Below are 102,971 nucleotides of genomic sequence, written 5' to 3'. Positions count from 1 at the left end.
CCGGGGGCCGGCACACCATGCCGGCCCCCGGGCCCTCCGCCAACGTGGCGTTTAGCGCTGCACGCGAGCGCTACCGCCCGCCACCAGGCGCTCCACCTCTTCGAGCGACGCCATCGTGGTGTCACCCGGGGTGGTCATGGCAAGCGCACCGTGGGCCGCACCATATTCGACGGCCTCGCGCACGTTGCCTTTCTCCATGATCCCGTAGATGAGGCCGGAGGCGAAGGAGTCGCCGCCACCCACGCGGTCGAGGATCTCGAGGTTGTCACGCTGGGTGGCCTTGACGAACCCGTCCTCACGGCTCCATGCCACGGCGGACCAGTTGTTAATCGTGGCTGTCTTGACTTCGCGCATCGTGGTGCCGATCGCCTGGAAGTTCGGGTAGGCGGCCGACGCCTTCTCGATCATCTTGCGGAAGGACTCCACCTCAAGGTTGTCGAGGTTCTCGTTCGCGCCTTCGATCTCGAAGCCGAGGGAGGCGGTGAAGTCCTCCTCGTTGCCGATCATCACGTCCACGTACTTGGCCAGCTCGCGGTTGACCTCGCGCGCCTTGTCGAGCCCACCGAAGGCATTCCACAGGGAGGGGCGGTAGTTGAGGTCGTAGGAGACGATGGTGCCGTACTTCTTCGCGGCCTTCATCGCGGCCTTGGCCACCTCGGCTGTGGACTCGGACAGCGCGGCGAAGATGCCACCGGTGTGGAGCCAGCGCACGCCGAGCTCGCCGAACAGGTGATCCCAGTCCACGTCGCCCGGCTGCATCTGCGACACGGCCGTATTCCCACGATCCGAGGTGCCGACCGCGCCGCGCACGCCATACCCGCGCTCGGTGAAGTTCAGCCCGTTACGCACGGTCCGGCCGATGCCGTCGGAGGGAACCCACTTGATGAACTGGCTGTCAAGCCCGCCGGTGAGGATGCAGTCCTCGAGCAGGCGGCCCACCTCATCGCGCACGAGCGCGGTGACGATGGCCCCACGCTTGCCGAAGCAGCGGCGCAGGCCGCGGGCCACGTTGTACTCGCCGCCGCCTTCTGAGGCCGCGAACGAGCGGGTGGTACGAATGCGGCCCTCGCCCGGGTCCAGGCGGAGCATCACCTCGCCGAGCGAGACGATGTCGTAGGCACACTCTTCTACGGGACGCAGCTTAATCATGATCGCAACTCCTTGACTCGCGAGGAGGCCTCCTGCGAGAGCTTAGTAATTGTGTCGAGTTCCTTGTTTGTGATGAGGTCTCGCTTGATCATCCATGATCCAGAGACGGAGGCGATGGCGGGGTCGGCCAGCCACTCGCTGAGGTTTGCAAGGTTCACGCCGCCCGACGGCACGAACGCCGTGTTCGGAAACGGTCCGCGCAGCGCCTTGACCATCTTCAGCCCGCCGGCCTCCCCGCCGGGGAAGAACTTAACGGCGGTGGCGCCCACCTCGAGCGCCATCATCACCTCGGTGGCGGTCTGCACGCCGGGCAGGTAGGGGATGTCGCGCTCGGCGGCCACCTCGGCCACGCCCCTGCTGAACCCGGGCGAGACGAAGAACTTCGCGCCCATGTCCGCGGCGCGCTCGGCCTGCTCGCGGTTGAGCACGGTGCCCGCGCCCACGGTCATGCCCTCAACGGCGCTCATTGCCTTGATCGCGTCCGGCCCGGCCTGTGTCCGGAACGTCACCTCGGCGCAGTGGATGCCACCCGCCACGAGGGCGCGGCCGGCGTCGACGGCGTCGGCGGCGTCGTCGATCACGACGACGGGCACGATCGGGTTGGCCTTAAGGAAGGGCAGTGCGTCAGGGATCTGTACCATTAGGCATCCTTTCCGGCGGCGGCCTTGCGCTGGGCGTCGATGGCGTCCCACAGGCCGAGGAGGTACTGGGCGCCGAGGGCGCGGTCGTAGAGCGGGTAGCCCGGGCGGCCCGTCTCGCCCCAGATCATGCGACCGTGATCGGGGCGCACGTGAATGTCGGGCGCGTAGTCGTAGAGGGCCTCGACAATGGCGTGCATGTCGAGGTCGCCGTCGGCGGCCCAGTGCGCGGCCTCCTGAAACTTCTTCTCGCCCAGGTACTTGACGTTGCGGACGTGGGCAGCGGCGATCCGGCCGCGCTTGCCGAACTCGCGGAAGATCGCGGGGACGTCGTTGGCCGGGTTGGAGCCGAGCGAGCCCGAGCACAGGCACAGGGCGTTCGCGTCCGAGTCATTCAGCCCGCAGATCGCGTCGATGTCGTCGCGGTTCTTGTATGCGCGCGGGATGCCGAACAGGTCCCATGCCGGGTCGTCGGGGTGGCAGGCCATGCGGATGCCGACCTTCTCACACGTGGGGATGATGCCGTCGAGGAAGTACTTCCAGTTCTCGCGCAGTTTGTCCACCGTCATATCCTGGTAGAGGGCCATGACCTCGTCCAGGCGGGACAGGCGCTCGGGCTCCCAGCCGGGCAGGGTGAGCCCACCGGACTCCTCGGCCGTGCGCTGGACGATATCCTGCGGGGTCATGCCCTCGATGTCGGCGTGGTCGTAGTACAGGCAGGTCGAGCCGTCCTCGTTGACGTGGGCGAGCTCGGTGCGCAGCCAGTCGAACACGGGCATGAAGTTGTAGATGACCACCTTCACGCCGAACTCGGCCAGGTTCTCCAGGGTGGTGCAGTAGTTGGCGATGTACTCATCGCGCGTGTCAAGGCCGAGCTTGATGTCCTCGTGGACGTTGACCGACTCGATCACCTCGCACTCGAGGCCGGCGGCGCGGACCTGGTCCATCATCTTCGCGATCTCCTCACGGGTCCACACCTCCCCCGCAGCGTACTGCGACAGGACACCCATGGTGCCGGTCATTCCGGGGATCTGCTTGATGTACTGGAGCGGGATCGGGTCGAATCCTTCGCCGTACCAACGGAACGTCATCTTCATGCGAGGGTCTCCTTCAGGGTGGTGCGGACGGCGCCCGGGCCGGCCACGAGTTTGGTGAACAGTTCTTCCACGCGCAAGGCGAGCGGCGTGTCATAAAGGTTGGTGCCGAAAATGGCGGGGTTGGACAGGATGGGCTGAAGGGCCGCGTGGGCGTCCACGTCCCCTCCGAGCTCGACACCGTCCAGGTGGGCCTGCAGCTCAGCCAGCAGCGGGTCCGGGGACGGGTCGAACGGTGCGCCATCGTCGTCGACAGCGAGCAGGTAGCGCATCCAGTTAGCGATCACCAGCGGGATCGCCACGAGTTCGCCCAGGTCACGGCCCTGCGCGAGGTATTTCTTGATGGTCTCCCCGAAGCGGATGCCCACCTTCTGCGAGGTGTCCATCGCAATGCGGGCCGGGTCGTCGGGCAGGAAGCGGTTGGGGAAACGCACCTCGAGCACTTCGCGCAGGAAGTCCTCTGGGTTCACGATTCCGGGGTCGACGACGACGGGCAGGCCCTCCTTCCAGCCGAGCCGCTCGACCAGAGCCCGCAGGTCGGCGTCGCGCATCTCGGAGTCGATCGTGGGGAAGCCGAGCAGCACGCCGGCGGTGGCGAGCGCGGTGTGGAGGGGGTTGAGGCAGGTGGTGACCTTCATGTTTTCGAAGTCGTCGCACACCTGGCGGGAGGTGAGGTGAACGCCATGAGCGGCGAAATCCGGCACCTCGCCCACGAGCACGTCCTCAATAATGAGATATTCGGTAGGCTCGGCGTTGACGAAGCCGGCCAGCGGGGTGCGCCCGAGCATCTCGATGCCCATGTCCTCAAAGCCGAGGCCCGCAAGCTCCTCAGCCACGGAGGTGTTGGGGCGCGGGGTGATCTTGTCGATCACGGTGATGGGGAAGGCCACGCGGGCGGCGTCGTCGGCCCAGGCGAGCGCCTCGTTAGAGAGCTGGCCCGCCTCGTGCCAGCCGCGCATGATGGTCATGACCGAGTCGCGCAGCTTGTCGCCATTGTGGGAGAAGTTGTCGAAAGAGATGACGTTGATCGGGCCGGCGCCGGCCTCGAAGCGGCGCACGAGCAACCCGGCCAGGTTCGCCATCGTGTTTGCATGGAAGCCGTGCGGGCCGGCGGCGATCGCCGCGAGCGCCTGCTCGGAAAGGTTGCCGGCCGAGTCGTGGATGCCGTAGCCCTTTTCGGTGATGGTCATCGTGATGAGGGTGAGCTCGGGGTTGGTGACGATCTGGGTGAGGCGCTCGAAGTCCTCCGGGCGCTGCCAGGCCAGGCCCTCGGCGATGCCGGCGATCACGCGGTAGTCGCGCGAGCCGTCCGGGTTGAGGATGGTGGAGAGGGTCATGAGGTCGTGTTTGCCGAGTTGGATGTCGAGCTCCGCGGGGTCCATCGGCACGACGGCGGTGATGGGCCAGCGATCGCCGGCGGCCAGGAGGTCGTGGGCGATGCGCGCCGGGAAGACGCGGAAGATGTTGCCGGGACCCAGGTGGATCCAGCGCGGGTTGGCCCGCCCGTCCGCCTGCATGGCGGCGACGTCGAAGGGCGGTAGCTGCACGCCGGCCACTTCGAAGGGGGCGCGGTCGCTTAGTCCTGCGAGATTCAGTTTCATGCTTGGCTCTCCGTTGACCCTAGTCATTTATTTATGCGAAACGCTCGTTTCATACACTTAAACAGTACCCTGTCCCTGTGACACAGTCACTAGTTTCATCATAGTGTGTCGAGCACAACATTCTCCGCGCAACCGAACGCAAGATTCCCCGCGTATTTCATATGGTGGAACGGGCCGCGCTAGAATTAGCCGCATGAGCACACCCAAACCACTGGCAAGCGTCAGCCGCGCCCTCTCGCTCGTGGAATACCTCGGCACCCGCGACCCCGACGGCACCGCACTTGGCACCATCGCCTCCGACCTCGGCCTCAACAAAGCCACCGTCTACAACACGCTTGCCACGCTACGCGACCGCGACTGGGTGGAACAAGACCCCGAAACCGGCTTCTACCGGCTCGGCGACGGCATCGCCCCCATCGCCGCCTACCGCACCTCCACCCGCCGCGCCGTGGACGAACTACGACCCTACCTTGAGAACATCGGGCGGCGCTTCAACGAACTCGTCCACCTCGGCCAACTTGTGGAAACCGACATCGTTTACCTCGACAAGGTCGAACCCGACCGCCCCATCCGAGTCGTCTCCGCGGTCGGCCGCCACGCCACCGCCGTCACCACCTCGCTCGGCCGAGCCCTCATCGGCTCCTTCCCCGACCGCGACAATCGCCTCCCCTGGTACTTCGAAACCCCCGACATCACCTCGCGCACCAAGGCCGACCAGCGCACCCTCCACGACGCCGTCCTCGCCAACTTCACCCGCCTCGACCACGACGGGTGGACCGAAGAAATCGAAGAAAACGAAGTCGGCATCGCCTGCGTGGGGGTCCCGCTCCTCGGCCCGCGCAAAAACTTCGCCATCTCCATCTCCGCCCCCGCCGAACGCATGACCCCCGACTATCGCGCCGAACTCGCCGCCGGCATCCGCGAAGAACTCGACCACCTCCCCTCGAACCTCCACCTCCACACGCGCCCCATCGAGCGCCGATAGGTTCACGACGCCGGTCGCGCGGCCTGCCGGGTAGCGCGGCTGGGGCTCGTGCGGCTCGGACTGTGCCGGTGCTGCTGGAACTAGTGCAACCGGCCGGGCCGGCATCGTCGGCACCCCACACGCGACGTAACTTACAGCAGCGAGCTACGCCACGGCGGCGTCAGAAAACCCGCTACAACAAGCGAAAACTCACGACACACGTAGGGCCCGCGGTGGACATCGGCGAGCGGGCGCGCACCTAATATGGGGAGCATGCCAGGGAACACCGCGAACTCGTTTTCGAGGCCGTATCGTATCCGGGGCCTGGACGGCCTGCGCGCCATCGGAGCACTGTTTGTGCTCGTCTACCACCTGCTGCCGTCCGTGGGCGGGGCCGGGTTCATCGGGGTGGACGTCTTCTTCGTCATCTCCGGGTTCCTCATCACCGCGCTCCTGCTCAAAGAACACGACGCCACCGGCGTCATCGACCTGCCCAGCTTCCTCCACCGGCGCTACCGGCGACTCCTGCCCGCGGTGGTAGTCATGGTGGTGGTCACGCTCGCGCTCGGCCGACTCATCTCCGCCGACGCCGTCACCCAGGCTCGCTGGCAAGCCTTCGGCGCGCTCACCGGCACCTACAACTGGTTCCAGGTGGCCAACGGGTCCAACTACTTCGAGGCGCAGTCGCCGCTACTGCTGAACAACATGTGGTCGCTCGCGGTGGAGCAGCAGTTCTACCTCGTGTGGCCCGTGGTAGTCATGGCGCTCTTGCTTGGCGCGCGGCGGTGGGTCGCGGGGCACGGGGGCGCGGGCGCGGCCGAACGGGACGCCCGTCGTGCGCAGATCGGAGTGATTGCGGGCATCGGCGTCATGTCACTGACGCTGCACGCGTGGCTCGCCGGCGGCGACGTCACCCGCGCCTACGTCGGCACCGACTCCCACATCTTCGGCCTCATGATCGGCGCCGGCATCGCATTCGCCCTGCCCGGCATCATGACCGGCCGGCCGCGCACCGCCTCCCCCCTGTGGGGCGTGGGCAGCTGGGTGGCGCTCGCGGGCCTGACCGTGCTCACGTTCAACGTCCCCGACGCCTCCTGGTTCTACCCCTGGGGCATGCTGCTCGCGTCCGCACTGGCCGGGGTGGCCGTGCGGGGGATCCTGCCCGACGTCGTCGGCACACCCTCCGAGGCCCTCGCCGGGTTGCTCGAGTCGCGGGTCATGGTGTGGATCGGGCAGCGCTCATACGGCATCTACCTGTGGCACTGGCCCCTGTGGGTGCTCGCCGTCTACCACCTCCACATGCCGCGGCCGCTCGCGGCAGCCCTGGTGCTCGCCGTGTCGGTGGCCGCCGCGTACCTGTCCTATACCTACGTGGAGACGCCGATCCGCACCATGGGGCTAGTGGCCTGGGTGCGCTCCATGGGCAAGCTCCCCACCGTCACAACCGCGTGGCTCACCACCGGCGCGCTCGCGCTCGCGGCCACGTTCACGGTCGCGCTCGTCACCTCCCCCGACATGACCGAGGCCCAGGCCGCAGTCGCCGCCGGGAAGCACGCCCTCGCCTCGCACTCCGCCAAACCGGGTGACGGCGCTGGTGAAGCCGGAGGCGCTGGCGGGGCTGGAGCGGCTGAGCCGGGCGGGGCCGCTGGCACCGCTGCGCCCGAGCCCAGCGCCAAAGCGACACCCGAACCGGAACCGACCGCCGCCCCCACGCCCAACACCGGCGCCGACATCACCATCATCGGCGACTCCGTCACCCTCGCCGCCGCACCCGCTCTGCTCGAGACGTTCCCGGACGCCGTTGTGGACGGGGAGGTCTCCCGGTCGATCCGGGTGTTCAAGGGCATCGCCGAGGGATACGCCGCGCAGGGCAAGCTGCGTGGGACCGTGGTCATCTCACTGGGTACCAACGGCGCGATCTCGGTGGAGACCGCGCGTGACATCATGGACTACCTCGGGCCCGACCGCCACGTCGTGTGGGTGACCGCCGCCGCCCCGCACGCCGAATGGGTGCCGCAATCGAACGCCACGATCTCGCAGATCGCCGCCGAATACCCGGACCGCGTGCGGGTTGCCGACTGGGCCGCGATCGCCGCCGCCCACCCCGAACACCTCGCCTCCGACGGGATCCACCCCGGCGGTGAAGGCGGGGCCGAGTACGCGACCGAGGTCAAGCGGGCGGTCGACTCGTTCTGATTTCTGGGCAGCACACGCGGTTCTCAGGGCCCGTCCGACAGAAGTCGTGAGAATACCGGCTACCGATTCCTATAGACACTCGGTGGGCACCAGATTCACGACTTATGGCGGCGCCACCGGGTATCAGGAGGGAATGACCCCGGCGCCTCCGGGTGCCGGACTGAAATTAGGCTGCCGGCACGGATTATCGGCGCCCGGGCAGGCGGCATTTGTGCCCGCGGCTCGGCGGCTAGTACTCGCCCCCGCGCCAGAGCACCGGCTCGGCGGCGTACTGCACACCCGAGCACTGCAGGTCGGCATGAACACGGGAGGCCCGCAGGTCGATGATGCGCTGGTTGGCGGAGCCGCGGAAGGCGAGGTCGTGGTGGTAGAGACGCTGGATGAACGGCCCGTCCACGAGCACGTCCACGAGGTCGAGCAGCTCGCGCTTGTCGGGGGTGTCGGCCAGGAGCTGTTCGTAGGTGTAGCCGGTCCACACCCACACGTCGCGCGTGGCGGCCTCACCCGCGCCGAAGCGTTCGCGGAAGCGGCGCAACAACGGCAACAGGATCGGGGTGGCCAGCATCGGCTCCCCGCCCAGCAGGGACAGCCCGGCCACGTACGGCTGGGCGACATTTGCGAGGATCCGCTCCTCAAGCTCAGTCGTGTAGGGTCGGCCATAGCGGAAGGACTGCGCCGCCTTGTTGTAACAATTCGGGCACCGGAACGGGCACCCCGACACGTACAACGAGCAGCGCACCCCCTCCCCGTCCACAAAATTGAACGGCTTGTAGTCCGCGACATTCCCGGCGAACAGCGCCCGCCCGTCCCACTCGCAGGGGGCGGGGACGCTGACGCCATCGGCGTTAATCACTCGCGGGCGTCCATGTGCTTGACGCGCGAGGAAATCTCCACGTGGCGGCCGTGGACCATCGGGCGCTTGACCGGGTTGCCGAGGTAGCCACAGGTGCGCTTGACGACGTCGCAGGTGTCCGGGTCGTCGTTACCGCACTCGGGGCAGGCGAAGCCCTCCGGCGTCGGGTCAAACTCGCCCTCGAAACCGCACTCGTAGCAGCGGTCGATCGGAGTGTTCGTGCCGAGGTAGGCCACGCGGTCGTAGGCGTAATCCCACACGGCCTCCAGCGCCTTCGTGTTGTGCGTCAGCTTCGGGTACTCGCAGTAGTGGATGAAGCCACCCTTGGTGAGCGGCGCATACTCGGCCTCGAAGTCGATTTTCTCGAACGGGGTGACCTTCTTGCGCACGTCGTAGTGGAAGGAGTTCGTGTAGTACTCCTTGTCCGTGACGTCCGCGATCACGCCGAACTTCTCCCGGTCCAGGCGGCAGAATCGGTCCGTGAGCGACTCCGACGGCGTCGAGTACACCGAGAACCAGTACGGGTAGCGCTCGCGCCACGCCTCCGCGTAACGGTTCATCGCCCGCAGGATCTCCAGCGTGAAGCCCTTTGCCTCCGGGTTGTCCTCCCAGTTCGGACCGTAGAAGAGGGTGGCCGCCTCGTACAGGCCGATGTACCCCATCGACACCGTTGCGCGGTGGCCGCGGAAAAACTTCTCCACGCCCGTCTCGCTTTCCTCCGCGCGCAGGCCGAACGCGCCGTAACGGTAGAGGATCGGGGCGTTCGCCGGAGTGGCGTCCTCGCAGCGCTTGATGCGGTAAAGCAGGGCGTCCTTGACGATCTGCATGCGCTCCTCGAAGATCTCCCAGAACGCGTCCTTGCTGCCGCGCGCCTCGATCGCGATGCGCGGGATGTTGAGGGTCACGACGCCGAGGTTGTTCCGGCCCGCGTTGATGGCCTCGCCGGTGGCGGGGTCCACCCACTTGGGCAGGAAGGAGCGGCAACCCATGGGGGCCTTGTAGTCGCCCTCGATCTGGACCAGGCGGTCATAGGAGAGCACATCCGGGTACATGCGCTTCGTGGAGCACTCGAGGGCTAGCTGCTTGATGTCGTAGTTCGCGTCCTGCGGGTCGAGGTTGACGCCGCGGCGCAAGCCCATGACCAGCTTGGGGAAGATCGCCGTGTGGCGGTCCTTGCCGATCCCGCCGATGCGGACCTGGAGGATCGCCTTCTGGATCTCGCGCTCAAACAGGCCCGTGCCCAGGCCGAAGCCGAGGGTGACGAATGGGGTCTGGCCGTTGGACGTGTAGAGGGTGTTGATTTCATACTCCAACGACTGCATCGCGTCGTAGATGTCCTTCTTTGTCTTCGCCAGGGCGTAGTCTTCGCGGCGCTCGGGCGCAACCCACTCCACGGCGTCGCGCATGTGCTTGTTGTAGTTGAGCTGGGCATAGGGGGCGAGGACCTCGTCGATGCGGTCCACCGACGTGCCGCCGTACTGGGAGGAGGCCACGTTCGCGATGATCTGGGCGATCTGGGCGGTTGCCGTGTTGATCGACTTCGGGGATTCCACGCGGGCGTTGCCGATCTGGAAGCCGTTCGTCAACATGCCCGGGATGTCGATGAGGCAGCAGTTGGTCATCGGTTGGAAGGGGTTGTAATCGAGGTCGTGGAAGTGGATGTCGCCCTTGATGTGAGCGTTGGCCACCGGCTTGGGGAGCATGTGCTTCAGCGCGTAGGCCTTCGCCACCGAGCCGGCCGTGAGGTCACGCTGGGTGTTGAAGACCGTGGCGTCCTTGTTCGCGTTCTCGTTCACCACCGACTTGTCCCGGCTTAGCAGCTTGCCCACCGAGTGCTGGATGTCCATCGTCTGGTTGCGCTCCACGTCCCGGTCGTGACGGTACTCGATGTAAGCGCGGGCCACCTCCGGGTAGCGCGAAGCCATGAGGTAGTCCTCCACCGCGGACTGGATTGTGGGGATGTCAAGGTTCTCGGCGGGCAGGGAGGCGACCACCGCGTTCGTGGCCTGCGAGCAGAAGGCGTGATCCTCGAGCCCACGGTCATTCATCGCCGCCTCAATGGCCCGGTAGATCTTCGACGCATCGAAGCGGACCGAGCGACCGTCCCGCTTAAGGACGCTGACGGTGGTGACGTCGATGAGTGACATGATCTCTTCCCCTCTTTGAGCGCGCCCAGCCAAGGCCAATGCGTGCGGTGTTCTTGCTGTTGGGCCGCATTTAGCCGGTCGGCTACGCTTTCTGGGCATATTCCAGAAAACACAAGATGTACCGTCTCGAAAAAACGCGAACACTACATATAGTAGTCGCTTTCGAATCACATGCATGTATTTTTCGCAGTGAGTTTCGCCCGCGACGTGTCTTCACGAACGCGATCCGCGCGCAACCGGGCCAAGCGCGGGCACGATGGGTGCCAACGATCTATGTCTTCTGAGGCGATCGGCGTGTCGCCGGGCCGGATGTTTGTGGCCCTACTAGTCAACTCCTCGCCACGCTGGCAGCATCAAGGATCCCCACGATCGCAGCCGCGCCATCGATCCACGGATTCCACACACCGTGTTGGTGGCACCCTCGAAGGCGATCTTGAGCGCACGGCCGCCTGCCGCTCCGTGCAGGATCACCGTGGCGCCGCGCGCGTATACGCGAGCGGCCTGACCCGTAAAGACGACTTCGCCCATCTGCGTCTTCTCCGTCTTGGCGCCGGCGTGGTCGACGTAGGACGCACCATCTAGACCCTCAATCCGCACGCCCCTGATGTCGTCGACAGCTAGGTAGGTGTGGAGCGCTTCTTCGAACGACGTCGTCTCGTCACCTTGGTTGATGACCGTCAGTTTGAGCTCAAGCTCTGGGCCGAAGGTGACCTCGTAGCGCAACGCGAGGCCAAAGGCTCGGCCGGGGAAGGTTTGGGCGGGTAGGGAGTAGACCGCGGTCACGGAATAGCCCTGCATAGTGGAGCCGTCGAAGTCCCAGGGTGTGATACGCGCCGCGCCGTGCTTCGGCTGGGCTTGGCCGGTCCTGCCGGCGCCGAACCACGGATCCATTATCCGCAATGAAAGTGCGCTCATTAAGCGGGCGCGGTCCAGCCACGAGTAATTCCATACAGTTCCTACCCCAAGCGCCCCACACATCTGGGCGCGCCGCTACTCAGATAGCGTAATCTCTTCGACGAGAACACGCCTAGCGTTCTCAAAGTGTTCGCCTCCGCAGTCGAAGCCCCCGTCGATATCCGACTGTTCGCCAGTCAAAAAGACGTCACCGGCCTTGATCCTTGTGCCGTTGACGTCAAGGTAGGCGCCATCCGCAGGGCCCGTAGCCGTTCCCGCGAAGACAAGCAGCGCGCCGCGCTCATTGATTGGGCACAGTTCATCGCCACCCACCCTGATCTCTTTCAAGGTATTGATGGCCGCAACACTTAAGACATACTCCGCTCGCTGCAGAGTCGGCGCCTTCAGATCCTCGGCTTGGCCGGCGCACCCCGCCAGCGCAAGCAGGAGGATTCCCGCCAGCGCACCACCATTTCGTAGCCTAGCCATATATCAATCTCGCTCCATAGTTATCCCGCACTGCACGCCAATCAGTAACATATGTCGTGGATTGCCCGACCAAGGGATCAAAGTGGCCGGTTATCATTCCCGTTACTCTGACCGAGCTACCGAAGTTGGCGAATACCGGCCCCCCAGAATCACCACCTTGGCTTGAGGTACCACCTCGTAGACTAATGAGGTTGCCATAACAACCGGTACCAAAGCATCGTGATATGCCATAGCTAATTACTTGGTTATTACAAACGTTTCCACTCGTTCTTCCCTGAAAGCACAGCCGATTTCCTTGTGACCCCATGGGGTGCCAAGTGCCCGCCACGGGCTTCCTCTCACCACCAGAAAGGATCTTTCCTTCGTATGTCTTGCCGCTCACAAACTCTGCATCAATGCTCGCATTATATTTGTGTGTAACCCGACCTGAATTAGAAACACCTGCACGCGAAGAAGATGTCCAGACATGCGAGAGCAAATCGAAACAATGACCCGCAGTAAAAAACCCACGTGCACCATTACTATTCTCAGCGGGAATACCACTCGTACACGAATACAAATTCCCCTGCCGATAGCCAAGAATTGACGCTCCCCCAACAAATGGGGCCCGCACATTTTCGTTGTACGCATCGTCTTGATAATATCCCGGCACGAATGAGTATCCAACGCCTGTATCTGGGAGCACCTCAAGGTCGCCTTCAGTCAGCTCACCGCTCAGCTCAATGGTGTCGCTTTGTGCATGGTAACCAAACGCGACCCGTGCGCCCGTCGCTTGGAAGTGTGCTGTTAACTGCTCCATTGCAGAAGATATCTGTGCGGCAGTGTACTTAGACATCACAACAACCACACTGTCGCGACCATCGCCGGAAAGTGCATCACTCCGTAGGTGAGAAGCATTGGATGACTCTAGTGCATACTCGGGAGAGAGGTTCAATTCCGCCTTCGCGCTTGTCGCATCCTCGCGCGAGATCGCAACATAGCCAACACCCAAGTCCGTATCAAAATACTGTCCCACGATCTCGAAACCGTCAGTAGTGTACGGTGCATCTTCAGGGGGTAGACCGATGTCCCCAGCAGATGCCACATAATACTCAACCGGCTCCGGCATCTCAACAAGTTGCGCAAGTGGAGTATCCGCGACACTCCTTGCGCGCGAATCATTCTCAACATCCGGTGTGGCTGAAACATCGTCAGTAGCCACGCCGAATCCGGTCGCCGCGATCAGAGCAGCGCCCGCGAAGGCTAAACTGAGCGTGTTCTTTTTCACGTGTGGATCTTATCACATTTTCCAGATGTGTGCAAGAATTATAGCATCGAAGCCCCCCAACGGTGTTGATTTTTTCAGCGGCTGGCCCGTGTTCTTGCGTTAAAGTCGGGTTTGGACTCAGCTTCATGCTGGGGTGGAGAATCCTCGCTGTAGAATCTGCGGAACACTAACACAAAACCGGGGTGCGACCAGTGCTGGTAAACCACGGTTCCGCTGCTCGGCTTGCCGTGCTAGCCACACGCGTAGGAATGATACGAAGGCGCGGGATATGGCCGTTGATGGCACCAGTTGACGAGGTCCATCACGTGGTGGTTGGGATGATATTTACTTGTCACACAAGCTAGTACTCATCGCTTTCACGAAGAATCACATGTTGGGCTTACGCCTGTCGACTCCTTCGCTGAAGCTGCGGAATAGGCGAGCCGACCGGCATTATGAAACACCGCGCATCAGTCCTCCCTTGCTAGAGAAGCGTGGGTGTCCAACCCTCGCTCGGAATTGCCTCATGACCGCCGCCTCGAAGCCAGTATCTCGCTCACAGGGCGAGCGTGCGATGTGTCTGTCCTCAACCTGACACAACTGTTGAGTCTGAGCGCGACCGAGCCCATATAGCGATCGGTAGACGCCATATTCAAGAGAAGTGTCGGGCGCTGTGTCAGATTCTCAAGAGAAGTGTCGCTCAGCTCGTATAGGCGCACGGGCACTAAGTTCTTCCTATCGGAAGCAGGGCCAACGACGCCGAGCCGGGGGCTGGACCCACAGCGGCGACTGGCGACGCCGAGGCCTCCGCCTGCCGGCGGACCGGCCGGCGGGACACACACCAGCGAGCAAGCACCCTCGCCTACACCGCGCCCGTGGCCGTCAGGTACGTCAGCACCGCCCGCACCCGCCGGTTCTCCTCCCCGGCCGGCAGCCCCAGCTTGGAAAACACGTTCGCCACGTGCTTGGACACCGCCGCGCCGGACAAGTACAGCTCCCCGGCGATCTCTGCGTTCGACTTCCCCTGCGCCATGAGCTCCAGCACCTCGGATTCGCGCGGGGTCAGCGCGTCCAACGCGCTCGCCTTCCCGCGTACCAGCCCCACGGCCACCTCCGGGTCCACCACAACGCCGCCGCCCGCCACGATCGACAGCGAGTGCACGAAGTCCGCCACCCGCGACACCCGCTCCTTGAGCAGGTACCCCAGGCCCCCGCGGTCAGCGCCGGGCCGAGCCATCGCCACCGGGTCGAACAGCGCGGACGCATAGGCGGGCGCCACGTACTGGCTCAGTACCATGACCGACAGGTCGGGGAAGTCGGACCGCAGCTCCACGGCCACCCGCAGCCCGTCGTCGCTCATCGTCGGCGGCATCCGCACGTCCGTGACCAGCACGTCCACCGCCCCCGGATCACCCGCGAGTAGCTCCCGCACAGCCGCGAGCGTGCTGGGCGCGTCGGAGGTCTGCCCCACCACGGTGTGCCCCACACGCTCGAGGATGCCGGCCAGCCCCTCGCGCACCAAGGTCACGTCATCGGCCAAGAAGATCTTCATTGCACTCCCCCAATCGCACTCTCGCCTCGGTATAGCAGCAGCGGAATCGTGCCCACCACCATCGTGGGCCCGCCCACCGGCGAGTTCACCTCCAGCTTCCCGCCGAACGCGGCCAGCCGCTCGCGCAGCCCGGCCAGCCCATGCCCGGCCACCACCGACGCCCCGCCCGGCCCGTCATCCACCACCGACACCCTCAGCGTCTCATCCGCCGCCAACAGCAAGGTGGTCCGCGCTCCCGGCGCGTACTTCGCCACGTTCGTCAGCGCCTCGGTGGCCAGGAAGTACGCGGCGGCCATCACCCCTTCGGGCATGTCGGGCAGCGCGTGCGGCACCACCACCCGCACCGGCACCGGGCTGCGCTCCGCCGCCCCGCGCACGGCCCTTTCCAGCCCCAGGTCCGACAGCACCTTGGGGTGGATCTCATTCACGGTTTCGCGCAGGGCCCGCAGCGACTCCTCGTTCGTCTGCAGCGCCCGCGCCACGATCCCCGGCAGGTCCGCGAGCGCCGGCGGGATCTCCCCCGCGGCCCCCGCCATGTCCAGCAAGAACTGTGCTTCCCCGATCGCCATCCCGGAGGCGACGAGGTGCTGTTGGGCACCGTCGTGAAGGTCGCGTTCGATGCGCCGCCGCTCGATCTCGAACGCGGACACGATTTGCCGGCGCGAGTCGGTCAGCTCCTCGACTTGCCGCGCCACGTCCTTCTTCCTCCACATACCTCTAGCCTATCGGCGCCCTCCGACACTCTCGACCCCCGCGCCGTCGCCCCCGCGAAAAGGTAGACCTAGCCCTACCCCCAATTGGGCAGGTAGCACCCTCGAAATCGGTGCCGGCCCGGGTTTGAATGGAACCATGAACGAACTCAATGCAACGCACTTGGTAAAAACGTACGGTAAGGTCCACGCCCTCGCCGGGGTCGACCTCCACATCGACGCGGGCGAACTCGTCGCCGTCATGGGCCCCTCGGGGTCCGGCAAATCCACGCTTTTGCACGTCCTGTCCGGCATCCTTGTTCCCGACGACGGCGACGTGCGCCTTGGCACCACCTCCGTCACGTCGCTGAACGACGCCGGCCGGTCGAAGTTGCGCCGCGAGCGCCTCGGTTTCGTGTTCCAAGACGGGCAGCTGGTTCCGGAGCTGACCGCGCGGGAGAACGTTGCGCTGCCCCTGTTCGCCGCTGGGGTCAAGCGCGGGGAGGGCCTGCGCCGGGCCGAGGAGTGGCTCTACCGCCTCGGGGTGGCGGAGCAGGCGAAGAAGCGCCCGGGCGAGATGTCGGGCGGGCAGGCCCAGCGCGTGGCGATTGCCCGCGCGATGGTCTCCAGCCCGGCGATCATCTTCGCTGACGAGCCGACCGGCGCGCTCGACCAGGCCACCGGCCACGAGGTCATGCAGCTGCTGTCCACCACCGCCCGCATGAACGGCACCACCCTGGTGGTCGTCACCCACGACCTCAAGGTCGCCTCCTGGTGCGACCGCCTGGTGGAGATTCGCGACGGCCTCATCCACACCGATCGCCCAATGTCGCAGGTGCAGGGCGCGGAGGTGGCCCGATGAACACGCTGCAGATGACGGGTCACCTCGCCACCTCCCGGATCCGCAACGCCCGCGGGCACGCGCTGTTGGACGCGCTCGCCGTCGTCGCCTTCTCCGTCTCTTCCTGGCTGCTGCTCACCACCGCCGGGGGCGTGTGGATGTTCTACGAGCGGCTGGACACCACGGGCCCGCGCCTACTCGAGCAGGGCGTCCCGCTCGACGTCACGGACGGGTTGAGCGGGGTCTACATGAGCCTGGCGGTGCTCGCGCTCGGCCTGCTCATTATCCCCCTCCTCTCCCTTGGCGCCTCGGCCGCCCGGCTCGGCGCGAACGGCCGCGCCCGCCGCCTCGCCTCCCTGCGCCTCATCGGACTCAGCGCCGGCCAGGTCAACCTCATGACCCTCGTGGAAACCCTCATCCAGGCCGCTGTCGGCTTCACGATCGGCGGGGCGATCTACCTCCTCACCTTGCCCGCGTGGTCGAACATGAGCTTCACCACTTTGCCCATCACCACCACCGAGATGCTCCTGCCCTGGTGGGGCTGGCTCGCCGCCGCCGCGCTGGTCGCCGTCATCACGATCGGCTCCACCCTGGCCGGCCTGTGGCGCGTGTCCATCTCCCCGCTCGGCGTCTCGCGCCGGGAGACCCCGAAGGCGATGAAATACTGGCGGGTGATCGGCGTCGTCGCCGCGATCCCGGTGCTGGGCGTCATGATGCAGAACCTCGACCCAGAGACCTCCACCATCGCAAACTTCCTCTTGTCCGCGCTCATGCTCATGGTCTTCTTCCTCACCGTGTCGCTGGCCGGCCCACTGTTCATCCAGATGGCCGCCCGCCCCGTGGCCGTCACGGCCCGCACCCCGCGCCTGCTCGGCACCCGCCGCGTCCTCGACGACCCCCGCGCCGCATGGCGCAACATCTCCGCGATCTCGCTCATGGCGCTCCTGGCCTCCGTGGTCGTGTTCATCATGACCATGGACGTCACCGGCTACGGCAGCATCAACGAGGACGTGGACAACCTCAGACGCACCCTCACCGGCGACATCACCAAGGGTGTCGCGATCGCGCTCGCCTTCTCCCTCATTCTGGGCGCCACGGGCACCCTCATCCACCAGGCCTCCGACGTGTTCGACCGCGCCGAGGAATCCGCCGCCCTCATGCGGATCGGCCTGCCCTACTCCACCCTCCTCAAGGCCCGCCTGTGGCAGGTTATCCCGCCGTTGCTGCTCATGCTCTCCGTGACCATCGGCCTCGGCGCCCTACTCGGCACCTTCGCCGAGCAAAAGGCCAACACCGACAACCTCGTCATCCTCGTGTGGGTGGTCGGCCTCGGCATTGCGCTCACGCTCGCGGCGGTGGTCGCCACCGCACCGATCCAGGCGATGGTGCTGTCCCAAAAGTCGCGCAAGAACGACTAGCAGGCGGTGGCTCCGTCAGAACTCGTGAATCTGCGGTCCACCAGGCTCCTATAGGAACCGGTAGCCGGTATATTCACGACTTCTGTCGGACCGGCGGCTCGCCCGTGCCGGGTGACACGGCAAACCCATGACAGTGGTCATGGAAAAGTCCGGTCACCCGGCACTTCTGCGCGCGCGGGTGGCTGGGCACAATGGAGTCATGAACGCAATCAGCGCCAAGGCGCTTACGAAGAAGTTTGGCAACGTCACCGCCGTGGATGGCATTGACCTGGTGATTGAGCCGGGTGAGGTGGTCGCGCTCCTTGGCCCAAATGGGGCCGGCAAGACCACCACGCTCGACATGATCCTCGGCCTCACCCATCCCACCTCCGGGCAGGTGTCGGTGCTCGGCGGCACCCCGGTGGCGGCGATCCGCGCCGGCCGCATCAGCGCCCTCCTCCAGACCGGCGGGCTACTGGCCGACATGACCGTGCGCGAGTCCGTGGCCTACATCGCCGCGTGCTACCCGGGCGCCCAACCGATCGACTCCGTCATCGAGCGCACCGGCCTCACCCCCATCGCGGGGCGCCGCGTGGGCAAGTGCTCCGGCGGCGAACAGCAGCGCCTCAAGTTCGCACTCGCCCTCCTGCCCGAGCCCGACGTCCTCATCCTCGACGAACCCACCACCGGCATGGACGTGGCCGCCCGCCGCGAATTCTGGGCCAACATCTACGAGGAATCCCACCACGGGCGCACCGTCATCTTCGCCACCCACTACCTCGCCGAAGCCGAGGAGTTCGCCAAGCGCACGATCCTCATGAACGCCGGCCGCATCGTCGCCGACGGGCCGACCTCCCAGGTGCGCTCGATCGCGGGCCTACGCCACGTGCGGGCCACGGCCTGCGCCCTGCCGGCCACGGAACGCGAGACGCTCGCCGCCGAGCTTGCGGCGCTTCCGGGCACCACGGCGTCGTGGGACGGGCAAACCCTCGAGGTGCGCACGGCACACTCCGACGACGCCGCCCGCATCCTCCTCGCCCACCCCATCACCGACCTCATCATCACCGAGGCCTCGCTCGAGGACGCCTTCCTCACCCTGACCTCGACCGAGAAGACTGGAGCCTAACATGATCGCCATCGACCTCAAGCGCATGCTGCGCGACCCCGGAGTCCTGTTCATCATCGGGGTGCCCGTGCTCATGTACCTCATCTTCGGCGCGGCCCAGAGCTACGGGCAGGAGAGCGCGGCGAACGGCAACCTCGCCATGGCGATCATGGTGGGCATGGCCGCTTACGGCGCCGTGGCCGCCACCGCCAGCCTCGCCTCCCAGGCCGGGGTGGAAAAGCTGCAGGGGTGGGGGCGCCAGATCTCCCTCACCCCGCTGACCGCCGGGCGCTACGCGCTCAACAAGTCCCTGACCGCCGCGGCCTTTGCCCTCATCACCGTGGCCATCATCTACGCGGTCGCGGCACCCACCGGCGCGAAGGGCACGGCGTGGGCGTGGGTGGGGTCCTTCCTCATTGTGGCGGTGGGCGCGCTACCGTTCGCGCTGGTCGGGCTGGCGCTCAGCTACGTGATGCGCTCGCAGTCGGCGACGTCGGTGGTCAACGCCCTGGTCCTCCTCTTCGCTTTCGCCGGCAACCTGTTCGTGCCCCTGTCCGGCAAGCTGCTCGAGGCCTCCCGCTTCACCCCGATGTGGGGCTACATCACGCTTGCCCGCTGGCCCGTCGCTGAAGGGATGTGGACCACCGGGCAGGGCGAGGCCTACACCGACGAACTGTGGCAGGCCCTCGTGTCCTTCGGGGTGTGGACGGCCGTGTTCATCGGCCTCGCCGCCCTCGCCCTACGACGCCGGGGTGAACGCCAGTGAGCAGGCGCGCTGAGGGTGCGGCCGGTGCCGAGGGGGCCGGCCGCACCGGCCGTGCTTGGCGCGGACGCGAAGCGGGCTGGTCGGGCAGCACAAGCCGGGCGGGCAGCGCGGGCCGGGGCGACGGCGTCGTGAAACGCTCACGCGAAGAGCTGCGCGAGCAGGTGGGCGGCATGGCAATGGCGTTCGTGTGGCTGGTGTTCCTCATCAATCCGGTGGTGGAGATCCTCGGGCAGACGGAGCCCGCGTGGCTGAAGGCTGTCCAGCTCGGGGGCCTGGCCCTCTTCGCCGCCGCGTACATCACCGGCACCGCCTACGCGCTCACCCGTCCCGACCCCTTCTCCGACACTTTCTACCCCGCCACGGCAGTAGCCGTCGCCGTGTCCGGCGCCATCTTCATCGCCAACACCGCGGTCTACCCCGGCGCCGCCGCACTTGGGATCTACGTGGTGGCCCAGCTCGTCATCACCCTGCCCCCGCGCATCGGGTATTGGGCGGGAGGGCTGCTGTGTGCGGTCGTCGTCGGGCTGATCTCGCGCCTGCCGGGGGACGGGATGTGGGCCCTGGGGTTCATCGCGGTGGCCGTGTACGTCTCCACCATCGGCAGCAGCTACTTCACGCGCCAATCCGAGCGCGACAAGCGCGCCGCCCGCCGCGAAGCCACCCTCGACGAACGCGAGCGCATCGCCCGCGACGTCCACGACGTCCTCGGCCACACCCTCACCGTCATCTCCCTCAAATCCGAGCTCGCCAACAAACTCCTCGACCGCGACGTCGAGCGCGCCCGCGCCGAAATCGCCGACATCCACCAGCTCAGCCGGCAAGCCATCGCCGAGGTCCGCTCCACCGTGTCCGGGCTCGCCGGGCGGCAGCTGGCCGCGGAGCTCACGCACATTGAGGAGGTCGCCGACGACGCCGGCATCGCCCTCACCATCACCGGCAGCGCCGACGACGCCGACCCCAGCCACCGCATCCTCTTCGGCTGGGTGGTGCGTGAGGCGATGACCAACATCGTGCGCCACTCGGGGGCGCGACACGCGTGGATCAAGATTGGTGCACAGAGGATCGTGGTGGCCGACGACGGTGTGGGGTTCTCGCCGATGTCCGAGGGCAACGGACTGCGCGGGCTACGCCAGCGCGTGGAGAACGCCGGCGGTAGGCTGAAGGTGACAAGCCCCGGGCCGGGCGGGCGCGGGGCGCAAATCGAGGTGGAACTGTGAGCCCAATACGCGTTGTTCTCGCTGATGACCAGGCGCTCGTGCGGGGCGCGCTCGCCGCGCTACTCTCGCTTGAGGACGGCATCGAGGTGGTGGGCGAGGCCGGGGACGGCGAGGAACTCGTGGCGCTGGTGGGCAAGGTGGCGCCGGATGTGGCGCTGGTGGACATCGAGATGCCCGGCATGGACGGGATCGAGGCCACGCGGCAGATCGCGGGCCGGTGGCCGGAGGTGAAGTGTCTGGTGGTGACCACGTTCGGGCGGCCGGGCTACCTGCAGCGGGCGCTGGAGACCGGGGCACGCGGGTTCGTGGTGAAAGAAACACCCGCCGAACAGCTGGCCGACATGGTCCGCGGCGTGCACGCCGGCAAGCGCGTGATCGACCCGGCGCTCGCCACCGAATCCCTGTTTTCCGGGGCGAACCCCCTCACTGCCCGCGAGCGCGAGATCCTGCGCATCGCCCTCGAAGGCGGGAAAGTGGCTGATATTGCGGGGCGCGTGCACCTGTCCAAGGGGACGGTGCGCAACCACCTGTCCTCGGCGATCGGGAAGATGGGCGTCACTACGCGGAGCGAGGCAGCGCGGGCCGCCCAGGACCAGGGGTGGCTCTAGGCGGCGTGGTAGGGCCGGGCTGCCAGCCCGTGCCGGCGGGCGCGGCGGGCTCTTCTGGTCGACCCGTGGCTAACTAGTGAATCTGAGCCCGAAAACGCCAGATTTCCGGACCAAAACCACCAAACTCACCTGTTAGCAACACGGGCCTCACGCCGGTAGAGCACAATCTCGCGCCCGAGGTAGACCGCAATGAGGAGCAACACCGCAATGGAGATGGGCAGCCACCAGGGGAACCGCGGGAGCTCGGAGGCCTGGCCGGCGCTGTCGACGTCGGCGGCAGGGGTGGGGATGATGCGCTCGCCGGTAACAAGGATGCGGTGGCTGTTGACGCCGAGCGGGGTGCAGGTGATGAGAGTCGCCAGGTCGCGGCCGGGCTCAACGAGCACCGCTTGACTGTCTTGGGGCTCGACCACTTGCGTAGAGAAGACGCGGTACGTCAGCACCTCACCAAAGACCTCGAGCGTAAAAGTGTCTCCCTCTTTGACCTGGTCGAGGTTGTTGAAGAGGGTAGCTTCGGGCAGACCACGGTGTGCGGTGATCACCGTCCGGGTGGAGTCCCCGCCCACGGGTAGCGACGTTCCCTCCAGATGACCTGCGCCCTTAAGTAGTGTCTCCTCGCTCGTGCCATGGTAGATCGGCAGATCCACGTCGATCGACGGAATGCGGATCCTGCCCATGATCCCCGCCTCGCCAGCCTTCAGCTGCTGGTCGTAGGGCAGGACGTCCGGGTTCGATTCGAGGTCAACGACGCCGGAGCCGTGCGGCACGTGCTCGTTCGATCCGACGACAGCCCCAGAGGCGAGCAGATCGTTGTATTGGCGTGCTTCTTGGACTTGTTCGCGGCGGTCCGGCTCGACGTGGTCGACCAGGTTGGCGTAGGAGTCGACCACCTTGGACTGGTCCCACTGACTTTTCCATGAGGCGATCGTGGGGTAAAGAATGAGCCCGCTCCCGGCTAGGACGAGGAGCGCGATGATAAAGGCACTGACGAGGCGACGCATGCGTAGATACACAGTTGTGGGGGTGCTGAGGCACCCCCACAACTCTAGGTGATGTTAGCTCCGCTTACGCGAACGAGAGTTCACCGCGTAGAGTGCCACGCCGGCGCCCACGAGGCCCAAGCCGAGCACGGTCAGCAGCGCCGTGCCCGCCGCACCGGTGAGGGGCAGATCCGGGCCGTCTTGCGGGGTGTTCGTCACGGTGGTGAGTTGCTCAGTCGGGGTCGTGACCTTACCGGCCTTGATCGTCACCTTCGTCACCGTGTCAGGAAGGACGTAGCCGGCCGGAGCCTTGGTCTCCTTGAGGCAGAACTCCTTCGTCGCCTGGTCGGCTGCGGTGCCCTTGTCGAACGTTCCGAGGTAAATGCCGGTGAAGGAGACGACGCCGTCTTCGCCAGAGACCGCTGTCACGATCGGGTCACCGGTGGTCTGGTCGCCATTGCACTGGTAGAGGCCGAACTCGGCACCCGACAGCTCCTTGCCCGGGTTATCTGCGTCCACCTTCTTGAACTTGTAGTCGCCGAAGTAGGGATCCTTGGTCGGGTCGATCGGCGGGGTGGGGACGTTCGGATCCTCGAAGGGGTTGTACTCGTTGTCGATCGGCCACGCGCTGTTCTCGACGATGCCGTTCTCGGGGATCGCGGTCACCGTGGTTTTGAGGACGAACTTGACGGTGTCACCCTTCTTGATCTGTGCACGCGCAGTCTCGCCGAGCGTGATCTTAACGCCGTTCTTCCCGCCGGTGAGCGGCTCGACAGTAACGTCCGTCAGCGGATCGATGGCGTCCTTCAGGTAGACCTTCGCAGACTGGTCAACATAGCTCAGGTAGTCCTTGAGCTCATCGACCACGCCGAATGCCGACGGGGTGTCGGTGGTCGCCGTCGTCGTGATGGTCCACTCAAGGACGTCACCCACCTTGTGCGTGTCCTTGTCGTCCGAGACTTCCTTAGTACCCGGTGTCTGGACGACGTTCTTGGGGTAGACGTGGACGTTGGTGATCCACTTGCCGTCAAACGGAAGCGGGATGGTCACGAAGAACGGGGCCGCCTTCTTCGTGATGGCGTGCTCGCCCGTCCCGGTCTCCTCGACGAGGTAGACGCCCATGTCGAGGCTGTTGACTGCTACCGATCCGTCCTCAGTGGTCGTCACCTTCTGGGAGGTACCCCTGGTGATACCGTTCTGACCAACCTGGTCGACAGTCAGGGTCGAGACCTTCTGCCAATCAGCATTCTTGTTCAGGTCAAGACCTTCGATCTTCGTGACGGTGAACTCCACGCCCTTAAGCGGATCGCTCGGCGCGGCCGAAGTTCCGTCCGGCTTGAGCTGGTTGGTGTTGCCGACTTCCTTGTGCTTGTGGATCGTAATCGACCCTTGCCCGGTCGGCATATCGCCCGGAGCGGCGTTTGCAACGCCCACACCGAGGGTGAGGACGGAAGCCAAGGCGACGACCGTCGTCGCCACAGCGCGCTGCTTCAATTTCTTGAGAAACTGCACTCGAGTACCTTTCGTCTTGTGGGCTGAACTTCGCCCTGTTTCAGTGACGCTTACGCGGTTGCGCGAGCCTTATGAGCAGGGCGAAACTGAGGACCCCCGCACCCAGAAAGGCGTAGAAGTCGCGTCCGATCCCGCCGGTGAGCGGAATCGTAGGTCCGGCCTGTAGTGTGTTGTAGATCGCCTTCGCTCCCGCGAACGTCACGTCCGGGTTGTCGGCGGCGATTGTGAAGGTCGTGGGCGTCGCGTCGAGGACGTAGCCCGCGGGAGCCTTCGTTTCCACCAGCTCGTATGTGCCGAGCGGGAGGCCCGTGACCTGGATAATTCCGGCCCGGGAGTCTGTGTCGTTGTGCGCCGAGCGCTCGCAATCGGCGGGAGAGTTGCCGACGCAGTCGGTGATCGTCCACGTGTCGGTCGTCGTCGTGTTCGTCAGCTTCCACTCCGACCCGCTTAGCAGCGGCTCGTCACCCGTGGCCGCCGCGCCTTGCTTCGCGCGCTTCTCGAAGGTCAGCGAGCCCCTGATTGGCGTGTTGACCACCGCGTTGTGCCACTTGTGCCCGGTCACGGGATCTTGACCGTCGTAGAGGTCTACCTTATGTGCCTCCTGCGACGGCGAGCTGATCGTGAACGTGTAGGTCTTGCCCGACTTCACGTAGCCCGCGGGGGCGACCGCTTCCGTCAGCGTGTAGGTGCCGCGACCAAGCCCGGTGAGGAGCAGCCGACCCTCCTCCGTGTCCTGGTCGATGCCGCCGGGAGCTGTTGCGTCGGGGACGGTAAAGCTGGGCGCTTCCTGCGTGGCGCCGTCGACGGTGAAGGTTGCGCCGTCCTCGCGTGCGAGCGTCCACGATGAGCCGGCGAGCAGCTCGCCGTCCTCGTTCACCTTCGCCCACTCCATCTTGCCGTTGGCCTTCGCCGAGTTCGTAAACGTGCACACCACGTCACCGACGGCATTTGGAATGGTGACGCTCGCCGTTGCCGTGGCGCCCGAAACCTTCGGCGTCGTGGGCTGGACGCCGCCATCACAGCGAAGCGTGACGGTATAGCCCTCCAGCGTGGCGCCGGGGCGGTTGATCGTCTCAGAGAGGGTGACCCGCGTTCCCGCGAGCACCGGGAGCCGCTCGGTGGTGACCTCGGTTTGCTCGCCTGAGGTGCTCGCCTCCCGGGAGATGTTGTTCGTCCCGACTTTCACCGTGAACTGGTCGGCGGCGTCCACGCGGCCATTGACGACCTTCCTCACGGCAACGGACGGGATGACAGCTTCGCCTGCAAGATCGGAGATCTGGCCCACCCACGGCGTTGGCCGATAGTAGGGGCGGCCCGCGCCAGTTCGTTCTTCGCGCCAAGCGGCAAGCGGATATGCCCACGGCGAGTTCGGGTCCATCTCCCAGTAGGTGCCCAGATCGCCGACGTGCGGCATCGAGCGAATCTCGCGTGCAATACCGTTGGCGTCGTGCTGGTAGAAATGCGAAATGGAGTCGGTCTTCTTGTAGTTCGACGTGATGAGCGAGCCGTCGGGCCCAATCGAGATGCCCGTCGTCTGCGCCGCGTCAGAGTTTTGCTCACCGATGGACTGGCCTTGACGAATTTTCGAAGTGCCAAGGTGATAGGAGGCGAGCTCGCCGCCCCGGGCCGAAGCGAGGGTCTCCCGTGTCACCACCTCAAAGCTCACCTCGTTGTAGCCCGCGTTCGAGCTGCCCGGAATATCGGCCTGCAGATGGGAAAACACCACCACAAGATCGCCGGATTCGGTGAACGTCAAGTCGCCGTTGTTGTCGCCATTCGAGCCCCCAGGCGCGGAATCGCGGACGTCGCCGACCTTGTCTAACCTGCCATCGGGCGTCATCTTGTACACGTGCGCGACAAGGCGCTTGTCATTGTCCGGGCCTTCGCGATCCGTGATCGCGAGGTAGTACGTTCCGTCGGGGGCCACCTGACCGCCGTTGAAGGTGAGATCCTTGAGCTCGTTGCCACCCGGCACCTTCTTGTATGGGAACTCGAACTCGTCTCCGAACTTCCTCCACTCCGTGTCGCCCGGCGTGTACTTATAGACTTGGAAAAGCGGCGCCTTTGAGGAGCCACTCCTTCCCTCGTAGGGGGTGCCAGTCTGCCCGACCTTCAGCGTCGCGTACCGAGTGCCGTCCTCCCCAACGCCGAGAGCGTTGTAGTTCAGGCCCTTGGAGAAGTAGCAGTACTTGCCATCCGTTCTTGTGGGGCGGGCGTCCTTACACTCGGTGCTGCTCAGCGGACGACGAACCTCCCGCCGGGTGTTGGGGCTCGTGTAGGAGGTGAGGTTCTGGATGCCGGGCAGGTACGGCGGCAACGGGGCGAGGTCCGCCGTCGCCGGATTGAAAAGGTAGAGCTCACCGTTCGTGGACAGGGCCTCGATACCCGGCGCCGAGCCTGCCGCACCCAGTGCGGCGAACATGAGCGGACCCGAGTCTTCGAACCCGTCAGAATTGGGCTCCGCGAAACTCCGATCGCCCTCTTGCGTATCTGCCTCCGGATCGCCCTCGGCCGTATCCGGAGCGGCTAGCTCAGAAAGCTGCTCTCCCCCCCCCGCTGAATTATCGGCACTTGGCGTTTCGGGCGTAGCTTCCTCGGAACTGTCAATCGAGGGGTTGGCGTTTTCGGCGGTTCCCGGCTCCGCCGATTCGGTGTCGGCGCTGCCGGAAGGTTCCGTCTGGCCGTCTGTCTGCGTGGCGGCGTCGGTCGCCTCTGCGACCGTGGAAGGCGTCGAGGAATCTTGCGCGACGGCGGCTGGCACGCCCCCGACCAGCGCCAGGCCTGCCACCACCGTCAGTGCAACGAGTGCACGCAGACGCGCCGTGACGCTCTCAGCACATTTGCTCATGGTCACCCCGCCTCCGAATTGGTCACTGCAGATGTTGATGCACTTATACTGCTATTTAGCGCCACCGAAAACAATATCGTTTTATCCTATGAACACGTCCGACATAGCTACGACTTGGGGCGGACGAAACCCACCCCCCCCCGAACTGGGGCAACGCTCCTCTGAACACCCGTGCCGGAGGGCCCTTGTCCCGCAATGTTACTTACGACACACCTATAGGCTTTAGTGGTTTATTCTCTCGACATCACCTCGAATGCCCACACCGTCACTGTCGCCGAATCCTGCCGCCCAGCAACGTGGCACAATGGTTTCGATGATTGACGGAAGCACACCTACCAGGCACGGCGAGACGGCTGTGGGCAAGCGCGCCAATAAGCGCGCCGGCAGGCCAAACGCCAAGCATGCCGGCCGCCGCTCCCGCGGCCCGCGCCCCTTCATCCCCGCGGAGCTCGAGGCCCGCCGCGCCGCCCTCCCGGCGATCACGTACCCGCCGCAGCTCCCGGTCTCTGCGCGCCGCGCCGACATCGCGGAGGCGATCGAGAACAATCAGGTGGTGATCCTCGCGGGCGAGACGGGCTCGGGCAAGACCACCCAGTTACCGAAGATCTGCCTGGAGCTTGGCCGCGGCATCACCGGCATGATCGGCCATACGCAGCCGCGCCGCATCGCGGCCCGTTCGGTGGCGGACCGAATCTGCGACGAGCTGGGCGTGGAGCTCGGCGGCGCGATCGGCTATCAGGTTCGCTTCACGGAGCAGGTCTCGCGCACCACCCTGGTCAAGCTCATGACCGACGGCATCCTCCTCGCCGAAACCCAGTCCGACCCCGACCTGCGCAAATACGACACGATTATCATCGACGAGGCCCACGAGCGCTCCCTCAACATTGACTTCCTCCTCGGCTACCTCGCCAACCTCCTGCCGCGCCGCCCGGACCTCAAGGTCATCATCACGTCCGCCACGATCGACTCCCAGCGCTTCGCCGAACATTTCGGCCGCCACATGTACGGTGGTTTCCCGGGCAACGAGGCGCCGATCATTGAGGTGTCGGGGCGCACGTTCCCGGTCGAGATCCGGTATCGCCCGCTTTACGACGACGCCGTCGGCCCGGCTTCCAGCCTGCCCTCGGGCGGTCGCGATGGCGACGCCGCGACCGCCCCCAGCCCCCACCACGCACCCGCTTTTGAAGGCCGCGAAAAGCTCACGCGCGAGGAGGCCCGCGACCAAGTGGCCGGCATCCTCGACGCGGCCGCCGAGCTCATGGCTGAGGGCCCGGGAGACATCCTCGTGTTCCTTTCCGGCGAGGGCGAGATCCGCGACACGGCCAAGGCGTTCGAGGAGGAGCTCGGGCGCCGTTACGTTGAGCCGGGCGGGCGGTCGTCGGTGCCGGACGCCGTCGAGGTCCTGCCCTTGTTCGCGCGCCTGTCGGGCGCCGAACAGCGCCGCATCTTCCAGCCCCACGCCCACCGCCGCATCATCCTGGCCACGAACATCGCCGAGACCTCGCTGACGGTGCCGGGCATCCGCTACGTCATCGATCCGGGCACCGCCCGCATCTCGCGCTATTCCAACAAAACCAAGGTGCAGCGCCTGCCGATCGAGCCGATCTCGCAGGCGTCGGCGAACCAGCGCTCGGGGCGCTCGGGCCGTGTGGAAGACGGCATCGCGATCCGGCTGTACTCGGAGGAGGAGTTCGCCGCGCGCCCGGAGTTCACGGAGCCGGAGATCCGCCGCACGTCGTTAGCGTCGGTGATCTTGCAGATGGCCGCGATGAACCTGGGCTCGGTTGAGGACTTCCCGTTCATCGACCCACCGGACATGCGCCAGGTGCGGGCCGGCCTGCAGCTGCTCGAGGAGATCGGGGCGCTTGTGCCGATGTCGGCGAACGCGCGCGGCACGGTGGTGGGCGCGGGCACGCACCTGCTCACCGAGACCGGGCGGATCCTCGCCCGCCTCCCCATCGACCCGCGCCTCGGCCGCATGCTCCTCGCCGCCTCCGACAACGGCTGCGCCGGCGAAGTCTTGGTACTGGTGGCGGCCATGTCGGTGCAGGACGTGCGCGAACGGCCCACCGAATTCCGCGCCCAAGCCGACCAACTCCACGCCCGCTTCACCGACCGCACCTCCGACTTTCTCGCCTACCTCAACCTGTGGCGCTACCTGCGCACCCAACAGCGCGAACTGTCCGGGTCGGCCTTCCGCCGCATGTGCCGGGCCGAATACCTCAACTGGCTGAGATTCCGGGAGTGGCAGGACGTCGTCGTGCAGCTGCGGGAAATATCGCGGCCACTGGGGATGGACGCCAAGCCGGTCGCGCTCCCCACGCGTGCGGCGCTCGCCCGCGCGGCAGCCGAGGACAAGGACAACTCGCACAACCAGGACGTGGCCCGCGCGGTCAAGGCGCTCGGGCAAAGCGCGGACACCCCCGCCGCCGACCAGATCCACCGGTCAATGCTGGTGGGCCTCCTGTCAAACCTCGGCTCGTGGGACGAGCGCAGCAAGGACTATCTAGGCGCCCGCGGCACGCGCTTCATCATCTGGCCCGGCTCCGGCCTGCACCGGCGCAACCCCAGCTGGGTGATGGCCGCGGAGCTCGTGGAAACCTCGCGGCTCTTCGCCCGCTCGGTGGCGCAGATCAAGCCCGAATGGGTGGAGGAAGTGGGCTCGCACCTGGTGCGCACCTCCCACTCCGAGCCCTTCTGGTCCACCCGCCACGGCGCCGCGATGGCGCACGAGAAAGTCACACTCTACAGCCTGACCCTCATCGCCGACCGCAACGTCCTCCTGTCGAAAGTCGGCACACCGGCCGCGCGCGAACTCGCCCGCGAACTGTTCATCCGCCACGCGCTCGTGCAAAACCAGTGGCGCGCCCACCACGCCTTCATCAAACACAACGAGCAGGCTCTCGCCGACGCCCACGAGGTCGAACAGCGCCTTCGCCAGGGCGGGCTCGTGGCCGACGACGCCGCCCGGTTCGTTTTCTTCGACGAGCGGATTCCCGCGGGCATCGTGTCCGCGCGGCACTTCGACTCCTGGTGGAAGCGCGAGCGCCACAAGAACCCCGAGCTTTTGAACTTCACCCACGACTTCCTCCTCGGCACCACCTCCGCCAGCGACGCCGACTTCCCCGAACAGTGGGTGCAAGGCGACATCACCCTCCCCATCGAGTACCACTACACGCCCGGCGCCCACGCCGACGGCCTCTCCATCGACGTGCCCGTCACCCTCCTGCCCCAACTCACCGACGACGGCTTCGACTGGCTCGTCCCCGGCATGCTCGACGAGCTCGTGGTGGCCACCATCCGCGCGCTCCCCAAGCCCGTACGGCGCCACCTCGTGCCCGCGCCCGACACCGCGCGCGAAATCCTGGGCAAGCTCCCGACGTGGGACGACGTCGCCCACGGCCAGACCGGCGCCCCCAGCTTCCGGTCCGCTTTTAACGACGCCGTCCGCGCGCTTCGCGGCGTGGAGATTTCGGCGGCGCAATGGGCGGAAGTGGCCCTGCCGCCGCATTTGGAGATCACCTTCCGGGTGCGATCCGAACGTGGGGCCGTGCTCGACGAGAGCACGTCGATCACCGACTTGCAGCGGCGGCTCGCGCCGCAAACCCGCACGGCGGTTGAGTCCGTGGTCAAGGGCGCGGTGGCCCAGGCGCTGGAGGAGGCGCGGGCGCAGATTCTGCAGGAGATGGGCGCGGGCGCGCCGTCTGGCGCGGGCGCTCGCGCTGGCCGAGGCGACTCGTCCGGTTCTCGCGGGGCCGGCGCGGCGGCGTCGTCGTCGGCCGGGCAGGCAGAAACCGGGGCCGTGGGAGCGGGCCTGCCGAACGGCGTCGACGGCATGGAAGCCTGGCCCGAGGTGGAGGAGCTGCCGGCGGTGGTCGAGACCGCGGGGCCGCACGGGATGGCCGTGCGCGGGTACCCGGCGCTGGTGGCGGAGGGGCGGCGGGCGAGCCTGCGGGTGCTGCCCGAGCCTGCGCTGCAAGTGCGCGACCACCGGCGCGGGGTCATCCGGCTGCTCGCCACGGAGCTGACGCTGCCGGAGGCGCGGGTGACGTCCAGGTGGAATGGGGAGGAGTCGCTGACGATGGCGGCGGCGCCTTACAAGAACACGGCGGCGGTGGTCGACGATCTGCATTTGGCCGCCGCGCGCAACATTGCCGACAGGTGGGCCGCCGCGAACGACATGCCACTCGGGCGTCTGCGGGCCCGGGCCGACTATGTGGCACTGCGGGACTACGCCCGCGACCACCTCGAGGACGAGATCTATACGCTGGTCAAGACCGTGGTGCGCGTGCTGCGCGCCTACGGGCAGGCCGACGCCAAGGTGCGGGCCAACAGCTCGCTCGCGCTCATCAACACGGTGAGCGACGTGCGCGAGCAGATCTCCGGGCTCGTGTACGAGGGCTTCATCGGGGCCACCGAGGAGGAGCGGCTGGCGCACCTGGTGCGGTACTTGCAGGCGGCGGCCATGCGCATCGACAAAGCCGCGCAAAACCCTGCCGCCGACGATGCCGCCGCCTGGCAAGTGCACGACATTGAGGATCTGGTCGCCGATGAGCGGGAGGCGGCTACGGATCGTGCCTACGATCCGGAGCGCGCGGCCACATTGCGGCAGGCCAGGTGGATGGTGGAGGAACTGCGGGTGTCGCTGTTCGCCCAGCAGCTGAGGACGGCGGGGAAGGTGTCGCCGCAGAGGATCCGCAACCTACTGGCGTAGCCGGTCGCCGAGCCCGGCTCCTAGTAAATAACCCAAATATAGGCCAGCACCACCGCGAGCCCCGCCCCGAGCGCACCCCACCACTCGGCGGCCGCGCTCGCCGGCACCCGCTCTAGACTCCCGCGCCGCATCGGCAGCGCCGGTGCCCGGTTCGACAGTTGCCTCGGGTGCCGCGCCAGCCGTTCGCGTAGGGCCTCCTGCTCGGGGGTCACCTGGTCAATGTTGGCCAGCTCGCCCATGCCGCGCTCGACCTGCCGAAGCGCCATCAACGTCCCGACCTCCGGCTCCTCCACCTGCACCCCGCCGGTCTCGCGCAGCAAAATCACCGACCGAAACGGCTCACCCTCCACTGGCTGCACCACCACTGGCACCAGCAGCCCCTTGTTCGCGCCCTTCTTGATGTACCGCGAGTAGGGGCTCTCCGCCGTGGCCAGCGTCCGCGCGATCACGGGGATGGGCGTACCGCGGGCGTCGTCGTCGAGAAAACGCCACACCACCACGAACGCGACCAGCATGATCACCGACGGCACCGCCGCCAGCACCATCCGCGCCGGGCTGAGGTAACCGAGCAGCCAGAAGAGCGCGAGAATCGTGCCGAGGAACGCCCCGAGCGTCCCGGCGGTGACGATGCGGCGCGCGCGGTCGATCGGCCGGTCCGCGGGCACGGCGCCCGCCTCGCCGATGCGCGCAACTAGGTCTGTGTGTGAAGCCATGATCCTCCTACCCGTCACACCCTACCGCAGACCTCCGACAGTTTTTCCGCTTCACGGCGCCGTCGCGCCGGTCGCGTCTACAGCTCGCGGACGATCTGGGCCACGGCGGCGCGGGCGTCGCGGCGGGCGCCGATCGTCGACGCCGAGGCGCCGTACCCGAGCAGGTAAACGCGCGGTTCCTTGACGGCGCGCGAGCTGTCAAGCATGATGCCGCCACCGCGTTCGCGCAGGTGGAGGGGTGCGAGGTGGCGCAGGTTGGCGCGGAAGCCCGTGGCCCAGATGATGGCGTCGAGGTCGAGGTAGTCCTCGCCCCACCAGACGCCGTGGCGGTCGACCCGGTCGAACATCTCACGGCGGTTGAGGATGCCGCGGCGTTCCATGTCGAGCACCCGTTCGTTGCGGGGCAAGCCCGTCTCGGCCACGACGGGCAGCGGTCGCAGCCCGGCGTCCATGCGCGCACGCACCCGCGCCTCGATCACGCGGCCGGCCTCGGCTGTGAGTCCGCCCGCGGCCTCGCCCACGGAAAAGTCGGAGGGGTCGCGCCAACGCGGGGGCGTCCGGGTGGTCCAAAAGACGTTTTTCGTCACGCGCGAGACATCATCCAGGTGGTCGAGCGCTGAGATTCCCCCGCCCACGACCAGCGTGCGTTTGCGCCAAAACACGTCCGGATCGCGGTAGTCATGAGTGTGGATCTGGATGCCGCGGAACAGCTCCCGGCCGGGGTACCAGGGGATGAACGGCGCGTCCCACGTGCCGGTGCAATTGATCACCACGCGCGCCGACAAATCGCCGACGTTCGTGTGGACGCGGAGGCGCGCGCCGTCGTCGTGAACGGAGCGGACCTTGACCGGACGGAAAACGGGCAGGTCGAAGGTGTCTTCGTAGTCGCCGAAATAGTCGGTCAAAAACGCGGAGGCGCGCTCGGGGCCGGCCGCGGGGCGCGCATGCAGGCCGGGGAGCTCGGCGATGTGGTTGACCGTTTTCATCGTTAGGCCGTCCCAACGGTGGCGCCAAGCGCCGCCCGGGCCAGTTTCGGCGTCGAGAACGACGAACGACGCCGCCGCCCGCGGCGCCGGCAACGACTGCGCAGCGTACCCGGCCACGCCACGCTGTTGGAGCTCATGCGCGGCGACGAGCCCGGCCTGGCCTGCTCCAATCACCACGACATCTACCTCGTGCATACCTCAACGGTAGCGTACGCGGAAGGGCACTTTGCAAGGGGCGCGAGGGAATTGTTGGGGTGGAGGGGTGGGGCTGGGGCCGTGGGGTAGGGGCGGGTGGCAGGGCCAGGCGCGGAAGGCTGTCGGAGGGAGTGGATAGAATCGGCGCATGGATGTTTCGCGAGCTCGCGAGGTTGCGCGGGGGCTCATGGACGCGCACGGCCTGCGCGGGTGGGACCTCGCAATCGACCGCGCCAAGCGGCGGGCCGGCTACACGAGTCATGCGCGGCGCACGATCTCGCTGTCGGGGCCGCTGATCACGCTGTATAGCGAGGAGCAGGTGCGCCTGCTCGTGTTGCACGAGGTGGCGCATGCGCTGGTCGGGGAAGGTCACGGGCACGACGCCGCATGGCGAGCCGCCTGCCTGAAGATCGGCGGGGATGGACTCACGCGCGTGGATCCCAAGTGGCCGACCGCGCCGGCGTTATGGGTTGGATTGTGCCCGAACGGTCACCGCTTTGAGCGGCAGCGGTTGGGGCGGGCCGGGTCGTGCCCGCGATGCTCGCGGGTATTTGATAGGCGCTACCTCATCACCTGGACAAACCAGCGCACGGGCGAGATCTTCCGGGGCTAGGCTGGCTGGCCTAGCTGGCTCGCACACCCCACCATTTAATGGCCTTTGCTGTCGCTTGGTGTCTTATGCCACCAGTTCACGCCGGGCACTTATTTATAGTCACAATCTCCCAACAATTCACGCCTTTCACACGCTGGCAGCGCGCACTCCCGCCACCCCGACAGAAGTCGTGAATATACCGGCTGACGATCGCTCTAGACGCCTGGCCGCCCTCAGATTCACGAGTTGTGACAGCCGCGCCCGGAGCACGCCACAGGAACGAACACTATCGGCGGGTTACGGCAATCCGACACCCACCAGACATCCTCTGACCAAGCCCGCCAAGCAGCCGCCTGGGCTCACGAGTTAGATCTCACGCCACGAGAACTCGGGTTCCTTGCGGTAGCGCCTGCGGTTCGCGATTCGTATGAGCGCCCGTCTCGTGCTCGCCCAGTCATCCCAGATCTGCCGGTAACTGAGGCGCGTGACTTCATAACCCATTTCGGCAAGAAGGAGATCGCGCTGTCGGTCGCGGGCGAAGTCGTCCGGGCTACCATGATGTGCCACGGAGTCACATTCGATAATCCACGAGCTACCAACCTTCATGTCCGTGTACCAGTTAGGCACGGGCGAGAACTGTTGAACAACCGTGAAGCCACGATTGCGCAGAAAGTGCGCCACCCGAGTTTCACTCCCCGACTGCGAGTTCGGCTGAAAGTTCCACAGATACCGCGCCCGACTCTTGGGGATCATCTCAAGAAGGTGCTCAACCTCAGGGACCGACAGTTTCCCCAGATTGAGCGCCGACTCGATCACAATCAGCGCCTGCTCCACACTATGAAACCTCGCAACATGTTCGACCGCCCGGCAGACATCCGCGACAAGCTCGTTCTTGCTCACAACACCCCGGTGGACGATTGGTCTGACCTGGCCTTTCGTTGCGTCGTGGAGTCTATTGGCGATTCTGCTGATCGAGTCCGAGTTGTTAACCACAAGGTGAATTCTCGGCTCTGGCTCGGACGGCACCCAGAGGCCATGCCGCTCACACGCAGACAGACATCCCAGCTGTGCATGCCCGGCTGCCGCGAGCGCAACCATCGGGTTCGCGTCTCTCTGGGCATACCAACCTCGGCTGACGTGCACGAGCTTGCCGCTGGCCTTCAGCTCAGCAATGCGATGCCCGTTCAGGCCAGCTTGTTGCAATTCCGCGCGGGAGATCACTCCGTTCCACATGCGTCTACATTGGCAAAGTCCGTGGCGGCCCGTTTTCGCCACGTGGCCAAATGTGGACAGCTGTAGCGCCGAGCAAGATGTGGATTAGATTTTTCGCGCGTTTCCACCATTTCACAGCCTCCGCTTCGCCCTCCTTCACTACGCCACGGCCGACACAACTCGTGAATCTGAGGGTGACCAGGTGCCTATAGAAATCGGCAGTCGATATATTCACGACTTCTGTCGGGGAACACTGGAGAGGAAGCTCGCGCCTGTGACAGGTGTGACTAGTGTGAATATTGTGACGCACATTAGGGGCCGATATCGAGTACCAGCGCCACGGCGTGATTACCGGGCGGCCGGGCCGGCTATCCAGTGCGGGGCCGTGGTGCCCGGCGCCAGCGCAGTTACATCCAACGCCCAGGCGGGGCCATCCGGCGCACAGGCCTGTTCTTTCGAGCGCCAGGCCAGTGCTATCCATCACTTATCCATCACCCCGGCCAGCACCGCACGGCGCTAAGGGTAGTACTGTCAGGGCTCCCACCCACCCCGCGGGCCGATAGGCGCGCGGGCCCTCGTTGCTCTAGCCTATGACCAGGAGGTGGTCACATGTCGCAACACGCCACCGATGCAGGAACCGCGGAATCGCGAGGCTCGCGCGGGGCACAGCCGGCGGCACCGAGCCAGGCGCACCCGGCCAACCCAAGCCAGCCAGCCACCCCAGCCAACCCCCGCGAGGCTAAGCACGAGCGCCCTCTTCGCGCCGCACGCAAGCGCCGGGAGGCGGCCACGGCGTTCACGATGCTTATTCCCTCGCTCATTGGTGTGGGCTTCTTCCTCATGGTGCCTATTGTGGCCGTTGTGGCAATTTCGCTGCTCAGGTGGAACTTGATCTCCCCGCCCACGTTCGTCGGGCTCGCGAACTACCACACGATGTTCACCTCGCCGGACTTTTGGAATTCGGTGCGCGTGACCGTTCTCTTCTCTGCGATCGCGATCCCGCTCGCCATCGCGCTGGGCCTGCTCATCGCGGTGGGCCTGAACCGCAAGCTCCCCGGCTCCGGGATCCTGCAGATCATGTACGTGATCCCATGGGTGGCCGCCCCGCTCGCGCTGGGCATTGTGTGGAACTGGCTGTTGGCGCCGTCGGGGCTGCTGAACCAGTTGCTGGGCACCCGCGTCGCGTGGCTGGCCAGCGAGACGACAGCGCTCCCCGTCGTGGCCTTCGTGTACGTGTGGCAGAACATTGGCTATATTTCGCTGTTTTTCCTGGCCGCACTGCAGTCCATTCCGCGCGATATTTACGAGGCCGCCTCGCTCGACGGCGCCGGCCCCGTCCGCACTCTGTGGTCGATCACGTTGCCGCTCGTGCGGCCGACCACGTTTTTCGTGATGGTGACGTCGTTCATCTCGTCGTTCCAGGTGTTTGACCTGGTCTACGGCTTGACCGACGGCAATCCCGGCTACCCCGGCGGCACCACCGACGTCATCGCGGCCCGCATTTACACCGCGGCTTTCGCGTCGCCGCGGATTGGGGAGGCGGCGGCGATGGCCGTGTTCCTCATGGTGCTGATTGTTGCGATCACGATTGTCCAGCAGCGCTACTTCGCCAAGCGCATGACGTACGAAATGAGCTGATCATGGCCACGAAGCGTCGTTACCGCAAGAAGAATTCGATCCTCGCCACAGCGCTCACGTATGCGGTGCTGATCGCGGGCGCGCTGATTACCGTGCTTCCGCTGGTGTTTTCGATCATGACCTCGATGCGCACCGAGCGCGACCTCGTCCAGCGAGGCGCGCTTTCCCTTCCGCACGAGCTCACGTTCGATAACTACGTCCGGCTTTTCACCGAGCACGACTTCATTGTGCCTCTGGCGGTCACCCTCCAGGTGGTGTTGGTGATGGTGGTCGGCCAATTCTTCTCCTCGATTTTGGCCGCCTACGCGTTCGCGCGCCTGGAGTTCCCTGGCCGGCAGATCCTGTTTTGGGCCTACATTTCGACGATGATGATCCCGGCGATTGTCACCATGATTCCCCTGTTCACGATGATGAGTCAGTGGGGGATGCGCAACACGTTTGCCGGCATCGTGGCGCCGTTCATGCTCGGCTCGCCGTACGCGATCTTTTTGCTGAGGCAGAATTTCATGGCGTTGCCGCAGGAGATTCTCGACGCCGCCGAGCTCGACGGTGCCGGCTTCTGGCGCCAGCTGTGGTCGATCGTGTTGCCGATGAACCGGCCGATCCTCGTGACGCTGCTGCTCATCACGGTGGTCTCGCAGTGGAATAACTTCCTGTGGCCGTCGATCGTGTCCCCACGCAAGGAGTGGAACGTGTTGACGGTCGCCACGGCCGGCCTGCAGACCCAATACGCCGCCAATTGGACGCTCGTCATGGCGGCCACCACGCTGTCGATCTTGCCGTTGCTCATCTTGTTCATCGCGTTCAACAAGCAGATCGTGCGTTCAATCGGCATTTCCTCGCTCAAGTAGGCGCGCCCCGACGACGCACCGGCTGGGCCCGTCACAAGTCGTGAACCTGAGACCCACCAGGTGCCTACAGCGATCGATAGCCGACACATTCATGACTTCTGCCGGGAATTGCGGCAATATCCAGCAGCGACCGGTGGGTGCGAGCCAAACTACACCCCTGATTGGGAAAAGCCACAGAAGTCCGCACTCGGGCGGGCCTTGTTTGCTCATAGTGACGTCCCTAACCCCACACCAACTTGTTGACATTTCAACTGGTAGAGTTGGCGTATCGGCGCGCCTGCGCCCATTTCACACAGAGGAGAGACCATGAAGCGTTCATTCCTGACCGCTACCGCGGCGATTGGCACCCTCGGCCTTGTGCTGAGCGCGTGCTCGCCGAGCACGGGTGGCGCCGAGAAGACCACGGATCCGTCGTCGGAGCAGTCGACGTCGTCGGAGAGCACCACCGTCACGTTCCGCCTGTGGGACGACGCCGCCGCCCCGGCTTACGAAGAGTCCTTCAAGCAGTTCACGGCGCAGCACCCTGACATCAAGGTTGAGGTTGAGGTTGTGCCGTGGGGTGACTACTGGACCCAGCTGCCGCTGGACATCTCCTCGGGCGAGATGGCCGACATTTTCTGGGTGAACTCGTCGAACTTCGCGCTCTACGCCGATAACGGCAACCTGATGAACATCACCGAGGAGCTGGGCAGCGATCACGAGGAGTGGCAGCAGTCGGTGGTTGACCTGTACACGCGCAACGATGCCCTGTGGGGCATCCCGCAGATCTGGGATTCGATCGCACTGTTCTACAACAAGGATCTGGTGGACGCGGCCGGCGTCGACGTCACGAAACTGACCTGGGGCGACAACGACACGCTGCTGCCGGCCCTGCAGAAGCTGACCATGGACGCGAACGGCAACACCGCCGATTCGGCCGACTTTGACGCGAACAACATCGCCACCTACGGCATGAACGCCCAGGCGGACATGCAGGCGATCTACCTGCCGTTCCTGGCGGAGGCCGGCGGCAAGTTCCAAAACGAGGACGGCTCGTTCGACTTCGCCTCGGCGGAAGGCGTGAAGGCCTTCACTTACATCACGGACCTCATTAACAAGTACCACGTGGCGCCGTCGGCGGCGGAGACGAACACGAACGGCGACCTCGCCCGTGAGATGTTCATCCGCGGCGAGATGGCCCTGTTCCAGTCCGGCCCGTACTCGCTGAAGACGATCGCGGACAACACGGACATCAACTGGGGTATCGCCCCGCTGATCGCCGGCCCGGAGGGCGCGATCTCCACGTCGCACGGCGTGGTGGCCGTGGGTAATGAGGCTACGCAGCACCGCGAGGCAACCCTCGAGGTCCTCAAGTGGCTCGGCACCACCGAGGGCCAGGCGCCGCTTGGTCAGATGGGCGTTTCGTTCCCGGGCGCCGTGGGCGCGCAGGATTACTTTGTGAACTACTGGGCTGAGCAGGGCGTGGACGTGTCGGTGTTCATCGACTCAGCCGCGGGTAAGACGGCCCTGTCGCCGTTTGGCCCGGACGTCAACGCCGGCACCGAGGCGTTCATCCCACGCCTGTTGGACGTCTTCCTTGGCTCGGTCCCCGTGGAGCAGGGCCTGAAGGAAGCACAGGATGCGGGCAACGCGGCGATGAACCTCTAAGGCTGCGGGCGTCAAGCTCGGCGTTTGCCGAATCATGAGTGTGGGCGGGTCTTTCCCGCCCACACTTTTTCACAGGGAATTCCCAGATCCGCCGCCACTTCCTCCAGGGATCATTAAGGGTTGCGTGGGTAGAGTGGGTCCAGGGAAAGGATGGACAATGACTGCTCGGTTTGTGGCGTGCATGGGCGCGTTGACGGCGATTCTCACGGCATGTGGGAGCGACGTCGCCAGCGACCCCTCCGCCCCCGACACCGCAGTCGATCACTGTACTGACCCCCTCAAGGGCTCCCCCACCACGGTCAACGCCCGCGAGCTGGCGTTTTGCCAGGCGGAGGCTCTGGGTAAGCTGGCCGGTTACGTGCAGGAGGACGCCGTGGACGGGCAGCTGGCCACCCGTTCGCGCACGAACATGGACCCACTCGCCGTGGAGATCGAGTCCTTTGGTGGTGACGGCGACGCGGCCGGCCGCGTCATCCTCGTCAGCGGCAACACGTTCGTCCAGCGCGACGGCTCGTGGGTACAGGCCACCTCCGATTCCACCGACGAAACCCTCGCCTTCCAATCCACTCTCCCCGGGCGCTACGAGGCGCTGCTCAACCCGCACGTGCGCGCGGCCGGCACGGACCCCGCGCTCGAATACAAGGTGTCGGGCACGGACGTAGTCGACGGCATGCCCGTCACCGTCCTGACCTTGACCGTGTCCGACGACGCCGACACGCTCGTCTCCACCATCTTCATCCGCGACGACTACGTGGTCATCCGCTCCGAATCCGAGTACACGGTGAACGGCCGAGAGAGCACGCGCACGGCCACCCTGACCGCGGTGGACGAGCCACAGGACATCATCAACCCGCGCTTTGAGGACGACGAACACCGCTCACAGCTGGCCGATCCAATCCTGGCCGGCAAGTAGCGCGGGACAGGCGAGGCTAACCGCGGCGGGCCTCAATGAACTCGACCAGCCCGCGGGCGCCCCTGTCCACCACCTCGTAGGTGTCCTGGAAGTCCTCGGGGCCGCCGTACCACGGGTCGGGCACGTCGTATTCGCCGGCGGAGTGGTAGAGGTTGGCCGAGTGCGACCGCTTGCTTGAGTCGCCCGCGAGCACGCCGCCCTCACCGAATGCGCCGTCGGCCGCCACGCCGATCGTGCCGTCGAATTCGCGCCACAGGTGGACTTTATCCAACGGCTCCCCGATCTGGCTGAGCATGCCGCGCAGGGAGCGGGCGTGGCCGGTGGTCATCGCGAGGATGAGGTCGGCGTCGCGCAGTTCGGCGTCGGTGGCACGATGGGCGTGGTGGGCACCGACGTCGTGCCCGTGTTCGCGCAGCACCTGCCGGGCGCGCGAGTCCACGGGGTTGCCGTGCTCCTCGGAGGAGACGCCGGCGGAGCGGACCTCCACGTCGTCAATCCCTGCCTCAGCAAGGCGGTCGCGCAGGACGATCTCACCCATCGGCGAGCGGCAAATGTTTCCGGTACACACAATCAGCACGCGATACATGCCCCCACCCTAGCCGACCGCCGCGCGCTTAGCTTGCCGGCCCCGCGTTCACGACGCCGTGGGCCCAGTTGCGCCGTTTGCTCCGGTAGTGCCGGCGGACTTGCGCCGGACGGCGTCGCCGCCGGGCCGACACGCTCACTTGGCGCCGGGCCAGCCGGGCGGCTAGAAGTCCCAGTCGTCGTCGGTAGTGGCCTCAGCCGTGCCAATCACGTAGGACGAGCCGGAGCCCGAGAAGAAGTCGTGGTTCTCATCCGCCCCCGGCGACAGCGCTGCCAGGATCGCCGGATTCACCGCAGTCTCCGACGCGGGGAACAGCGCCTCATAGCCGAGGTTCATCAGCGCCTTGTTGGCGTTGTAGCGCAGGAACATCTTCACGTCTTCCGTGAGGCCCATCTGGTCGTACAGCGAGGCGGTGTACTCCACCTCGTTGTCGTAGAGCTCATCGAGCAGCTCGTACGTCCACTCCTTGATCTCCTCGCGTCGCTCCGGGCTGGCCTTCGCCATCGCCACCTGGAACTTGTAACCGATGTAGTAGCCGTGCACCGCTTCGTCGCGAATAATGAGGCGAATCAGGTCCGCCGTGTTGGTCAGCTTCGCGTGTGCCGACCAGTACATCGGCGCGTAGAACCCCGAGTAGAACAGGAACGATTCCAGCATCACCGACGCAACTTTGCGCTTCTCCGGATCATCCCCGTCATAGTACTTCTCGATGATCTCGGCCTTCTTCTGCAGGTAGACGTTCTCCTCCGACCAGCGGAACGTCTCATCGATCTCCTTCATCGAAATGAGCGTGGAGAAAATCGACGAGTACGACTTCGCGTGCACCGACTCCATGAACGCGATGTTCGTGTACACCGCCTCCTCATGCGCCGTCACCGCATCCGGAATCAGCGACACCGCGCCCACCGTGCCCTGAATCGTATCCAGCAGCGTCAGCCCCGTGAACACGCGCGTGGTCATCTCCTGCTCATGCGGCTTGAGTGTGTTCCACGACTGAATGTCATTCGACAGCGGAATCTTCTCCGGCAACCAAAAATTCCCGGTGAGGCGATCCCAGACCTCCAGGTCCTTCTCATCCTCAATCTTGTTCCAATTAATAGCTTCAAACGGGCCCTTGTGCGCCATGCCAACCTCCATTTCGTAACCAAAACTATCTTCGCACGTTCCTCCGACAATTTCCCCCGATGTGATCGCGTCAGCGTACGGCGGGGCCACGATTGGCCGTAGGCTTGTGCAATGAGCACTTTCACGACCACGCCCGGGCCCCTCGCGCCCGAGTCCACCCCGTCCACGACGACGCCCGCTGCGCCCGACGTCGTCGTCGAACCTGCCCTACAGCGCTACCGGGGCCGCATCCGCGGGATCGACCTCGCCCGCGGCCTGGCGATCCTCGGCATGATTTGGGCCCACGTGCGGCCCGGCATCGACGTGACCGCCACGTTCACCAACTTCCTGGGCAACATCCCCGCGGGCCGATCATCGGCGCTGTTTGCCCTACTCGCCGGCATCTCGCTGGCGATCCTTTCCGGGCGCAACGTGCCCTACACCGACCTGCAACTGCGCCACGCCCAGCTACGCATCGCCGGGCGCGCCGTCGCCCTCCTCGCGTTCGCCGCCTTCCTTTCCCTCTTCCCCACCATCATCGCGGTCATCCTCGGCTACTACGCCGCCTGGTTCCTGCTCGCCCTGCCGCTGCTCAGCTGGTCTTCAAAGAAGCTCGCGATCGCGGCCGGCGTCGTCGCCCTGGTCGGCCCGCAGGTCATGCACCTCGCCAATCTCATCTCCTACACCTTCGACGTCTACCCCGCCTCCGGGCCCAACTCCTACCTTTATGACGTGCTCGTCACCGGCCACTACCCCGGGCTGGCCTACATGGCCTACGTCATCGCCGGTATCGCCATCGGGCGGACGGACCTGTCGGCGTCGTCCGCGCGGATCCGGCTCCTGGGCGGCGGCCTCATGCTCGCCGTGCTCGGCTACGGCACCGCCTACCTCGCCACCCACACCTTCGCCACCGAAACAGGGTTCGAGTCCGGCAACTCCATGGAGTTCGTGCCCTCCTTCATGCCCTTCACCCTGTGGGACGTGTTCACCGCCGAACCGCACATGAACACCACCACGGAAGTGATCGGCAACCTCGGCTTCGGGCTCATAGTGCTCGCGGTATGCCTGTGGCTCTCGCCGCTCGCCAAGCACCTGCTCTTCCCGATCGCGGCCGTGGGCTCGATGTCGCTCACCGCCTACGTGGGCCACGCCTTCGGGCTGCACTTCAACGAGGAGCTGTTCTTTTCCTCGACGGCCACGCCCTTCCTGCTGGTCGCCGGCATCGCGGTGCTGTTCTGCACCGTGTGGGCGCTGCTGCCGTTCCGGCGCGGGCCGCTCGAGTGGATGACCTACTGGTTCTCGCAGTGGTTCGCGCACCCGGCGCTACCCCGGCCCGCGGTCCAACCCGTAACATCCCAGGCGGGGACGCTACCTCCTACTCCGCAATCACCTGCAACATCCAAGCCCGAGGCACAGCCGGAGCTGGAGGCGCCTGCTGTGCCGGAACCCAACGAGCAGCCGTGATCTTCCACTACGACTCACCCATCGGGGTTCTCACCATTTCCTATGATGGTGCGCTGAACGGACTGTGGACGCTGGCCAACGTGCCCGCGGCGCTGGAGGCCGAGGCCCCCACCGCCGCGCTGAGCCCGGCGGGTTGCAATCCCGCCACTAGCAGTGTCACCGTAAGGAGCACCGCCGGCAGCACTCCGCCCACCACCAACTCGTCCGGCGCCGAGCCTGTCGTCACCTGGCTCGACGCCTACTTCGCCGGCCAGAATCCCGCCATCGACTTCCCCATCGAGCAGACCGGCACTCCCTTCCAGCTGGCCAGCTGGCAGGCCCTGCGCGAGATCCCCTACGGGGAGACGGTGAGCTACGGTGAACTCGCCGCGGCTGTCGGAAAGAAGCTAGGCCGGCCGACTTCGGCCCGAGCGGTCGGCGGGGCTGTTGGCAGGAATCAGGTGCTCATCGCCGTGCCCTGCCACCGGGTGATCGGCGCCGACGGCTCCATGGCCGGCTACGCCGGAGGCCTCGAGTGCAAGATCCAGCTCCTCGACCTCGAGCGCGCCTAACCCCACCCAAAACCGCCGGCCCCGGCGGCTGGCTTGCCGGTCGCTCCCTCACAAGTCGTGAACCTAAGACCCACCAGGCCCTATAGCAATCGCCAGCCGGCATATTCACGAGTTCTGCCGGGCGCCCCCAAGACCCGCCTGCACAAAACCAAGCGCCGATTCCGGGCTTCACGCCGGCCACACGCCAGGTCGTCCGCGAACGTCCGTGCGACCAGCACCCCGACCCTAGGCCAGCGGACTTCCCTGCCTGCGCGCCCACTCGGCCAGTTCCACGCGCTCGCCGGTGAAGAACGGCACGTCCTGGCGTACGTAAAGCCGAGCCTCGGTCTTGCGGAAGGCATACATGAGATCGACGATCCGGGTCAGGTCCTCACCCTCGAGCGCTACCACCCACTCGTAGTCCGACAGGGAGAAGGAGGCCAGCGTGGAGGTGACGAGGTCACCGAAGGGGCGGCCCGCCGCCGCGTGATTGCGCATGATCGCGGCCCGCTTCCAGTCCTCGAGCAGGTACCAGTCATACGAGCGCACGAACGGGTACACGGACGCGAACCTTTCCGGCTCGTGCTCAAACATGCCGGGCAGGTGGTCCGGGTTGTACTCGGCCGGCCGGTGTTGGCTGAGCACCGACCACACCGGCGTCAGCTCCAACCCGCGATGCAGCACCCGGTAGGCTGCCTGCGCAGCCTCGGCGCTTTTCGCCACGAACCAGGCCATGAGATCGGCGTCCGCGCGGAATCCGGACACGTCGTAGTACCCGCGAACCGAGACCCCCGTCTTCCCAACGGCGTCCTCCGCCGCCGCAATCCGCGCAGGGTCAAACGCGCCGGCTCCCGCCTCGCCCACCTGGTCGGCCTTGAACACCGACCACATGACGAACGGACGCTCCTCATTCAGCTGCTTGGCGATCGGGCGGACCTCCCCGCGCGGGTGGCCGTGCGGGGAGGGACGCGAGCCGGGGTGTGTGGGCGCCGGATGGTCGGGCGCGGGGTGAGCGACGGCGTCGTTGGCGGGAGTCGGGTGAGTCATCATTCCTCTTTCTGGGTTGGCCCGCAGGGCGGCGGGCGGGGTTGGGTGGCAGCAGTCTGCCGGGGAGTCGGCCGGCCCCTGTTGGAGCAGGTCGGCGAGTTGCGCGATGAAGGTGGGCGAGCGGTCGATCGTGGGGGCGCGCAGGTAACCCATGCCGAGGCGTTCGGCGGTGGCGCGCGCTTCAATGTCGAGGTCGTAGACAACCTCCATGTGGTCCGAGATGAACCCGATCGGGACCACGATCGCGGCCGACGCCCCCTCGCCGGCGATCGCCTCGAGGTGGTCGTTGATGTCCGGCTCGAGCCAGGGCACGTGCGGGCTACCCGAGCGGGAGCAGTAGGCCAGGTCCCACTCCTGCTCGCCGAGCTCCGCACACAGCCGCTCGATCAGCTGGCGGTGCTGAACGTCGTAGGCGGGCGGGCCCGCCGCCGCATTCATCGCCGTGGGGATGGAGTGCGTAACGAACACCAGCCGCGCGTCAGGCATCTTCGCACGCGCCTCCCGCACCACCTCGCGATACGCCACGTAGAACCCCGGGGCCTGCCAAAACGGATGGATCTTCTCCACGCGCAGGTCCGCATGGCCGAGCTGGGCGCGCCACCGCTCGAGGTCCTCGCTGTACTGCCGGCACCCCGAGTAGGAGCAAAACGCCGCCGTCGCCACCGCCCGCACCGACCGCGCGCCGGCGTCGTAAAGCTCCGCCAGGATCTCGTGACCGAAAGGGTGCCAGTTACGGTTACCGACGACGACGGGCGTGCGGTCCCCACGCGCCTCAAGTTCCGCGCGCAACCGGTCCGCGAGCGCCGCGTTGAGTTCATTGATCGGCGACTTCCCGCCGAAACGGTAGTAGTGCTTGCCCACCTCGGCCAGACGCTCGTCCGGCACGCCGCGCCCGGCCACCGCGTTGCGCAGGAACGGGACCACGTCCTCCGGCTTGTTCGGGCCTCCGTAGGAGAGGAGCATGTAGGCGTCGACCATGAGTGTCCCTAAGTTGACGATCAGATGGAAAGCGCGCCCGGTAGCGCACGCCACGATTATGCGCCATTTACAGCTGTTCTGCATCCTGACTGCCGACTTTTCCTGATAGCTCGATGAAATCGGAACAGTTCGGGCCGCACGTGTCGCTAACTTGTGCGCTACCGAACACCCCGGCCCCCAGACGTGAAGGATCCCCCGGCGCCGCCGGGGGATCCATCTTTCACAGCCGCACTATCCAGCCACCCGCTCGCGGCGGGCCGCCACCACTACAGCATGCAGGACACGCAGCCCTCCACCTCGGTACCCTCAAGGGCGGCCTGGCGGATGCGCATGTAGTACAAGGTTTTGATGCCCTTGCGCCACGCGTAGATGTAGTTGCGGTTCACGTCGCGGGTGGTGACCGTGTCCGGGTAGAACAGCGTGAGCGACAGGCCCTGGTCCACGTGCTGGGTGGCCACCGCGTACGTGTCGATGATCTTCTCCGGCCCGATCTCGTAGGCGTCCTGGAAGTATTCGAGGTTGTCGTTGTCCATGTAGGCAGCCGGGTAGTACACGCGCCCGAGCTTGCCTTCCTTGCGGATCTCGATCTTCGACACGATCGGGTGGATCGACGACGTGGAGTTGTTGATGTACGAAATCGAACCTGTGGGCGGCACCGCCTGCAGGTTCTGGTTGTACATGCCGTACTTCGCGACATCGGCCTTCAGCTGCTCCCAATCGGCCTGTGTAGGAATGTGGATGTCCGCGAACAGCTCCTTGACCCGGTCAAACTCGGGCGCCCACTCCTTCTCCGTGTACTTGTCGAAGTACACACCGCTGGCGTAGTCCGACTTCTCAAAGCCCTCGAAGACCTCCCCGCGCTCGCGCGCCAGCTCCATCGAGGCCCGGATCGCGTGGTAGGTCACGGTGTAGAAGTACATGTTCGTGAAGTCGAGCGCCTCGGGCGAACCGTAGAAGATCCGCTCGCGGCCGAGGTACCCATGCAGGTTCATCTGCCCCAGGCCGATGGCGTGCGACATGTCGTTGCCGCGCCTGATCGACGGCACCGAGTCGATGCTGGTCTGGTCCGACACGGACGTCAGTGCCCGGATCGCCGTGCGGATCGTGCGCGCGAAGTCGGGCGAATCCATTGTCTTGGCGATGTTGAGCGAACCGAGGTTACACGAGATGTCCTTGCCCACGTGCTCGTAGGACAGGTCCAGGTTGTAGGTGGAGGCCTCTGAGACCTGCAGGATCTCCGAGCACAGGTTCGACATGGTGATGCGCCCGTCGATCGGATTGGCCCGGTTCACCGTGTCCTCAAACACAATGTAGGGATAGCCGGACTCGAACTGGATCTCCGCCAACGTCTGGAAGAAAGTGCGGGCGTTGATCTTCGTCTTCTTGATCCGTTTGTCATCCACCATCTCGTGGTACTTCTCGCTCACGGAGATCTCGGTAAACGGCACGCCGTACACCCGTTCCACGTCATACGGCGAGAACAGGTACATGTCCTGGTTCTGCTTGGCCAGCTCAAAGGTGATGTCCGGGATCACAACGCCGAGCGAGAGGGTCTTGATGCGGATCTTCTCATCCGCGTTCTCTCGCTTCGTGTCAAGGAAGCGCATGATGTCGGGGTGATGGGCGTGGAGGTACACCGCGCCCGCTCCCTGGCGGGCGCCCAGCTGGTTGGCGTAGGAGAACGAATCCTCGAGCAGCTTCATCACCGGGTTGACGCCGGAGGACTGGTTCTGGATCTTCTTGATCGGCGCGCCCTGTTCGCGCAGGTTGGACAGGTTGAGAGCGACGCCGCCGCCGCGCTTGGACAGCTGTAGCGAAGAGTTGATGGCCCGCGCGATGGACTCCATGTTGTCCTCCACGCGCAGCAGGAAGCAGGACACGAGCTCGCCGCGCGCCACCTTGCCGGCGTTGAGGAACGTGGGGGTGGCCGGCTGGAAGCGGCCGGTGATGATCTCCTCCATGAGGTCCATCGCCATCTGCTCATCCCCGCGCGCGAGGTAGAGGGCCACGATGCACACGCGGTCCTCGAAGCGCTCCAGGTAGCGTGTGCCGTCGAAGGTCTTCAGCGTGTAGGAGGTGTAGTACTTGAACGCTCCCAGGAAGGTGGGGAAGCGGAACTTGTGGGCGTAGCAGGCCTTGAACAACGACTTGATGAACGCGAAATCGTACTGTTCGATCACTTCCGCCTCGTAGTAGCCCTCGTCCACGAGATACTTCAGCTTTTCCTCCAGGTCATGGAAGTAGACCGTGTTCTTGTTGACGTGCTGAAGGAAGTACTGGCGGGCGGCCTGACGGTCGGCGTCGAACTGAATCTTCCCGTCGGCGTCGTAAAGATTGAGCTGGGCGTTGAGCGCGTGGTAGTCCAGCGCCGGGTCGAGGCTCTCCTCGCCCGTGTCCGTCAAAGTTGCGTCCAAAATTCTTCCAATCCTTTGCGAACCACATCGACATCCCGCGGGGTGCCGAGCAGTTCAAACCTGTACATGTGTGGGACCTTCGTTTTCGCGGAGATGATGTCCCCCGCGAGGCAGTAGGCATCGCCGAAGTTCGTGTTGCCTGCGGAGATGACCCCGCGAATGAGGGAGCGGTTCGCTTCGTCGTTCAAGAACTTGATCACCTGTTTCGGCACCGCACCCTTGGTGTTGCCGCCCCCGTAGGTGGGGGTGATGAGGACGTATTCCTCGGTGACGTGTAGGAACGGATCCTTCGCATATAAGGGAATGCGCTCGGCTGGGAAGCCGAGCTTATCCACGAAGCGCTTCGTGTTGTTGGTGGCAGACGAGAAGTAGACGATGTGTACCATAGCACACCCGGCGCGTTCGGGGCGACCGTAGCCGCCCCGAACGGTTAGGCCGACACTTCCGCTGCGGCGGTAGCGAGCGCCTTGATCTTGTCCGGGCGGTAGCCCGACCAGTGGTCGCCACCCGCGAAAATGACGGGTGCCTGCTGGTAGCCCAATGCCTTCACGGTCGCCAGCGCGTCCGCGTCCTCGAGAAGATCGACCTCCTCGAATTCGAGGCCGTGCTTCTTCAGCGCCCGCTTGGTGGCGGTGCACTGCACGCACGAGGGCTTCGTGTAGACGGTAATGGCCATCGCATTTCTCCTACTGTGCTGATAGATCGATACGGGAATCAACACTACACCTAGTGGCCGACAAACGGTTGACCACTAGATCATGTGTTGGCGGCGTGTCGGGGCGCGCCCCGCGCCGGCATGCGGATTTCCCCTTGTGGGAAGCTTGGCCGACGTCACGCTACGCATAACATCACACTTCGCCTTACCCACGTGAGGCTCCACAGCCAACGACGACGACCCGCCTCCGCCAGCCACGCACCCATCGTCCCACCCGCCTCCGACAGTTTATTTTGTCCACGAATCCACCGGCCTGTGGATAAAGTTGTCCCCGTTATCCACGGTTGTGAGCAGTTCTATCCACGATTGTGGACAGGTGCCCGCTGTTGTGCGCTCCGATGTCCGAAAAGTCCGCTCTCCGGCGTCGGCGTGTCGTACATCCATCCCGGCGTGTCGGCGGCGTGTCTGCCCACGCCGTCCACCTGCACACTCGTCCACCTGCACACTCACCCCCCACCCCGCCTAGGGCTGATGTCCTTGAATAAGTCCATTTTTATGTGGAAAATGGGACGCATGGACACGACCTTCGAAGAGCAACTGCGCGACGCCGGGCTGCGCGTTACCCGCCCGCGCCTGTCTGTGCTCGAAGAACTCGAGGCCTGCCCGCATTCCACGGCCGATTCGGTCCGCCAGGGTGTCACCTCCCGGCTCGGCTCCGTGTCCACGCAGGCAATCTACGACGTCCTGCACGCCCTCACCGAGAAGGGCCTGCTACGGGAGATCGAGCCGCACGGTTCGGTCCCGCTCTACGAGCTGGCCCGCCACGATAACCATCACCACCTCGTGTGCCGTGCGTGCCGCACGGTGGTAGACATCCCGTGCGTCGTCGGTTCGGCGCCGTGTCTGGAGCCCTGCGACACGCACGGTTTCGCCATTGACGAGGCCGAGGTGACGTTCTGGGGCTACTGCCCCGATTGCGAACAGGCCCGTATCGCACAAGCGGAATCAAACGCTCAATAGGCTACAATGGGCTTCGTCGAAAGGAAGCCCATGAACAAAACGAACGTCGAGTCGTTCAACCTCGACCACACGGCTGTCGCCGCGCCGTTCGTGCGCATTGCGGACGTGAAGAGGTTGCCACACGGCGATGTTCTCACCAAGTATGACGTGCGGTTCTGCCAGCCCAACGTGGCACACCTGGACATGGCCGCCGTCCACTCCATCGAGCATTCCTTCGCCGAATACGCCCGCAACCACGCCGATCACGTGGTCGACTTTTCGCCCATGGGCTGCCAGACCGGCTTCTACCTCATCCTCGCCGCTGAGCCCGACGTCGACGCCGCCATGTCCCTCATCGAGCGCACTTTCCGCGACATCCTGGCCGCCACCTCCGTGCCGGCCGCCAACGAGGTCCAGTGCGGCTGGGGCGCCCACCATTCGCTTGAGGCGGCCCAAGCCGCCGTCGCCAACATGCTCGCCCAGCGAGACCTGTGGGGAGAAGTATTCGCATGACCAGCATTAACGCCATCATCGTCGCGGCGATGGTCGAGGAGATGAAGCCCTTTAACGAACTCCTTCCCGACTTCACCACCTCGCCGATCGCCACCCCGTTCGGCTCGGCATTCCTGGCCCGCAAGGGCCGCTCTGCCCTCCTTTTCCTCACCACGGGCATCGGCTCTGCCTGCTCCGCCGGCCTCCTGTCCTGGGCGCTCGCCAAGTACGAGCCGCGGGTGATCGTGTCGGTGGGCTCGGCCGGCGGGCTCGATTCCGATATCGCGATCGGGGACATCGTGGTCGGCACTCGCTACGTGCACGGCAACGCGGACGCCACCGCGTTCGGCTACGCGCCCGGCCAGATCCCGGGCCAGCCGCGCTACTTCCAAAGCACGGAGGCGCTCGTCCTTGCCGCGCACGCCGCCAGCCAGGCGGACCGCCGCACGCACGCGGGCCTGGTCGTCTCCTCGGACTCGTTCGTCACCGAGGCCAACGTCAAGGACACGCGCGACAAGTTCCCGGGCGTCCTCTCCGCTGACATGGAATCTCACTCGCTGGCCCTCATCGCCCACGCCTTCGGCATCCCGTTCGCGTCCGTGCGTTCAATTTCCGACGTCGTCGGCGCCACTACTGCCAAGAAGCAGGCCCAGACCTTCAACGCCCAGCTCGACGACGTCGCCCTCGCAGCCGCCAAGACCGTGCTCAACTTGCTCTCCCACACGTCCGTGTTGGACATCGAACGCTCCGGGCACGGGCCAGCCCAGCATTTTTCCAAGGCGTCACTCCAGTGCGCGCTCTACCTCATGCTCGCCAACGCGCACGGCCTGAGCCCGGCCACGGGCGAACTACCCGAGGTGCTCGAGGCCGCAGACAAGCACCTGGACGCGCTCGACCCGTCCAAGCGCAAGGAGGCGCTCGGCCTCATGCTAGCCGGCTACCAGTTCGCCGCCGAGAAGCCGACCGCCCCCCTCACCGCCAAGGACTACGACACGCACCGTACCGACTTCATCACCCACTACTCGAGCTCCGGCGCCGGTTTCCTCTGGCCGCCCACATCCCAAACCGTGATCAAGCGATTCAACGGCTACTGGAATGATGCCCTCACGTCGATCGGCCTCAAGCCCCGCCGCGGTCGGAACCGCGGCGGGCTGAAGTTCACTACCGACGACTACCTGTTCGCCATCCGCTCCTACCTCATCGACGCCCAGCGCACGCGCCGCCAGCCCTCCTTCAACGCCTACAGTACGTGGCTGAAGGTCTCCGGGCAGGCCGGCAAGCTACCCTCCGGCGCCGCGATCCGGCAGCGCTTCGGCTCCTGGAAGGAAGCGCTCAACGCCGCCGCGATCGACACGGACTGAGCGATCGGCGTCGTGAACCTAAGCGACGTCGAGCTGGCGCAGCACGAACGCGAGCTCGCGAGCGCGCCGCTCCCACCGGGCGTAACGCCCGGAACCGCCGGCGTGGCCCGCGACCTTCTCGGTGTGCTGGAGGATGATCCCGGAATCGTCGGCCACCACCTCGCGTAGCTCCTGGACCCACTTGGTGGGCTCGAGGTAGGACACACGGACGTCATTGAGCGAGGTGACGGCAAGGATCGCGGGGTAGCGCTCGGCGCGAATGTTTTCGTACGGCGAGTAGGAGGCCATGTATTCGTAGACCTCCTTCGACGTGATCGGGTTGCCCCACTCCTCCCATTCGCCGGCCGTCAGTGGCAGCTCGGGCTTGAGGATGGTGGTCAGGGCGTCGACGAACGGCACGCCCGCCAAGATCACTCGGTAGAGCTCGGGGGCCAAGTTGGTCACCGCGCCCATGAGCAGGCCGCCGGCGGAGCGGCCCTCCGCGGCAAGGCGCTCACCGTCCACGAGTCCCGTGTCGATGAGGTGGCGGGAGGCGGCCACGAAGTCGGAGAACGTGTTCTTCTTCTTGAGCATCCGCCCGTCTTCGTACCACTGGCGGCCCATCTCACCGCCACCGCGGATGTGGGCCACGACGTAGACCACCCCACGGTCCAGGAGCGGCAGGCGCATGGGGGTGAAGTACGGGTCGTCGCAGATCTCGTAGGAGCCGTAGCCATAGATGAAGCCAGGGTTGTCGCCGGCGCGGTCGAGGTCGGCGCGGTGGGCGATGGTCAGCGGGATCTTCACCCCGTCCTCCGCTTCCGCCCATTCCCGATACTCGACGTAGGCCGCCGGGTCGTAGCCGGGCACTTCGAGGGTCTTGAGCGTGGTCAGCTCCTTATCCTTCACGTCCCAGTTGAGCCAGGTTTGCGGCTGGATGAGCGATTCGGCGACGACGTCGATCCCGGTCGTCTCCCACTCGTAGTTCGCGCTGATCTCCACGGTCATCGTCTCAGGGATCGGGAGCATGTACGGCTTGTCCCAGCCCTTGGCCGTGCGCTCGATGATCCGGATCTCGGTTCCGCCCTTGGCGCGCGTGTGCAGCGCCGCGAACGACTTGAACGCGGCGACCTCAAGGAAGCGCTCGCCGGCGGCCGGCTTGACGAGGCTCGTCCACTCGGTGACATCGCTGGGTCGGACCGGGGCGGTGGCCAGCTCAAAGCCAGGCTCTTCGGCGTTGTGGATGATGAGCAGCTCGTCGCCTGCCACCTCCGCCGTGTAGAACACGCCCTGCTCTCGCTCGCGCACGACGAAGCGCTCATCCGGGTCCGTGGTTGAGACCAGGTGGACCTCGGTCGTCTCGGTCGACGTCGACGTGATGACCAGCCACTTCCCATCCCGCGAGGAGTCACACCACAGGCCAAAGGACTCGTCGTCCTCGCGCAGGATCAGCTGGTCCTCGTCCGGGTTCGTCCCCACCCGGTGGAGCCAGATCTCGTGGTGGCGCCATGCCTCGTCCACCCTCGTGTAGAACACACCGCTGGAATCTGCGAGCCACGCCAGCCCGTAGCCGGCGCCCTCTACGGCGTCGTCCACCACCACGTCCCCGTCAATCTGGTGAATGCGCAGGTTGAAATGCTCGGCCCCGGTGGTGTCGACCGCGAGCGCGAACAGCCGCCCGTCCGGCGACACATCCCCCGAGCCGGTGGCGAAGTACTCCTCGTGGGCGCCGAGCTGGTTGCCGTCATACACGCAGGTCTCCCCCGCGAGCCGCGCGCCAGGCTTCGGGCGGGTCAGCTCCGCCTTCTCCGTCTGCTTGTCCGCGCCGTTGAGCGGCACACGGAACAGGCCACTGTATGGGCGGCCCTCCCATGTGCGGGTCCAGTACCAGTAGTCGCCCTGGCGGACCGGCACCGAGACGTCGGTCTCCTTCGTTCGCGCCGCGATCTCCGCCACGATCTGCTCGCGGAGCTCGGCCTGGTCCGCCGTGTTCTGGTCAAACCAGGCGTTCTCGGCGTCGATCAGGGAATGGGCCTTCTCCTCGTCCTCGCGTAGCCACTCGTAGTGGTCCGTGAAAGTGTGGCCGTGGAAAGTCCGCTCAAAGGGGATGCGCTCGGCGCGGGGTGCGCCCTCGTTGATGTTCATAACGCCATTCTAGGGGTTCGCCGGGCCGGGCTGTGACGAAGGCTCCACGAACGGCACTTTTCGTGCCCGATGAGTAGGGTGGGGTCCATGGAACATGACATCGTGGTACACGTGTGGTCCGACATCGCCTGCCCGTGGTGTTGGATCGGCAAGCACCGTCTGGAAAAAGGCATTGAGGAATCAGGGCAAAAGGTAGCCGTTGAGTACCACGCCTACCAGCTTCAGCCCGATGCCGCGGCGGCAGTCCCCTTCGCCACCTCCCTGTCGATGAAGGACTTCTCCGCCGACGAGGTCACCGAGGTGCTCACCTCCACCACCGAGCTCGCCGCCGACGAGGGCCTGGCGATTAACTGGAAGAACGTCACCGAGGTCAACACGTTCCTCGCACACCAGCTCGTCTACGCCGCCAAGGCCCGCGGCGAAACCCTCGAAGAAGCCGCACTCCTCGGGGCGCGGGCAGTGGAGCGCCTCTACTTCGCCCACTTCACCGAGTGCCGCAACCTCGCCGACACCGACACCCTCATCGAGATCGCCGCCGAACTCGGCCTCGACCCCGACGACGTCTCCGACGAACTCGAATCCGGCGAGCATTCCGACTCCGTACGCGCCGACATCGCCAGCGCCCGCTCACTCGGCATTGAGGGCGTGCCCTTCTACGTAGTGGGCGGGAAGTTCGGGATCTCTGGCGCCCAGCCCGCCGACGTGTACGCTGATGCGATCAAGCGCGCCGTGGCCGAAATGCAGGTGTCCCACGCGCAGGAAGTCCCGCTCGAACAGGGGTAGTAGCACGCGCGGCCAGCGGCCGCGCGTGCCCCGCTCCTAGGCGTGCAAGTTCGTCTGCTCGACCGCCAGGCGGTCGGCCAATTCATTCGCCGCGTCCCCGGAATGGCCCCTCACCCATTCCACGTCGGTACGCCCCGTGCGCGACTCATACAAATTCACCATCTTCTCAATCAGCTCCCGGTTGAGCACAGGCTTACCGTCCGCCTTCTTCCACCCGCGCCGGCGCCACCCCGGCGCCCACTCCGTCATCGCCTTAATCACATATGACGAATCCGAGCGCAGCAGCAGGTCCGCCTCCGGCCCCGCAAACTCCAGCGCCGAAATCATCGCCGTGAGCTCCATGATGTTGTTCGTAGTCTGATGCGCACCACCCGCAGCCGTGCGCCCCGAATACTGCTCCACCCACGCCCAACCGCCCGGGCCCGGATTCCCCGAGCACGAGCCGTCAGTCGCAATCACCAGGTCATAGCCCGCCTTGGGCCGTCCAATCTCAGTCATGCCCCCATCATAACGAGCGCCTCCGACAACTCTTCCCGCGCCCACCCGCAGGCGGCCGTGCAACCCCGCGCGCCCGTTGTCGTGAAACGCCAGCCCGCGCGTCGTCGGCACGCCCCAACAGTTCCAGCGCGCCGCGAACTCGGGTAACCTGGGGGTATCAAACTGAGGAAGGTACGATGCTCCAACTCGACGACTATAAGGACGCAATCAAACTCTCGGAGCCATTCCCCGAGCCCAAAGACGACACCCGCTCCACCTACGACCTGTTGATGACCGCCCTCGGCGGCCTCAACCACAAGCACTACACTGGCACCGGCTCCATCGCCCACCTCTCCACCGACGACGGCCTGCTGCGCTGGCTCCAAGCCGAACTCGCCCTGCGCGAACCCGGCCCGCTCAACCCCATCGCCTCCCGCGCAATCAACACCCTGCTCTACAGGCAGGTCGGCGAACACGGCCGCGTCGAAGCCAAGAACCTCCGCCGCATCCACGACCTGCTCCCCGAAAACGACTTCGACTCCTCCACCGAAACCGTCCTCTTCCGCGGCGACATGCGCCAACTCGTCATCGACGCCATCGTCAACACCGCCCTGCCCACCCTCACCGGGTGCCGCATCCCGCTCCATGGCTGCCTCGACTCCGTCCTCCACGCCCAAGCCGGCCCTTGGATGCGCAACGACTGCGCCACCATCATGGAACTACAGGGCACCGACGTCGAAGAGCCCGGCCAAGCCAAGGTCACGCGCGGCTACCGCCTCCCCGCCAAATACGTCATCCACACGGTGGGGCCCTCCGTGCGCGACGGGATCATCGCCGACGACGACGTCGACATCCTGTACAACTGCTACTGGAACGCGCTCGAGCTCACGCGGCAAATGCCCGACGTGAGCTCCATCGCCTTCCCTGCCATCGCCACCGGCTACAACGCCTTCCCTATCCGCAAGGCGGCCACCATCGCCCTCGACGCGGTCAACACCTGGATGGACAAGTACGGCCAATGCCTCGACCTCATCGTGTTCTCCGTGCACTCCGAGTCCGACGCGCTCACCTACGCTGACGTCATCAACACCTGGATTGACGACTAGGGCCGGGCGGCGAACAGAGAAAAGTGCGGGCCGGGTGGCCCGCACTTTTCTCTGTCAGCCTCTTAGGCGGCGGCCTCCACGCGGTCCTTTTGGATAAAGCCGAACACGGTCAGCGCCGGCGGGTTTGGATCAGCCGATAATACCCCCGCCGAGTGGCTGCTACCCGGGGGCGCCGACACAACTCGTGAACCTGAGGCCCACCAGGCCCCTATAGCAATCGTCAGCCGATATATTCACGACTTCTGTCGGGCAGACCGGCGGGACCTTGGTGCGCGGCGCCGATAATCTGGTCAGCCAGGGCGGGCAAAGAAAAAGGCCGGTTTCCCGGCCTTGTTGGTGCTCGAGGGGGGAGTTGAACCCCCACGCCCTCACGGGCACACGGACCTGAACCGTGCGCGTCTGCCTATTCCGCCACTCGAGCAAGCGAAAGACAGCCTACACGCACATGCGCTCCCTCTCCAAGTCGCCGCCGCCGACTATGCCGCGTTTCTCACTTTCCATCTTCCGCCGCCGCACTCGGCCCCGGCCCCCGCCCCCGCCACACCCACGTGTCCGCCAGCGCCCCACCCCACACCCCATGTCCGCCCACCGCGCACACCGCACTCCCAGGCTGATCCACTTGGATCTCAGAACGAGTAGCCTAGGAAATGAACTATCGATTCAGCTGCGTCGGTGACGGCGAGAGTGCGAAAGGATGACGATGGGCGCATTCGACAGGATTGAGCGCGGGATGGAGAACGCGGTCGAGAACGTGTTTTCGCGCGCGTTTCGCTCGGATCTGAAGCCGGTGGAGTTGGCATCGGGCTTGAAGAAGTCGATGGATGATCGGGCGGCGGCGGTCAGCCAGGAGCGCGTGGTGGTGCCGAACGAGTTTGAGATCCTGCTGTCGGAATCGGATTTCCACAAGTTGGAGGAGTGGGGTGAGGACGCGATGCGCGACGAGCTAACGGATATCGCCACGGCCCACGCCCGCAACCAGGCGTACACGTTCCTGGGCCCGATCAAGATCACGTTCAATTCCACCCCGGAGTTGTCGCGCGGCAAGCTCCTGGTGCGCGGCCGGTCGAAGCGCGGCCCGGCGGCCCCCGCTACCATGCCGGAGGCCTCGCCGGAGAACCCGATCATTGAGGTGGCGGGCGAGCGCTATTTGCTCACGGGCGCGGTCACGGTGATTGGCCGTGGATCATCGGCGGATATCACTGTTGACGACGCCGGTGTCTCCCGCCGCCACCTCGAGCTCCGCGTGACCCCGGGCGGGGTCATCGCCACGGACCTCGACACCACGAACGGCACGTACGTGGAGGGCCATCGGATCACGGCGGCCACTCTCCTGGATGGCAACACGATCACGATTGGCCGCACGCGCATCATGTTTTGGACGAGCCCGGAGATGCTATGAGTGCCCTGGTCATTGCGCTTTTCCGCTACGGGTTCCTCATTCTCCTGTGGCTGTTCGTCTTCGCTGTGGTGCTCACGGTGAAGAAGGACGTGCACGGCACGCGCGTCACGTCCCGCACCCCGGGCCGCGCTTTCAACCGCCCCGCCTCCCGAACGACGCCGCAGCCCTGCCGTTCGTCCACCCCCGCGCCTAGCGCCTTAGCGCACCCGCACCTGGTGGTGAGCGGAGGATCCCTAGCCGGCAGCACGATCCCGCTGTCGGGTTCGATCACGGTGGGCCGCTCCCCGGATTCGGCGCTCGTCCTTGACGACGGCTACACCTCGGCCCGCCACGCCCATTTCTACACGGATGGCCACGATTGGTACGTGGAGGATCTGAATTCGACGAACGGCACGTGGGTGGGTGGCACCCGCATTTATGAGCCGACCCGCCTGGGCTTTGGCACGCCCGTGACCATCGGTAAGACAACCCTGGAGTTACGCCAGTGAGCATTTCTTTCCGCTGCGCAGCAGCTTCCGACGTCGGCCTGATTCGCAAGTCCAATCAGGATGCCGGTTATGCCTCCACGAATCTCATCGTGTTGGCTGACGGGATGGGCGGAGCGGCTGGTGGCGATGTCGCGTCGTCAGTGGTGGTGGCGCACTTGGCGGAGGTGGATGATAGCCATCAGGCCGAGGACCTCCTGCCTCTGCTGACGGCAACGCTCGAGGACGCGCACGCGGACCTCATTCAGCGCTCGGCGGAGACGACGTCGCTGGCGGGCCTTGGCACCACGTGCATCGCGATTTTACGCGCGGGCAACAAACTCGGCATGGTCCATATTGGCGATTCGCGTGCGTACCTCCTGCGGGAGGGCACGCTGACTCAGGTCACGCATGACCACACGTTGGTCCAGTACCTCGTGGATCAGGGGGAGATCACGCCGGAGGAGGCGGAGAATCACCCGAAGCGCAACGTGATCATGCGCAACATCGGCGACACCCCGGAGCCGCTGGAGATCGACCGTTCGATCCGCGAGGCCATCCCTGGCGACCGCTGGTTGCTGTGTTCGGATGGTCTGTTCGGCGTCGTGTCGAAGGAGCGCATCGCGAAGACCCTCACCGATTACCGCGACCTGGAGGCGTGCGCGAACCGCCTGGTGGACCTGGCGCTGGCCGCCGGCGCGCCCGATAACGTCACGGTGGTGTTGGCCGATGTTGTCGACGACGACGTCGCCCCGGCCCCGCCCCTCATCGTGGGTTCGGCGGCGGTCGATGCGCATAAGCCGACGCGTGGCACGGCGTCGGCGGCGGGGAAGCTGGCGCGGTGGACGCCGGGTGAGACGGATGAGGCGGGCGAGGTCGAACCGGAGCGACGTAGCCCGTGGGCGCGGATTGCGGCCACGATCGCGGTGCTCGGCATTTTTGCGGGCTCCCTGTTTGGCGCGTATGCGTGGACCCAGACCCAGTATTACGTGACGCAGGCGGGCGGGAAGGTGGCGATTTTCCAGGGCGTGCCGCAAAAGCTCGGCCCGCTCACCCTGTCCCATCTGCATGAGAAGACGGACGTTGAGGTGGTGAGCCTTAAGGCGGTGGCCCAGGCGCGTATTGCCGAGCCGATCACGCGCGGGTCGTTGGAGGAGGCGCGGACGGTCGTCGCGGATTTGTCGGCGCAGGTGCGCGAGCCGGACCCGATCGTCGGCGAGCGCCCAACCCCTGAGCCGTCCGCGTTCCCGCCGACGGGCACGGAGCCTTCGCGCGATCCGTCCGGAGATCCGTCCGGCCAGACACCGGCCCCGACGACGACGCCCGCCCCGACCAGCGGCACCACGGTCCCGGCCCCCACGGACCCACGGGAGGAGAGGCAATGAGCGTGGTGACTCAGAAGACCGCCCGGACGGGCCGTTTCCGCGAGCTCCTTCTCCTGATCCTGGCGCTGGCGGCGTGCCTGCAGGCGTGGGTGATCGTGCACCACAGCGTGAGCGTGGAGGAGGTCTCGGCGCTTCCAGAGAATTTCTGGATGGTGGCGGGCGCGGCCGCCAGCCTCATTTTCGTGGCTCACCTCGTGATCCGTTGGCGGGCGCCGTGGGCGGACCCGGTGTTTTTCCCAATCGCGGTGACCCTCACGGGCCTGGGCCTGGTGATGATTCACCGGATTGACTATTCGCTGGTTGCCAAGGGGAACGCTCCGCTTGTGGGCGGGCAGTTCATGTTGGCGGGCGTGGGCGTGGTGCTCATGGTGGCCACGGCCGTGGTGGTCCACCATCGGGCGCTGCGCCGCTTCACGTTCATTTCGCTCGCGCTCGGCACGATCCTGTTGCTTTTGCCGATGGTGCCGGGCCTTGGCGTGTCGATTTACGGCGCGCGCATTTGGATTCAGGTGGCCGGTTTTTCCTACCAGCCGGCCGAGCTGGCCAAGATCTTCTTCGCGGTGTTTTTCGCGGGCTACCTGGTCAGCCAGCGCGACAACCTGGCGCTTGCCGGCAAGAAAGTGCTGGGCATCCAATTGCCGCGTGCACGCCACTTCGGCCCCCTGCTCGTGGGTTGGATGGGCTGCATGGGCATCCTCGCGATGGAGAAGGATTTCGGCACGGCTCTCCTCTTCTTTGGCCTGTTCGTGGCGATGCTTTATGTGGCCACCGAGCGCGTGTCGTGGATCGTGATCGGCGGGATCCTCACCACGATCGGCGTGTATTTCCTCGTCCAGATCATGCCGCACATTCAGGCCCGCTTCGACATCTGGCTACACGCCCTCGACCCAGAGGTTTACAACGCCAAGTACGGCTCGTGGCAGATTGTCCAGGGTTGGTTCGGGATGGCGTCGGGCGGGTTGCTCGGCACGGGCCTCGGCCGCGGGTATCCTGGCAACACGTTCGCCGCGAACTCCGACCTCATCGTGGCGTCCTTCGGGGAGGAGCTGGGCCTCATGGGCCTGCTCGCGATCTTCTCGATCTACCTCCTCCTTGTTCAGCGCGCGTTCAAAACCGCGCTCGACCTCCGCGACGGCTTCGGCAAACTCCTCGCCTCCGGCCTCGGCTTCACCGTGGGCTTGCAGTGCTTTATCGTGGCCGGCGGCGTCACGGGCATTATCCCGCTGACGGGCCTCGCGATCCCGTTCCTTTCCCTCGGCGGCTCGGCGCTGCTGACGAACTGGATCATCATCGGCCTGCTCATCCGCATGTCCGATGCCGCCCGCCGCCCCGCGCTGCCCTCCTCCGCGCCGTTGCCGGAGCTGCCCGATTCTCCCGACGACGACTGGCCCAATTCCGACTGGCCCTCCGCCTCGCGTAACACCGAGGCTTCCGACGACGCCGGCGCGCCCGTTTCCGCCGACGCCCCAGCTGACGCCGACGCCGGCGCGCCCGGCGGTCCTGCCGATAGCGCTTCCGACGCCGACCGCTACCCCACAGAGGTGGTCCGATGAATCCGCCGCTACGCAAGCTATCGGTCGTCGTGACGATCATGTTTTTGACACTCATGGCGGCGGCGACGTCGTTGCAGTTCTTCCGAGCGCCCTCGCTGAATGCGGACGCACGCAACGCCCGCACGCTATATAAGGAGTATGGGGTCAAGCGCGGCCCGATCATCGTGGCGGGTGAGGCGATCACGGGGATCGAGAAGATCGACTCTCCTTATAATTACCTGCGCACCTACCTGCAGCCGGAGCTGTATGCGCCGGTCACGGGTTATTTTTCGGTGATTCATAACGCGATCACTGGGATCGAGCGGGCGGAGAACGGGATCCTGGGCGGATCCGATTCGCAGCTGGCCACCCAGCACTTGCAGGAGTTGCTGACGGACGCGGACCCGGAGGGCGGGGCCGTCTCGCTCACCATTAACCCGGCTGCGCAGCAGGCCGCGTGGGATGCACTTGGGGACAGGCAGGGCGCCGTCGTCGCGATCGAGCCGTCCACGGGGAAGATCCTCGCGCTTGTCTCGAAACCCACGTTCAACCCGAACCAGATCGCCTCGCACAACCGCGAGGAGGCGACCACCGCGTGGGAGACCCTCAACGCGGACCCGGCCAAACCCCTGCTCAACCGGGCGATCGGGGACGACCTCTACGCACCCGGCTCAGTGTTCAAGCTCATTACCGCTGCTGCCATGATCGAGAACGGGCTGACCGCTGACTCCGGCGTCGAGGCCCCCTACACCTACTCTCCGCCCGGCACGTCGCACGAGATCTACAACCCCGGCCAGCGCCAGTGCGGGGACGGCTCGGGCACGGTGCCGTTGCGCGTGGCGTTCACCCAGTCGTGCAACACGGCCTTCGCGATCGGCGGCCTGAACCTGGGCGCGGAGAAGATGCGCGCCATGGCCGAGGCGTTCGGCTTCGGGCAGGACCTCGACATCCCGCTGTCCGTCCGCCCCTCACAGTTTCCCGAGCCGGCCGACGACGCCGCTCTCGCCATGGACTCCTTCGGCCAGCGCGACATCCTCGCATCACCAATGCAGATGGCTATGGTCGCGGCGGCGGTGGCCAACGACGGGCGCCTCATGACCCCCTACCTCGTGGACCAGACGTTCACCGCGGACCTCGGGGTACTGTCCACCACCGCGCCCACCACGTTCTCCAACCCGATCTCCAAGAGCACCGCCGAGCAGATGCGGTCGATGATGATCGACGTCGTAAACAAGGGCACCGGGTCGTACGCCGCGCTGAACTACGTGCAAGTGGCGGGCAAGACAGGCTCGGCCGAGGTCGGCGCCGGGGTGGAGCCGCACGCGTGGTTCGCCGGGTTCGACGCGACGGACGATCCGAAGGTGGCGGTGGCCGCGCTCGTCGCGAACGGGGGCGACGGCGGGTCCAACGCCGGGCCGGTCGCACGGGCCGTCATCGACGCGGTGGTGGGCCAATGAACTGTAATCGTTTCGTGACCTCACTAGTTGGCAATCACGCGCCGATGTGGGGCAGTATGTTTGAAGGTGTGAGGGAAAGGAAAGTTCGGCATGGCTGACGTACCCCGTATCCTCGGCGACCGCTATGAGGTCGGCGACCTGATCGGCCGCGGAGGCATGGCTCAGGTGCACTTGGGCTACGACACGCGGCTTTCGCGCACGGTCGCCATCAAGGTGTTGCGCACCGACCACGCCCAGGATCCCACCTTCATCGCGCGCTTCCGGCGCGAGGCGCAGTCCGCCGCCGCCCTCAACCATCCCTCGATCGTGGCCGTGTATGACACGGGCGAAGAGACCGTCATTTCCGAATCCGGTCGCACCCTCTCGCTTCCCTACATCGTCATGGAGTACGTCAAGGGCCGCACCGTCTCCCAGCTGCTGAGCAACGGGGACGCCCTGCCTATTGACGAGGCGGTGCAGATTGTCGTCGGGATCCTGTCGGCGCTCGAGTACTCGCACCGGGAGGGCATCGTTCACCGCGACATCAAGCCGGGCAACATCATGTTGACCCCGGACGGCAAGGTCAAGGTGATGGACTTCGGCATCGCGCGGGCCGTGGCCGATTCGTCGGCCACGATGACGCAGACAAACTCGGTGGTGGGCACCGCCCAGTACCTGTCGCCGGAGCAGGCGCGTGGCGAGGTTGTCGACGCCCGATCTGACCTGTACTCCACCGGCTGCGTCCTGTTCGAGCTGCTCACCGGTCAACCGCCGTTCCGTGGGGACTCCGCGGTGGCGGTCGCCTACCAGCACGTGTCCCAGCAACCGCCGGCGCCCACGTCGATCGCGCCGGACATCCCCGAGTCGCTCGACAGGGTGGTGACGAAGTCGCTGGCCAAGCGCCGCGAGGACCGCTACCAGAGCGCGGCCGACATGCGGGCCGACCTCCTGTCCGCCATCCGTGGCGGGGAGGTTAGTGCTCCGGCCGTCGGCTCGTGGCAGACCCAGGTGATGTCCGCACCCACGCAGGTTTCGACGCCGCCCACGCAGGTCTCGACGCCGCCCACGCAGGTCGCGTCCGTGCCGCCGTCGCAGGTGACGAAGACGTCCACGCAGACCTCGATCCCGCCCGCCGAGGAGCGCTCGCGGAACACGCTTTTCATCGTGCTCGGCATTATTTTGACCATCCTCGCCATGTCCGGAATCGGGTACGCGATCTACAACGCCAACCGCGCCCCCGAGGAGCCGACCGCCACGGTCGCGCAGACCACCGTGCCGGATCTGACCGGCATGAACGAAAGCCAGGTGCGGGCCGCGCTCGAGGAGCGCAACCTCGTGCTCAACGTGGGCGACCCGGTCGAGGATGACAAGATCCCCGAGGGGATCTACGTCTCCTCCAACCCGCCGATCGCCGGCACGGTCAACGAGGGCGACACGGTCACCGTCCACTTCTCCTCCGGCGTCGGCTCGGTGAAGGTTCCCGACGTCGCCAACGGCGTCTACACCCAGGACCAGGCGAAGGAGATCCTAGAGAACGCAGGCCTGCGGGTGGGGCGGGTCGACATCGAGGACGTGCCCGGGCTGGCGAAGGACACAGTGTCCGCCACCTCGCCCGAGGCCGGCAACACCGTCAAGCGCGGTAGCCAGGTCAACCTGGTGGTCGCGTCCGGTGACGTGGTGCTGACGGATGTGCGCGGGATGAACATCGACGACGCCGAAGCCCTCCTCGCCAACGACCTGCGGATTCAGTCGATCTCGATCTCCGAGGTGGAAACCGACCAGGCCGAGCCCGGCACCGTGCTATCCATGAACCCGGCCGCCGGGAAGGTGCCATACAACCAGCGCGTCGAACTGGTGATCGCCAAGGAGATTGTGGCGCCCCCCACCACGGAGCCAAGCGAGCAACCGAGTCAGGATCCGAGTGAGCAACCCACTGATCCGGCACCGACGGACGAATCGAGCAAATAGGAATCAGCGCGGCCAAGCTTTGCTTGGCCGCGCTACTTTCTTGGCGTGAAACTGGGCGAGGCGGACCCCGCCGGGGTCACTCGCCGACCGTGTTATCCACCAAGTGAGTGTTTTCCATGACCCACGGGTAGGCATACTCAAACAGCAGGTAGACCACGCCAAAGATCAGGGCAAGGGCCTCCAGGACCTTCAGCCATGTCGGGCCCGGAAGCATGCGCCAAATCGCTCCGTACATTAGTTCGCTCCTTCCACCGCGGTGGTCGCCGGGTCAACAAGCTCCTTCGGCAGGCCATCCTCACGCTTCGTCCAGTAATCGAACTCGGCGTGGACAATCCAGCGTTCATTCGACACGAAAGGCGGGTGGCACGTGGTGATCGTCAGCAGGCGGCGCGTGGCCTCCGACACCGGCATGCCATTCTTCAGCGAATCAAGTGCCATGAACGGGTCCGGCGCGATCGTCCACACGTCCGTGGGCGACACGATCTCATCCGCGATGATCTTGTATACGTAGAAGGCGTCCGCGGTCTCCACCACCACGGCATCGCCCTCCTTCAAGTTCTGCACGTTCATCATCGGCGCGCCGTACGTCTGCCGGTGGGCCGCCGTCGAGAAATTACCCACCTCACCCGGGAACGCCGTATCCGTATACCTGCCGAACGAACCCTTATCGAGCACCGTGGTCAAGTCCGTGCCGTTCTGGATCGTGTAAGCATACTCGTAGCCAAATGCCGGGATACGCATGATGCCGATCGTCTCACCCACACCCATGGGCCCCGACCACTCCGGCGGCGGGCCCGGCTGCGGCTCCGCAATCCCGTCGTCAGCAACCTCGCCGTACTCCTGACGCAACGTGACAATCGCGGCCTGCTGCTCACGGTTCGCTTCAATATCCGTCCACCAGATCTGCCACACAATGAACAGCCCAATGACGAGCCCAGCAGTGATCATCAGTTCCCCAATGACACCAAGGATACGGCCGAACAGGGATGGTTTACGCCGTGCTTGGTCCGCCTTCATATCATCTCCTCGAATTGACTGGCTCAAGCATAGTGTATTTCATCCCTCCCACCTTCCCCAGATGCGAAAACTAACCCTGTGGATGATTCCCGTTTTTCCTTTTATCCGTATAGGATTTGGGGGTACGTTCCGCATAGAAGGATGAGCGATGCCCGAATCGAAGAAGCGCAAGAAGGTCGTTGAGCGCAGGATTGCCCAGCAGCACGCCCAGGAGAACCGCAAGGCCGCGGCCCCCGAACAGTCCCCGCGCTGGTGGGTTCCCGTCATGGTCGGCCTCGCCGTGCTCGGCCTGATCATCATCGTCATCGCCTACATCACCGGCGGTCGCTTCCCGATCCCCGGTCTGTCGAACGGTAACATCAACATCTTCGTGGGCATCGGCTTCATGCTGGTGGGCTTCCTCATGACGATGGGCTGGAAGTAGCGCGCTCACTGACCGCCCAGCCCGGCGCAGGCGTCGGGTGTTACTAACTGGTAAGTCTGGGCCCACAAAGCTCGGTTTTCAGCACGGAACCTTTCAGATTCACGAGTTAGCTTCACGCCCGCCTAAATAACATTCATGTAATTCTCCACAGGCCAAGCCACAGCTGAGGACAACTCGAATTACACTCATGTAATTCTCCACAGGGTAAACCACACCTGGGGATAGATGAGGCTAAAAATGCAGGGGAGGTAACGCGGCGTCGTTGCCGCTAAATCCACAGAACGAGGGCCGTCAGCACCGGCACCAGCAGGCCGGCGGCGACCTCAAGAACAGTGCGCTTACGCCTCGCCGGGAAGCTCTCGCGGATGGATATCCACGCCCAGGTCAGCAGCGCGCCCACGATCAGCCCGCCCACGTGCGACTCCCACGAGATCCCTGGAACCACAAAGCTGTAGACGAGGTTAACGCCCAGGATCGTGAAGATTCCCGACATGTTCGCATCCACCTTGCGCGAGAGAATGACGAGCGCGCCAAACAACCCGAAGATCGCGCCGGACGCACCCACCGCGCCCACGTTCCACCCTCCGGTCAAGTTCGCCACCCCATACACCGCGGCGTTACCCGCGATCGCGGACAAGAAGTAGAGCGCCAGGTACCTCACCCTGCCGAGCGCCGGCTCGAGCACCCGCCCGAGCAGCCACAGGGCATACATGTTGAGCACCAAATGCCAAAAGCCGCTGTGGAGGAAGGCGGACGTAATGAAACGGTACGGCTGCACCTGTGCGAGCGGAGGGTAGAACATGAGCTCCACCCCCACCTGGGGTTGCAGCCGCTCCACAAGAGCCATGATCCCACACGCCACGATGAGCACGGTCGTGGCAGGGGCAGGATTACGACGCCGAACGGCCATCCGCCTCCGGAAACCGGGAATTTCGCGATTGTGGTCCGACATCCCGGACCTTTCGGCGTCGTACATCTGCTAGTCGGCGACCGTCACCGAGTTAATGACCACGTCCTCCACCGGGCGGTCCATCGGGCCGGTCTCAACGGCGGCGATGGAGTCGACGACAGCCTGCGAGTCGGCGTCGTTGACCTTGCCGAAGATGGTGTGCTTGCCCTGCAGCCACGTGGTGGGGGCAACCGTGATGAAGAACTGCGAGCCGTTCGTGCCGCGGCCGCCCTGCTTGCCGGCATTGGCCATGGCGAGCACGTAGGGTTCGGTGAAGTTGAGCTCGGGGGCGATTTCGTCGTCGAAACGGTAGCCCGGGCCGCCGGTGCCGGTGCCGAGCGGGTCGCCGCCCTGGATCATGAAGCCGGCGATGACGCGGTGAAAAATGACGCCGTCGTACAGCGGGTCAGTGGTGGGTTCGCCCGTGCGGGGGTTGAGCCACTCGCGCTTGCCGGTGGCAAGCTCGGTGAAGTTCGCGACCGTCTCCGGAGCGTGCTCCGGGTAGAGGTCAATCTTGATGTCTCCGTAATTTGTATGCAGTGTTGCTTCCATAGGGCTAATCCTCCCACACCCGCGCAGGTCGGGCCGGTTTTCTCCACGCATTCATTTGGGTACACCGCTATCGGCGAAATTTACTCTGTCAACGAAAAGGGGCCCTGTTTGCCGAGGTAATTCGGCTAGCGTCCTGCGAAACGGAGCTCTACGTGGAAAGATAAGGGTTACGCGCGGCACAACGCCGTCCAGCAGTGGAGGTAAACATGTCTTTGTTCAAGAAGAAGAGCACGAAGGAGAAGGTGGCCGACCAGGTTGAGCCGCTGGCCGAGCGTGCGGCAGAGGTTGGTAGCCAGCTTGGCTCCCTCGTGAAGGATTCGGTGCGAGCCGCGGTCAATTGGGCGGAGCCGCTTGCCGCCGACGCGTACGAGAAGGCCGCGCCCTACGTCAAGGACGCTTACGACAAGGCTAACGACGCCGCCCACGACGCGTACGAGAAGGCCGCGCCCTACGTCAAGGACGCTTACGACAAGGCTAACGACGCCGCTCACGACGCCGCGGAGAAGGCCCGCCCGCTCGTCGCCGATGCGACCAGCCGGTATGAGGAGACGTCGGCGCTGGTGCGGGAGGACTACCTGCCGCGTGCCAAGCGTGCTGCTCACGCCGCCCTCGAAGAGGCAAAGTCCGGTTCTGGCGACCTGGCCACGCGCGCGAACGCTGTGGTCGCGGCGTCGAAGAAGGAGCTGGCCAAGCCGGAGAAGAAGCGTGGCCTGCGCAAGTGGGTTGGCTTCCTGGCCGTTGCTGGCGCGGGCGCCGTTGCAGCGTACGTGGCGTGGGCGCGCTCGAAGCCGGTGCAGGACCCGTGGGCCGAAGCCTACTGGGAGGACGTCTCGGTGCCCACGGATGAGTCGGCTGCCAAGCCGGAGGATTCCGAGACCCCTGCGAAGGATAAGGACGAGGAGCAGGCCGCCGCTCATGAGGTCATCCAGGAGGAGGTCTCGGAGGCGGAGCTCAAGGAAGAGGAGCTGAAGGAGAAGGTGGCCAAGACTCGCGAGGAGGAGGCCGCTGAGGCAGCGGGCCTCATCGACGAGGACAAGGAAGACTAGTCCGAGCCAGATTCCGGTCAGCTAGCCGCTGACGGGGATTGAGACACAGCCTATCTGTTGGGGGCGGGGTGCGATACGCACCCCGCCCCCAGATGTTTCGGCCGCGCTGAATGGCCCGGGATCCTGGGTTTGTCGTGCTTAGTGCGTGGACGCCTTCAATTACCGAGACGCCGTTTCCATGGGTATCCAACTCGATATCCGAAAAACGATGATGGTGGCTTTTCGTTGATATTTAGCGGAATTCATTTGTGGAGCCTACGGGACTCGAACCCGTAACCCCCTGCTTGCAAAGCAGGTGCGCTACCAATTGCGCCAAGGCCCCTTAAAGATCAACCGGGTCGGTCACTTGCTGCCACGTGGCTTGACGCTGCATGTTCTTCTGAACCTGGAGGAACACGATGTAGCCTCCCAGGCCGGCCAAACATACCAGAGCAAACCTCTTCATCGTGACCTTCCTCGATTAACGAGTGGGCGTACGTGGACTCGAACCACGGACCTCCACATTATCAGTGTGGCGCTCTAACCGACTGAGCTATACGCCCCGTTCCTAACGGATGCCGAATTAGGTTAACTCATTCTCCCGCACTTCTCCAAACCGGATATGACCTGAGCGCTCGACGTCACATTTCTGCCGCCGCGTCCGCCAACCGCTGGCCGGCCCACCGAGCCGCCCGCGAGCGAGCCACCCGGGCTACTCGTCAGTGACAGTGATTCCGAGCCCGCCGACCAGCATAGCCACCACGTTGTAGAGCAGTGCCATGACCGTGCCGAACAGGGTCATGAGCACGACCTCAATAACGCCCACCACCACGGCGAACGAGACGACGCGCCCGAACTGCATGAACTGACCCAGCTCGAGCAGCGGCGCCGAGTTCAGCGTCACGAGCAGCTCGTCGATACGCGCCCACACGTGCATGGCGTCAAGCGTGAACCACAGGAGGATCGCGGCGATGACGATCATGATGCCCACACCCACCGACACGAGGAAGGACAGCTTGAGCGCTGACAGCGGGTCGATGCGCGAGATAGTCATGCGGACGCGGCTGATGCCAACGTCCAGCCGCTCCTCCGCCGCGTCGACGCTATCGGGGGTATGCGTGGTCTCGGTCATGAGAGATCTCCGTCGTTGATGTTGCTACTGGTATGACGCTACCGCTTTTTGCGCGCCCGCTCACCCTTCTTGGGGCTGATTGTCGATCTGGTCCGACGACGCCGTTGCCCCGCCCGCGTCCACAGGCGCGGCCACGTCCTCATCGGCTGCGACCGAGTCGCCGGATCCGACCGTCTCGCCCAAGGCGACAGTGTCCGCGGAATCGGCGGAATCCGAGCTGTCAGCGCTGTCAGCGCTGTCCGACTCGAAGACGGGCGCCATCGCGAGCACGCGGTCGCCGCTATCGGGGCGGACGAAACGCACGCCCTGGGTGTTGCGTCCGGTGAGGTTGACTTCGTCCACGCGCGAGCGGACCACCTTGCCGCCCTCCATGATCACCACGACCTCGTCCCCGGGCTTGGTGATGAGCGCGCCCACCAGCTCGCCGCGATTTTCAGCCACCTTGGCCACACGGATGCCGAGGCCGCCGCGGTTCTGGGGCCTGTACTGGTCTTCGCTGGTGCGCTTGGCGAAGCCGCCGTCGGTGATGACGAAGACTTCCGAGTCCTCGCGCACCACTTCCATGGCGAGCAGCGAGTCGCCGTCGCGGAACTTCATGCCGCGCACGCCCGCAGTGGCGCGGCCCATGGGCCGGAGCGAGGAGTCGTCGGCTGTGAAGCGTAGCGACTGACCCTGGCGGGACACGAGGATGAGCTCGTCGCCTTCGCTGATGAGCTGGGCGGAGACCACCTGGTCGGTGGAGCCGTCCACGTGTTCGCGCAGGTTGATGGCGATGAGGCCGCCGGTGCGGGCCGAGTCGTAGTCGGCCAGCTTGGTCTTCTTCACCATGCCGTCCTCTGTGGCGAGCACCAGGTAGTCGGCTTGGTCGTAGGTGCGCAGCGTGAAGGCGGAGGCGATCTCTTCGCCCGGCTGCAACGCGAGCACGTTCGCCACGTGCTGGCCCTTCGATTCGCGCGAGCCCTCGGGGATCTCGTATCCCTTGACCCGGTAGACCCGGCCGAGGTTCGTGAAGAACAGGTGCCAATCATGTGTTGAGGCGATCCCCATGTGCTCCACGACGTCGTCACTGCGCAGCGTCGTCCCCTTGACGCCCTTGCCGCCGCGGCGCTGGGCGCGGTACTCGGAGACCTTGGTGCGCTTGATGAAGCCCGAGCGGGTCACGGTCACCACTATCTCTTCCTCGGGGATGAGGTCCTCCACGGTCATTTCGCCGTCGAAGGGGAGGATGATGGTGCGGCGGTCGTCGCCGTAGCGGTCCACCACCTCGTTCAGTTCCTCGGAGATGATCGCGCGCTGGCGGGCGGGCTTGGCCAGGATGTCGCGGTAGTCCTCGCACAGGTCGAGCTTCTCGTCCCGCTCCTCGACGATTTTCTGCCGCTCGAGGGCGGCCAGGCGTCGCAGCTGCATGGCGAGGATATGGTCGGCCTGGATCTCGTTGATCGCGAGCAGTTCGATGAGCCCGGTGCGGGCCTCCTCCACCGTGGGCGAACGCCGGATGAGGGCAATGACCTCGTCCAGCATGTCGAGCGCCTTGACCAGGCCCTCGAGGATCATGAGGCGCTCTTCGGCCTTGCGCAGGCGATAGGCGGTGCGTCGGCTGATGACCTCTACCTGGTGCTGCACCCAGTAGTGGATGAATCCGTCAAGCGAGAGGGTGCGCGGCACGCCGTCGACCAGCGCGAGCATGTTGGCCGAGAAGTTGTTCTGCAGCTGGGTGTGCTTGTAGAGGTTGTTGAGCACCACCTTCGGCACGGCGTCCCGCTTGAGCACGACCACGATGCGCTGGCCCGCGCGGCCCGAGGACTCGTCGCGGATGTCGGCGATGCCGGACAGCCGCCCGTCCTTGACGCCCTCCACCATGCGGTCAAGCAGGCGGTCGGGGTTGACCTGGTAGGGCAGGTCGGAGATGACGAGCGACGTGCGGCCGTTGACCTCGTCAATCTCCACCTTCGCGCGCTGGGTGATCGTGCCGCGGCCTGTGCGGTACATATCCTCGATGCCCTTGGTGCCCAGGATCGTGGCGCCGGTGGGGAAGTCGGGGCCGGAGATACGCATCATGAGGTTGGCGAGCAGCTCGTCGCGCGTGGCGTCCGGGTGCTCGAGGTACCACTGGGCTCCCGCGGCGATCTCGCGCAGGTTGTGCGGCGGGATCGAGGTTGCCATGCCCACCGCGATGCCCTCCGAACCATTGATCAACAGGTTCGGGATGCGGGAGGTCAGCACCACGGGCTCTTGGACGGAACCGTCGAAGTTGGGCTGGAAATCGACCGTATCCTCGTTGATATCGCGGACCATCTCGACAGCCAGGGGAGCCATCCGCGCCTCGGTGTACCTCGGCGCGGCCGCACCCAAGTCACCCGCGGTACCGAAGTTACCCTGGCCGGCCACCAGCGGGTAGCGCAGGTTCCACGGCTGGACCATGCGGACCATCGTGTCGTAGATGGCGGCGTCACCGTGCGGGTGGTAGTGACCCATGACGTCGCCGACGATCTTCACCGACTTCGAGAACGCCGAATCGGGCCGGTAGCCGCCATCCCACATCGCGTAGATGACGCGGCGGTGGACGGGTTTCATGCCGTCGCGCACATCGGGCAGGGCGCGCCCCACAATGACCGACATGGCGTAGTCAAGGTAGGAGGTCTCCATCTCGCGCTGGAGGTCGACATCCTTGATGCTGCCGTGTTCAAAGTTCACAGTATTCTCACTCACGATTAATCCTTAGATGTCGAGGAATCGCACGTCACGGGCGTTGCGCTGGATGAAGCTACGGCGCGAACCCACGTCCTCACCCATGAGGATAGAGAAGGCCTCGTCCGTGGCGGCGGCCTCCCCGATGTTGACCCGCTTGAGCGTGCGGGTTTCGGGATTCATCGTGGTGTCCCACAGCTCCGAATCATTCATCTCGCCCAGGCCCTTATAGCGCTGAATACCCTGGCCCTCGGCCTTGGGTAGCTTCTTGCCGGCGGCCATGCCTTCCTTCAGCACCGCGTCGCGTTCGGCGTCGGAAAACACATACTGGTGCGTGGCATTCGTCCACTTGATACGGTACAGCGGCGGCATCGCCAGGTAGATGTAGCCGGCCTCGATGAGCGGGCGCATGTAGCGGTAGACGAGGGTGAGCAGCAGGGTGGCGATGTGCTGGCCGTCCACGTCGGCGTCGGCCATAAAGACGATCTTGTGGTAACGCAGCTTGTCGATGTCGAACTCCTCGCCCACGCCCGTGCCGAACGCGGTGATGAGGTTCTGGATCGAGTCGGAGCTGAGCGCCCGGTCGAGCCGCGCCTTTTCCACGTTGAGGATCTTGCCGCGGATCGGCATGATCGCCTGGTGGCGAGGGTCGCGGCCGTTGACGGCCGAGCCGCCCGCCGAATCACCCTCCACAATGAAGATTTCGCACTCTTCGGGGTTACGCGACGTGCAGTCCTTGAGCTTGCCCGGCATCGACGCCGACTCCAGCACCGACTTGCGACGCGTCGCCTCGCGCGCCTTCCGCGCTGCGATGCGCGCCTGGTAGGCCTGCGTGGCCTTGCGGATGATTTCCTTCGCCTCCGACGGGTTCATGTCCAACCAGTCGGAGATGTGGGCGTACGTCTGCTGCTGGACGAAGGTGCGGGCTTCCGTGTTGCCCAACTTCGTCTTCGTCTGGCCCTCGAACTGCGGCTCGCCAAGCTTGACGGAGATGACGACGGCAAGGCCCTCGCGGATGTCATCGCCCGAGAGGTTCGGGTCCTTCTCCTTGAGCAGGCCCTTGTCACGCGCGTACTTGTTGATCACCGAGGTCAGCGCCGTGCGGAATCCCTCCTCGTGCGTGCCGCCTTCGGTGGTGTTGATCGTGTTAGCGAAGGTGTGGAGGGTCTCGGAATACGACGCGGTCCACTGCATGGCCACCTCCACCGAGATCTTCTTCTCCTCGTCCTCAGACTCGAAGTAGATCGGGTCGGTGTGAACGGGTTCGACCTTCTTGGTCTTGACGATGTGGCGCACGTAGTCGAGCAGGCCGCCGTCGTAATGGTAGGAGACCTCGAGGTGCGGGCGCTCCTCCGCCGCGAGCGAGTCCTCCGTGCCCACGACCTCCTCGCCCTCCGGAACGGCCTGCGGCCGCTCGTCGATCAGGGTGATGCGCAGGCCCTTGTTGAGGAACGCCATCTGCTGCAGGCGGTGGCGCAGGGTCTCGAAGTCGAACGTGGTGGTTTCGAAGATGTCGCCGTTGGGCCAGAAAGTCTGCGTGGTGCCGGTTTCGGTGGTGGGCTCACCCTTCTCCAAGGGCGCCACGGGCACGCCGTTTTCGTAGGAAATCCGCCAGACGTAGCCGTCGCGCCGGACCTCGGTATCCATGCGCGTCGACAGCGCGTTGACCACCGACACGCCCACACCGTGCAGACCGCCTGACACGGCGTAGCCGCCGTTGCCGAACTTGCCACCCGCGTGCAGCACGGTCATGACCACCTGGACGGCTGGCAGGCCCTCCGTGGGGTGAATATCCACCGGGATACCGCGGCCGTTATCGGCCACCCGGCACCCGCCGTTCTCCAGCAGGGTAATTTCGATGTGATCGCAGTAGCCGGCGAGCGCCTCGTCCACCGAGTTGTCAACCACTTCGTAGACCAGGTGGTGCAGGCCGCGTTCGCCGGTGGAGCCGATGTACATGCCCGGGCGCTTCCGGACGGCCTCGAGCCCCTCAAGGACGGTGATGTTCGACGCGTCGTACGACTGGTCCTCCGAGACCGCGCCGATCCGATTATTTTCAGCCACGCTTGGCAACTCCTCTACCTGTGGTCTACATCTCTAAATAAGCCCTAGGATCGCCTGGAAGGCATTGAGGCCCGTTTGGGTAGGTATCTACACCATGAGACCAAAAACCAATTATAGCGCGTTTTGGACGCAAAATCTCGCCACATGTCCTCCCACAGAGGTTCGAAACTCGTGAGCGTGGCCCGTGGATATCTTTCCGACGACGCCGTCCCCCGGCAACCGCCTCTTCACCCGTAGGTGTCCCGCGGTCCGCGCCCTGGCACCGAGTAGCGCCCGTGCTTCCACGAGCGCGCGAACGGCCCGCCCACCACGATCTCTTTCACGACGCCGGGGCCCAGCTCCTCCTCCAACCGCTTGTCGAGGAAGGCCGACAGCGCGCGCATCTGCGTCTGCCACGACGTCGACCCCGCCCGCAGCGTCAGCACCCCGTCCTCGAAGCTCTCCACCTGGCAGTTGTTCGCGATTGCCTCCCCGACGATATCCGGCCAGCGCGCCGCCATCGATCCAATCTCCAGCTGTGTGCCCCACCCCCGGGTTTTCACGAGGTGGTCAAACACGATGCCGAGCGGCTTCGGGTCCCGCTTCGAGGGCCGCGAGCCGGAACCAACGTCTTGCCCGGGGATGGGGACCACCACGTCCTCCCCGATTTGCTCGGCCTTCCGCTCAATCCGCGCCACCATCCGCACACGCACCCAGCCCTGGGCCTCGGCCATGAGCCGTGCCCGCTCGAGTGCCTCGAGAGGCAGCTCGTCACCGTACTTTTCCGCCGCCGCGCGCTTGGCCTGCGCGATCCTATCCATCGCTGCCCACGGTATCCGCGCCACCGTCCACGTCACGTCCCACGTCAGCGTCCGTCACGACGCCGCCCGGCGCGCCTTCGCCGCCAGTACGGCCGCCGTCGTCGAGCCGCGTCGCCTTCCCGCGGGTCACCGCAAACCGGATCCCGCCGAGTGGCGGCAGGTCGTCTCCCACGGCGGCGGTGACGAACACCTGCTCGGCGTTGGCGATGATCTGGGCCAGCCGCAGCCGGCGCCGGGAGTCAAGTTCGGCGAAGACGTCGTCGAGGATAAGGATCGGCTCCTCGTGCTCGGCCCAGTCCCCGGACTCGTGCCCGCGCAGCAGGGCCCACGAGCCGAGCCGCAGCGCCAGCGCATACGACCACGACTCCCCGTGCGACGCGAATCCCTTCGCCGGCAACGTGCCGAGTGAAAGCTCAAGTTCGTCACGGTGCGGCCCCACCAGGTTCACCCCACGTTCGATCTCCGCCCCGTGCCACTCGCGCAACGTCTCGCGCAGCTTCGCCTCGACGGCCGCCGCGTCCCGCAGCTCCGTTTCGTGTTTCACGACGCCGTCCGCCAGCTCGGTGCCGTCCTCTCCCGCGAGCTGTGCGGCGGTGGGAAGGGCCCAGTTCCGGCGTTCGTCGAGATTAGCGGCGTAGTCGATGCGGGCGACGTCATTGCCACCCGACACGTCGGCGTAGTAGCTCGCCACGTGCGGGCGCAGGCCAGCGATGATCTCGGCGCGGGCGGCGATGATCTGCGCACCGTAGCGGGCGAGCTGGTCGTCCCACACCTCGAGCGAGGATTCGTCGACCACCCCGCCACGCCGCCGCGTTTTTTGTAGGGCCTTGAGCAGCGCGCCGCGCTGGCGGAGCACCCGCTCGTACTCGGCCTTGACCGAGGCCAAACGTGGACGGAACTGGATCATGAGGTTGTCGAGGAATCGGCGCCGATCCGCGGGATCTCCCTTGACCAGGCTCAAGTCCTCCGGGGCGAACACCACGGTCCGCACGATCCCCAAAAGGTCCGCCGGGCGGGCGTTGCCCCGGTTGATCCGGGCGCGGTTGGCCTTGCCGGTGATAATCTCCACCTCGACCATCGTCTCCGACTCCCCGCGCCGCACCTTAGCGCGCACGACCCCGGCGCCCGCGCCCTGCCGCACGAGCGCGGCGTCGGCAGCCACCCGGTGCGACGAAAACGTGGCCAGGTACCCGATGGCCTCCACCAGGTTCGTCTTGCCCTGGCCGTTCTCACCCACGAAGGTCACCACTCCGGGCTCGAACTCGAGCACGACCTCGCGGTAGGACCGGAAGTCGTTGAGGGCCAGATCGGAGATGTACACCTAGTTTTGGCCGAAAGTCCGAATCGGCATGAGGAGCAGGCGGAAGTCGTCCTCCACGTTGCCATCCTTGTCCTGGGAGGTCACCACCGCCGGCTTGGTGGGGTGGGTGAACGACAGGCGCACGGTCGGCTCGTCAATCACCGCGAAACCTTCCTGCAGGAAGATCGGGTTGAAGGCCATCTTGATGTCCTCGCCCTCGAGCGTGGCGGGCAGGACTTCGGAGACCTGAGCGTTGTCGCCCTGGCCGGCCTCGAGCATGACCTCGCCCTCGGAGAATGACAGGCGCACGGCCGCATTCTTCTCCGTCACCAGACGCGAGCGCTTGATCGCGTCGAGGATCTCCAGGCGGTCGAGCTCGACGTGACCGTTGACCTCGGTGGGGAACAGCGAGCGGACCTGCGGGTATTCGCCATCGATGAGCTGGATCGTGTTCTGGCGGTTGCCGGCCGAGAAGCCGATGAGCGCGCCCATCCCCTCATCCTGGAGCGAGATCTCCACGTCCGACACGGTGCCGAGCGCCTTCGCGACGTCGAGCAGGCGCGAGGCGCGCACGAGGATGCGGGTGGAGTAGTCGGAGTGCACCGGGGCCCACGCCAAATCGCGGATCGCGAGCCGGTAGCGGTCGGTGGCCATGAGGGAAATCTGGTCGCCCTCGATCTCGATGCACACGGAAACGAGCATGGGTAGCGTGTCGTCATTCGAGGCAGCGATGGTCACCTGCGAGACGGCCTTCTCCCACTCCGCGCCATCCACCTTGCCGATCACCGGCGGCATCGCCGGCAGGTCGGCGTAGTCCTCTGCGGCCATGGTCTTGAGAGTAAAGTGCGAGCGGCCGCAGGAAATGTCAAACTTCCCGCCGTCCCTCTCGATTTCGATCGGCTGATTGGGCAGGGAGCGCGAGATCTCGGCGAGCAGCTTGCCGTTGACCAGCACCTCGCCCGGCACCATCACGTTCGCCGTGTTGATAGTAATTTGCGAGGAAATGTCCGAATCGCGTGCGCCCATCGTGACCGTGCCGTCCTCCTCGGCCACGATGTGAATGCCGGCAAGGACGGCGTTGGCCGGCCGGGAGGGGATCGTGCGCGATGCCCAGGTCACGGCGTCAGTAAATTCCTTATGATCGACGCTAAATTTCACCGTCAAACCTACTTTCTATTATCTGGCTCCTACTTTAGCGATCCGACCCCGCGTGCGCCCATTCGTTCGAGCAGTCGGTGGCCAAGGTCGTCATTTCGGAAGTTCATGGGTAGTAGATGTAGTAGCCTTTGTGGATTTCGTGGATAAGTCCATCTTCGCTCGATCCCTCGCGCTTTCATCCCTGTGGATATCTGTGGGATTACCCTGTGCCTATCTTGGCGCCGGTGTGGATGGGACACTTTTGAGTGTCATATGCTCGCAGTTTTCGGCCACTTCTCCACACGTTTCGAGCAGAAACTGGCTCGGTTAATCACACATGATGTGGACAGCGAGCGGCGAGCGCAGCTACCTGTTCTCGGATAGCTGGGCCTGTTCCTTGGCCGCCTGCTTGATGCGCGAGGTCAGCTCGGCGACCTGGTTGTAGATCTCCTGCTTTTCCGCCATGAGGCTCTCGACCTTGCGCAGTGCGTTGAGCACAGTGGTATGGTCGCGGCGGTTGAAGGACTCGGCGATCTTCGGCAACGACAGGTCGGTCATTTCCCGGCACATGTACATCGCGATGTGGCGTGGCTGGGTGAGTGAGCGGGTCCTCGTGGGCGACTTCAGGTCCTCGGCCGTGATCCCAAAATAGGAGGCCACCTGGTTCATGATGAGCGCCGCAGTCACGGTGAACGAGCTCGGGTCGCTCATCATGTCCTTCAGCGCGCTTTCGGCCACGTCGAGCGTGACCGGCATATTGAAAAGTCCGGCAAATGCGGTCACGCGCCGCAGTGAGCCCTCCATCTCGCGCACGTTCGTGGTGATGCGCGAGGCAATGAATTCGAGCACGTCGCGTGGGACCATGAGCTTTTCGGAAGCTGCCTTCTTCTCCAGGATCGCGATTCGGGTCTCGAGGTTCGGCAGGTCGATGTTCGCCACGATTCCTGACGCAAAGCGCGAGATCATGCGCTCCTCGAAGCCGTCGAGCAGCCGGGGCGCCACGTCGGAGGTGATGACGATCTGCTTGTTCGCAGTCGCCAGCGCGTTAAAGGTATTGAAGAACTCCTCGAGCGTGCCCTCCTTGTGGGAGAGGAACTGGATGTCGTCGATGAGCAGGATGTCCACCGATCGGAAGAGGTTCTTAAAATTGTGACCCTCTTTGCGCATCATGGCGTTGATGAACATGTTCGTGAATTCTTCTGAGCTCGTGTACAGCACGCGCGATCCGGGGAAGAGGCTGAGGAAGTAGTTGCCGATCGCGTGAAGGAGGTGGGTTTTGCCCATGCCCGAGTCGGAGTAGAGGAACAGGGGGTTGTAGGTGGAACCCGGCGCCTCCGCGACCGCGAGGGCAGTGGCGTGCGCGAAGCGGTTTGACTCGCCAATCACGAAGTTGTCAAACGTGTAGCGCGGGTTGAGGTTCGCGATCGACTGGTCCTGATTCTTCTCGATCCGCGGCAGCATTGTGCCCAGCCCGGACGGGATGTGATGCACCGGTTCGGCTTCGGCGGGCTTGTCAGCGACGTCGTGCGAGGAGGGTCCGAACAGGTCCGGCGACGACGGGCTGCCAGTTGCATCCTCAAAGTCCGTCACGGGCGGGAAACCGTGCGCCACCTGGAGGTTCGATGATTCTTGTTGGGTTCCCGACGCCGGCATCCCGGTTGCGCCCGGACCTGCGGGATCGGCTGGGGCGTCGTTGTCGACCACATGGAGCTGGCGCTCGGGGGCCTGCCACTGCGGGACGGGCTGGTTCGGTGTGGTTTGCTGTTCGGTGAGCGAGGGGTCTACGGAGATGACCAGGCGCACGGACCGCCCGAGGATGGCCGAGAGCTGGTTTTCCATGATGGTGGACACGTGCTCGGCGATCCAATTTTTCACAAACTCGGAGCCGACGCCGATCATGAAGATGTCGTCCACAGTGGCGAGAGGGTGTGCGAGGCGCACAAAGGCCGCCTGGGAGTCGGAGAGGTCGCCCTGGGCGCGGAGGAGCTCACTGGCCGCTGTCCATGCATCGCGTGCAGGTGAGCCGTCCATCATTTCTCCGATCACTATTTTTTCTGGGACTCTTCATAGTAGAGGATAAAATGTGGAAAGTCAGATTAGTTATCCACAGGCTTGTGCACACGTGTGGATATTACACTGTTGTAATTCACAGGCCCAAATGGCGTGTTCACGCGCGAAAGTTTTAACCTTTAGGGGAAGGAAAAATGTGGATGATATTAATAAATGGAATTACTCCAGTCTGGGCATTCTTGGGGTCTTGAGATATCCATCACCGCCCCGCGCGCGTTCCTTGACCTTTCGGCTAATTCTTCAGTAAATTCGATAAGTCATGTGTGCTTTGCACACGCGCTCCGCATGGAGTGTTTTCGTTATCCGATCTAGTTTAGGTGGTCACCCATGACTACGAAGCGCACTTTCCAGCCGAACAACCGTCGTCGCGCCAAGACCCACGGTTTCCGCAAGCGCATGTCCACTCGCGCCGGACGCGCCGTCCTCGCCGCACGTCGCCGTAAGGGTCGCGCCAAGCTCTCTGCGTAAATGCTCTCTGCAGCGAACCGACTGCGCAGGCCGGAGGACTTCCGCTTCGCCTTCCGCTCGGGGTTACGCAGCGCAAACAGATACGTCGTCGTTCACGTCGTGAAGGGCGAACCGCAAGCCGGCCCTCGGGTCGGCTTCACTGTTAGTAAGAAGGTGGGCAACGCCGTCGTACGAAACAAGGTACGCCGGCGTCTTCGCCATATTATGAGGGACCACCTCGACGTCGGTGCGGAGCTCGTCGTCGTGCGCGCGCTACCCGCCGCGGCGGAGGCGAGCTACGAGGAGCTGACCCGGGCCGTCGTCGTGCAACTCGAACGTGCGGGGGTGACGCGTGGCTAAGGGCGTCTCTCGCGCGCTGCAAGCCGGCATCCGCTGGTACCAGCGCAGCATTTCCGCAGGTCAGCCCAGGCGGTGTCGGTACCAGCCGACATGCTCGGCCTACACTTTCGAATCAATTGAAGTTCACGGCGCGATTAAAGGTACACTTTTAAGTATCTGGCGGTTGCTGCGGTGTAATCAATGGTCGAAGGGCGGGGTGGACTGGGTTCCCGAAAAGGGAAAGTGGCCCACCAAGCCGTTAGGCTACAAAGAACTCATCGCACTGCGCGAACAGCAAGAACACGACCATCAGGCAGATAGCCATGGCGATGGTCACGACGCTTAGGAGCGTATAGGTGGATACCATCCTCTTCCCCCTCATGTGGGTCATTTCCTACATCATGTACGGGATTCACACCGCACTGACCGCGATCGGGATGCAGGCGGGCGCCGGGCCCGCGTGGGTACTGTCGATCGTGGGCCTCACGATCATCATCCGCATCCTCATCATCCCGCTGTTTAATAAGCAGACCAGGGCCTCGCGCGCATCGCAGGAGCTCGCACCCGAGATCCGCAAGATCCAGAAGAAGTACAAGGGGCGTACCGACCAGGTCTCCCAGCAGCGCCAGCAGGAAGAAATGATGGCGCTCTACCGCGACCACGGCACGTCGCCGTTTTCGGCCTGCCTCCCGGCGCTCATCCAGATGCCGATCTTCTTCTCCCTTTTCCGCCTGCTCTACGCGGTTTTGCCGATTTCCACCGTCTCGTACCAGCGCCCGTCGATTGGCCCGATCAACCAGGCCGTGGCCCAGGAGATCGGCGAGTCTACGGTCTTCGGAGCCCCGCTCGTGTCCTCGATCTCGACGGCGAACAGCTTTTCCCTGCCCACGAACGTCATCGTGGTGGCCGTGGTGCTCATCGCCCTCATGATGGCCACCCTGTTCTTCTCGCAGAAGCAGATCATGACGAAGAACCTGCCCGAGGACTCGCAGGACCCGGACAACCCGGCATACAAGATGCAGAAGTACATGCTTTACGGCATGCCGTTGATCTACCTGTTCTCCGGCTCGGTTTTCCAGGTGGGCGTGCTCGTGTACTGGCTGACCGGAAACATTTGGAACATTGGCCAGCAGACTTGGCTTATCACCAAGAACCCCGCGCCCGGCTCGCCGGCCTATAAGGCCCGCCAGGAGCGGCTGCGCGCCAAGCGCATCGCCAAGGGCCTGCCGCCGGAGGAAGAAGAGTCGGCCACCGAAGTGTCGGTGGGTCAGCGCGAACAGCCCCTCGGCAAAAAGCGCTCCAAGAAGGCCGCAGCGAAGGGCGTTGAGCCCGCCGCCGACGTCGTGAACGGCGCCGCCGCCGACATCGCCGAAGAAGAGTATGAGATTCGGGGACTCGACGGACTCACCGACGCCGAGCGCGCCCAGAAGCGCTACGAGCGGCGGATGGCCGAGCGGCAGCGGTCGAAGACCAAGAAGAACAAGAAGCAGCAGGCCAAGCAGCGCCAGCAGAACCAAAAGAAGCGCAATTTTTAGGGGATAAAGATGAGCGAAGATACTTCCAAGCTTGATCAAGAAGGCGACATCGCTGCAGACTACCTCGAGGAGCTGCTCGACATCGCGGACCTCGACGGGGACATCGAGATCGGTGTCGAGGCCGACCGCGCCTCCGTGGCGATCGTGTCTGACGACGGCGGGGACCGCCGGCTCAAGCGCCTCATCGGCCGCAAGGGCGAGGCACTCGATTCGCTACAGGAGCTGACCCGCCTGGCGGTCCAGCAGGAGACCGGCGAGCGTTCGCGCCTCATGCTCGACATCCTTGGCTACCGCGACAGCCACCGCCGCCACATCGCGGAGATCGCACAGCGCGCGGTGGACCGCGTGGAGGAAACCGGAGAGCCCTACTCGATGAAGCCGATGAACCCGTTCGAGCGCAAGGTGGTCCACGACGTCGTGGCCGCCGCCGGGCTTGTGTCTGATTCGTCGGGCGTGGGCCAGGACCGCCACGTGGTCATCACCCTTCCCGATGATGATTACGACGACGACTACTCTGGCGACAGCGCTGAGAGTGCGGAAAGTGCCGACAGCGGGGAGAGCGCGGAGAGCGCCGAGTCCGCGGACGAGTAAGCAACGCTGATGCGGGGGCTGGCTGCGGCTGGCCCCCGTTTCTGTAGGTAGTGGTAGAAGAGGGAGCGTGTAGAGATGTCGGATGCGAGGAAGTCCGGGTGGGAGCCGGCGAGTGCGCGTGTTGACGTGGTGAGAGTGGAGCCCACGCCGGAGGGCGGCGCAGGTCACTTTGGTGTTCGCGAGTGGGAGCGGCTCGTTCGCTTCGGAGAACTGCTCGTGGAGCAGGGTGAGCTGCGCGGCCTCATTGGGCCGCGGGAGCTGGACCGCTTGTGGTCGCGCCACCTGCTGAACTCGACTGCCGTGTCGGAGTTCGTGCCCAACGGGATGAGGATCGCGGACGTAGGGGCGGGAGCCGGATTTCCTGGAATGGTTCTCGCTATCAGTCGCCCTGACCTTGACGTCGACCTCATCGAACCCATGGAACGACGCACCGACTGGCTCCAGTTCATCACCGATGAACTGGCGTTGGAGAACGTGAACGTCATCCGCGCCAGAGCCGAAGATCTACCGAAGACATATGCCGTGGACGTCGTGACCGCCCGCGCAGTCGCCGCCCTCAAGAAGCTACTCCCCTGGACGCTACCACTACTCAAGCCCGGCGGACGGCTTGTCGCACTCAAGGGGCAGCGGGCCGAGATTGAAGTAGCCGAGGCCGAGAAGCAACTCATGAAATACCGGGCACAGTCTGCGCGAACGATGGACGTGGATGTGTGGGGAACTGACGAGGGCACAAGGGTAGTTGAGGTCGTCAAGATGAAGTAGTGAGCGGTTCAGGCTTTGCAGTCGGAGTCTGGCCGTCAGCGCGATGTTTCACGTGAAACAGCAAATTTGTCTGTGACAGCCTTCCCTCCATTCGACTGCAATGCAGGTACTTGAACTTACAGCCATGCTTTTAACCTGAGGCACTACGGGCGGTTATAACGCCGTGCCTCCGCTGGCACTTCACGTCGTGCGCTGTTTCACCGTTTCATGTTTCACGTGAAACACCGCTCTGGAGCTTCTGTCTGCGGAAGTGTCGCCGGGACGTTCGGCAGGGAGTATCATTTTTCCGGTCCTTCGTAGTTACTTCGGGCGCTGCTCGGGACAGGTCCTTCGGTAGCTTCCTTTAGATTTCCGTTTCACGTGAAACGTCATAGTCTTTTGAGGCGGCTTAGTCTGCAATTCCTCGTAACGTGCCGTCGCTCTTCGGTTGTTGAACGCTTCATTTAAAAATTTTCGAATTGAGTAAACTATATCGTTCCCGCCAACGTATAGCACAAGACAGTTGGGAACCGAATAGTGTTTCACGTGAAACGGTTGATAGGCCCTGTGGACATCACAAGTGCTGTAGAGAGGCGCGACTGTTTCACGTGAAACGCGGTCAGTTTGATGGAGAAATTAAGCAGTCAACGTTCGTGCGCGGGGCCGATGTTTCACGTGAAACAACGCTCGAAAGAAGTTCAGAAGCGCGATTGTCGGGGCACTCCGATAGAATGAACTCCTAACAACCCGAGGAGCAGAAGTGGCAGATCCCAGACGTCAAGCCGAGCGTCGCCGCGGCACTGAGCCCGTCAAGCGTACTTTTGAAGAGCAATTCACGGAAGCGGCATCCCCAGTGGGTGCAGAACTCCTCCGTGACAGGAAGACACTGCGAGGACTTCGCGGAAAAAAGCTTCCCAAGCCCGAGCAGACCAGAATCATTGCGGTCGCAAATCAAAAGGGCGGCGTCGGAAAGACGACCACGGCGGTGAACATCGCTGCGGGACTCGCGCTCGGTGGTCTCAAGGTGCTGGTCATTGACGCGGATCCCCAGGGCAACGCCTCGACGGCTCTTGGAACTCCGCACACGCCCGGCACCGAGTCGCTGTATAAAGTCATGATGGGCCAGAAACCTCTCGATGAGGTCACCTACCAATGCCCGGACATCGTCAACCTGCAAGTGGTTCCATCGACGATCGATCTTTCGTCGGTCGAGGTCTCACTCATCATGGAATTCCGACGGGAATACCGCCTCAAGGAAGCGATAGAAGCCGCTAACCCGGACGTCGACTACATCATCATCGACTGCCCGCCCAGCCTCGGGCTCCTCACGCTGAACTCCCTCATCGCCGCTCGCGAGGTGCTGATCCCCATCCAGGCGGAGTACTACGCACTGGAGGGCCTGACCCAGCTGGTCAACACCATCAACATGATCAAGGAATCAGCGAACCCGGAGCTGCACATCTCCTCGATCCTGCTCACTATGTTCGACAAGCGCACCAACCTGTCACAGGACGTCGCTGCCGATGTGCGCGAGCACTTCCCGGAGCAAACCCTCACGGTCGAGATCCCTCGCAACGTGAAGATCTCCGAGGCGCCCAGCTTCGAGCAGACCGTGCTCACGTATGACCCGCGTTCGGCCGGAGGCGTCGCCTACCTCGCCGCCGCCCACGAGATCGCCAACCGGAGGTAAGAATGGCTGACAAGAGAAGAGCACTCGGACGCGGACTCGGCGCGCTGTTCCCCGAGGAACAAAAGGAAACGCGCAGTCGGGCCACGGACGTTTTCTTCAGCTCGCCCATCGCGAAGGAGACGACAAGCGCCGACACTTCGGACAATTCGGACACTGTGGTGTCTGAGGCAGATACGGTGAAGGAATCCGGCGAAACGAAGCCGGCAACTGCCCGGAAGACCACGGCAAAAAAGACAACCGCGAAGAAGGCCGCTTCGGAGGCCAGTTCTTCGGAGGATTCCATGCTGTCCGAAAATGCAGCCAAGGAAGGCGCCGGCCTGGAAATCTCGCTCGACTTGGCGGCAGGTTCGGGAACAGAAACCGCAAGCGAGCCGGGTGTGCCCGCCAAGGGCAAGGGCCGGGCTGGTGGAACCCCCACGGGCATGGGCATGCCTGACCTGGCCACCGCTGCTACTGCTGACACCGCTGATCCCAACGGGCTGCTCCCCGTCCCGGGCGCCACCTTCGGCGACATTCCCGTCGACGCCATCATTCCCAACACCCGCCAGCCGCGCGAAGTCTTCGACGAGGACGATCTCCAAGAGCTCGCAGACTCGATTGCGGAGGTCGGGGTGCTGCAGCCGATAGTCGTGCGCGGGCTCGCGGAGCACCACCCAGACAACCCGGACGCGCAATACGAGCTCATCATGGGCGAACGTCGTTGGCGAGCTTCGCAGCGGGCGGGCAAGGACACCGTCCCCGCGATCGTCCGTCACACCGACGACGCCGACCTCCTGCGCGACGCCCTCCTTGAAAACCTCCACCGGGCAAACCTCAACGCCCTGGAAGAAGCGGCTGCCTACCAGCAGCTCCTCGAGGACTTCCGGTGCACGCAGGAAGAACTCTCCCGGCGAATTGCTCGCTCGCGCCCGCAGATCTCCAACACGCTACGCCTGCTCAAGCTACCCCCGCTCGTCCAGCGTCGGGTGGCGGCCGGCGTTCTCTCGGCGGGACACGCCCGCGCCCTGCTCGGGCTCACGGATCCCGCGGCGATGGAGCGCCTCGCCCAGCGTATCGTAGCGGAGGGCCTCTCCGTTCGGCAGGTCGAGGAAACCGTGGCGATCGGGGAGGACTACGCCCCCGCACGTGCACGGGGTCCCCGCCGCGGCCGTTACGCGGAAGAGCTCAATGAGCTCGCGGGCCGCCTCTCGGACCGGTTCAACACCCGGGTCAAGGTCAACATGGGCTTGACCAAGGGGCGGATCGCCATCGAATTCGCGACGATCGAAGACCTGAACCGGATCCTCGACAACCTCTCTGAGGGTGCCGTGGCAGTCGAGGCAGAGAGCGGTGCGGCGCAACAAGCCTGAGATCTGCCAGCGCAACATGTGCGGCGAACCGGGTGAAACTCATGACTCCCGCGTCGTCGCTGACGGCACTCGCCAGCGTTGCTTGCGTGGCCAGCGCCCGCCCTACTCCTGGGCGGCGTCGGCGGAGTGCGCGGCCGTTGTGAGGATGTCGAGGTAGACGTCGTCGAGCGTGCGTCCCTGGCGGCGCGCCAGCGCGGCCGCGCCCTGCGGGAAGATCGAGGTCTCGCTCATGCCGGGGGTGATGTTGACGTCGAGGAACCAGGCCTGGCCCTCGGCGTCGACCATGACATCCGTGCGCGACAGGTGGCGCAGCCCGAGCGTACGGTGCACGGCCTCGGCCATCTCGCTGACCACGTGCGTCACCTTGTCCTCCTCGTCCGCAATGAGGTACTCCACCCGGCCGGGGTTGTATCGCGCGTCGTAGTCGTAGGGGCCGGACGCCCGGACTTCCACCGGCGGCAGCGCCCGTGGGCCCTCCCCAAGGTCGGCGACGCCGACGCCGAATTCACGCCCCGCGATGTGCTGCTGGATGAGGGCCACATCCCCGTAGGCGAAACAGTCCACCATCGCGCCCGGCAGCGCCGCGCGGTCAGACACGATCGACAGGCCCATCGAGGACCCAGCCTTGGTGGGCTTCACCACCAGGGGGAAATCGAAGCGGTGCTCCACCAGGTTCAAAATGTTGCCCACGCCCACCTCGCGGAACAGGCTCTGCGGAAGCGCGAGCGAATCGGGCACCCGCAGCCCGGCGCGCGCCAGCACCGACGCGGCCACTGACTTGTCCGAGGCCAGCCGGCATCCGAAGGCTTCTGAGCCGACGAACGGGTACCCGGCCAACACCAGCAGGTCCTGCAGCGAGCCGTCCTCGCCGATGGATCCGTGCACGAGCGGCCACACGACGTCGGGCTCGATCGCGTCCAGGCGCTGGAGAAGCTGGGCGTCGACGTCGAGAACCTTGACCTGGATCCCGGAGTTCCGCAGCGAATCGGCCACGCGGCGGCCGGAGTGGAGCGAGATCTCACGTTCGTGGGTGAGGCCACCGGCGAGCACAGCTACTGTCATCGGGCCCATCATTACCTACCTTAGGTTCGAGTTCGGCGTTTCCACGCCGGAGTTGGTGTGACGATTGGGGTTGCCGAACATCTGAACGGTGTCGAGTTCGGCCTCGAGCACGGTGGACAGGCGCCGCACGCCCTCCTTTATCCGCTCCGGGGTGGGGTAGCAGAAGGATAGGCGCATGTGGTCACGCCCCTGCCCGTCCGCGTAAAATGCTGTGCCGGACACGTAGGCCACGAGATTGGTGGTGGCGCGCGGAAGCATCGCCTTGGCGTCGATCCCGTCGGGTACCTTCACCCACGTGTAGAACCCGCCCTCGGGCACGTTCCACGAGCATTGCGGCAGGTACTTCGCCAGCGCGCCCGTCATCGCATCCCGCCGCTCGCGGTACATCGAGCGGTAGGACTTGATCTGCGCCATCCAGTCGTACGTGCGCAGGTATTCGGAGATCGACAGTTGGCCCATCTTCGTGGGCGACAGCACCGCGTTCTCATTCGCCAGCACCAGTCGCTGAATGACGGCGTGCGACGCCAGCGCCCAACCCACGCGATACCCGGGTGCGAAGGTCTTGGAAAACGAGCCGAGATAGATTACCCCGTCGGGGTTGAAGGTCTGCAGCGGGGTCATCGTCACGTCGTCGAAACCGAGCATCCCATACGGGTTGTCCTCGAGGATGAGCACGTGGTGGCGCTTACAGATCTCCACGATCTGCGGGCGGCGCTCCAGCGACATCGACACGCCCGCCGGGTTGTGGAAATTTGGCACGGTGTAGAGGAACTTGACCTCACGGCCCTCGTTCTCTAGCTTGGTCAGCGTCTCCTCGAGCGCCTCCGGGATCAGCCCGTCCTTATCGAGCGGCACGTGCACCACGTTGGCCTGGTAGGCGCGGAACACGCCGAGCGCGCCCACGTAACTGGGTGCCTCGGCCACGATCACGTCGCCCGGGTTGATGAAGATCTGCGTGATGAGGTCCAGCGCCTGCTGCGAGCCGGTGGTCACCACGATGTCGTCGGGGTGGGCGCGAATACCTTCTGGGCGCATGATCTCAACGATCATCTCCCGTAGCTCTTCCTCACCCTGGCCGCCACCGTATTGCAGCACCTGCGTGCCGCGTTCGCGGATGAGCTTGGCAGACATTTCCGCCAGGAAGTCGAGCGGGAGGCCCTCGATGTTCGGCATGCCGCCGGCGAGCGAGACGACCTCCGGGCGGTTCGCCACTGCGAACAGCGAGCGGGTCTCGGACTGGCGCATGCCAAGTGCCCGGTCCGCGTAACGGTCAAACCACGGATCCAGGCGCGTGCCCGATCCCGTGGCGGCTAGTTTGCTCGCGATGCGCTCGTTCATCTCATTCCTCTCCCACGCCGACGCTACCACTTTGCCTCCCACCCGCGCAGAATTGTCCACAGGCTACCCAACGACGCCGGCCCGCCGGCTTGCGCCCAACGGCCCGCTGGCGTCACAAGCGCTTGTTAACCGACGACGCCGGCCATCCGGTCAGCCGGCCAGTGCCTCCAGGTAGGCTTCGGCGTCGAGCGCGGCCTTGCAGCCCATGCCCGCGGCGGTGATCGCCTGCTGGTAGTGGGAGTCGACGACGTCGCCGCACGCGAACACGCCCGGCACGCTCGTTGCGGTGCTGGGCTCGGCCACGGTGATGTAGCCCTTGTCGTCGAGCGCGATCTGGCCCTTGATGAACTCGGTGCGCGGCTCGTGGCCGATCGCCACGAACAGGCCAGTCACGGGTAGCTCGCGGGTCTCGCCCGTCACGGTGTCACGCAGGGTGAGGGAATCAAGCTTGGCTGAGCCGTTAATCGATTCAACCACGGAGTTCCAATGCATCTTCACCTTGTCGTTGGCGAGCAGGCGGTCGGCCATAATCTGCGAGGCGCGCAGTTCGTCGCGGCGGTGAATGACGTGAACCGTGGTGCCGAAGCGCGAGAGGAATTGGGCCTCGGTCACGGCCGAATCGCCGCCGCCGACCACCGCGATCTCCTGGTTACGGAAGAAGAACCCGTCGCACGTGGCGCAGTAGGACACGCCCTTGCCCGACAGCTCCTCCTCGCCGGGCAGGCCCAACTTCTTGTACTCCGAACCGAGCGCGAGGATGACGGTCTTGGCCTGGTAGGTCTCCTCGTCGGTGACGACCTCCTTGACCTCGCCCTCGAGCGTCGTGGACTCCGCGTCCTCGTAGCGCACGTCCGCGCCGAAGCGCTCCGCCTGCTCCTGGAGCTTCTCCATGAGGTCCGGGCCGAGGATGCCCTCGGGCCAGCCGGGGAAGTTCTCCACCTCGGTGGTCTGCATGAGCGCGCCACCAGCGCTGACAGCGCCAGCGATGACGACGGGCTTGAGGCCGGCGCGGGCCGTGTAAATGGCGGCGGTCCATCCGGCGGGGCCGGAGCCGACGATGACGACGTCGTGAATAGTCACTCTTCCTCGTTTCTACTTCACATGAATTTCGGACACGATCATTTGCGGTTCACCCGCGCTGTTGAGGGGCAGCTCGGTCATCCAGATGACGAATGACGTGCCGGCGAGCGGCTCGCTTAGCGTGAACGTGGTGCTGCCATCCGCGGGCCCTTCGGCGAGGACCTTGCCTGCCGAGGGTGCATCCTTAACGGTGTCGCGGATCTGAATATTCCCGCCGGTGTTGCCCACGGTGTCGATCGTGACCTCGGCGACTGTGGCCTCCTGCTCGAGCTCCACATAGAGGCCAATACCGGACATAGTGTACATATCGGGCGAGCCGTACGTCCACGACTCCCACTCCGTCTCCGGGTTGCCATCCACGGCGAGCGGCACGATGCTCGGGTTGTCCAGCGTGGCCGGGTCTGTGCCGCGCAGCAGGCCGGCGTCGGGGCTGACCAGCTCGGCCGCGGCAATGGCGGGCGCCACGGTAGGGGTGGGGCTCGGCTCGGCGGTAGGTTCGGCCGTGGCCGAGGGCTCCTCCGTGGAGGGCACGTTCGTGTCCGGATCGACCAGCGTCACCGGGGCGACCGGCGCCGTCAGCGTCTTCAATCCCAACCAACCAAAGAAAACGATGCCGACCGCGAACAGCGGCAGCACCACCTTCGACACGTCGAACTTTTTCTCCCGCTCGCGCTCGTACTCGGTGAGTGCGGGCTTTGGCGTGGGCTTGGTAGCAGACTTTGCTAAGGGAGCGCCGGCGGGCTTCGGATCGGGTCTCGCGGCGGGCTCAGCCGCGCGCGCCGCCATGGCCGTGCGCGTGATGCGCTCCGGCTCGGTGACCTCACCCTCAAGCACGCTCACACGCTTCGGGCCAGACTTCGCCTCGGGCACGACGCTCTCGGGCTCGCGGTCAACCTGCGACTTGTCGCCCTCGTCAACGACGTCGGCCTCCAGCTCGGCTGCCGACTCTTCCGCTGGCATGACGGCAGTCTGGGCCTCCTCGGGGGAGAAGGCCTCGGTGGCCGGGCCCTCGGGTTCATGGGAAAGGTCGGGCCACGCGATTGGCGAGGAAAGCTTGGCATCCCCGTCCAGGCCGAGCGCGTCGTCGACCACCTGCGCCGCCTCGGCCTTCGTTTCGGCAGGCTGGTGCACGGGTTCGGGCTCTGCAGCCGCAGGCTCCTCGATGTCGGCCGCGGCGCCTTCTGCCCCAGCGTCTTCTGCCTCGTTCTCGATGTCGGCCGCGACTATCTCGATCGTGGCCGGCTCGCCCGCAAGTTCCTCCGCGGGCTCGTCCGCCGTCTCTACGGCGCCCACGCCCTCAGCGCCTACCTCTTCTTCGTGCGCATCAATCGCCTCGGGCTTGAGCGCCGGCCACTGCGGGCGCGTCTTCGGTGCCGTGACGGGCGGAATGCCGTCAGCCGCGGTGGCGGCGTCGTTGGCCTTCCCAAGCAAAGCCGCCACGTCGATCGCGTGCCAGGGCACGAGCGAGCGGGTGAGGTCGGCGGGCGAGGTGGCACCCTGGCCCTCGGACTCGCGCGTGAGCAGGGAGTCGAGCACGGGAGGCAGATCGAGCTGGCGGGCCTCATAGATGGCCGAGTCGTGCTCGGAGGGCTCGGGGAAGTCGTGGCCGAGCAGTAACGACGCGCACAGCACGCTCAGCCCTCGCGCCTCGTCGCGGTCGAGGTCGGCGCGGTCCTTCGACGTGTCAGCCCCGGCCAGCGCGCCGAAAACCCCCAACCCGTCCACGATCACGTCGCCCTCGGGCGTGAGGAAGATGGTCCTGCCCGTGCAATGCAGGTGGCGTACGCCGCGCCGGGCGGCGGTGGCGATCGCGCTCGCGGCCTCGCCAATAATGGAGGCCACCTGCTCGGGTGGCAGCGGCGTGCCGATCAGGTGCTGGGAGACGGGACTGCCCGGCGGGATCTCCGTGATGATCGCCAGGTCCTCCGAATCCACCTGCACGATCGACACGAGGTGCGGGTCCGCCACGAGGGAGGCGCGGTGGGCGGCGTCGATCGTGGGTTGGGCGCGCGGGGAGTCGGGGTCAACGACGATGGCGCGCACGTGCCGCGACAGCACCACGTCGAGCGCCACCCACACACTCGCCTGATCGCTCGGCTGATGCTCGTACGGGTACAGCAGATCGAACCGGTCGGCGATGCGCTGACCAGCCTGCGCGTATGTGTTCACGTCTCACTCCCTCGTCAATCTTTGCCAAAGTCTACCGCGACCGTGTCACGATCGCCTTGATGCCGCCACGAAATCGTCCGGCTGCACGGGCTTGGAACGGCGGCCATCGCGCACTGACTTCACCAGGCCGATAAGGAACACGAGGCCCACGGCCCCGGCGATCACCACGGTGCCCACGTTCTCCCAGTCCGCCCGCACCCGCACGCGCAGCACGTCCTTAGCGCCGACCACCGTGCCGTCCGCGTTCGTCACCGTCACCTCCACGTCCAGGTTGCCCGAGCCGTGAGCCTCCACCGGCACCGAGACCGTGGTGGTCGACGACCCCGGCAGTGTCACCTCCACCGGCGACGGTGCGCGCAGGCGGATGTCCGGCACATCGAGGTGAACGGTTACGGTCACCGGCTGATGGAAGCCGTTCGTCACCTGCACGGGTAGTGCCGAACTTTCCGAGATGAGGTTGATCGTGGAGGTAGTGGAGACGTGGATCGTCTCGAGCTGGGCGGGCGTGGGCGCGATCGTGCGGATGAGGGCTTCGCGCCCGGACGGGTTTCCGCGCCACGACACGGAGGTCAGCTCCTGCGCCGCGGTGGTGGCGGCGGCCACCTTGGCATCGGCGTCGGGGAAGATCGCGGCCACGGCGCTGAAGGCGGCCAGTGCGTGGTCGATCGCGGTGACCTCCCCGCGCGTGAGCGCGCCGGAAGGTTCGGTGTCGGGCTCGGTGAGGACGCGCTCGGTGTCGTCCGGCTCGAGGCCAATGAGAGCTTTGACCGACGACGCCGTCACCCAGCTTGCGTCCAGCACTGCGGCCACAGCCGCGCGGGCGGCGTCGCTCGCCCCCCGGGGCACGGCGAGGACGTAGGGGCGCGGATCGTTGGGGCGCTGGCGGTGGTGGACGGCGGAAAGGGCGACCGCGACCTGGCGGGTGTCGAGCGTGTCGAGGGCGACGTCGTCGCGGCCGATCACCTGCAACTCGCCGGAAAGCACGTCGGAAGCGAGGGAATTGGTGACCAGCAGCGGCTCACCCTGGAAGGTGGTGACGGCCGAGGGGGTGTAGGTGAGCGTGTCGGCGGGCGCGTAGTCGGCGTCGGGGACAAGGACGGTCATGCCCAGGTCGTGGGCGAAGGCGATGTCGTTGGCGGTGGGAGACGAGGCGGGCAGGAACACGGTGTTCGTGGCGAGCTCGCGCGCTTGCTGCTCGCGGTCGAGGGCGGACAGCGCGGAGATGTCCGCGTCATAGGCCGGCAGGGCGAGGAGGGTGGCGCGGTCCGTGCTTACCGGCAGCTCCCGGTCCACGGCCAGCGTGACGCCCGCGATGTCCCAGGCATCCACCTGCTTCGTGACGTCGGGGAGGAGGGCGTCGGTGTCGGAATCGGTGGCGGGGGCGTCAAGGAGCAGGTTGATCGGCTCGGAGCTGATCGCCGAGACGGGCACCACCGCTGTGGCCGGGAACGGGGTGAGCTCGGCGGAGGAGGCCACCACAATCATCGTGCGGTCAAAGCCGACCGGGCCGTCGTCAGTGGACAGCTCGATCTCAATGCCGCGCGGGCCCCACGTGAACTCGCCGGTGGGCCAGGGCAGCTCGGTGTCGGGAAAGCTGAGACGCAGCGTGATGGTCTGGCCGGGGGCGACGCTGCGGGAGATATCGGTGCGGGCGACGTCCCAAGAAGGGGTGACGTCGGCCATCCAGCGATGCACCGAGAACTCGGAGACCGCGGTGGTGGCCTGCGCGCGCAGGTCGGCAGAGGTCAGGGTGAGCGGGGCGGTGCCCGTGTTCGTCACGTCCACCGACACCACCAGGTCCTGGCCCGCCTCCAGGACGGCGGGGGCGTCGGAGATGGTGACGGCGGGCTGCGCGGAGTCGGCTTCGGCGCTCGCGGTCTCGGAGCTGGTGCCCTGGGCGCCGGGCCGGGCGTCCGTCGTCGCGAAGGCGGGCCCGGAGGCAGACAGCGCACCGGGTATACCCACCACGAGCGCGGCGACCAGCGCCGCCACTAGGCGTTTCATTCGCGGCCCCCGTACAGGATCGCGCGGGCCATGCCCACAATGCGGCGTTCGTTGGGGTAGACCAGGCGGGTGGCGACCTTGTCGATGCGCACCCACTCCACGTCCTCAGCCTCCTGGTCCGGGTCGTTATCCACGGTCAGCTCGCCGGAGAGCGCCTCGAGGAGGAAGTGGTGGACGACCTTGTGCACGCGCTTGTCAGTGGAGGAAAACCAGTAGTCGATGGAGGCCAGGTGCATGAGGGCGCGGCCGAAGATACCGGTTTCCTCGCTGACCTCGCGCACGGCCGCCTGCTCGGGCGTCTCGTCGCCCTCGAGGTGGCCCTTCGGCAGGCACCACTCGAGGCGCCCGCCGCGATTACGCCGGGCGATGACGGCAACGTAGGCCTGGCCGCCTTTGACCGAGACGATGACGCCGCCCGCGGACGTCTCGTTGACGACCGGCAGGTTGTGGATACGAACCACTGGTCGTCTGCGGCGCGACCCCCTGGGAGGAGGGGCCGGGAATCTTCTTGACATCTTATTTCTACTGTAGTGATCTAGGTCGAGGAAAGTGCTCACGCACCCGGTTTTCTGGCACTCTTAAGGAGTGACTGAACGCGATACCACTTCCTTGACGACGACGGACGCCGGCACGAACCAGCGCGCCCGGCTTCTCGTGCAGGGACACCGATCCCTGTCCGATCTGCCTGAGGCAATTCTTGAACTAGGATCTATTTTCGCACGTTCCGGGCACGAATTGGCCCTCGTTGGCGGGCCAGTTCGAGATGCCTTCCTGGGCCGCGCTATTCACGACTTTGATTTGACGACGTCGGCGCGTCCCGATGAGACGATGGCCCTGCTCGGCGAGTGGGGCGACAAGGTGTGGGACATCGGCAAGGACTTCGGCACGATCGGCGCGGCGCGCTCCGGGCTGGTCGTGGAGGTCACCACCTACCGCACCGAAACCTACGATCCGGCCTCCCGCAAGCCCGAGGTGGACTACGGCGACACGCTGGAGGGCGACCTCACGCGGCGCGACTTCACGGTCAACGCAATGGCGGTGCGCCTGCCCGAGCTGGCGCTCGTGGACCCGTGCGGCGGCCTGGATGATTTGATCGACGGCGTGCTCGAAACCCCGGCCCCGGCCCGGCAGTCCTTCGACGACGACCCGCTACGCATCATGCGCGCCTGCCGTTTCGCCTCCCAGCTGGACTTCGACGTATCCGAGGAGGTCATGGGCGCGATGGCTGACATGGCCGCCCGCCTGGAGATCGTCTCCGCTGAGCGCGTTCAGGCCGAACTCGAGCGCCTCATGATCGGCGCCAACCCGCGCAAGGGCCTGGAACTCATGGTGGAGACGGGCGTGTGCGACGTCGTGCTCCCCGAATTCTCCGCGCTCCGCGAGACCGTGGACGAGCACGGGCGCCACAAGGACGTCTACGAGCACACCCTCACCGTGCTCGATCGCGCGATCGCGCTTGAGACCGACGACGACGGCCCCGTCCCCGCCCCCGACTTCGTGTTGCGCTTCGCCGCGATCATGCACGACGTCGGCAAACCCGCCACCCGCCGATTCGAGCCCGGCGGCGCGGTGTCCTTCCACGCCCACGACATCGTGGGGGCGAAGATGACCCGCAAGCGCATGAATCACCTGCGCTTCCCCAAGGTGGTGACGAAGGACGTCTCCGCCCTGGTCGCCCTTCACCTGCGCTTCCACGGGTACGGCGAGCAGAAGTGGACGGACGCCGCCGTGCGTCGGTACGTCACCGACGCCGGCCCGCTACTCGAGCGCCTCAACCGGCTCACCCGCGCCGACTGCACTACCCGCAACCGGCGCAAGGCCGCGTGGCTGTCCGCCGGGATGGATGACCTCGAGGCGCGCATCGTTGAGCTGAAGAAGCAAGAGGAGATCGACGCGATCCGCCCCGACCTCGACGGCCAGCAGATCATGGACCTGCTCGGCCTCAAGCCCGGCCGCGAGGTCGGCCAGGCGCGCTCTTACCTCCTGGCCCTGCGCATGGAGGAGGGGCCGCTCGGGCAGGAGGAGGCCACGCGCCGTTTGCTGGCCTGGTGGGCCGAGCGGGGCGAGGAGTAGTGGCTGGCCCGAGCCGAGAGAAAAGCGCGGGCCGGGACGCCGGCGTCGTGGGCGAGGAGCTCGAAGCGCTCGGTGAGGCGCGCGGGAAGCCGGCCGAAGAGCTGGGCGGCGAGAAGCCGGGGATGCTCGAGCAACTGCGCCAGTGCGCGCAATATCCGAAGTACCGCAAGCTGCTGGTGATCCGGATCGTGTCGCAGACCGGCGACGGGGTGTTCCAGGTCGGGCTCGCCACGCTGTTCTTCTTTAATCCGCAAAACGCGACGACAGCGGCCGGGGTGGCCGCGGCCTTCGCGGTGCTACTCCTGCCGTTCACGGTGGTCGGGCCGTTCGCCGGCACGTTGCTGGACCGGTGGAGCCGGCGCCAGGTGTTGTTCGGCGCGAATCTCATCCGGATGGCGCTCGCGGTGGTGTTGGCCGCGCTTATCTTCGCGGCCCCGACGCACTGGCTGGTCTACGTGCTGGCGCTGGTGACATTGGGGGTCAACCGCTTCTTGCTGTCGGGGCTGTCGGCCGGACAGCCGCATACGCTGCCGAAGCACCTGCTGGTGATGGCGAACTCCATCACGCCCACGCTAGGTTCGGTGGCGGCGGCGCTCGGCTCGGGCCTGGGACTGCTGCTCAGCCTCGTTTCGGCCGAGTCGATGCGCAACGCGATGGCGCTCATGATGGCCGCGGTCATCTTCGCAATGGCCGCGATACTCGCGCTGCGGCTCGGCCGCGACGAACTCGGCCCCGAGGCCCGCCCGACCACCACGCTCGGGACGGACCTGGCCGGCGTCGTGCGGCGGATGTGGGACGGGGTCGTGTACCTCACCCGCCGCGGCACGCCCATGTACGGGCTGACCGTCATGGCCACCCACCGCTTCCTCTACGGAGTCAACTTCATCGCGCTGCTCCTCATCTCGCGCAACCTGCTGGCCGATCCGCACGACGCCGGCGCCGGGCTCGCGATGTTCGCTCTGGTGGCGGGGGTGTCGATGGTGGGCAACGGGCTGGCGATCGTGGCAACGCCCACCGTGTATCAGTGGATCTCGCCGGCGGCGTGGATCGTGGTGTGCCTGGGGATCTCGGCAGTGTCGCAGACGCTGCTGGTGGCCACATACAAGATGCCGCTGCTGTACGTGTCGGCGGTGCTGCTGGGGCTAGGCGTGCAGGGGGCCAAGATCGCGGTGGACACGATCGTGCAGGCCGACACCACAGATTCTTTCCGCGGGCGGGCCTTCTCCCTCTACGACATGATGTACAACGCCGCGTTCGTGGGCGCGGCCGGGCTGGCCGCCGTCGCGCTACCGGACACCGGCTGGGAGCCCTCCGTGTTTGCGGTGCTCACCGTGGTCTACATCCTGCTCGCCGGCTGGTACTGGTACATGGTCAGCCGGATCGGCAACGCCCCGCGCGAGGCGTAGGCGGCGGTTGGCCGGGCGGCCTGACACAACTCGTGAACCTGAGGCATACCAGGCCCCTATAGCGATCGGTAGCCGGTATATTCACGACTTCTGCCAGGCGCAGTGCTGGGCACTGGGCGCGAGGGGCGTGAGGGGTGTCGTGATGGGGACCTTCCCCGCGAGTGTCGGAGGAAGGTGAGATGATGAAGTCATGACGAACGAAGACCTTCCCCGCGAGCTCCCCGAGGAGGAGCCGCCGGCGCCGCCGGTGCAGATTGAGGACCGCGAAACGAGCGGCCTCATGATTCTCGTGGTGCTCGCGCTCATGACAGTGCTGGGGATCGGCCTCAACGCCATCTCCTCGGTGTTCACGCCGATCTTCCTGGCGCTCACGCTCGTGCTGGCCGTGCGCCCGATCGGGCAGAAGATGATCAAGCACGGCCTGCCGTCGTGGCTGGCGGCCACCGTGGTCATCACGGTGCTCGCGCTCATCGTGTTCGGGATGCTCGGGGTCACGATCCTGCTGCTCACGCCCGTGCCGCAGACGCTGATGAACTACTCCATCAACTTCGAGAACACGATGGACCAGGCCACTGAACTGCTCACCCGGCTGGGGTTTGAGAACGTGGAGCTGTCAAACTTCTTCGACCAGATCAACTTCAACTCGGTGGTCAGCCTGGCGTGGGAGCTGGTGGACAAAATGTCGTCGGTGGGCGGGCTCATCGCGATCGTGGGAGTCGCTGCGTTCTTCATTACCATCGACACCACGATCACCTCCGGGCGTGTGGCCATCATCAACAAGCGCCACGCCAACATCGGCCGGGCCATGTCCGACTTCGAGCGGCGCGTGCGCTCCTACTGGGTGGTCTCCACCCTGTTCGGCCTGATCGTGGCGGTGATCGACGGCTTCGCCCTCCAGGTGATGGGCGTGCCGCTGGCATGGACATGGGCGTACTGGGCGTTCGTCACCAACTACATTCCCAACATCGGCTTCGTTATCGGCGTCATCCCGCCCATGCTCATGGCGCAACTCGACCAGGGCTGGCAGGCGATGGTGTGGGTGCTCGTGTTGTACTCGATCATCAACGTGGCGATCCAGACCTTCATCCAGCCCAAGTTCACGGGTGACGTGGTGGGGCTTTCGCCCACGGTCACCTTCATCTCGCTGGCGTTGTGGACCGTGGTGGTGGGCATCCTCGGCTCGATCCTTGCGGTGCCGCTCACATTGTTCTTTAAGGCTCTGCTAGTAGACTCCGATCCACGCGCCCGCTGGCTCGATGCCTACCTCATCTCCGAGCAACACATCGTGCGAAAAGACAGGCAGGGAGCGTACGCCGTCCCCACTCCCAAGGAGCGGCGGCGGAAAATGAAACGTTCGCGGCCCACGCGCGCGAAGAACTGAGAGGCAGCGATGGCAGGAAAAGAGAAGAAGGCGAAGGCAAAAGGCCGCGGTTATCCACGCGAGGGCCTGGGGCCGATTCGCCGCTGGATCCCGTCGTGGCGCTTCTTCCTCGGCACGTTCTTCGCTCTGACCGCGCTGGGGATCGGCGCCCTCGCCGGCCTGTACGTCACCACGAACATCCCCGAGGTGGACGACTTCGCGCTCGCGCAGACCACGAAGGTCTACTACTCCGATGGCGCCACGGAGCTCGGATCGTTCTCAGAGCTCAACCGCTCCTCGGTGTCCCTGGCCGACGTGTCGGAGCACCTCCAGCACGCCGTCATCGCCTCGGAGGATTCGTCGTTCTACGAGAACTCGGGCGTGGACCTGCGCGGCATCGCGCGCGCCCTGTGGAACAACATCCAGGGCAAGCCCACCCAGGGCGGGTCCACCCTCACCCAGCAGTACGTGGAGCGCTACTACACAGGCACCACCACCTCGCTGTTCGGCAAGCTCAAGGAAGCGATCCTCGCGCTGAAGATTGACAGTCAGCAGTCGAAGGAAACGATCCTTGAAAACTACCTCAACACCATCTACTTTGGGCGCGGCGCCTACGGCATCGAGGCGGCAGCGCAGGCCTACTTCGGCGTGCCGGCCAAGGACCTGACGCTGTCCCAATCCGCAACGCTCGCCGGCATCATCCCCGCACCCTCGGCGTGGGATCCGGCCGTCAGCCCGGAGCGAGCCGAACAGCGCTTCGAGCGCGTCATCGCCCGCATGGTCTCCGAACGGTGGATCACGCAAGAAGAGGCGGATACGGCGTCGTTCCCGGAAGTGCTCGAACCGAGCAAGGACAACGCGTATGCGGGAACGGACGGGTACCTGCTCGCGGCCGCGCGCAACGAACTGGTGGACAACGGGTTCACGGAGGAAGAACTGGCCACCGGCGGCTACCGGATCGTCACCACGATCGACGCGGCCAAGCAGCAGGCCGCCGTGGAGGCCGTGGCGAACCTGCCACAGGACAAGCCCGATAACTACTACGTGGGCCTCATCTCGGTCGATCCGCGCAACGGGGAGATCTACGCGATGTACGGCGGCAAGGACTACCTGGAGCGCCAGCGCAACTCGGCGCTACAGGACCGGGCGCAGGCCGGGTCCACGTTCAAGGCCTTCGCGGTAGCGGCCGCGATGGACGCCGGCATCTCTCCGCTCGAGCGCTACGATTCGCCGGCCACCTACACGATCGCCAATCCCGGTGGCACCGACCTGACGTTCAACAATGTGGACGGGCGCAGCTACTACAGCGTGCCGCTGACGAACATGACCGCGCAGTCGCTCAACACCGGCTTCATCAAGCTGAATGAGGAGATCGGCCCGAACAAGACGCGGGACATGGCGGTCAAGCTCGGCCTGCCGGAGGACACCCCGGGTCTGGATAACGGGGTGGGCAACGTGCTCGGTTCGGCCTCCCCGCGAGCGGTGGACATGGCCACGGCGTTTAGTACGATCGCCAACGGCGGGGAGAAGACCACCCCGCACATCGTGCGCGAAGTCTTCCAGGGCGAAAACCGGATCTACACGGGCAACACCGTTGGTGAGCGGGCGATCAGCGAGGAGACGGCCCAGCTGTCCACCTACGTCCTCGAAAACACGCTCAAGTACGGTGGCACGGCCGCCAACGCGGCGCTGCCTGGCCGCGAGGCGGCCGGTAAGACGGGCACGTCCACCGGCCCGAAGTCGGCGTGGTTCGCCGCCTACGTCCCGCAGATGGTCACGGTGGTCAACATGTACGCCGTGGGTGAGGACGGCTCAGAGGCCGTGCTCGAACCGTTCGGTGGGGTCTATCAGGTGGCCGGCGGCGATTTCCCCGCCCAGGTGTGGCACGACTACATGGCGACGGCCACCGCGGATATGGACGTGGAGTACTTCCCGAACGTCGACACCCTGATTGGCCAGCTGACACCGAAGCGCACCCCGGCGCCCGCGCCCGAGCCCAGCGAGGAGCCTTCCGAGGAGCCGAGCGAGGAGCCGAGCACCGAGGCCCCCACCACCGAGGCTCCAACCCAGGCCCCCAGCACCCCGGCTCCCACGGAGGCGCCAAGCGAGGAGCCGAGCGCGCCCCCCAGCCCGGAGCCGGAGCCCGATCCGTCGTCAGAACCTGCCGACGGCTAGGGGGCCGGCACCGGGCGCGAAGCGAGACGCCGGGTCTGGGCCGTTGGGCGTGAGGTGCCCGGGCGGCGTCGCGCGCGACCGCCGGGCATCCACATGTGGCGCATTGCGCAGTGGCCTAAGCGCGCGGATGGGCTAGAATTGGTCTTTGTCTGTCTATGACAGAGCATGAACCCTCCTGTCACGGAAGGACCGTGACCGTTGAGACCAAAGGAGGTGGGTAGACATGCGTAGTTACGAGATGATGATCATCCTCGACCCGGAAGTGGACGAGCGCACCCTCCAGCCCACGCTGGACAAGATGCTCGCCGTCGTCCCGGCTGAGGGCGGATCCCTCGACAACGTGGACATCATGGGCAAGCGTCGCCTCGCCTATGACATTAACAAGAAGAGCGAAGGCATCTACGTCGTCGTGTACATGACGGCCGAGCCGGACACCGCCAAGGAACTCGATCGCCAGCTGGGCCTGAACGAAACCGTCATGCGCACCAAGCTGCTCCGTTACGAGCCCAAGGCCGCGGCGGCAGCCGAGTAAGAAGGAGAAGGACATGGCAGGCGAACCGATTATTACCGTCGTCGGGAATCTCACCGCAGATCCGGAACTCAAGTATGTTGGCTCGGGTACGCCAGTCGCTTCCTTCACGGTCGCTTCGACCCCGCGTACCTACAACCGCAACACCAACGAATGGGAAGACGGCGAAGCCCTCTTCATTCGTTGCTCGGTGTGGCGCGAATACGCAGAGAACGTCACCGAATCCCTGTCGAAGGGCATGCGCGTGGTCGTTCAGGGCAGGCTCCAGATCCGCAACTACCAGCGCCAGGACGGCTCGCAAGGCACGTCCGTGGAAATGCAGGTAGATGAGGTCGGCCCGTCGCTGCGCTACGCCACGGCTCAGGTCACCAAGACCAACCGCTCCGGCGGCGGTCAGGGTGGATACAACCAGGGCGGCGGTTACCAGGGCGGCTTGGGCCAGCAACGCGGTCAAGCATCCTACAACGCGCCTCAGGGCGGCTCGGGCCAGGACCCGTGGTCGCAGGCGCCAAGCGGATCGGCATTCGACGACAACCCGCCGTTCTGATCCACCATTGTTAACCGGCCAGCGGGCAGTGCTCGCCGCCGGAATGTTCACAGATAAAGAGGAATTCAATCATGGTCGCAAAGCCTGTTTTGCGTAAGCCCAAGAAGAAGTCAAACCCGCTGAAGGCTGCGAAGATCGAGCACGTCGATTACAAGGACACCGCCACGCTTCGCAAGTTCATCTCCGACCGTGGAAAGATTCGCGCTCGCCGCGTCACCGGTGTTTCCACCCAGGAGCAGCGCCAGATCGCCCGCGCCGTGAAGAACGCTCGCGAGATGGCTCTTCTTCCGTTCTCGAGCTCGAACCGCTGAGGAAGGGGATAAATAAATGAAGGTCATCCTGACTCACGAAGTTGAAAAGCTCGGCCAGCCGGGCGACGTGGTCACCGTCAAGGACGGTTACGGCCGCAACTACCTGATCCCGCGCGGCTACGCCACGGCGTGGACCAAGGGCGCTCAGCGTCAGATCGATCAGATCAACGAGGCCCGCCGCCGCCGCGCCACCGAGGATCTCGAGTCGGCACGCGAGTCGCGCGACGCGCTCGAGACCGCCACCCTGCAGATCGCCAAGACCGCCGGCGCGAACGGCCGCCTCTTCGGCGCCGTCACCACCGCCGACGTGGCCGCTGCTGCCGCTGCCGTCACCGGCAAGCCGGTGGACCGCCGCCAGGTGCACCTGGTGTCGGCCATCAAGTCGGTGGGCGAGTACACAGGTTCGGTGAAGCTGGGCGAGGAGATCGTGGCCAACGTGAAGATCAACGTGGTCGCCGAGTAATCCGATCAGCACGCGGCTGAAGCCGCACAGGGGGCGGGGCGCGGGAGCGCCCC

Annotated in this window: 88 protein-coding genes, 3 tRNA genes and 1 pseudogene; 46 read left to right on the top strand and 46 right to left on the bottom strand. The window is 65.3% G+C overall.

Annotated features, from left to right (window positions below; all coding sequences use genetic code 11):
- Positions 1–51 precede the first annotated feature (51 nt).
- The 4 genes from HMPREF3174_RS02370 to HMPREF3174_RS02355 are packed head-to-tail and all read right to left on the bottom strand — an operon-like array spanning position 52 to position 4,482.
- Positions 52–1,149, bottom strand: coding sequence for a sugar kinase (locus HMPREF3174_RS02370; RefSeq protein WP_068538889.1), 1,098 nt, complete (start codon positions 1,147–1,149; stop codon positions 52–54).
- Positions 1,146–1,790, bottom strand: coding sequence for a bifunctional 4-hydroxy-2-oxoglutarate aldolase/2-dehydro-3-deoxy-phosphogluconate aldolase (locus HMPREF3174_RS02365; RefSeq protein WP_070447690.1), 645 nt, complete (start codon positions 1,788–1,790; stop codon positions 1,146–1,148). The genes HMPREF3174_RS02370 and HMPREF3174_RS02365 overlap by 4 nt, the downstream gene beginning before the upstream one ends.
- Positions 1,790–2,884 (bottom strand): mannonate dehydratase, encoded by a 1,095-nt coding sequence (locus tag HMPREF3174_RS02360; RefSeq protein ID WP_062612763.1) that lies wholly within the window; start codon positions 2,882–2,884, stop codon positions 1,790–1,792. The genes HMPREF3174_RS02365 and HMPREF3174_RS02360 overlap by 1 nt, the downstream gene beginning before the upstream one ends.
- Positions 2,881–4,482, bottom strand: a complete 1,602-nt coding sequence (locus HMPREF3174_RS02355; protein ID WP_070447687.1) for a mannitol dehydrogenase family protein — start codon at positions 4,480–4,482, stop codon at positions 2,881–2,883. The genes HMPREF3174_RS02360 and HMPREF3174_RS02355 overlap by 4 nt, the downstream gene beginning before the upstream one ends.
- A gap of 193 nt (positions 4,483–4,675) precedes the next feature.
- Between HMPREF3174_RS02355 and HMPREF3174_RS02350 the strand changes: the two genes are divergently transcribed.
- Both HMPREF3174_RS02350 and HMPREF3174_RS02345 read left to right on the top strand, forming a co-directional pair.
- Positions 4,676–5,467 carry an IclR family transcriptional regulator gene (locus HMPREF3174_RS02350; RefSeq protein ID WP_070447684.1) on the top strand — a complete coding sequence of 264 codons (792 nt, stop codon included), beginning with the start codon at positions 4,676–4,678 and terminating at the stop codon, positions 5,465–5,467.
- Positions 5,468–5,719: 252 nt separating this feature from the next.
- The gene (locus HMPREF3174_RS02345; protein WP_070447681.1) at positions 5,720–7,642 is read left to right on the top strand and encodes an acyltransferase family protein; all 1,923 of its coding nucleotides are present in this window, start codon (positions 5,720–5,722) and stop codon (positions 7,640–7,642) included.
- 229 nt (positions 7,643–7,871) lie between these two features.
- On the opposite strand, the gene nrdG is transcribed toward HMPREF3174_RS02345, so the two are convergent.
- From nrdG to HMPREF3174_RS09175, 5 genes are all read right to left on the bottom strand, one after another.
- Positions 7,872–8,495: an anaerobic ribonucleoside-triphosphate reductase activating protein gene (nrdG, locus tag HMPREF3174_RS02340; protein WP_068538893.1), complete on the bottom strand. Its 624-nt coding sequence runs from the start codon at positions 8,493–8,495 to the stop codon at positions 7,872–7,874.
- Positions 8,492–10,642 (bottom strand): anaerobic ribonucleoside-triphosphate reductase, encoded by a 2,151-nt coding sequence (gene nrdD / locus HMPREF3174_RS02335; protein WP_070447678.1) that lies wholly within the window; start codon positions 10,640–10,642, stop codon positions 8,492–8,494. Before nrdD ends, nrdG begins: the two co-directional genes overlap by 4 nt.
- A 324-nt stretch (positions 10,643–10,966) precedes the next feature.
- Positions 10,967–11,533 carry an aldose epimerase family protein gene (locus tag HMPREF3174_RS02330; protein WP_068538895.1) on the bottom strand — a complete coding sequence of 189 codons (567 nt, stop codon included), beginning with the start codon at positions 11,531–11,533 and terminating at the stop codon, positions 10,967–10,969.
- A 99-nt stretch (positions 11,534–11,632) separates the two neighbouring features.
- Positions 11,633–12,025 carry a hypothetical protein gene (locus HMPREF3174_RS02325; protein WP_068538896.1) on the bottom strand — a complete coding sequence of 131 codons (393 nt, stop codon included), beginning with the start codon at positions 12,023–12,025 and terminating at the stop codon, positions 11,633–11,635.
- The gene (locus tag HMPREF3174_RS09175; RefSeq protein WP_145989882.1) at positions 12,018–13,292 is read right to left on the bottom strand and encodes a chymotrypsin family serine protease; all 1,275 of its coding nucleotides are present in this window, start codon (positions 13,290–13,292) and stop codon (positions 12,018–12,020) included. The genes HMPREF3174_RS02325 and HMPREF3174_RS09175 overlap by 8 nt, the downstream gene beginning before the upstream one ends.
- Before the next feature lie 133 nt (positions 13,293–13,425).
- On the opposite strand from HMPREF3174_RS09175, the pseudogene HMPREF3174_RS09520 reads away from it, so the two are divergent.
- Positions 13,426–13,671: pseudogene (locus HMPREF3174_RS09520) on the top strand (IS256 family transposase); the annotation flags it as partial.
- A gap of 462 nt (positions 13,672–14,133) precedes the next feature.
- Here the strand turns inward: HMPREF3174_RS09520 and HMPREF3174_RS02320 are convergent.
- Positions 14,134–14,823, bottom strand: a complete 690-nt coding sequence (locus HMPREF3174_RS02320) for a response regulator transcription factor (RefSeq protein ID WP_070447675.1) — start codon at positions 14,821–14,823, stop codon at positions 14,134–14,136.
- Positions 14,820–15,536 (bottom strand): sensor histidine kinase, encoded by a 717-nt coding sequence (locus HMPREF3174_RS02315; protein ID WP_070447672.1) that lies wholly within the window; start codon positions 15,534–15,536, stop codon positions 14,820–14,822. The genes HMPREF3174_RS02320 and HMPREF3174_RS02315 overlap by 4 nt, the downstream gene beginning before the upstream one ends.
- Before the next feature lie 136 nt (positions 15,537–15,672).
- Between HMPREF3174_RS02315 and HMPREF3174_RS02310 the strand changes: the two genes are divergently transcribed.
- The 6 genes from HMPREF3174_RS02310 (at position 15,673) to HMPREF3174_RS02285 (ending at position 21,446) form a co-directional block, all read left to right on the top strand.
- Positions 15,673–16,374 (top strand): ABC transporter ATP-binding protein, encoded by a 702-nt coding sequence (locus HMPREF3174_RS02310; RefSeq protein ID WP_062612778.1) that lies wholly within the window; start codon positions 15,673–15,675, stop codon positions 16,372–16,374.
- Positions 16,371–17,771: an FtsX-like permease family protein gene (locus HMPREF3174_RS02305; RefSeq protein WP_062612779.1), complete on the top strand. Its 1,401-nt coding sequence runs from the start codon at positions 16,371–16,373 to the stop codon at positions 17,769–17,771. Before HMPREF3174_RS02310 ends, HMPREF3174_RS02305 begins: the two co-directional genes overlap by 4 nt.
- 199 nt (positions 17,772–17,970) lie before the next feature.
- Complete coding sequence (locus HMPREF3174_RS02300; RefSeq protein ID WP_070447668.1) at positions 17,971–18,876, top strand: ABC transporter ATP-binding protein; 906 nt, start codon at positions 17,971–17,973, stop codon at positions 18,874–18,876.
- A gap of 1 nt (position 18,877) precedes the next feature.
- Positions 18,878–19,621 carry an ABC transporter permease gene (locus HMPREF3174_RS02295; protein WP_068538899.1) on the top strand — a complete coding sequence of 248 codons (744 nt, stop codon included), beginning with the start codon at positions 18,878–18,880 and terminating at the stop codon, positions 19,619–19,621.
- Between the two features lie 128 nt (positions 19,622–19,749).
- Complete coding sequence (locus HMPREF3174_RS02290) at positions 19,750–20,838, top strand: sensor histidine kinase (RefSeq protein WP_068538900.1); 1,089 nt, start codon at positions 19,750–19,752, stop codon at positions 20,836–20,838.
- Positions 20,835–21,446: a response regulator transcription factor gene (locus HMPREF3174_RS02285; RefSeq protein WP_070447666.1), complete on the top strand. Its 612-nt coding sequence runs from the start codon at positions 20,835–20,837 to the stop codon at positions 21,444–21,446. Before HMPREF3174_RS02290 ends, HMPREF3174_RS02285 begins: the two co-directional genes overlap by 4 nt.
- A 125-nt stretch (positions 21,447–21,571) precedes the next feature.
- Here the strand turns inward: HMPREF3174_RS02285 and HMPREF3174_RS02280 are convergent, their stop codons facing one another.
- Genes HMPREF3174_RS02280 through HMPREF3174_RS02270 form a run of 3 tightly spaced genes read right to left on the bottom strand, consistent with a single transcriptional unit; the run spans position 21,572 to position 26,786 of the window.
- The gene (locus HMPREF3174_RS02280) at positions 21,572–22,447 is read right to left on the bottom strand and encodes a class C sortase (RefSeq protein ID WP_062612787.1); all 876 of its coding nucleotides are present in this window, start codon (positions 22,445–22,447) and stop codon (positions 21,572–21,574) included.
- A gap of 54 nt (positions 22,448–22,501) precedes the next feature.
- Complete coding sequence (locus tag HMPREF3174_RS02275; RefSeq protein ID WP_068538902.1) at positions 22,502–23,938, bottom strand: SpaH/EbpB family LPXTG-anchored major pilin; 1,437 nt, start codon at positions 23,936–23,938, stop codon at positions 22,502–22,504.
- A gap of 40 nt (positions 23,939–23,978) precedes the next feature.
- Entirely contained in the window at positions 23,979–26,786 is a 2,808-nt protein-coding gene (locus tag HMPREF3174_RS02270; RefSeq protein WP_148132146.1) for a SpaA isopeptide-forming pilin-related protein, read from the bottom strand.
- Between the two features lie 313 nt (positions 26,787–27,099).
- Between HMPREF3174_RS02270 and HMPREF3174_RS02265 the strand changes: the two genes are divergently transcribed.
- Positions 27,100–31,500 (top strand): DUF3418 domain-containing protein, encoded by a 4,401-nt coding sequence (locus tag HMPREF3174_RS02265; protein WP_083297653.1) that lies wholly within the window; start codon positions 27,100–27,102, stop codon positions 31,498–31,500.
- Between the two features lie 20 nt (positions 31,501–31,520).
- On the opposite strand, the gene HMPREF3174_RS02260 is transcribed toward HMPREF3174_RS02265, so the two are convergent.
- Positions 31,521–32,213, bottom strand: a complete 693-nt coding sequence (locus tag HMPREF3174_RS02260; protein WP_068538905.1) for a hypothetical protein — start codon at positions 32,211–32,213, stop codon at positions 31,521–31,523.
- A gap of 77 nt (positions 32,214–32,290) precedes the next feature.
- Positions 32,291–33,394, bottom strand: coding sequence for an NAD(P)-binding domain-containing protein (locus HMPREF3174_RS02255; protein ID WP_068538906.1), 1,104 nt, complete (start codon positions 33,392–33,394; stop codon positions 32,291–32,293).
- 148 nt (positions 33,395–33,542) lie between these two features.
- Here HMPREF3174_RS02255 and HMPREF3174_RS02250 point away from each other — a divergent pair, with 148 nt between their 5' ends.
- On the top strand, positions 33,543–34,007 hold the full coding sequence (locus tag HMPREF3174_RS02250) for a SprT-like domain-containing protein (RefSeq protein ID WP_082661093.1): 465 nt from the start codon (positions 33,543–33,545) through the stop codon (positions 34,005–34,007).
- Between the two features lie 345 nt (positions 34,008–34,352).
- On the opposite strand, the gene HMPREF3174_RS02245 is transcribed toward HMPREF3174_RS02250, so the two are convergent.
- Entirely contained in the window at positions 34,353–35,219 is an 867-nt protein-coding gene (locus tag HMPREF3174_RS02245) for a type IV toxin-antitoxin system AbiEi family antitoxin domain-containing protein (RefSeq protein WP_143602073.1), read from the bottom strand.
- Between the two features lie 588 nt (positions 35,220–35,807).
- Between HMPREF3174_RS02245 and HMPREF3174_RS02240 the strand changes: the two genes are divergently transcribed.
- The 4 genes from HMPREF3174_RS02240 (at position 35,808) to HMPREF3174_RS02225 (ending at position 40,247) form a co-directional block, all read left to right on the top strand.
- A complete protein-coding gene (locus HMPREF3174_RS02240; RefSeq protein WP_082661094.1) occupies positions 35,808–36,836 on the top strand; it encodes a carbohydrate ABC transporter permease in 1,029 nt (342 codons plus the stop codon).
- A gap of 2 nt (positions 36,837–36,838) precedes the next feature.
- A complete protein-coding gene (locus HMPREF3174_RS02235) occupies positions 36,839–37,687 on the top strand; it encodes a carbohydrate ABC transporter permease (RefSeq protein WP_068538907.1) in 849 nt (282 codons plus the stop codon).
- A 306-nt stretch (positions 37,688–37,993) separates the two neighbouring features.
- Positions 37,994–39,334 carry an ABC transporter substrate-binding protein gene (locus tag HMPREF3174_RS02230; RefSeq protein ID WP_068538908.1) on the top strand — a complete coding sequence of 447 codons (1,341 nt, stop codon included), beginning with the start codon at positions 37,994–37,996 and terminating at the stop codon, positions 39,332–39,334.
- Between the two features lie 157 nt (positions 39,335–39,491).
- Positions 39,492–40,247, top strand: coding sequence for a hypothetical protein (locus tag HMPREF3174_RS02225; protein WP_148132145.1), 756 nt, complete (start codon positions 39,492–39,494; stop codon positions 40,245–40,247).
- A gap of 16 nt (positions 40,248–40,263) precedes the next feature.
- Here HMPREF3174_RS02225 and HMPREF3174_RS02220 read toward each other — a convergent pair whose 3' ends face one another.
- Both HMPREF3174_RS02220 and nrdF read right to left on the bottom strand, forming a co-directional pair.
- On the bottom strand, positions 40,264–40,833 hold the full coding sequence (locus HMPREF3174_RS02220) for a low molecular weight protein-tyrosine-phosphatase (RefSeq protein WP_068538909.1): 570 nt from the start codon (positions 40,831–40,833) through the stop codon (positions 40,264–40,266).
- A 162-nt stretch (positions 40,834–40,995) separates the two neighbouring features.
- A complete protein-coding gene (gene nrdF, locus HMPREF3174_RS02215) occupies positions 40,996–41,958 on the bottom strand; it encodes a class 1b ribonucleoside-diphosphate reductase subunit beta (RefSeq protein WP_082661115.1) in 963 nt (320 codons plus the stop codon).
- Positions 41,959–42,069: 111 nt separating this feature from the next.
- Between nrdF and HMPREF3174_RS02210 the strand changes: the two genes are divergently transcribed.
- Both HMPREF3174_RS02210 and HMPREF3174_RS09615 read left to right on the top strand, forming a co-directional pair.
- Positions 42,070–43,401, top strand: coding sequence for a heparan-alpha-glucosaminide N-acetyltransferase domain-containing protein (locus HMPREF3174_RS02210; RefSeq protein ID WP_070447654.1), 1,332 nt, complete (start codon positions 42,070–42,072; stop codon positions 43,399–43,401).
- Positions 43,398–43,952 (top strand): methylated-DNA--[protein]-cysteine S-methyltransferase, encoded by a 555-nt coding sequence (locus tag HMPREF3174_RS09615; protein WP_068538911.1) that lies wholly within the window; start codon positions 43,398–43,400, stop codon positions 43,950–43,952. Before HMPREF3174_RS02210 ends, HMPREF3174_RS09615 begins: the two co-directional genes overlap by 4 nt.
- 225 nt (positions 43,953–44,177) lie before the next feature.
- On the opposite strand, the gene hemQ is transcribed toward HMPREF3174_RS09615, so the two are convergent.
- The 4 genes from hemQ to nrdH form a co-directional block, all read right to left on the bottom strand.
- A complete protein-coding gene (gene hemQ / locus HMPREF3174_RS02200) occupies positions 44,178–45,956 on the bottom strand; it encodes a hydrogen peroxide-dependent heme synthase (RefSeq protein ID WP_070447649.1) in 1,779 nt (592 codons plus the stop codon).
- A gap of 266 nt (positions 45,957–46,222) precedes the next feature.
- Positions 46,223–48,370, bottom strand: coding sequence for a class 1b ribonucleoside-diphosphate reductase subunit alpha (nrdE, locus tag HMPREF3174_RS02195; RefSeq protein ID WP_062612812.1), 2,148 nt, complete (start codon positions 48,368–48,370; stop codon positions 46,223–46,225).
- On the bottom strand, positions 48,355–48,756 hold the full coding sequence (gene nrdI, locus HMPREF3174_RS02190) for a class Ib ribonucleoside-diphosphate reductase assembly flavoprotein NrdI (protein ID WP_062612814.1): 402 nt from the start codon (positions 48,754–48,756) through the stop codon (positions 48,355–48,357). Before nrdI ends, nrdE begins: the two co-directional genes overlap by 16 nt.
- A gap of 44 nt (positions 48,757–48,800) precedes the next feature.
- Positions 48,801–49,046 carry a glutaredoxin-like protein NrdH gene (gene nrdH / locus HMPREF3174_RS02185; protein WP_062612817.1) on the bottom strand — a complete coding sequence of 82 codons (246 nt, stop codon included), beginning with the start codon at positions 49,044–49,046 and terminating at the stop codon, positions 48,801–48,803.
- 552 nt (positions 49,047–49,598) lie between these two features.
- Between nrdH and HMPREF3174_RS02180 the strand changes: the two genes are divergently transcribed.
- The 3 genes from HMPREF3174_RS02180 to mtnN are packed head-to-tail and all read left to right on the top strand — an operon-like array spanning position 49,599 to position 51,877.
- Entirely contained in the window at positions 49,599–50,045 is a 447-nt protein-coding gene (locus HMPREF3174_RS02180; RefSeq protein ID WP_062612819.1) for a Fur family transcriptional regulator, read from the top strand.
- Between the two features lie 30 nt (positions 50,046–50,075).
- On the top strand, positions 50,076–50,537 hold the full coding sequence (locus tag HMPREF3174_RS02175) for an S-ribosylhomocysteine lyase (RefSeq protein WP_083297651.1): 462 nt from the start codon (positions 50,076–50,078) through the stop codon (positions 50,535–50,537).
- Positions 50,534–51,877: a 5'-methylthioadenosine/S-adenosylhomocysteine nucleosidase gene (mtnN, locus tag HMPREF3174_RS02170; RefSeq protein WP_062612824.1), complete on the top strand. Its 1,344-nt coding sequence runs from the start codon at positions 50,534–50,536 to the stop codon at positions 51,875–51,877. Before HMPREF3174_RS02175 ends, mtnN begins: the two co-directional genes overlap by 4 nt.
- Before the next feature lie 18 nt (positions 51,878–51,895).
- Here mtnN and HMPREF3174_RS02165 read toward each other — a convergent pair whose 3' ends face one another.
- Entirely contained in the window at positions 51,896–54,001 is a 2,106-nt protein-coding gene (locus tag HMPREF3174_RS02165; RefSeq protein WP_070447643.1) for a S9 family peptidase, read from the bottom strand.
- A gap of 87 nt (positions 54,002–54,088) precedes the next feature.
- Between HMPREF3174_RS02165 and HMPREF3174_RS02160 the strand changes: the two genes are divergently transcribed.
- Positions 54,089–54,784: a DsbA family oxidoreductase gene (locus HMPREF3174_RS02160; protein WP_070446168.1), complete on the top strand. Its 696-nt coding sequence runs from the start codon at positions 54,089–54,091 to the stop codon at positions 54,782–54,784.
- 36 nt (positions 54,785–54,820) lie between these two features.
- Here the strand turns inward: HMPREF3174_RS02160 and HMPREF3174_RS02155 are convergent, their stop codons facing one another.
- Positions 54,821–55,282 carry a ribonuclease H family protein gene (locus HMPREF3174_RS02155; protein ID WP_062612829.1) on the bottom strand — a complete coding sequence of 154 codons (462 nt, stop codon included), beginning with the start codon at positions 55,280–55,282 and terminating at the stop codon, positions 54,821–54,823.
- A gap of 176 nt (positions 55,283–55,458) precedes the next feature.
- On the opposite strand from HMPREF3174_RS02155, the gene HMPREF3174_RS02150 reads away from it, so the two are divergent.
- Positions 55,459–56,367: a macro domain-containing protein gene (locus HMPREF3174_RS02150; RefSeq protein WP_062612831.1), complete on the top strand. Its 909-nt coding sequence runs from the start codon at positions 55,459–55,461 to the stop codon at positions 56,365–56,367.
- Positions 56,368–56,701: 334 nt separating this feature from the next.
- On the opposite strand, the gene HMPREF3174_RS02145 is transcribed toward HMPREF3174_RS02150, so the two are convergent.
- Positions 56,702–56,788 (bottom strand) — tRNA-Leu (locus tag HMPREF3174_RS02145).
- A 279-nt stretch (positions 56,789–57,067) separates the two neighbouring features.
- Between HMPREF3174_RS02145 and HMPREF3174_RS02140 the strand changes: the two genes are divergently transcribed.
- The 6 genes from HMPREF3174_RS02140 (at position 57,068) to pknB (ending at position 64,551) form a co-directional block, all read left to right on the top strand.
- Positions 57,068–57,766, top strand: coding sequence for an FhaA domain-containing protein (locus HMPREF3174_RS02140; RefSeq protein WP_062612833.1), 699 nt, complete (start codon positions 57,068–57,070; stop codon positions 57,764–57,766).
- Positions 57,763–58,254: an FHA domain-containing protein FhaB/FipA gene (locus HMPREF3174_RS02135; protein WP_070447640.1), complete on the top strand. Its 492-nt coding sequence runs from the start codon at positions 57,763–57,765 to the stop codon at positions 58,252–58,254. The genes HMPREF3174_RS02140 and HMPREF3174_RS02135 overlap by 4 nt, the downstream gene beginning before the upstream one ends.
- On the top strand, positions 58,251–59,615 hold the full coding sequence (locus HMPREF3174_RS02130) for a PP2C family protein-serine/threonine phosphatase (protein ID WP_062612837.1): 1,365 nt from the start codon (positions 58,251–58,253) through the stop codon (positions 59,613–59,615). The genes HMPREF3174_RS02135 and HMPREF3174_RS02130 overlap by 4 nt, the downstream gene beginning before the upstream one ends.
- Positions 59,612–61,168 carry an FtsW/RodA/SpoVE family cell cycle protein gene (locus HMPREF3174_RS02125; protein ID WP_070447631.1) on the top strand — a complete coding sequence of 519 codons (1,557 nt, stop codon included), beginning with the start codon at positions 59,612–59,614 and terminating at the stop codon, positions 61,166–61,168. The genes HMPREF3174_RS02130 and HMPREF3174_RS02125 overlap by 4 nt, the downstream gene beginning before the upstream one ends.
- The gene (locus HMPREF3174_RS02120) at positions 61,165–62,604 is read left to right on the top strand and encodes a penicillin-binding transpeptidase domain-containing protein (RefSeq protein WP_070447628.1); all 1,440 of its coding nucleotides are present in this window, start codon (positions 61,165–61,167) and stop codon (positions 62,602–62,604) included. The genes HMPREF3174_RS02125 and HMPREF3174_RS02120 overlap by 4 nt, the downstream gene beginning before the upstream one ends.
- Positions 62,605–62,694: 90 nt before the next feature.
- Entirely contained in the window at positions 62,695–64,551 is a 1,857-nt protein-coding gene (gene pknB, locus HMPREF3174_RS02115; RefSeq protein ID WP_070446164.1) for a Stk1 family PASTA domain-containing Ser/Thr kinase, read from the top strand.
- 76 nt (positions 64,552–64,627) lie between these two features.
- Here the strand turns inward: pknB and HMPREF3174_RS09350 are convergent, their stop codons facing one another.
- Positions 64,628–64,786: a hypothetical protein gene (locus tag HMPREF3174_RS09350; protein WP_162839026.1), complete on the bottom strand. Its 159-nt coding sequence runs from the start codon at positions 64,784–64,786 to the stop codon at positions 64,628–64,630.
- Positions 64,786–65,568, bottom strand: a complete 783-nt coding sequence (locus tag HMPREF3174_RS02110) for a class E sortase (protein ID WP_070447622.1) — start codon at positions 65,566–65,568, stop codon at positions 64,786–64,788. The genes HMPREF3174_RS09350 and HMPREF3174_RS02110 overlap by 1 nt, the downstream gene beginning before the upstream one ends.
- Positions 65,569–65,716: 148 nt before the next feature.
- Here HMPREF3174_RS02110 and HMPREF3174_RS02105 point away from each other — a divergent pair, with 148 nt between their 5' ends.
- On the top strand, positions 65,717–65,992 hold the full coding sequence (locus HMPREF3174_RS02105) for a cell division protein CrgA (protein WP_062612846.1): 276 nt from the start codon (positions 65,717–65,719) through the stop codon (positions 65,990–65,992).
- Between the two features lie 268 nt (positions 65,993–66,260).
- Here the strand turns inward: HMPREF3174_RS02105 and HMPREF3174_RS02100 are convergent, their stop codons facing one another.
- The gene (locus tag HMPREF3174_RS02100; RefSeq protein ID WP_068538949.1) at positions 66,261–66,902 is read right to left on the bottom strand and encodes a rhomboid family intramembrane serine protease; all 642 of its coding nucleotides are present in this window, start codon (positions 66,900–66,902) and stop codon (positions 66,261–66,263) included.
- Positions 66,903–66,971: 69 nt separating this feature from the next.
- A complete protein-coding gene (locus HMPREF3174_RS02095) occupies positions 66,972–67,493 on the bottom strand; it encodes a peptidylprolyl isomerase (protein WP_062612849.1) in 522 nt (173 codons plus the stop codon).
- A 206-nt stretch (positions 67,494–67,699) separates the two neighbouring features.
- On the opposite strand from HMPREF3174_RS02095, the gene HMPREF3174_RS02090 reads away from it, so the two are divergent.
- On the top strand, positions 67,700–68,539 hold the full coding sequence (locus HMPREF3174_RS02090; protein ID WP_070447618.1) for a hypothetical protein: 840 nt from the start codon (positions 67,700–67,702) through the stop codon (positions 68,537–68,539).
- A gap of 249 nt (positions 68,540–68,788) precedes the next feature.
- Here HMPREF3174_RS02090 and HMPREF3174_RS02085 read toward each other — a convergent pair.
- From HMPREF3174_RS02085 to dnaA, 10 genes are all read right to left on the bottom strand, one after another.
- Positions 68,789–68,861, bottom strand: a tRNA-Ala gene (locus HMPREF3174_RS02085).
- Complete coding sequence (locus tag HMPREF3174_RS09450; protein ID WP_210382915.1) at positions 68,862–68,984, bottom strand: DLW-39 family protein; 123 nt, start codon at positions 68,982–68,984, stop codon at positions 68,862–68,864.
- A gap of 23 nt (positions 68,985–69,007) precedes the next feature.
- Positions 69,008–69,081 (bottom strand) — tRNA-Ile (locus HMPREF3174_RS02080).
- 149 nt (positions 69,082–69,230) lie between these two features.
- The gene (locus HMPREF3174_RS02075; protein WP_062612853.1) at positions 69,231–69,650 is read right to left on the bottom strand and encodes a DUF3566 domain-containing protein; all 420 of its coding nucleotides are present in this window, start codon (positions 69,648–69,650) and stop codon (positions 69,231–69,233) included.
- A 60-nt stretch (positions 69,651–69,710) separates the two neighbouring features.
- Complete coding sequence (gyrA, locus tag HMPREF3174_RS02070) at positions 69,711–72,362, bottom strand: DNA gyrase subunit A (protein ID WP_371440858.1); 2,652 nt, start codon at positions 72,360–72,362, stop codon at positions 69,711–69,713.
- Positions 72,363–72,368: 6 nt separating this feature from the next.
- Positions 72,369–74,402 carry a DNA topoisomerase (ATP-hydrolyzing) subunit B gene (gene gyrB, locus HMPREF3174_RS02065; RefSeq protein ID WP_068538920.1) on the bottom strand — a complete coding sequence of 678 codons (2,034 nt, stop codon included), beginning with the start codon at positions 74,400–74,402 and terminating at the stop codon, positions 72,369–72,371.
- Positions 74,403–74,629: 227 nt separating this feature from the next.
- Positions 74,630–75,202: a DciA family protein gene (locus HMPREF3174_RS02060; protein ID WP_070447613.1), complete on the bottom strand. Its 573-nt coding sequence runs from the start codon at positions 75,200–75,202 to the stop codon at positions 74,630–74,632.
- Entirely contained in the window at positions 75,195–76,523 is a 1,329-nt protein-coding gene (gene recF, locus HMPREF3174_RS02055; RefSeq protein ID WP_062612859.1) for a DNA replication/repair protein RecF, read from the bottom strand. The genes HMPREF3174_RS02060 and recF overlap by 8 nt, the downstream gene beginning before the upstream one ends.
- Positions 76,524–77,660: a DNA polymerase III subunit beta gene (gene dnaN, locus HMPREF3174_RS02050; protein ID WP_062613149.1), complete on the bottom strand. Its 1,137-nt coding sequence runs from the start codon at positions 77,658–77,660 to the stop codon at positions 76,524–76,526. It lies immediately after the preceding gene.
- 345 nt (positions 77,661–78,005) lie between these two features.
- Positions 78,006–79,685, bottom strand: coding sequence for a chromosomal replication initiator protein DnaA (dnaA, locus tag HMPREF3174_RS02045; protein ID WP_246783050.1), 1,680 nt, complete (start codon positions 79,683–79,685; stop codon positions 78,006–78,008).
- Between the two features lie 351 nt (positions 79,686–80,036).
- Here dnaA and rpmH point away from each other — a divergent pair, with 351 nt between their 5' ends.
- The 8 genes from rpmH to HMPREF3174_RS02015 all read left to right on the top strand — a co-directional run bounded on the left by rpmH (position 80,037) and on the right by HMPREF3174_RS02015 (position 86,401).
- Complete coding sequence (gene rpmH, locus HMPREF3174_RS08905; protein ID WP_024963111.1) at positions 80,037–80,177, top strand: 50S ribosomal protein L34; 141 nt, start codon at positions 80,037–80,039, stop codon at positions 80,175–80,177.
- Positions 80,178–80,516 carry a ribonuclease P protein component gene (rnpA, locus tag HMPREF3174_RS02040; protein WP_068538923.1) on the top strand — a complete coding sequence of 113 codons (339 nt, stop codon included), beginning with the start codon at positions 80,178–80,180 and terminating at the stop codon, positions 80,514–80,516.
- Positions 80,509–80,841, top strand: a complete 333-nt coding sequence (yidD, locus tag HMPREF3174_RS08900; protein ID WP_083200591.1) for a membrane protein insertion efficiency factor YidD — start codon at positions 80,509–80,511, stop codon at positions 80,839–80,841. Before rnpA ends, yidD begins: the two co-directional genes overlap by 8 nt.
- A 10-nt stretch (positions 80,842–80,851) precedes the next feature.
- A complete protein-coding gene (gene yidC, locus HMPREF3174_RS02035; protein ID WP_068538924.1) occupies positions 80,852–82,030 on the top strand; it encodes a membrane protein insertase YidC in 1,179 nt (392 codons plus the stop codon).
- A gap of 9 nt (positions 82,031–82,039) precedes the next feature.
- The gene (locus HMPREF3174_RS02030; RefSeq protein WP_062612867.1) at positions 82,040–82,621 is read left to right on the top strand and encodes a Jag family protein; all 582 of its coding nucleotides are present in this window, start codon (positions 82,040–82,042) and stop codon (positions 82,619–82,621) included.
- Positions 82,622–82,696: 75 nt separating this feature from the next.
- Positions 82,697–83,383: a 16S rRNA (guanine(527)-N(7))-methyltransferase RsmG gene (gene rsmG / locus HMPREF3174_RS02025; RefSeq protein WP_068538926.1), complete on the top strand. Its 687-nt coding sequence runs from the start codon at positions 82,697–82,699 to the stop codon at positions 83,381–83,383.
- A gap of 832 nt (positions 83,384–84,215) precedes the next feature.
- On the top strand, positions 84,216–85,052 hold the full coding sequence (locus HMPREF3174_RS02020; protein ID WP_070447612.1) for a ParA family protein: 837 nt from the start codon (positions 84,216–84,218) through the stop codon (positions 85,050–85,052).
- A gap of 158 nt (positions 85,053–85,210) precedes the next feature.
- On the top strand, positions 85,211–86,401 hold the full coding sequence (locus HMPREF3174_RS02015) for a ParB/RepB/Spo0J family partition protein (protein WP_371440124.1): 1,191 nt from the start codon (positions 85,211–85,213) through the stop codon (positions 86,399–86,401).
- A gap of 102 nt (positions 86,402–86,503) precedes the next feature.
- On the opposite strand, the gene HMPREF3174_RS02010 is transcribed toward HMPREF3174_RS02015, so the two are convergent.
- The 6 genes from HMPREF3174_RS02010 to HMPREF3174_RS01985 form a co-directional block, all read right to left on the bottom strand.
- Positions 86,504–87,463, bottom strand: a complete 960-nt coding sequence (locus HMPREF3174_RS02010; RefSeq protein ID WP_244899237.1) for a D-alanine--D-alanine ligase family protein — start codon at positions 87,461–87,463, stop codon at positions 86,504–86,506.
- A gap of 15 nt (positions 87,464–87,478) precedes the next feature.
- The gene (locus HMPREF3174_RS02005; RefSeq protein ID WP_062612877.1) at positions 87,479–88,801 is read right to left on the bottom strand and encodes an aminotransferase-like domain-containing protein; all 1,323 of its coding nucleotides are present in this window, start codon (positions 88,799–88,801) and stop codon (positions 87,479–87,481) included.
- A 150-nt stretch (positions 88,802–88,951) separates the two neighbouring features.
- The gene (trxB, locus tag HMPREF3174_RS02000; RefSeq protein ID WP_070447608.1) at positions 88,952–89,881 is read right to left on the bottom strand and encodes a thioredoxin-disulfide reductase; all 930 of its coding nucleotides are present in this window, start codon (positions 89,879–89,881) and stop codon (positions 88,952–88,954) included.
- A gap of 12 nt (positions 89,882–89,893) precedes the next feature.
- Entirely contained in the window at positions 89,894–92,050 is a 2,157-nt protein-coding gene (locus HMPREF3174_RS01995) for a protein kinase family protein (protein WP_070447606.1), read from the bottom strand.
- A 45-nt stretch (positions 92,051–92,095) separates the two neighbouring features.
- Positions 92,096–94,054 carry a DUF6049 family protein gene (locus HMPREF3174_RS01990; RefSeq protein ID WP_143602081.1) on the bottom strand — a complete coding sequence of 653 codons (1,959 nt, stop codon included), beginning with the start codon at positions 94,052–94,054 and terminating at the stop codon, positions 92,096–92,098.
- Complete coding sequence (locus HMPREF3174_RS01985) at positions 94,051–94,569, bottom strand: NUDIX hydrolase (RefSeq protein ID WP_082661100.1); 519 nt, start codon at positions 94,567–94,569, stop codon at positions 94,051–94,053. Before HMPREF3174_RS01985 ends, HMPREF3174_RS01990 begins: the two co-directional genes overlap by 4 nt.
- Positions 94,570–94,708: 139 nt before the next feature.
- Between HMPREF3174_RS01985 and HMPREF3174_RS01980 the strand changes: the two genes are divergently transcribed.
- The 8 genes from HMPREF3174_RS01980 (at position 94,709) to rplI (ending at position 102,918) form a co-directional block, all read left to right on the top strand.
- Positions 94,709–96,127 carry a CCA tRNA nucleotidyltransferase gene (locus HMPREF3174_RS01980; protein WP_371440857.1) on the top strand — a complete coding sequence of 473 codons (1,419 nt, stop codon included), beginning with the start codon at positions 94,709–94,711 and terminating at the stop codon, positions 96,125–96,127.
- Positions 96,127–97,533 carry an MFS transporter gene (locus HMPREF3174_RS01975; RefSeq protein ID WP_210382914.1) on the top strand — a complete coding sequence of 469 codons (1,407 nt, stop codon included), beginning with the start codon at positions 96,127–96,129 and terminating at the stop codon, positions 97,531–97,533. Before HMPREF3174_RS01980 ends, HMPREF3174_RS01975 begins: the two co-directional genes overlap by 1 nt.
- Before the next feature lie 190 nt (positions 97,534–97,723).
- On the top strand, positions 97,724–98,914 hold the full coding sequence (locus HMPREF3174_RS01970; protein ID WP_062612894.1) for an AI-2E family transporter: 1,191 nt from the start codon (positions 97,724–97,726) through the stop codon (positions 98,912–98,914).
- Positions 98,915–98,923: 9 nt separating this feature from the next.
- Positions 98,924–101,068 carry a transglycosylase domain-containing protein gene (locus tag HMPREF3174_RS01965; RefSeq protein WP_062612896.1) on the top strand — a complete coding sequence of 715 codons (2,145 nt, stop codon included), beginning with the start codon at positions 98,924–98,926 and terminating at the stop codon, positions 101,066–101,068.
- 223 nt (positions 101,069–101,291) lie between these two features.
- Positions 101,292–101,600 (top strand): 30S ribosomal protein S6, encoded by a 309-nt coding sequence (gene rpsF / locus HMPREF3174_RS01960; RefSeq protein ID WP_062612898.1) that lies wholly within the window; start codon positions 101,292–101,294, stop codon positions 101,598–101,600.
- Positions 101,601–101,613: 13 nt separating this feature from the next.
- The gene (locus HMPREF3174_RS01955; protein ID WP_062612900.1) at positions 101,614–102,144 is read left to right on the top strand and encodes a single-stranded DNA-binding protein; all 531 of its coding nucleotides are present in this window, start codon (positions 101,614–101,616) and stop codon (positions 102,142–102,144) included.
- A 71-nt stretch (positions 102,145–102,215) separates the two neighbouring features.
- Positions 102,216–102,455 carry a 30S ribosomal protein S18 gene (gene rpsR, locus HMPREF3174_RS01950; RefSeq protein WP_038101734.1) on the top strand — a complete coding sequence of 80 codons (240 nt, stop codon included), beginning with the start codon at positions 102,216–102,218 and terminating at the stop codon, positions 102,453–102,455.
- A 16-nt stretch (positions 102,456–102,471) separates the two neighbouring features.
- Positions 102,472–102,918 (top strand): 50S ribosomal protein L9, encoded by a 447-nt coding sequence (gene rplI / locus HMPREF3174_RS01945; protein WP_062612902.1) that lies wholly within the window; start codon positions 102,472–102,474, stop codon positions 102,916–102,918.
- The last annotated feature ends 53 nt before the right edge of the window (positions 102,919–102,971 follow it).

This window comes from Trueperella sp. HMSC08H06 (genome assembly GCF_001808465.1).
In the GTDB taxonomy this organism is placed as follows: Bacteria; Actinomycetota; Actinomycetes; order Actinomycetales; family Actinomycetaceae; genus Trueperella; species Trueperella bernardiae.
Note: the sequence above shows the minus strand (reverse complement) of the source record. Positions and strands in the feature narration are given on the sequence as shown.

What these genes read in the sequence shown, in the direction of transcription:
- nrdF (WP_082661115.1), bottom strand. Translation starts at nt 41,958, where the DNA reads ATGGCGCACAAGGGCCCGTTTGAAGCTATTAATTGGAACAAGATTGAG.
- HMPREF3174_RS01970 (WP_062612894.1), top strand. Translation starts at nt 97,724, where the DNA reads ATGACGAACGAAGACCTTCCCCGCGAGCTCCCCGAGGAGGAGCCGCCG.
- rsmG (WP_068538926.1), top strand. Translation starts at nt 82,697, where the DNA reads ATGTCGGATGCGAGGAAGTCCGGGTGGGAGCCGGCGAGTGCGCGTGTT.
- HMPREF3174_RS02260 (WP_068538905.1), bottom strand. Translation starts at nt 32,213, where the DNA reads ATGGCTTCACACACAGACCTAGTTGCGCGCATCGGCGAGGCGGGCGCC.
- pknB (WP_070446164.1), top strand. Translation starts at nt 62,695, where the DNA reads ATGGCTGACGTACCCCGTATCCTCGGCGACCGCTATGAGGTCGGCGAC.
- HMPREF3174_RS02125 (WP_070447631.1), top strand. Translation starts at nt 59,612, where the DNA reads ATGAGCGTGGTGACTCAGAAGACCGCCCGGACGGGCCGTTTCCGCGAG.
- HMPREF3174_RS01965 (WP_062612896.1), top strand. Translation starts at nt 98,924, where the DNA reads ATGGCAGGAAAAGAGAAGAAGGCGAAGGCAAAAGGCCGCGGTTATCCA.
- HMPREF3174_RS02365 (WP_070447690.1), bottom strand. Translation starts at nt 1,790, where the DNA reads ATGGTACAGATCCCTGACGCACTGCCCTTCCTTAAGGCCAACCCGATC.
- HMPREF3174_RS09350 (WP_162839026.1), bottom strand. Translation starts at nt 64,786, where the DNA reads ATGTACGGAGCGATTTGGCGCATGCTTCCGGGCCCGACATGGCTGAAG.
- HMPREF3174_RS02360 (WP_062612763.1), bottom strand. Translation starts at nt 2,884, where the DNA reads ATGAAGATGACGTTCCGTTGGTACGGCGAAGGATTCGACCCGATCCCG.
- HMPREF3174_RS02235 (WP_068538907.1), top strand. Translation starts at nt 36,839, where the DNA reads ATGGCCACGAAGCGTCGTTACCGCAAGAAGAATTCGATCCTCGCCACA.
- HMPREF3174_RS02180 (WP_062612819.1), top strand. Translation starts at nt 49,599, where the DNA reads ATGGACACGACCTTCGAAGAGCAACTGCGCGACGCCGGGCTGCGCGTT.
- HMPREF3174_RS02240 (WP_082661094.1), top strand. Translation starts at nt 35,808, where the DNA reads ATGTCGCAACACGCCACCGATGCAGGAACCGCGGAATCGCGAGGCTCG.
- rpsR (WP_038101734.1), top strand. Translation starts at nt 102,216, where the DNA reads ATGGTCGCAAAGCCTGTTTTGCGTAAGCCCAAGAAGAAGTCAAACCCG.
- HMPREF3174_RS02255 (WP_068538906.1), bottom strand. Translation starts at nt 33,394, where the DNA reads ATGCACGAGGTAGATGTCGTGGTGATTGGAGCAGGCCAGGCCGGGCTC.
- HMPREF3174_RS02250 (WP_082661093.1), top strand. Translation starts at nt 33,543, where the DNA reads ATGGATGTTTCGCGAGCTCGCGAGGTTGCGCGGGGGCTCATGGACGCG.
- HMPREF3174_RS02060 (WP_070447613.1), bottom strand. Translation starts at nt 75,202, where the DNA reads ATGGATAGGATCGCGCAGGCCAAGCGCGCGGCGGCGGAAAAGTACGGT.
- HMPREF3174_RS02005 (WP_062612877.1), bottom strand. Translation starts at nt 88,801, where the DNA reads ATGAACGAGCGCATCGCGAGCAAACTAGCCGCCACGGGATCGGGCACG.
- HMPREF3174_RS02105 (WP_062612846.1), top strand. Translation starts at nt 65,717, where the DNA reads ATGCCCGAATCGAAGAAGCGCAAGAAGGTCGTTGAGCGCAGGATTGCC.
- HMPREF3174_RS02150 (WP_062612831.1), top strand. Translation starts at nt 55,459, where the DNA reads ATGCTCCAACTCGACGACTATAAGGACGCAATCAAACTCTCGGAGCCA.
- HMPREF3174_RS02270 (WP_148132146.1), bottom strand. Translation starts at nt 26,786, where the DNA reads ATGAGCAAATGTGCTGAGAGCGTCACGGCGCGTCTGCGTGCACTCGTT.
- rplI (WP_062612902.1), top strand. Translation starts at nt 102,472, where the DNA reads ATGAAGGTCATCCTGACTCACGAAGTTGAAAAGCTCGGCCAGCCGGGC.
- HMPREF3174_RS02350 (WP_070447684.1), top strand. Translation starts at nt 4,676, where the DNA reads ATGAGCACACCCAAACCACTGGCAAGCGTCAGCCGCGCCCTCTCGCTC.
- mtnN (WP_062612824.1), top strand. Translation starts at nt 50,534, where the DNA reads ATGACCAGCATTAACGCCATCATCGTCGCGGCGATGGTCGAGGAGATG.
- HMPREF3174_RS01955 (WP_062612900.1), top strand. Translation starts at nt 101,614, where the DNA reads ATGGCAGGCGAACCGATTATTACCGTCGTCGGGAATCTCACCGCAGAT.
- HMPREF3174_RS02305 (WP_062612779.1), top strand. Translation starts at nt 16,371, where the DNA reads ATGAACACGCTGCAGATGACGGGTCACCTCGCCACCTCCCGGATCCGC.
- HMPREF3174_RS02225 (WP_148132145.1), top strand. Translation starts at nt 39,492, where the DNA reads ATGACTGCTCGGTTTGTGGCGTGCATGGGCGCGTTGACGGCGATTCTC.
- HMPREF3174_RS02210 (WP_070447654.1), top strand. Translation starts at nt 42,070, where the DNA reads ATGAGCACTTTCACGACCACGCCCGGGCCCCTCGCGCCCGAGTCCACC.
- nrdH (WP_062612817.1), bottom strand. Translation starts at nt 49,046, where the DNA reads ATGGCCATTACCGTCTACACGAAGCCCTCGTGCGTGCAGTGCACCGCC.
- HMPREF3174_RS02315 (WP_070447672.1), bottom strand. Translation starts at nt 15,536, where the DNA reads ATGTGGAGGAAGAAGGACGTGGCGCGGCAAGTCGAGGAGCTGACCGAC.
- HMPREF3174_RS02265 (WP_083297653.1), top strand. Translation starts at nt 27,100, where the DNA reads ATGATTGACGGAAGCACACCTACCAGGCACGGCGAGACGGCTGTGGGC.
- HMPREF3174_RS02220 (WP_068538909.1), bottom strand. Translation starts at nt 40,833, where the DNA reads ATGTATCGCGTGCTGATTGTGTGTACCGGAAACATTTGCCGCTCGCCG.
- HMPREF3174_RS02165 (WP_070447643.1), bottom strand. Translation starts at nt 54,001, where the DNA reads ATGAACATCAACGAGGGCGCACCCCGCGCCGAGCGCATCCCCTTTGAG.
- nrdI (WP_062612814.1), bottom strand. Translation starts at nt 48,756, where the DNA reads ATGGTACACATCGTCTACTTCTCGTCTGCCACCAACAACACGAAGCGC.
- HMPREF3174_RS02030 (WP_062612867.1), top strand. Translation starts at nt 82,040, where the DNA reads ATGAGCGAAGATACTTCCAAGCTTGATCAAGAAGGCGACATCGCTGCA.
- HMPREF3174_RS02370 (WP_068538889.1), bottom strand. Translation starts at nt 1,149, where the DNA reads ATGATTAAGCTGCGTCCCGTAGAAGAGTGTGCCTACGACATCGTCTCG.
- rpsF (WP_062612898.1), top strand. Translation starts at nt 101,292, where the DNA reads ATGCGTAGTTACGAGATGATGATCATCCTCGACCCGGAAGTGGACGAG.
- HMPREF3174_RS02010 (WP_244899237.1), bottom strand. Translation starts at nt 87,463, where the DNA reads ATGACAGTAGCTGTGCTCGCCGGTGGCCTCACCCACGAACGTGAGATC.
- HMPREF3174_RS02075 (WP_062612853.1), bottom strand. Translation starts at nt 69,650, where the DNA reads ATGACCGAGACCACGCATACCCCCGATAGCGTCGACGCGGCGGAGGAG.
- HMPREF3174_RS02300 (WP_070447668.1), top strand. Translation starts at nt 17,971, where the DNA reads ATGAACGCAATCAGCGCCAAGGCGCTTACGAAGAAGTTTGGCAACGTC.
- hemQ (WP_070447649.1), bottom strand. Translation starts at nt 45,956, where the DNA reads ATGGTCGACGCCTACATGCTCCTCTCCTACGGAGGCCCGAACAAGCCG.
- HMPREF3174_RS02135 (WP_070447640.1), top strand. Translation starts at nt 57,763, where the DNA reads ATGAGTGCCCTGGTCATTGCGCTTTTCCGCTACGGGTTCCTCATTCTC.
- HMPREF3174_RS02310 (WP_062612778.1), top strand. Translation starts at nt 15,673, where the DNA reads ATGAACGAACTCAATGCAACGCACTTGGTAAAAACGTACGGTAAGGTC.
- HMPREF3174_RS02345 (WP_070447681.1), top strand. Translation starts at nt 5,720, where the DNA reads ATGCCAGGGAACACCGCGAACTCGTTTTCGAGGCCGTATCGTATCCGG.
- nrdD (WP_070447678.1), bottom strand. Translation starts at nt 10,642, where the DNA reads ATGTCACTCATCGACGTCACCACCGTCAGCGTCCTTAAGCGGGACGGT.
- HMPREF3174_RS02160 (WP_070446168.1), top strand. Translation starts at nt 54,089, where the DNA reads ATGGAACATGACATCGTGGTACACGTGTGGTCCGACATCGCCTGCCCG.
- HMPREF3174_RS02100 (WP_068538949.1), bottom strand. Translation starts at nt 66,902, where the DNA reads ATGGCCGTTCGGCGTCGTAATCCTGCCCCTGCCACGACCGTGCTCATC.
- HMPREF3174_RS01985 (WP_082661100.1), bottom strand. Translation starts at nt 94,569, where the DNA reads ATGTCAAGAAGATTCCCGGCCCCTCCTCCCAGGGGGTCGCGCCGCAGA.
- HMPREF3174_RS01990 (WP_143602081.1), bottom strand. Translation starts at nt 94,054, where the DNA reads ATGAAACGCCTAGTGGCGGCGCTGGTCGCCGCGCTCGTGGTGGGTATA.
- HMPREF3174_RS02320 (WP_070447675.1), bottom strand. Translation starts at nt 14,823, where the DNA reads ATGAAGATCTTCTTGGCCGATGACGTGACCTTGGTGCGCGAGGGGCTG.
- HMPREF3174_RS09450 (WP_210382915.1), bottom strand. Translation starts at nt 68,984, where the DNA reads ATGAAGAGGTTTGCTCTGGTATGTTTGGCCGGCCTGGGAGGCTACATC.
- HMPREF3174_RS02155 (WP_062612829.1), bottom strand. Translation starts at nt 55,282, where the DNA reads ATGACTGAGATTGGACGGCCCAAGGCGGGCTATGACCTGGTGATTGCG.
- HMPREF3174_RS02175 (WP_083297651.1), top strand. Translation starts at nt 50,076, where the DNA reads ATGAACAAAACGAACGTCGAGTCGTTCAACCTCGACCACACGGCTGTC.
- HMPREF3174_RS02110 (WP_070447622.1), bottom strand. Translation starts at nt 65,568, where the DNA reads ATGAAGGCGGACCAAGCACGGCGTAAACCATCCCTGTTCGGCCGTATC.
- HMPREF3174_RS02140 (WP_062612833.1), top strand. Translation starts at nt 57,068, where the DNA reads ATGGGCGCATTCGACAGGATTGAGCGCGGGATGGAGAACGCGGTCGAG.
- HMPREF3174_RS02355 (WP_070447687.1), bottom strand. Translation starts at nt 4,482, where the DNA reads ATGAAACTGAATCTCGCAGGACTAAGCGACCGCGCCCCCTTCGAAGTG.
- HMPREF3174_RS02120 (WP_070447628.1), top strand. Translation starts at nt 61,165, where the DNA reads ATGAATCCGCCGCTACGCAAGCTATCGGTCGTCGTGACGATCATGTTT.
- HMPREF3174_RS02245 (WP_143602073.1), bottom strand. Translation starts at nt 35,219, where the DNA reads ATGTGGAACGGAGTGATCTCCCGCGCGGAATTGCAACAAGCTGGCCTG.
- rpmH (WP_024963111.1), top strand. Translation starts at nt 80,037, where the DNA reads ATGACTACGAAGCGCACTTTCCAGCCGAACAACCGTCGTCGCGCCAAG.
- HMPREF3174_RS02230 (WP_068538908.1), top strand. Translation starts at nt 37,994, where the DNA reads ATGAAGCGTTCATTCCTGACCGCTACCGCGGCGATTGGCACCCTCGGC.
- HMPREF3174_RS02295 (WP_068538899.1), top strand. Translation starts at nt 18,878, where the DNA reads ATGATCGCCATCGACCTCAAGCGCATGCTGCGCGACCCCGGAGTCCTG.
- HMPREF3174_RS02330 (WP_068538895.1), bottom strand. Translation starts at nt 11,533, where the DNA reads ATGGATCCGTGGTTCGGCGCCGGCAGGACCGGCCAAGCCCAGCCGAAG.
- HMPREF3174_RS02280 (WP_062612787.1), bottom strand. Translation starts at nt 22,447, where the DNA reads ATGCGTCGCCTCGTCAGTGCCTTTATCATCGCGCTCCTCGTCCTAGCC.
- rnpA (WP_068538923.1), top strand. Translation starts at nt 80,178, where the DNA reads ATGCTCTCTGCAGCGAACCGACTGCGCAGGCCGGAGGACTTCCGCTTC.
- HMPREF3174_RS02095 (WP_062612849.1), bottom strand. Translation starts at nt 67,493, where the DNA reads ATGGAAGCAACACTGCATACAAATTACGGAGACATCAAGATTGACCTC.
- HMPREF3174_RS02090 (WP_070447618.1), top strand. Translation starts at nt 67,700, where the DNA reads ATGTCTTTGTTCAAGAAGAAGAGCACGAAGGAGAAGGTGGCCGACCAG.
- HMPREF3174_RS02325 (WP_068538896.1), bottom strand. Translation starts at nt 12,025, where the DNA reads ATGGCTAGGCTACGAAATGGTGGTGCGCTGGCGGGAATCCTCCTGCTT.